This is a genomic window from Mesorhizobium sp. LNHC229A00 (assembly GCF_000502415.1).
Taxonomy (GTDB): domain Bacteria; phylum Pseudomonadota; class Alphaproteobacteria; order Rhizobiales; family Rhizobiaceae; genus Mesorhizobium.
In genome coordinates, this window is record NZ_AYWQ01000010.1 from 1 (window position 1) to 111,346 (window position 111,346).

General features: G+C 63.1%; 109 protein-coding genes, 2 tRNA genes and 9 pseudogenes (1 of these 120 cut by a window edge). 66 read left to right on the forward strand and 54 right to left on the reverse strand.

The genetic code is table 11. The annotated features are described in order from the left end of the window. From X742_RS0137420 to X742_RS149900, 4 genes are all read left to right on the forward strand, one after another. Positions 1-359 (forward strand): LysM peptidoglycan-binding domain-containing protein (locus tag X742_RS0137420; RefSeq protein ID WP_031248125.1); only part of this gene is annotated, 359 nt, incomplete at its 5' end. 79 nt (positions 360-438) lie between these two features. Continuing rightward, positions 439-786 carry a metalloregulator ArsR/SmtB family transcription factor gene (locus X742_RS149910; RefSeq protein WP_023773364.1) on the forward strand — a complete coding sequence of 116 codons (348 nt, stop codon included), beginning with the start codon at positions 439-441 and terminating at the stop codon, positions 784-786. A 24-nt stretch (positions 787-810) separates the two neighbouring features. Next, a complete protein-coding gene (locus X742_RS149905; protein WP_023773365.1) occupies positions 811-2,694 on the forward strand; it encodes an ABC transporter ATP-binding protein/permease in 1,884 nt (627 codons plus the stop codon). A gap of 94 nt (positions 2,695-2,788) precedes the next feature. Next, positions 2,789-3,136 carry a hypothetical protein gene (locus tag X742_RS149900; RefSeq protein ID WP_023782871.1) on the forward strand — a complete coding sequence of 116 codons (348 nt, stop codon included), beginning with the start codon at positions 2,789-2,791 and terminating at the stop codon, positions 3,134-3,136. Here X742_RS149900 and X742_RS149895 read toward each other — a convergent pair. After that, entirely contained in the window at positions 3,060-4,004 is a 945-nt protein-coding gene (locus tag X742_RS149895; RefSeq protein WP_023773367.1) for an SMP-30/gluconolactonase/LRE family protein, read from the reverse strand. The two genes, X742_RS149900 and X742_RS149895, sit on opposite strands and share 77 nt — an antisense overlap. 404 nt (positions 4,005-4,408) lie before the next feature. On the opposite strand from X742_RS149895, the gene X742_RS149890 reads away from it, so the two are divergent. Further along, the gene (locus X742_RS149890) at positions 4,409-5,107 is read left to right on the forward strand and encodes a phosphatidylserine decarboxylase (RefSeq protein ID WP_015318533.1); all 699 of its coding nucleotides are present in this window, start codon (positions 4,409-4,411) and stop codon (positions 5,105-5,107) included. A gap of 74 nt (positions 5,108-5,181) precedes the next feature. Continuing rightward, positions 5,182-5,928: a CDP-diacylglycerol--serine O-phosphatidyltransferase gene (gene pssA, locus X742_RS149885; protein ID WP_245273911.1), complete on the forward strand. Its 747-nt coding sequence runs from the start codon at positions 5,182-5,184 to the stop codon at positions 5,926-5,928. A gap of 27 nt (positions 5,929-5,955) precedes the next feature. Here the strand turns inward: pssA and X742_RS149880 are convergent, their stop codons facing one another. Continuing rightward, positions 5,956-8,178, reverse strand: coding sequence for an AMP-binding protein (locus tag X742_RS149880; protein ID WP_023773369.1), 2,223 nt, complete (start codon positions 8,176-8,178; stop codon positions 5,956-5,958). A gap of 102 nt (positions 8,179-8,280) precedes the next feature. After that, a complete protein-coding gene (locus tag X742_RS149875; protein ID WP_023773370.1) occupies positions 8,281-8,688 on the reverse strand; it encodes a 4-oxalocrotonate tautomerase family protein in 408 nt (135 codons plus the stop codon). A gap of 112 nt (positions 8,689-8,800) precedes the next feature. Here X742_RS149875 and X742_RS149870 point away from each other — a divergent pair, with 112 nt between their 5' ends. Further along, entirely contained in the window at positions 8,801-9,664 is an 864-nt protein-coding gene (locus X742_RS149870; protein WP_023773371.1) for a LysR substrate-binding domain-containing protein, read from the forward strand. 213 nt (positions 9,665-9,877) lie between these two features. Here the strand turns inward: X742_RS149870 and X742_RS149865 are convergent, their stop codons facing one another. Beyond that, positions 9,878-10,783 carry a DMT family transporter gene (locus X742_RS149865; protein WP_023773372.1) on the reverse strand — a complete coding sequence of 302 codons (906 nt, stop codon included), beginning with the start codon at positions 10,781-10,783 and terminating at the stop codon, positions 9,878-9,880. 60 nt (positions 10,784-10,843) lie between these two features. Further along, positions 10,844-11,731 carry a DMT family transporter gene (locus X742_RS149860; RefSeq protein WP_023773373.1) on the reverse strand — a complete coding sequence of 296 codons (888 nt, stop codon included), beginning with the start codon at positions 11,729-11,731 and terminating at the stop codon, positions 10,844-10,846. Between the two features lie 335 nt (positions 11,732-12,066). Between X742_RS149860 and X742_RS149855 the strand changes: the two genes are divergently transcribed. The 3 genes from X742_RS149855 (at position 12,067) to X742_RS149845 (ending at position 14,385) form a co-directional block, all read left to right on the forward strand. Further along, positions 12,067-12,648: a VOC family protein gene (locus X742_RS149855; protein WP_023773374.1), complete on the forward strand. Its 582-nt coding sequence runs from the start codon at positions 12,067-12,069 to the stop codon at positions 12,646-12,648. A 26-nt stretch (positions 12,649-12,674) separates the two neighbouring features. Further along, positions 12,675-13,511, forward strand: coding sequence for a glutathione S-transferase family protein (locus X742_RS149850; RefSeq protein WP_023773375.1), 837 nt, complete (start codon positions 12,675-12,677; stop codon positions 13,509-13,511). Between the two features lie 166 nt (positions 13,512-13,677). Further along, positions 13,678-14,385 (forward strand): LuxR C-terminal-related transcriptional regulator, encoded by a 708-nt coding sequence (locus X742_RS149845; RefSeq protein ID WP_023773376.1) that lies wholly within the window; start codon positions 13,678-13,680, stop codon positions 14,383-14,385. A 13-nt stretch (positions 14,386-14,398) separates the two neighbouring features. Here X742_RS149845 and X742_RS149840 read toward each other — a convergent pair whose 3' ends face one another. From X742_RS149840 to X742_RS149830, 3 genes are all read right to left on the reverse strand, one after another. After that, positions 14,399-15,502 carry a polyamine ABC transporter substrate-binding protein gene (locus tag X742_RS149840; RefSeq protein WP_023773377.1) on the reverse strand — a complete coding sequence of 368 codons (1,104 nt, stop codon included), beginning with the start codon at positions 15,500-15,502 and terminating at the stop codon, positions 14,399-14,401. A 69-nt stretch (positions 15,503-15,571) separates the two neighbouring features. Further along, the gene (gene aguA, locus X742_RS149835) at positions 15,572-16,678 is read right to left on the reverse strand and encodes an agmatine deiminase (RefSeq protein WP_023773378.1); all 1,107 of its coding nucleotides are present in this window, start codon (positions 16,676-16,678) and stop codon (positions 15,572-15,574) included. A 156-nt stretch (positions 16,679-16,834) separates the two neighbouring features. After that, positions 16,835-18,352, reverse strand: a complete 1,518-nt coding sequence (locus X742_RS149830) for an alpha/beta hydrolase (RefSeq protein WP_023773379.1) — start codon at positions 18,350-18,352, stop codon at positions 16,835-16,837. 193 nt (positions 18,353-18,545) lie between these two features. On the opposite strand from X742_RS149830, the gene X742_RS149825 reads away from it, so the two are divergent. After that, a complete protein-coding gene (locus X742_RS149825; protein WP_023773380.1) occupies positions 18,546-19,049 on the forward strand; it encodes an OsmC family protein in 504 nt (167 codons plus the stop codon). Between the two features lie 51 nt (positions 19,050-19,100). Here the strand turns inward: X742_RS149825 and X742_RS149820 are convergent, their stop codons facing one another. From X742_RS149820 to rpsF, 13 genes are all read right to left on the reverse strand, one after another. Then, positions 19,101-19,319: a hypothetical protein gene (locus X742_RS149820; RefSeq protein WP_015318519.1), complete on the reverse strand. Its 219-nt coding sequence runs from the start codon at positions 19,317-19,319 to the stop codon at positions 19,101-19,103. Positions 19,320-19,490: 171 nt separating this feature from the next. After that, complete coding sequence (locus X742_RS149815) at positions 19,491-20,132, reverse strand: hypothetical protein (RefSeq protein WP_023773381.1); 642 nt, start codon at positions 20,130-20,132, stop codon at positions 19,491-19,493. A gap of 77 nt (positions 20,133-20,209) precedes the next feature. Further along, on the reverse strand, positions 20,210-20,950 hold the full coding sequence (locus tag X742_RS149810) for an SDR family NAD(P)-dependent oxidoreductase (RefSeq protein ID WP_023773382.1): 741 nt from the start codon (positions 20,948-20,950) through the stop codon (positions 20,210-20,212). A 48-nt stretch (positions 20,951-20,998) separates the two neighbouring features. After that, on the reverse strand, positions 20,999-22,468 hold the full coding sequence (gene purF, locus X742_RS149805) for an amidophosphoribosyltransferase (protein WP_023773383.1): 1,470 nt from the start codon (positions 22,466-22,468) through the stop codon (positions 20,999-21,001). 104 nt (positions 22,469-22,572) lie between these two features. Further along, positions 22,573-23,232 (reverse strand): CvpA family protein, encoded by a 660-nt coding sequence (locus tag X742_RS149800; RefSeq protein WP_023773384.1) that lies wholly within the window; start codon positions 23,230-23,232, stop codon positions 22,573-22,575. Between the two features lie 47 nt (positions 23,233-23,279). Next, positions 23,280-24,683 carry a DNA repair protein RadA gene (gene radA / locus X742_RS149795; RefSeq protein WP_023773385.1) on the reverse strand — a complete coding sequence of 468 codons (1,404 nt, stop codon included), beginning with the start codon at positions 24,681-24,683 and terminating at the stop codon, positions 23,280-23,282. Between the two features lie 136 nt (positions 24,684-24,819). Next, entirely contained in the window at positions 24,820-26,310 is a 1,491-nt protein-coding gene (locus tag X742_RS149790) for a replicative DNA helicase (RefSeq protein WP_023773386.1), read from the reverse strand. Positions 26,311-26,555: 245 nt separating this feature from the next. Then, entirely contained in the window at positions 26,556-27,521 is a 966-nt protein-coding gene (locus X742_RS149785) for a small ribosomal subunit Rsm22 family protein (RefSeq protein WP_023773387.1), read from the reverse strand. Between the two features lie 2 nt (positions 27,522-27,523). Continuing rightward, entirely contained in the window at positions 27,524-27,847 is a 324-nt protein-coding gene (locus tag X742_RS149780; RefSeq protein ID WP_023773388.1) for a YnfA family protein, read from the reverse strand. A gap of 89 nt (positions 27,848-27,936) precedes the next feature. Beyond that, positions 27,937-29,229 (reverse strand): cyclopropane-fatty-acyl-phospholipid synthase family protein, encoded by a 1,293-nt coding sequence (locus X742_RS149775; RefSeq protein WP_023773389.1) that lies wholly within the window; start codon positions 29,227-29,229, stop codon positions 27,937-27,939. A 177-nt stretch (positions 29,230-29,406) separates the two neighbouring features. Next, on the reverse strand, positions 29,407-29,991 hold the full coding sequence (gene rplI, locus X742_RS149770) for a 50S ribosomal protein L9 (protein ID WP_023773390.1): 585 nt from the start codon (positions 29,989-29,991) through the stop codon (positions 29,407-29,409). 213 nt (positions 29,992-30,204) lie between these two features. Beyond that, the gene (rpsR, locus tag X742_RS149765; protein ID WP_006203718.1) at positions 30,205-30,453 is read right to left on the reverse strand and encodes a 30S ribosomal protein S18; all 249 of its coding nucleotides are present in this window, start codon (positions 30,451-30,453) and stop codon (positions 30,205-30,207) included. Continuing rightward, positions 30,453-30,941 (reverse strand): 30S ribosomal protein S6, encoded by a 489-nt coding sequence (gene rpsF / locus X742_RS149760; RefSeq protein ID WP_015318508.1) that lies wholly within the window; start codon positions 30,939-30,941, stop codon positions 30,453-30,455. Before rpsF ends, rpsR begins: the two co-directional genes overlap by 1 nt. Positions 30,942-31,400: 459 nt before the next feature. Here rpsF and X742_RS149755 point away from each other — a divergent pair, with 459 nt between their 5' ends. Further along, positions 31,401-33,047, forward strand: a complete 1,647-nt coding sequence (locus X742_RS149755; RefSeq protein WP_023773391.1) for a pilus assembly protein — start codon at positions 31,401-31,403, stop codon at positions 33,045-33,047. 52 nt (positions 33,048-33,099) lie between these two features. Here the strand turns inward: X742_RS149755 and X742_RS149750 are convergent, their stop codons facing one another. Continuing rightward, positions 33,100-35,061 carry an LTA synthase family protein gene (locus X742_RS149750; protein ID WP_023773392.1) on the reverse strand — a complete coding sequence of 654 codons (1,962 nt, stop codon included), beginning with the start codon at positions 35,059-35,061 and terminating at the stop codon, positions 33,100-33,102. 243 nt (positions 35,062-35,304) lie between these two features. On the opposite strand from X742_RS149750, the gene fabD reads away from it, so the two are divergent. The 8 genes and pseudogenes from fabD to gmk all read left to right on the forward strand — a co-directional run bounded on the left by fabD (position 35,305) and on the right by gmk (position 41,791). Then, positions 35,305-36,255, forward strand: coding sequence for an ACP S-malonyltransferase (gene fabD, locus X742_RS149745; protein ID WP_023773393.1), 951 nt, complete (start codon positions 35,305-35,307; stop codon positions 36,253-36,255). A gap of 37 nt (positions 36,256-36,292) precedes the next feature. Continuing rightward, positions 36,293-36,400, forward strand: a pseudogene (locus X742_RS1000000175835) (type II toxin-antitoxin system RelE/ParE family toxin); the annotation flags it as partial. Between the two features lie 31 nt (positions 36,401-36,431). Next, positions 36,432-37,169, forward strand: coding sequence for a 3-oxoacyl-[acyl-carrier-protein] reductase (fabG, locus tag X742_RS149740; protein WP_023773395.1), 738 nt, complete (start codon positions 36,432-36,434; stop codon positions 37,167-37,169). Between the two features lie 211 nt (positions 37,170-37,380). Then, positions 37,381-37,617, forward strand: a complete 237-nt coding sequence (locus X742_RS149735; RefSeq protein ID WP_006203723.1) for an acyl carrier protein — start codon at positions 37,381-37,383, stop codon at positions 37,615-37,617. Between the two features lie 34 nt (positions 37,618-37,651). Further along, on the forward strand, positions 37,652-38,914 hold the full coding sequence (fabF, locus tag X742_RS149730) for a beta-ketoacyl-ACP synthase II (protein ID WP_023773396.1): 1,263 nt from the start codon (positions 37,652-37,654) through the stop codon (positions 38,912-38,914). A 4-nt stretch (positions 38,915-38,918) separates the two neighbouring features. Continuing rightward, positions 38,919-40,067, forward strand: a pseudogene (mltG, locus tag X742_RS149725) (endolytic transglycosylase MltG); the annotation flags it as partial. 155 nt (positions 40,068-40,222) lie between these two features. Then, positions 40,223-41,113 (forward strand): YicC/YloC family endoribonuclease, encoded by an 891-nt coding sequence (locus tag X742_RS149720; RefSeq protein WP_023773398.1) that lies wholly within the window; start codon positions 40,223-40,225, stop codon positions 41,111-41,113. 21 nt (positions 41,114-41,134) lie between these two features. Further along, positions 41,135-41,791, forward strand: coding sequence for a guanylate kinase (gene gmk, locus X742_RS149715; protein ID WP_023773399.1), 657 nt, complete (start codon positions 41,135-41,137; stop codon positions 41,789-41,791). 51 nt (positions 41,792-41,842) lie between these two features. On the opposite strand, the gene rsmA is transcribed toward gmk, so the two are convergent. The 6 genes and pseudogenes from rsmA to lptF form a co-directional block, all read right to left on the reverse strand. After that, the gene (rsmA, locus tag X742_RS149710) at positions 41,843-42,679 is read right to left on the reverse strand and encodes a 16S rRNA (adenine(1518)-N(6)/adenine(1519)-N(6))-dimethyltransferase RsmA (protein WP_023773400.1); all 837 of its coding nucleotides are present in this window, start codon (positions 42,677-42,679) and stop codon (positions 41,843-41,845) included. Continuing rightward, a pseudogene (locus X742_RS01000000170315) lies at positions 42,679-43,598 on the reverse strand (4-hydroxythreonine-4-phosphate dehydrogenase PdxA). Before X742_RS01000000170315 ends, rsmA begins: the two are co-directional and overlap by 1 nt. A gap of 13 nt (positions 43,599-43,611) precedes the next feature. Next, complete coding sequence (locus X742_RS149705) at positions 43,612-44,544, reverse strand: peptidylprolyl isomerase (protein ID WP_023773401.1); 933 nt, start codon at positions 44,542-44,544, stop codon at positions 43,612-43,614. A gap of 88 nt (positions 44,545-44,632) precedes the next feature. Next, positions 44,633-47,077: an LPS-assembly protein LptD gene (locus X742_RS149700; RefSeq protein ID WP_023773402.1), complete on the reverse strand. Its 2,445-nt coding sequence runs from the start codon at positions 47,075-47,077 to the stop codon at positions 44,633-44,635. Next, positions 47,077-48,162 carry an LPS export ABC transporter permease LptG gene (lptG, locus tag X742_RS149695; protein WP_023773403.1) on the reverse strand — a complete coding sequence of 362 codons (1,086 nt, stop codon included), beginning with the start codon at positions 48,160-48,162 and terminating at the stop codon, positions 47,077-47,079. Before lptG ends, X742_RS149700 begins: the two co-directional genes overlap by 1 nt. Then, positions 48,159-49,361, reverse strand: coding sequence for an LPS export ABC transporter permease LptF (gene lptF, locus X742_RS149690; RefSeq protein WP_023773404.1), 1,203 nt, complete (start codon positions 49,359-49,361; stop codon positions 48,159-48,161). Before lptF ends, lptG begins: the two co-directional genes overlap by 4 nt. Before the next feature lie 363 nt (positions 49,362-49,724). Here lptF and X742_RS149685 point away from each other — a divergent pair, with 363 nt between their 5' ends. Beyond that, positions 49,725-51,284 (forward strand): leucyl aminopeptidase, encoded by a 1,560-nt coding sequence (locus X742_RS149685; protein WP_023773405.1) that lies wholly within the window; start codon positions 49,725-49,727, stop codon positions 51,282-51,284. A gap of 9 nt (positions 51,285-51,293) precedes the next feature. Then, positions 51,294-51,743: a DNA polymerase III subunit chi gene (locus X742_RS149680; RefSeq protein WP_023773406.1), complete on the forward strand. Its 450-nt coding sequence runs from the start codon at positions 51,294-51,296 to the stop codon at positions 51,741-51,743. 228 nt (positions 51,744-51,971) lie between these two features. On the opposite strand, the pseudogene X742_RS1000000176745 reads toward X742_RS149680, so the two are convergent. The 4 genes and pseudogenes from X742_RS1000000176745 to X742_RS0137430 all read right to left on the reverse strand — a co-directional run. Beyond that, a pseudogene (locus X742_RS1000000176745) lies at positions 51,972-52,343 on the reverse strand (hypothetical protein); the annotation flags it as partial. 15 nt (positions 52,344-52,358) lie between these two features. After that, positions 52,359-53,360 (reverse strand): glycosyltransferase family 2 protein, encoded by a 1,002-nt coding sequence (locus tag X742_RS149670; protein ID WP_198019222.1) that lies wholly within the window; start codon positions 53,358-53,360, stop codon positions 52,359-52,361. A 44-nt stretch (positions 53,361-53,404) separates the two neighbouring features. Next, a complete protein-coding gene (locus X742_RS149665; protein WP_245275579.1) occupies positions 53,405-54,322 on the reverse strand; it encodes a lysylphosphatidylglycerol synthase domain-containing protein in 918 nt (305 codons plus the stop codon). Positions 54,323-54,683: 361 nt separating this feature from the next. Continuing rightward, on the reverse strand, positions 54,684-55,007 hold the full coding sequence (locus X742_RS0137430; RefSeq protein WP_245275574.1) for a carboxymuconolactone decarboxylase family protein: 324 nt from the start codon (positions 55,005-55,007) through the stop codon (positions 54,684-54,686). A 233-nt stretch (positions 55,008-55,240) separates the two neighbouring features. Here X742_RS0137430 and X742_RS149660 point away from each other — a divergent pair, with 233 nt between their 5' ends. The 5 genes and pseudogenes from X742_RS149660 to X742_RS149635 all read left to right on the forward strand — a co-directional run. Then, positions 55,241-55,918 (forward strand): TetR/AcrR family transcriptional regulator C-terminal domain-containing protein, encoded by a 678-nt coding sequence (locus X742_RS149660; RefSeq protein WP_023773410.1) that lies wholly within the window; start codon positions 55,241-55,243, stop codon positions 55,916-55,918. A 19-nt stretch (positions 55,919-55,937) separates the two neighbouring features. Beyond that, positions 55,938-56,549, forward strand: a complete 612-nt coding sequence (locus tag X742_RS149655) for a hypothetical protein (RefSeq protein WP_023773411.1) — start codon at positions 55,938-55,940, stop codon at positions 56,547-56,549. Next, positions 56,546-57,412, forward strand: a complete 867-nt coding sequence (locus X742_RS149650) for a 23S rRNA (adenine(2030)-N(6))-methyltransferase RlmJ (RefSeq protein WP_023773412.1) — start codon at positions 56,546-56,548, stop codon at positions 57,410-57,412. The genes X742_RS149655 and X742_RS149650 overlap by 4 nt, the downstream gene beginning before the upstream one ends. A gap of 185 nt (positions 57,413-57,597) precedes the next feature. After that, positions 57,598-58,050 carry a hypothetical protein gene (locus tag X742_RS149645; protein ID WP_023773413.1) on the forward strand — a complete coding sequence of 151 codons (453 nt, stop codon included), beginning with the start codon at positions 57,598-57,600 and terminating at the stop codon, positions 58,048-58,050. A 148-nt stretch (positions 58,051-58,198) separates the two neighbouring features. After that, positions 58,199-58,443, forward strand: a pseudogene (locus X742_RS149635) (EamA family transporter); the annotation flags it as partial. A gap of 51 nt (positions 58,444-58,494) precedes the next feature. Here X742_RS149635 and X742_RS149630 read toward each other — a convergent pair. Then, positions 58,495-58,806: a transcriptional regulator gene (locus tag X742_RS149630; RefSeq protein WP_023773416.1), complete on the reverse strand. Its 312-nt coding sequence runs from the start codon at positions 58,804-58,806 to the stop codon at positions 58,495-58,497. Positions 58,807-59,349: 543 nt separating this feature from the next. On the opposite strand from X742_RS149630, the gene X742_RS1000000172670 reads away from it, so the two are divergent. Both X742_RS1000000172670 and X742_RS149620 read left to right on the forward strand, forming a co-directional pair. Beyond that, positions 59,350-59,820: a hypothetical protein gene (locus X742_RS1000000172670; protein ID WP_032924885.1), complete on the forward strand. Its 471-nt coding sequence runs from the start codon at positions 59,350-59,352 to the stop codon at positions 59,818-59,820. A gap of 426 nt (positions 59,821-60,246) precedes the next feature. Further along, on the forward strand, positions 60,247-60,843 hold the full coding sequence (locus X742_RS149620; protein ID WP_023773419.1) for a glutathione S-transferase family protein: 597 nt from the start codon (positions 60,247-60,249) through the stop codon (positions 60,841-60,843). Between the two features lie 60 nt (positions 60,844-60,903). Here the strand turns inward: X742_RS149620 and X742_RS149615 are convergent, their stop codons facing one another. Next, positions 60,904-61,560 (reverse strand): outer membrane protein, encoded by a 657-nt coding sequence (locus X742_RS149615; protein WP_023773420.1) that lies wholly within the window; start codon positions 61,558-61,560, stop codon positions 60,904-60,906. Between the two features lie 411 nt (positions 61,561-61,971). Here X742_RS149615 and X742_RS149610 point away from each other — a divergent pair, with 411 nt between their 5' ends. From X742_RS149610 to X742_RS149590, 5 genes are all read left to right on the forward strand, one after another. Continuing rightward, positions 61,972-62,736, forward strand: a complete 765-nt coding sequence (locus X742_RS149610) for an SDR family oxidoreductase (RefSeq protein ID WP_023773421.1) — start codon at positions 61,972-61,974, stop codon at positions 62,734-62,736. After that, the gene (gene uvrC, locus X742_RS149605) at positions 62,733-64,817 is read left to right on the forward strand and encodes an excinuclease ABC subunit UvrC (protein ID WP_023773422.1); all 2,085 of its coding nucleotides are present in this window, start codon (positions 62,733-62,735) and stop codon (positions 64,815-64,817) included. Before X742_RS149610 ends, uvrC begins: the two co-directional genes overlap by 4 nt. A gap of 98 nt (positions 64,818-64,915) precedes the next feature. Continuing rightward, positions 64,916-65,512 carry a CDP-diacylglycerol--glycerol-3-phosphate 3-phosphatidyltransferase gene (pgsA, locus tag X742_RS149600; RefSeq protein WP_023773423.1) on the forward strand — a complete coding sequence of 199 codons (597 nt, stop codon included), beginning with the start codon at positions 64,916-64,918 and terminating at the stop codon, positions 65,510-65,512. 1 nt (position 65,513) lies between these two features. Continuing rightward, positions 65,514-65,771, forward strand: a complete 258-nt coding sequence (gene moaD, locus X742_RS149595; protein WP_023773424.1) for a molybdopterin converting factor subunit 1 — start codon at positions 65,514-65,516, stop codon at positions 65,769-65,771. A 5-nt stretch (positions 65,772-65,776) separates the two neighbouring features. Next, positions 65,777-66,259: a molybdenum cofactor biosynthesis protein MoaE gene (locus tag X742_RS149590; RefSeq protein ID WP_023773425.1), complete on the forward strand. Its 483-nt coding sequence runs from the start codon at positions 65,777-65,779 to the stop codon at positions 66,257-66,259. 364 nt (positions 66,260-66,623) lie between these two features. Here X742_RS149590 and ndk read toward each other — a convergent pair whose 3' ends face one another. Next, positions 66,624-67,046, reverse strand: a complete 423-nt coding sequence (gene ndk, locus X742_RS149585; protein ID WP_023773427.1) for a nucleoside-diphosphate kinase — start codon at positions 67,044-67,046, stop codon at positions 66,624-66,626. Positions 67,047-67,341: 295 nt separating this feature from the next. Between ndk and X742_RS149580 the strand changes: the two genes are divergently transcribed. Beyond that, entirely contained in the window at positions 67,342-67,602 is a 261-nt protein-coding gene (locus X742_RS149580) for a DUF2934 domain-containing protein (RefSeq protein WP_023773428.1), read from the forward strand. 90 nt (positions 67,603-67,692) lie between these two features. On the opposite strand, the gene X742_RS149575 is transcribed toward X742_RS149580, so the two are convergent. Further along, the gene (locus X742_RS149575; protein WP_023773429.1) at positions 67,693-68,385 is read right to left on the reverse strand and encodes a glutathione S-transferase family protein; all 693 of its coding nucleotides are present in this window, start codon (positions 68,383-68,385) and stop codon (positions 67,693-67,695) included. 65 nt (positions 68,386-68,450) lie between these two features. Between X742_RS149575 and X742_RS149570 the strand changes: the two genes are divergently transcribed. Further along, positions 68,451-68,963 (forward strand): DinB family protein, encoded by a 513-nt coding sequence (locus X742_RS149570; RefSeq protein ID WP_023773430.1) that lies wholly within the window; start codon positions 68,451-68,453, stop codon positions 68,961-68,963. A gap of 62 nt (positions 68,964-69,025) precedes the next feature. Here X742_RS149570 and X742_RS149565 read toward each other — a convergent pair whose 3' ends face one another. Then, positions 69,026-69,985, reverse strand: a complete 960-nt coding sequence (locus X742_RS149565; RefSeq protein WP_023773431.1) for a LysR substrate-binding domain-containing protein — start codon at positions 69,983-69,985, stop codon at positions 69,026-69,028. Positions 69,986-70,095: 110 nt separating this feature from the next. On the opposite strand from X742_RS149565, the gene X742_RS1000000174845 reads away from it, so the two are divergent. The 8 genes and pseudogenes from X742_RS1000000174845 to X742_RS149535 all read left to right on the forward strand — a co-directional run bounded on the left by X742_RS1000000174845 (position 70,096) and on the right by X742_RS149535 (position 78,174). Continuing rightward, positions 70,096-70,929, forward strand: coding sequence for a hypothetical protein (locus tag X742_RS1000000174845; RefSeq protein ID WP_023773432.1), 834 nt, complete (start codon positions 70,096-70,098; stop codon positions 70,927-70,929). 45 nt (positions 70,930-70,974) lie between these two features. Further along, a complete protein-coding gene (locus X742_RS149555) occupies positions 70,975-71,901 on the forward strand; it encodes a DMT family transporter (protein ID WP_023773433.1) in 927 nt (308 codons plus the stop codon). Next, positions 71,894-72,097, forward strand: a complete 204-nt coding sequence (locus tag X742_RS149550) for a hypothetical protein (RefSeq protein ID WP_023773434.1) — start codon at positions 71,894-71,896, stop codon at positions 72,095-72,097. Before X742_RS149555 ends, X742_RS149550 begins: the two co-directional genes overlap by 8 nt. 160 nt (positions 72,098-72,257) lie before the next feature. Continuing rightward, positions 72,258-72,710: a MucR family transcriptional regulator gene (locus tag X742_RS149545; RefSeq protein ID WP_023773435.1), complete on the forward strand. Its 453-nt coding sequence runs from the start codon at positions 72,258-72,260 to the stop codon at positions 72,708-72,710. Between the two features lie 135 nt (positions 72,711-72,845). After that, complete coding sequence (locus X742_RS149540) at positions 72,846-74,723, forward strand: ABC-F family ATP-binding cassette domain-containing protein (protein WP_023773436.1); 1,878 nt, start codon at positions 72,846-72,848, stop codon at positions 74,721-74,723. Positions 74,724-74,933: 210 nt separating this feature from the next. Beyond that, positions 74,934-75,515 (forward strand): annotated as a pseudogene (locus X742_RS1000000172685) (molybdopterin-dependent oxidoreductase); the annotation flags it as partial. A gap of 23 nt (positions 75,516-75,538) precedes the next feature. Continuing rightward, positions 75,539-77,305, forward strand: coding sequence for a molybdopterin-dependent oxidoreductase (locus X742_RS0137440; protein WP_245275575.1), 1,767 nt, complete (start codon positions 75,539-75,541; stop codon positions 77,303-77,305). A gap of 59 nt (positions 77,306-77,364) precedes the next feature. Further along, positions 77,365-78,174: an agmatinase family protein gene (locus X742_RS149535; protein ID WP_031248133.1), complete on the forward strand. Its 810-nt coding sequence runs from the start codon at positions 77,365-77,367 to the stop codon at positions 78,172-78,174. A 15-nt stretch (positions 78,175-78,189) separates the two neighbouring features. Here X742_RS149535 and X742_RS0137445 read toward each other — a convergent pair whose 3' ends face one another. The 3 genes and pseudogenes from X742_RS0137445 to X742_RS149530 all read right to left on the reverse strand — a co-directional run bounded on the left by X742_RS0137445 (position 78,190) and on the right by X742_RS149530 (position 80,012). After that, positions 78,190-79,254, reverse strand: a complete 1,065-nt coding sequence (locus X742_RS0137445) for an NAD(P)/FAD-dependent oxidoreductase (protein ID WP_348524180.1) — start codon at positions 79,252-79,254, stop codon at positions 78,190-78,192. Further along, positions 79,154-79,471 (reverse strand): annotated as a pseudogene (locus X742_RS1000000172690) (FAD-dependent oxidoreductase); the annotation flags it as partial. The gene X742_RS0137445 and the pseudogene X742_RS1000000172690, both read right to left, overlap by 101 nt. Positions 79,472-79,532: 61 nt before the next feature. Beyond that, a complete protein-coding gene (locus tag X742_RS149530; RefSeq protein ID WP_023773438.1) occupies positions 79,533-80,012 on the reverse strand; it encodes an Lrp/AsnC family transcriptional regulator in 480 nt (159 codons plus the stop codon). 104 nt (positions 80,013-80,116) lie between these two features. Between X742_RS149530 and X742_RS149525 the strand changes: the two genes are divergently transcribed. Genes X742_RS149525 through X742_RS149515 form a run of 3 tightly spaced genes read left to right on the forward strand, consistent with a single transcriptional unit; the run spans position 80,117 to position 83,758 of the window. After that, positions 80,117-81,325, forward strand: a complete 1,209-nt coding sequence (locus X742_RS149525) for a diaminopropionate ammonia-lyase (RefSeq protein ID WP_023773439.1) — start codon at positions 80,117-80,119, stop codon at positions 81,323-81,325. Positions 81,326-81,357: 32 nt separating this feature from the next. Continuing rightward, positions 81,358-82,605, forward strand: coding sequence for a Zn-dependent hydrolase (locus X742_RS149520; RefSeq protein WP_023773440.1), 1,248 nt, complete (start codon positions 81,358-81,360; stop codon positions 82,603-82,605). After that, complete coding sequence (locus X742_RS149515; RefSeq protein ID WP_031248137.1) at positions 82,598-83,758, forward strand: M20 aminoacylase family protein; 1,161 nt, start codon at positions 82,598-82,600, stop codon at positions 83,756-83,758. Before X742_RS149520 ends, X742_RS149515 begins: the two co-directional genes overlap by 8 nt. Before the next feature lie 494 nt (positions 83,759-84,252). On the opposite strand, the gene X742_RS1000000174850 is transcribed toward X742_RS149515, so the two are convergent. After that, positions 84,253-84,393, reverse strand: a complete 141-nt coding sequence (locus tag X742_RS1000000174850; protein ID WP_023773442.1) for a hypothetical protein — start codon at positions 84,391-84,393, stop codon at positions 84,253-84,255. Between the two features lie 109 nt (positions 84,394-84,502). Here X742_RS1000000174850 and X742_RS1000000174855 point away from each other — a divergent pair, with 109 nt between their 5' ends. From X742_RS1000000174855 to X742_RS149490, 6 genes are all read left to right on the forward strand, one after another. Next, complete coding sequence (locus tag X742_RS1000000174855; RefSeq protein ID WP_023773443.1) at positions 84,503-84,676, forward strand: hypothetical protein; 174 nt, start codon at positions 84,503-84,505, stop codon at positions 84,674-84,676. A 68-nt stretch (positions 84,677-84,744) separates the two neighbouring features. Further along, entirely contained in the window at positions 84,745-86,838 is a 2,094-nt protein-coding gene (locus X742_RS149510; protein WP_023773444.1) for an ATP-dependent helicase, read from the forward strand. Positions 86,839-86,847: 9 nt separating this feature from the next. Beyond that, positions 86,848-87,630 (forward strand): 4-hydroxy-tetrahydrodipicolinate reductase, encoded by a 783-nt coding sequence (gene dapB / locus X742_RS149505; RefSeq protein WP_023773445.1) that lies wholly within the window; start codon positions 86,848-86,850, stop codon positions 87,628-87,630. 156 nt (positions 87,631-87,786) lie between these two features. After that, positions 87,787-88,803 carry an ABC transporter substrate-binding protein gene (locus tag X742_RS149500; RefSeq protein WP_023773446.1) on the forward strand — a complete coding sequence of 339 codons (1,017 nt, stop codon included), beginning with the start codon at positions 87,787-87,789 and terminating at the stop codon, positions 88,801-88,803. Between the two features lie 107 nt (positions 88,804-88,910). Then, positions 88,911-89,720: an ABC transporter ATP-binding protein gene (locus tag X742_RS149495; RefSeq protein ID WP_023773447.1), complete on the forward strand. Its 810-nt coding sequence runs from the start codon at positions 88,911-88,913 to the stop codon at positions 89,718-89,720. A gap of 11 nt (positions 89,721-89,731) precedes the next feature. Beyond that, a complete protein-coding gene (locus X742_RS149490) occupies positions 89,732-90,610 on the forward strand; it encodes an ABC transporter permease (protein ID WP_023773448.1) in 879 nt (292 codons plus the stop codon). 19 nt (positions 90,611-90,629) lie between these two features. Here X742_RS149490 and X742_RS149485 read toward each other — a convergent pair whose 3' ends face one another. The 5 genes from X742_RS149485 to purM form a co-directional block, all read right to left on the reverse strand. Continuing rightward, positions 90,630-91,988, reverse strand: coding sequence for a sensor histidine kinase (locus tag X742_RS149485; RefSeq protein WP_023773449.1), 1,359 nt, complete (start codon positions 91,986-91,988; stop codon positions 90,630-90,632). Beyond that, positions 91,985-92,662: a response regulator gene (locus X742_RS149480; RefSeq protein WP_023773450.1), complete on the reverse strand. Its 678-nt coding sequence runs from the start codon at positions 92,660-92,662 to the stop codon at positions 91,985-91,987. Before X742_RS149480 ends, X742_RS149485 begins: the two co-directional genes overlap by 4 nt. Positions 92,663-92,960: 298 nt before the next feature. Next, a complete protein-coding gene (locus X742_RS149475; protein WP_023773451.1) occupies positions 92,961-93,470 on the reverse strand; it encodes a histidine phosphatase family protein in 510 nt (169 codons plus the stop codon). 15 nt (positions 93,471-93,485) lie between these two features. After that, positions 93,486-94,199, reverse strand: coding sequence for a phosphoribosylglycinamide formyltransferase (purN, locus tag X742_RS149470; protein ID WP_023773452.1), 714 nt, complete (start codon positions 94,197-94,199; stop codon positions 93,486-93,488). After that, a complete protein-coding gene (gene purM, locus X742_RS149465) occupies positions 94,196-95,275 on the reverse strand; it encodes a phosphoribosylformylglycinamidine cyclo-ligase (RefSeq protein WP_023773453.1) in 1,080 nt (359 codons plus the stop codon). The genes purN and purM overlap by 4 nt, the downstream gene beginning before the upstream one ends. A gap of 209 nt (positions 95,276-95,484) precedes the next feature. Here purM and X742_RS149460 point away from each other — a divergent pair, with 209 nt between their 5' ends. The 4 genes and pseudogenes from X742_RS149460 to X742_RS1000000174095 all read left to right on the forward strand — a co-directional run. Beyond that, positions 95,485-96,039 (forward strand): CDP-alcohol phosphatidyltransferase family protein, encoded by a 555-nt coding sequence (locus tag X742_RS149460; protein WP_023773454.1) that lies wholly within the window; start codon positions 95,485-95,487, stop codon positions 96,037-96,039. Positions 96,040-96,118: 79 nt separating this feature from the next. Then, positions 96,119-97,294, forward strand: a complete 1,176-nt coding sequence (locus tag X742_RS149455; protein ID WP_023773455.1) for an AI-2E family transporter — start codon at positions 96,119-96,121, stop codon at positions 97,292-97,294. Between the two features lies 1 nt (position 97,295). Further along, on the forward strand, positions 97,296-98,000 hold the full coding sequence (hdaA, locus tag X742_RS149450; RefSeq protein WP_023773456.1) for a DnaA regulatory inactivator HdaA: 705 nt from the start codon (positions 97,296-97,298) through the stop codon (positions 97,998-98,000). Between the two features lie 326 nt (positions 98,001-98,326). Next, positions 98,327-98,392: pseudogene (locus X742_RS1000000174095) on the forward strand (type II toxin-antitoxin system prevent-host-death family antitoxin); the annotation flags it as partial. A gap of 72 nt (positions 98,393-98,464) precedes the next feature. Here the strand turns inward: X742_RS1000000174095 and X742_RS149445 are convergent. Then, positions 98,465-98,800, reverse strand: a complete 336-nt coding sequence (locus X742_RS149445; RefSeq protein WP_051407658.1) for a hypothetical protein — start codon at positions 98,798-98,800, stop codon at positions 98,465-98,467. Positions 98,801-98,868: 68 nt separating this feature from the next. Next, a tRNA-Pro gene (locus X742_RS149440) sits at positions 98,869-98,945 on the reverse strand. A gap of 124 nt (positions 98,946-99,069) precedes the next feature. Here X742_RS149440 and X742_RS149435 point away from each other — a divergent pair. From X742_RS149435 to X742_RS01000000170325, 6 genes and pseudogenes are all read left to right on the forward strand, one after another. Beyond that, entirely contained in the window at positions 99,070-99,375 is a 306-nt protein-coding gene (locus tag X742_RS149435; protein ID WP_015318428.1) for an ETC complex I subunit, read from the forward strand. Positions 99,376-99,418: 43 nt separating this feature from the next. Beyond that, positions 99,419-99,495, forward strand: a tRNA-Arg gene (locus X742_RS149430). 252 nt (positions 99,496-99,747) lie between these two features. After that, on the forward strand, positions 99,748-99,969 hold the full coding sequence (locus tag X742_RS149425; RefSeq protein ID WP_023773459.1) for a hypothetical protein: 222 nt from the start codon (positions 99,748-99,750) through the stop codon (positions 99,967-99,969). 200 nt (positions 99,970-100,169) lie between these two features. Continuing rightward, entirely contained in the window at positions 100,170-100,958 is a 789-nt protein-coding gene (locus X742_RS149420) for a GGDEF domain-containing protein (RefSeq protein WP_023773460.1), read from the forward strand. Between the two features lie 171 nt (positions 100,959-101,129). Next, on the forward strand, positions 101,130-102,128 hold the full coding sequence (locus tag X742_RS149415) for a glycosyltransferase family 4 protein (RefSeq protein ID WP_245275576.1): 999 nt from the start codon (positions 101,130-101,132) through the stop codon (positions 102,126-102,128). A 153-nt stretch (positions 102,129-102,281) separates the two neighbouring features. Beyond that, positions 102,282-103,510, forward strand: a pseudogene (locus X742_RS01000000170325) (anion transporter). A gap of 2 nt (positions 103,511-103,512) precedes the next feature. On the opposite strand, the gene X742_RS149410 reads toward X742_RS01000000170325, so the two are convergent. Next, complete coding sequence (locus X742_RS149410) at positions 103,513-104,100, reverse strand: TetR/AcrR family transcriptional regulator (RefSeq protein WP_023773462.1); 588 nt, start codon at positions 104,098-104,100, stop codon at positions 103,513-103,515. A gap of 234 nt (positions 104,101-104,334) precedes the next feature. On the opposite strand from X742_RS149410, the gene X742_RS149405 reads away from it, so the two are divergent. After that, the gene (locus tag X742_RS149405; RefSeq protein WP_023773463.1) at positions 104,335-105,231 is read left to right on the forward strand and encodes a crotonase/enoyl-CoA hydratase family protein; all 897 of its coding nucleotides are present in this window, start codon (positions 104,335-104,337) and stop codon (positions 105,229-105,231) included. Between the two features lie 89 nt (positions 105,232-105,320). Here X742_RS149405 and X742_RS149400 read toward each other — a convergent pair whose 3' ends face one another. The 5 genes from X742_RS149400 to X742_RS149380 all read right to left on the reverse strand — a co-directional run bounded on the left by X742_RS149400 (position 105,321) and on the right by X742_RS149380 (position 109,516). Further along, entirely contained in the window at positions 105,321-105,641 is a 321-nt protein-coding gene (locus X742_RS149400) for a cupredoxin family copper-binding protein (protein WP_023773464.1), read from the reverse strand. Continuing rightward, positions 105,638-106,162 carry a DUF4142 domain-containing protein gene (locus tag X742_RS149395; protein ID WP_023773465.1) on the reverse strand — a complete coding sequence of 175 codons (525 nt, stop codon included), beginning with the start codon at positions 106,160-106,162 and terminating at the stop codon, positions 105,638-105,640. The genes X742_RS149400 and X742_RS149395 overlap by 4 nt, the downstream gene beginning before the upstream one ends. A 106-nt stretch (positions 106,163-106,268) precedes the next feature. Continuing rightward, positions 106,269-106,955 (reverse strand): RNA polymerase sigma factor, encoded by a 687-nt coding sequence (locus X742_RS149390; RefSeq protein ID WP_031248142.1) that lies wholly within the window; start codon positions 106,953-106,955, stop codon positions 106,269-106,271. Between the two features lie 89 nt (positions 106,956-107,044). Continuing rightward, a complete protein-coding gene (locus X742_RS149385) occupies positions 107,045-108,124 on the reverse strand; it encodes an HPP family protein (protein WP_023773467.1) in 1,080 nt (359 codons plus the stop codon). A gap of 204 nt (positions 108,125-108,328) precedes the next feature. Continuing rightward, entirely contained in the window at positions 108,329-109,516 is a 1,188-nt protein-coding gene (locus X742_RS149380; RefSeq protein ID WP_023773468.1) for a cystathionine beta-lyase, read from the reverse strand. A 343-nt stretch (positions 109,517-109,859) separates the two neighbouring features. On the opposite strand from X742_RS149380, the gene X742_RS149375 reads away from it, so the two are divergent. Both X742_RS149375 and X742_RS149370 read left to right on the forward strand, forming a co-directional pair. After that, positions 109,860-110,495, forward strand: a complete 636-nt coding sequence (locus X742_RS149375) for a DUF1326 domain-containing protein (protein ID WP_023773469.1) — start codon at positions 109,860-109,862, stop codon at positions 110,493-110,495. 9 nt (positions 110,496-110,504) lie between these two features. After that, positions 110,505-111,346 carry the 5' portion of a DUF2182 domain-containing protein gene (locus X742_RS149370; protein ID WP_023773470.1) on the forward strand. Its footprint extends 34 nt past the window's final position, so 842 of the gene's 876 nt are visible here — the first part of the coding sequence; its start codon is at positions 110,505-110,507; its stop codon lies off the right edge, out of view.

The following is a 111,346-nucleotide window of genomic DNA, read 5'->3' on the forward strand; positions in this document are numbered from 1 at the left end:
CTGCTCCGGGCGAGACCGCGCCGGCTCCCGCCGCGCCAGCCACCGAGGCCCCGGCTAAGGTCGCGGCAGCCACGCCGCCGAGCGACGTGCCCGAAATCGTGTCGCCCAAGCTCGAACATGCCGACAGCGCGGTCATCATTCGGCGCAACGATACACTGTGGCGGATCTCGCGGCGCGTCTATGGTCACGGCATGCGCTACTCCACAATATACCTCGCCAACCAGGACCAGATCAGGAATCCGAACCGCATCTGGCCGGGGCAGGTGTTCAAGGTTCCGGAAAAGTCGAAGGAAGGCGAAGCCGCCGACCTCAAGGCCATGGGCGAGCAGGCGACGACCGCGCCGATGAAGACGGAATAGGGATAGACCGGCAATTCCGGCAATCTACCCATCGGCCTAGCTTGCCCTGTCATCGTTCATCGTCTATCGCCGATGAACGATGACAGAATGCGTTCCCTTACCAGACCATGCCGCCTCGGCACTGCCTGGCTGCATGCCGGACAGCCGCGCTGTCGCGGCGCGGTTCGCAGCACTTTCGCATCCGGCGCGGATCGAGATACTGAGACATCTGTCGGCCAGCAATTCCTGCTGCTGCCGTGAGGTCGTCGACCGTTTCGCTCTGGCCCAGTCGACGATCTCCCAGCATCTGAAAATACTGGTCGAGGCGGGCCTTGTCCGGTTCGAGCCCGACCGTCAGCGATCGCGCTATGCGGTCGATCGCGCGGCACTGGCCGACGTGTCGGCATCGCTGGCCGCGCTCATCAATTCCTGCTGCTCCGGCCGCTGACCCTCTCACCTAAAGGCAAGAAAAGTGGCCGAAAAAACCGTCTCCGCCGACACATCCACACTCACGACACTGCGCAATCTCTGGCCCTATATGTGGCCGGCCGACCGCGCCGATCTCAGGGCACGGGTGACGTGGGCGACGCTGCTGCTGGTCGTCGCCAAGGTGACGCTGGTCGCCGGTCCCTATTTCTTCAAATGGGCGACCGATGCGCTGGCGGGCGGCTTCAAAACGCCACCGCCGCTGCCATCGTTCATGCTTGCCCCGGTGATGCTGGTCATTGCCTATAATGTGCTGAGGCTCGTCCAGCTCGGCTTCAACCAGCTCCGCGATGCGCTGTTTGCCCGGGTCGGCCAGCATGCGGTTCGCCAGCTTGCCTTCCGCACCTTCGTGCACATGCATCAGCTGTCGCTACGCTTCCACCTGGAGCGCCGCACCGGCGGCCTGTCGCGCATCATCGAGCGCGGCACCAAGGGCATCGAGACGATCGTCCGCTTCATCATGCTCAACACCGCGCCGACGATCCTCGAATTCGGGCTGACCGCCGGCATATTCGGCTTCACCTATGGCTGGAAATATGTGGCCGTGGTGGCGGTCACCGTCTGCCTCTACGTCTGGTTCACGGTAAAGGCCAGCGATTGGCGCATCTCGATCCGCCGCGACATGAACGACAGCGACACCGACGCCAATACCAAGGCGATCGACTCGCTGCTCAACTTCGAAACGGTCAAGTATTTCACCAATGAGCGCATGGAGGCCGAGCGCTTCGACCGTTCGATGGCGCGTTACGAGGTCGCCGCAACCAAAACCTGGACCTCGCTCGGCTGGCTGAACTTCGGCCAGGGCTTCATCTTCGGCGTCGGCACGGTCGTCGTCATGTGCATGTCGGCGCTGGAGGTGCAGGCCGGCACCCAGAGCGTCGGCGATTTCGTTTTCATCAATGCCATGCTGGTACAGCTTTCCGTGCCGCTCAATTTCATCGGCTTTATCTATCGCGAAATCCGCCAGGGCCTCACCGACATCGAGCACATGTTCGACCTCCTCGACGTGCCGCAGGAGATCGTCGACAAGCCCAACGCCAAGCCGCTGGCCGTCAGCGCCGGCAAGGTCGAGTTCCGCGACGTCCACTTTTCCTATGATCCGAACCGCAAGATCCTGAAGGGCGTCTCCTTCGAGGTGCCGGCCGGCAAGACCGTTGCCATTGTCGGGCCGTCGGGTGCGGGCAAGTCGACCATCTCGCGGTTGCTGTTCCGCTTCTACGACGTGCAGGGTGGCCAGGTTCTGATCGACGGCCAGGACGTGAGGGACGTGACGCAGGACAGCCTGCGCGCGGTGCTCGGCATGGTGCCGCAGGACACGGTGCTGTTCAACGACACCATCGCCTACAACATCCGCTACGGCCGTGTCGGCGCGGGCGAGGACGAGGTGCGCAAGGCCGCCGAACTCGCCCAGATCGGGCCGTTTATCGAGAAGCTGCCCGACGGCTACAAGTCGATGGTCGGCGAGCGCGGGCTGAAACTTTCCGGCGGCGAGAAGCAGCGCGTGGCGATCGCCCGCACCATCCTGAAGGCACCGCCGATCCTGATGCTCGACGAAGCGACTTCCGCACTGGACAGTCATACAGAGCAGGAGATCCAGGCCGCGCTCGACCTCGTCAGCAAGGGCCGCACCACCATCGTCATCGCTCACCGCCTGTCGACGGTGATTGCCGCCGACGAAATCATCGTGCTGAAGGACGGTCAGATAGCCGAGCGCGGCACCCATGTCGACCTGATGCGAAAGCACGGCCTCTATGCCTCGATGTGGGACCGCCAGCGCGAGGCGACCGAAGCCGAGGAGCGGCTGCGCATTGCCCGCGAAAGTGACGAACTGGGTGTCGTCGTGCGCCGGCGCACATCGGAGATGTCGTAGCTCAAAAAACCTCTTGACCTCAACTTGGGTTGAGATTGTAGACCGTCGCCCGAGAGCCGCAAAACAGCATCGTCGAGGACGGAATCAAATGGATATGAGCACTACGAATCAGGATGTTAGCGGCGGCAGCGTGTTCAGGGTCGACAAGTTCGTGGTGCCTGCCAATGCCCGCGACGAGATCCTCGCAAAGGTGAAGATGACGCATGAGTTGCTGCGTCTGCAGCAAGGCTTCGTCCAGGACTTTCTGCTCGAGCAATTCTCAGGACCGGGCGAGTTCAACCTCGTCACGATCGTCGAATGGGAAAGCCAGGCTGCCGTCGACAATGTGGTGCCGATCGTCAGGGCGGCGCACGAGCGCATGGCCTTCAACCCGCAGGAGACGATCGCCCGGCTCGGAGTGCGAGCTGATATCGCCAATTATCAGCGCGTGGCCGGACTCTAGCCAGGCCAGGCCAGCCCACGCCCGGCGCCGGCGCTTCGATGCCGAGCACCTGGCCGGTGCGGGCGTCGCTTGTCATATGCTCGAAGCCGCGCCACTCGGCGGCGGTGATGAACAGCGTTTTCCTGTTCGCACCGCCCAGCATGCAGGCAAAGCAGCCGCGATCGGCGGTGACGGTCTGCAAGACGTCACCGCCTTCGCGCACCCGCACGCAGTGCTTGTTGGGAACATCGGCATACCAGACCGCCCCGTCGGCATCGAGGCAGATGCCGTCGGGATATCCGTCGAGCTCGGCCCAAATGCGTCTGTTGGACAAGGAACCGTCGGCGGCAATGTCAAACGCGGTCAGCCGGCTGGCATGGGATTCGGCAATGATCAGCGTCTCGTTGTCCGGTGTCAACGCCATGCCGTTGGCGAAGGCGATAGTGTCCGCCACTTGCCTGATCGCGCCATCCGGTGTGACCAGCACGATGGTGCCGGGACCGAAATGCTGGCCGGCCGCCGGCGCCGGCCCGCCGCCATTGACGTAGATGTTGCCGCGCCCATCGACGACGATCTCGTTCCATGGGCTTTTCGACAAGCCACCCAGATCGGCGTGGGTGACCAGCGAGCCATCGGCATCCTGCCGCAAGAGCAAGCCCTCGCGGCCTGAGACAACCAGCAGACGACCATCCGGCAGCCAGTCGATGGAGTAGGGCAGGACAGCCGAAACCGTGAGCATGACCTCGCTGCCCCCGTGCGCATTGACGGCAATAATCTCGCCGGTTCCCCAATTGCAGACCCACAGGCGCCCGTCATGCCAGCGCGGCGATTCGCCGAAGGCGAGGCCTTCCGTGACGATATGCGGTTTGTTGGCGGATGGTGTTCGCATGATCAGGAGCCTCCGTTGCGCGCGTCATCGGCCCTTGGCGATGAGGCGCTTCTCCCCAAGGACGGGCGAGATGAAAGTCTCCCGACAGCGGGCCGGTGTATTTTCGTGCGGGAAGAGCGCTCCATCGGCTCACGTTGACGCCGAAGGTGCCGGTCTGCGCGAGGGCGGCGTCGGCGCAGATAGGTTTCTCGGCCTTTCTGGCGGCCCGGCGCAGTCAAAGGACAGCTTCGGCAGCTATGGCACAGGCATGCAATTCGGTCTCGACTTCACGAACACCGAGCATCCGGCCATCCCCGGTCATAGGCGATCCGTGCCTGTTCATCCGCGCCGGCGATTGTCGCGTTGCGGGCAGGGGGTGTTTCGGCTATTGAGGCCGGACCTGAAACAGGGACCGCCCCCAGCCCATGAGCCTTGTCGACACGGTCAAGAACGCGTTCGTACCGATCCATCGCGAAGGCTACCCCTTCATCGCGGCGTTTGGCGCGGCGACGCTTTTCCTCGGCTATTTCTCCTCGATCCTGTTCTGGATCGGCCTGATCCTGACCGCCTGGTGCGTTTATTTCTTCCGTGACCCCGAGCGCGTCACGCCTGTTGACGACCGCCTGGTGGTAAGCCCCGCCGATGGCATCGTCTCGGCGGTGGGACCTGCCGTGCCACCGCGCGAGCTTGGCCTCGGCAATGTCGAGATGACCCGCATCTCCGTGTTCATGAACGTCTTTTCCTGCCACGTGAACCGCTCTCCGGTGCGCGGCCGCATCGCCAGGATCGAACATCGGCCGGGAAAATTTCTCAATGCAGAACTGGACAAGGCGAGCACGGAAAACGAGCGCAACGGCCTTGTCATAGAGAGCCCCAACGGCACGGTGGCCGCAGTCCAGATCGCCGGCCTGGTGGCGCGCCGCATTGTCTGCTGGACCGAGGCCGGCGCTTCGATCGGCACCGGCGAGCGTTTCGGCCTGATCCGTTTCGGCTCGCGCGTCGACGTGTTCCTGCCCTTGACAGCCACGCCGCGCGTTGCCGTTGGCCAGACGGCGGTCGGCGGCGAAACCGTGCTCGCCGAATTCGGCGGTGTCGCCGGCACGCCCCTCGTGCGGATTTCCTGACGGTGGGCACGCAGTATAAAAAATTCGAGGCCCATGCCAGCGGCGGTCCGCGTATCCGCGAGATACCGATGCGCATGGTGCTGCCCAACCTGGTCACCGTGCTTGCCATCTGCGCCGGCCTGTCCGGCATCCGCTTCGCCTTCGAAAACCGTTTTGAGACCGCGGTGGTGATGGTGCTGCTCGCCGCCTTCCTCGACGGAATAGACGGGCGCCTTGCGCGCATGCTGAAGGCGACGTCCAAATTCGGCGCGCAGATGGATTCGCTGGCCGACATCGTCAATTTCGGCGTCGCGCCGGCATTGGTGCTCTATGCCTTCCTGCTCGATAGAGCCGGCTCGCCGGGCTGGATCGCGGCGCTTCTGTTCGCCATCGCTTGCGGGCTCAGGCTTGCCCGCTTCAACGTGCTCGACGACGAGAAGGCCGAACGTCCCATATGGCAGAGTGAATATTTCGTCGGTGTGCCGGCGCCTGCAGGCGCCGTGCTGGTCATGCTGCCGCTTTATCTCTATTTCCTGCGGCTTGGGCTGGAGCCTAGCCGTCCGGCCGCCTTCGTCGCAACCGGCTTCACCATCCTGGTGGCCTTCCTGCTGGTAAGCCGCTTGCCGGTCTATTCAGGCAAGAGCGTCAAGATTCCCGGGGACAGGGTGCTGCCGATCATCCTCGCCGTCGTCCTCTACATTCTCTTGCTGATGACCTATCCCTGGTACACGCTGACGGCATCGGTCGCGGGCTACCTGGTCTTTCTCCCATTCAGCGTGCGCGCCTACTCCAAGCGTGCCAAGCTGGAAGGCGAGAAGGTGCCGCCTTCGGACATAGGTTAGAAAGTCGGCCGAAGTCCCTGATCCGACTTAGGCAGCCACGCCAAGCCCAAGCCGGTCGATCGCCAGCTTGCGCGTCGAGACATAGTCGGTCTTGCCGGAGCCGAGTACCGGGATCTCCTCGACCTTGACGATGTCGTTGGGCACCATCAGTTCGGCCGCGCCAGCCTTTTTGCCGAACTGTCGCAACTCCTCGGCACTGGCATCGTCGGCGGTGGTGACCAGCACGATGCGCTCGCCCCGCCTCTTGTCCGGCACCGCCACCGCCGCATGGCGTTCTTCCGGCCAAAGCGACTGCACCAGCATCTCGACCGCGCCCAGCGACACCATCTCGCCAGCGATCTTGGCGAAGCGCTTGGCGCGACCGCGAATGCTGATGAAGCCTTCGCGGTCGACGGCGACGATATCGCCGGTGTCGTGCCAGCCGGTCAGCGGCTGTAGCTCGCCGGGGCGGTCCGCGGTCATGTAGCCCATCATCATGTTAGGCCCGTCGAGCCACAACTGGCCGGCATCGTTGATCCCTTCGACCGGCTCCAGTTTCATGCGAATGGCCGGCAGAAGCCGGCCGACCGTGCCGTCGCGGCCGTGGATCGCGGTGTTGACGGCAACCACGGGCGCCGCCTCGGTCAGTCCGAAGCCCTCGATGATCTCGGCCTGGAAGCGTTCGCGATAGACGCGGCGAGTATCCGGCTTCACCGCCTCGGCGCCGGCGACGACGAAGCGCAGACTGGAGAAATCCCCGTCCTTGGCGGTGCGCGCATAGTTGGCGAGGAACGTGTCGGTGCCGAACATGATGGTCGGTTTCACCTTGCGCGCGATCTCGGGGATGAGCTTGTAGTGGAGAGGCGAGGGATAGAGGAACAGCTTTACCCCGGTGACAAGCGGCAGGATGGTGCCGCCTGTCAGGCCGAACGAATGGAACACCGGCAGCACGTTGAGCAGGATGTCCGCCGGCGAAATGGTGATCCGCGCCTCGGCCTGCATGGCATTGGCGAGGAGGTTCTTTTGAGACAGAACAACGGCCTTCGGCGTACCTTCGGAGCCGGAGGTGAACAGGATCACGCCGGGCTTGGCCGCGTCCTGCCGCTGCAGCGCCAGGCGCCACAGCAAGGCGGCTGCAAGCTTGTCCAGCGTGGTGACGCTTTCGCGTACATCTTCCAGCCACAGCAGCCTGGCGCCGCCCTTTTCGACCGCGGCGACGATATCGGCGAGATCGGCCTTCTCGACGAAGGCACGTGAAGAGACAACGGTGCGGATGACAGCGGTGCGGACAGCCGCGGTGACGCTTGCCGGCCCGGCCGTGTAGTTGATCATCGCCGCCACACGGCCCGCCGAGAGCAGGCCGACGAGCGACAGCACGACGCCGTTGGCGTTGGGCAGCATCACCCCCACAGCTTCGCCCGGCGCCGTCACCGCCTCGAAGCGCCTGCCCAGCACCCGCGCGCCGATGAACATCTTGCGGTAGCTCAGCGCCCCGGAAATGACGTCCTCGATGATCGGACGCGAAGCGCCGACTCTGGTTGCGGCGTCGCGCATGGCCAGGAACAGGCCGCGGTCGAGGTCGGTGCCAAAAAGCCGGGCCTCCGCGACGCGGTCGAACAGCGCATTGGTGTTGGAAGCCTGGTCCGGATTGCGCGCCACCAGTTCGGCGATCGTCATCGGCTCCAGGACACTGACCGACAGCCGTGGAAACCAGTGACGCGGTGCCTTGTCCGCCGGCGTCAGCGACACCGGCAGGTTGCGGGCGCCGGCGACGAAGATCGGCACGATGCGGGCGTCGGCCTGCATGGCGATGCGGGTGACCGCGCGAAACAGCCGAAACGTCTTGACGTCGGGCTCGACCGCGTCCGGCAGATAAACGGCCAGCCGGCCCTTGCCCTTCAGCACGCGCACCAGTCGGCGGCTGACGAAGACATGTTCGGCGTTGAAGGCAATGGTGCGGCCGAGTTCGCGCCAGGGTTCGAGCCAAGGCGAACGGGCCGAGACCCCGTCGAGTATATGCAGCGTGTCGTCGGGCAGCAGCGACAGCATCATCGCCGGCTCGAAGCGCGACTGGTGCGAGATGACATAGATGACCGGCACCTGCGCCTTGCGAGCGATCTTGATGCGATTGTCGCTGGTCCGGTAGGCGAGCTTGAACGGTGCGTAGAGCAGCGCCTGGGTGAAGCGCAGGCCCAGGCGGAATTTTTCTATCACGCCGATCAGCAACCAGGCCACAACCAGACCCGCAAGCAGCGCCAGTGTCAGGATCATGCCGCGTCTCTCCCAACGATTTTGTCATTGCGGCTCTTGTGCGACCGCTTCGGGGCAGAGCCTAGCGGAAGTCGAGGCAAGGTCAATGCGGAAGGGGCGCCCTTACGCCGCGTTCAGCCGCCCGCTGATGAAACGGAACTCCTGCGTCTTGCCGCCGTAGCCATAGGCCGCTGCCGGAACCTCATGCACGAAAGCATAGCTCTCCTGGTGCACGCCGCCTAGCAGGCGGCCAAAGGCGTCGAAGATCGCCTTGAGATAGGCCTCCAGTTCGAGCTTTGTGTTGGTGCCGTCGACCACCTTGATGTCGAGCCAGAACGTGTTGGTGCCGTGCTCGGCGAGCGACTTGCCGCCGGCGAACCAGTGCTGCGGATCGAGATAGGACACCGCAACGGCTGTGATCGTGGGATCCTTGCGCAACTGCGTGGCGGTGATCTCGGTTATTTCCCTAGCGATGCTGGCTGACAAGGTGGCGTCGGGCTTGCCGGTCACCCTGACATTGATGATTGGCATTTTTCTTCTCCTTGGTTTGTAGCGGCGTGGTCGCCGTTGAAAAGACCATGCCACCATCTGTTGATCAAAAAAACTGAATTGTTTTCAACTGATAATTCGATAAAGTCGAATTATGGAAACGCTCGATCCCGACCTGCTTAGAACCTTCCTTGCTTTCGTCGACAGCGGTTCGCTGGCGGAGGCGGCGGCCAATGTCGGCCGCTCACCCTCGGCGGTGACGGCCCAGATGCAGCGCTTGGAAGAGGTGGTCGGTGAGCCACTTCTGGCGCCGCGGGGCAGGGGGCGCGGCCTGACGCCGGCGGGCGAGGATCTTGTCGGGCACGCCAGGCGTATTCTTGCCGTGCATCGCGAGGCTTGGCTGGCGCTGAAGGGAGCACGGGCTGCCGGGCGCGTCGCCATCGGCACGACACAGGATTTCGCCGATAGCGGCCTGCCGGACCTGCTGCGTGCCTTCGCCTCCAGCCATCCCCGCGTCAGGATCGAACTGCGTGTCGGCCGCTCCGCCGAACTGGCGCAGGCGTTACAAGCTGGCAGCCTCGATCTGGCGATCGTCATGCGCCAGGCTGCCGTGCCGGACGAGGTCGGCGTGTTGCGCGAGCCGATGATATGGCTGTGTTCCAACAAGGGACTGGCATCGCGGCAGGAAGAAGTGCCGCTGGCGCTACTCGACCCCTATTGCGGGTTTCGCGAGGCGGCGCTCGCCGCGCTCGACGCCGCCGGCCGCCCCTATCGCATCGCTGCCGGCAGCGCCAGCCTGGCCGGGCTGCGCACCGCGGTAAATGCCGGTGTTGCGCTGACCTTGCGAACCCCGCGCTTTGCCCATTCCGGCATCGTCGAAGCGCCCCGCGAACTTGGCTTGCCGCCGGCTCCGACGGCTGAGTTCGCGATCCGGCTGCGCGCCGGTGCCGATGCGTCCGCGGGCGATCTGGCGACATTGCTCGGCGGAAGCCTCGCTTTGTCCGGACCGCTTGGTTAATTGACGAGGCGTGAAGCTCCGCCGCCGGTCTAGGGCATGGAAACCGACTTGCGGTCGGCCGGTCTATGCGAACAAAAAGCCGTTGCAAAGAAAAAGCCGACCTTGCGGTCGGCTTGGAGTAGGACGGGCCGAGGGGTTTGGGGGACTTGGGGGGTGGCCCGTCGCATCAACAATGTCTGAGCAGGGTGATGGTTCCGTGACTTGGAAAATTTTTTACGAAATATTTGAAGACGCTTGCCGGGAGCGTGCCTTCAGCCAGTCGCGGCCGGCATGGGCAAAGACGGCGCCGAGCACGATGGCACCGCCGACCATGCTGGCCATAGGCGGGATTTCGGCCAGGAACAGAAATGCAAACAGGATCGCGAACGGCACTTCCGCCGAACCGAGCAGGCCGGATTCAGGCGCCGGGATCAGCCGCGAGCCTTCCGTCCACAGGATGGAAGCCAGCGCGAAGGACGCGCCGAAGGTGGCAAGCAGGATAGCGTCCCTTGATGAGACCGCCAGGGGATCGGTGACGAACCATCCGAGTATAAACAGCAGGAACGCCGAAACCGCGCCGGCCCACACCACGGGCGTGTCACGGAATGCGCGAACCATGATCATGTACAGCGCGCTGCCGGCCGTCATCAGCAGCGCCAGCCCGTCGCCGAACAAATTGCCGGTGGCAAAACCCGACCACACCATGATGGCGACCCCGCACAGCGACACCGCCGCCGCCACCATCGTCTGCAGCCGGAACGGCTCGCGCACAAGAATCCAGGCCAGTACGGCGGCAATGAAGGGCGACGTCGCGTAGATGACCGCGACATTGGCGACAAAAGTGAACTTGAAAGCGGAAATGAAGGCGATGCTGGCCAGTGCGCCTTCGACGGCCAGCAGCCAGCCGCGCCAGCCAAGCCGCAGCGGTTCACGGTTGCCGGCACGGCGGCGGCGCAACAATACGTAGAGGCTGATCAGGATCGCGCCGACAAAGCCACGCCAGCAGGTGATCGTCAGCGGATCGGCATGGATCGACTTGGTCAGCACGCCGGTCAGCCCGAATACAGCCGCCGAGGATGAGACCAGCAGGATACCCAGCGTGCGTTCGGTGGTTTCCGCGGTGGCCGTGATCTCAGTCATGTTGGCAGCCTACCTTGCCTCGTCCTGACATCGTGGTGTCGTGAGTAATGGCCATCCACGTCAAAGCCGCTTGCGGAAATGTTCACCGCCGACGATCAGCAGGCCAGCCGCGACAATAAGCGCGGCACCCAGAAAGACCTCGCGGCGCGGCACGTCGCCCCAGATCGCGAAGCCGAGCGCGAACGCCCACAATAGTGAGGTGTATTCGAGTGGCGCCAGGATCGATGCCGGCGTGCGCTTCATGCCCTCGAAGAGAAGGTATTGCGCGAGGCCGCCGAGCGCGCCGACGCTGGCAAGAAGCAGCAATTGTGCCGGGTCCGGCGTATGCCACCACAACAGCGCCGGCACCGCCGAAAAAACCAGGAAATAGAAATTGTTGAGGAGGAGCTGGATCGTCGAGCGCTCGGCAAGCGCCGTCTTGCGCAGAAGCACGATGGCGATGCCCCACAGGAAAGCCGCCGTCAGTACCAGCAACACGGGCGCGGACAGGCCAAGATGGGCGGGATCGCAGGCGACAAAGACGCCGGCAAAGCCGACCAGAACGGCCAGCCAGCGCAGAAGGGGCACCTTTTCGCCGAGCAGGACCACCGATAGCACAGTGACGATGATCGGAGCCGCGTAATAGACGGTGGTCAGTTCGGCGAGTTGCAGGCTGCGGGCGGCATTGTAGTAACAGAGCCAAGCGGCGAGCGTGAAGGCGCTGCGCACCAGCATCGGCCGCACGATCGGCGAACGCACCGTGTCGGCGAACAGCGGCCGCCCGCCGATCACCGCGCAGGCGCCAAGAATGGTGATGCTGCGGAAGAACATGATCTGCCAGACGGTCATGCTGGTGACCAGCAGTTTGATCGAGGCGTCCTGTGTCGAAAACAGCAAATAGGCGGCGCCCGTCAGCAGGATTCCGGCGAAGACCCTTTCGCGTGTATCGAGAATGGCGATATCGGCCATAGGCGTGCGCCTGCTTGAGTGAAGGCGGCCCCAGCCCCTGTCGGCTCCGCACCTGCCAGCTATACGGGCGAAATCCCGCACGGCGCTGCTCCAGCACCGCGCTTGCTTTTGGGGCAGGCGGCAGTGGCGCGAAATGCAGCTTGTCCCGGATGCGGCTTCTGGCGCGGCACGGCCGATTGGTTTAGCATCATCTCATAAAGCCGGAGACGAAGGCAGGCGCGCAGAACGCCGGGGGACGGACAGCGAATTGGCGCTCAGCTCATGCCAGATGTAGCATGTACAGGCTTGGCTTGACGGCCGCCTCTGCCAGAGCGGATATTGCGGGGAGAAGGCTGATGCAGAAACTGCAGTCGCAAGGCGTCCATCACATCACGCTGGTGGGTGCCGGTCGCCAGACCTCGATCGATTTCTGGGAAGGTGTGCTGGGCATGCCTTTCATCTTCGAGCAGCCCAATCTCGACAAGCCGAGCGAAAGCCATCTTTATTTCGATCCGGGCGACGGCCGGCTGATCACCATCTTCACCGACGAGACCCGCACGGCCGTGCAGCGCCGAACCCCGACCGACCCGGGCTGCGTGCATCACATCGCCTTTGCGGTGTCCCGCGTCACTTTCCTGCAGGCTGTCGCCCGGCTCGACGAGCGCGCCATCAAGCACAGTGGCGTCAAGGATCGCGGCTTCATGGATTCAATCTATTTCGAGGATCCGCTCGGCCTTCTGATCGAGCTTGCCTCTTATCGTTTCGAGCCGCCTGCAGGGTTCACCCATGCCGATGTTCTGATGGAGGCGCATAAGCTTCGCGTCACGCGTGGCGACTACAACATCGCCGAGGTGCACCTGGCTGATGCGATCCAGGCGCTGGTGGAACGCGCGCGCGCGACATTGTCGGCGGACCGGGCGCCCAAAAATCCATACTGAAGGCTGAACAGGCAAGGGAGGAACACGTGGCAAAAGCAGTGACGAAGAGCGCAGGGAAACCGGCCGCCAAACCAGCGGCAAAAGCGACCGCAAAACCGGCGACCAAGATGGCGTCAAAGCCAGCCGCCGGCAAGACCGCGGCCAAGGCCAAGGCGAAACCGGCAAGGAAATCGGCGCTGACCATCAGCATGCTGAAGCCGAGCGTCAACAACATGACCGTTCGCGTCTTTGCCCGCGCCGCCGGACTCGACCATGCGGAGACCGATGCGTGGGGGCACACGCGCTCGCCCGAATACATGGCGCGCAATCCGGCCCACCTGACGCCGATGATCGAGGACAAGGGCCTGCCGCGCGGCGTGCTGTGGGAGAGCTGCGCCATCATGCAATATCTATCCAACAAGCATGGGCTGGAGAAATTCTACCCCAAGGCGCCAGCCAAGCGGGCGATGATAGACAGCGCCATGTTCTATCTGATCGGCACGCTCTATCCCTATGTCGCGCGCGCCACCTATCCCGCGCTCGGCTTCCCGCAATATGCCGGCGAAGTCGGTCATAGCGACGCCCACCCCGACAGGAAATCGGAAGCGCAGAAGGCCGCGGTCGCCGCCATTGCCGAACCGCTCGAGGTCTTCCACTCCTTCTTCCGCGACGGCAAGCCGTTCATCGGCGGCAAGAACCCGTCGATCGCCGACATCCGTCTTGCGGCGACGCTCGAATTCCTCGCTGTCATCGACTACGCCCTGCCCAAATGGGCGAAGGAATACGTGGCGGCGATGGAGAAGAAGCTCGGCAAGGCCTATGCTGGTCCGGCCGGCGACGTGCGCGGCTACATCGCCCATGTGAGATCGCAGGCTAAGGCGTGAGTTCAACCAGTCGATGGGGCGATGAGCTGCGGAAGCGGCCGCGGGACTGATCTCACCGGCGACGTCGCGGTTCCCCGCCAGCTTGAAGTTGGCGGGGCTTGCGTTAGTCTGGACGCGGATGCAGTCGAATTTTTCTCTCGACCGGCTTGAACGCTGGAGTGGTGGCGTGGCCGCCGCGGCCCTGGCGGCAACGCCCGAAGACTTGTCGGCCCGCTTCAGCGCGGCGGCAAGGGTGCTGCTTGGCTCGGATCGTGTCTATGTTGGCTTCTATCGTCGCGACATAACATCCCTGACCATCGACGATGCCGGACCCGATCGCTGGAACCGCGACTATGATGCGCGCGTCTATCGCCAGGATCCGTTCTTTCAGAGGTTCGCCAGCACCAGACGGGATTTCCTGCTGCCGTTGTCGGCTCTCAGCCAAGGCGATTTCGAGCGCACGCCGTATTATCGCGAATTCTACGGGCCCTCCGGCAGCTTCGATGAAATAACCGGTGTGTTCAACCTCGACGGACTGACCGCCGGCTATGTGACCTTTTTGCGCCGCGATGGCGCGCCGCGTTTTGGCGAGCATGATCTGGCTGTGGCCGGCGCTGCTTGCAGCGCGACAAAGCTCATTCTGCAAAGGCTGCTTCATTTGTGCCGTCTTCGGGACAAGGCTTCCGCAATCGAAGCCGCAGGGTCGCAACTCAGCGCCCGGGAAAGGCAGATCGCGCGGCTCCTGATCGAGGGTGGCAGCGCCAAGACGATTTCGCGAAACCTGTCGATTTCACCCGGCACCGTGCGCAACCACATCAAGCAGGTCTACCGCAAGCTCGGTGTGCACTCCCAAGTCGAGTTGCTGGCCGCCGGCTGGAAGGCCTCGCCCAACTGACGGTTCGCCAGCCTCACTGTCCCGTCACGACGCGTGTCCACATACGGTTTTGCAGTCGCAGCAGCTTTGCGTCGTTGTTCTCGACCACGAACAGCTTGGCCTTTACATCATCGGACGGGAAAACGCCGGGATCCTTTGCGACGGCCTGATCCATCAGCGGCAGGGATTCCGGGATGGCATTGGCATAGGAAACATAACTGGAATTGGCCGCTGCGATATCGGGCCGCAAGTTGAAATCGATCCAGGCCTGGGCATTCTCCGGATGCGGCGCATCCTTCGGCACGGCCATCGTATCGAAGTTTATCAGCGTGCCTTCCCTTGGAATGGAATATGCAATCTCCAGCTTCTTCGCGGATTCCGCCGCACGGGTCTTGGCCTGCAATATGTCGCCCGACCAGCCCAGCACGACACAGATGTCGCCATTCGCCAGGTCGTTGATGTATTTCGACGAGTGGAAGTAACGGATATAGGGCCGCACGTTGCCCATCAGCTCTTCGACCTTGGCGAGGTCGTCCGGACTGGTCGACCTGGGATCGATGTGGAGATAGTTCATAGCCATAGGAATGATCTCCGCCGGAGCATCGATCATGGCGACGCCGCAATCGGAGAATTTCTTGACGACGTCGACGTCGAAGACCATGGCGAAGGATCCTGTCGGCGCATCCGGCATCCGTTGTTTGACGGCAGCGACATTGTAGCCGATCCCATCTGTGACGGCCATGTAAGGCACGGCGTACAGGTTCTGCGGATCCGCGCCCGCGATCAGCGACAAGGCTTGCGGATCGATTTTCGAGTGGTTTGAAAGCTTCGATCTGTCGAGCCGCAGGAAAGCGCCTGCCTTCACCTGGTTCTTCAGGAACGGAAAGGCCGAGGGATAGACCACATCATATCCCGAGCCGCCGGTGAGCAGTTTCGTCTCAAGGACCTCGTTGCCGTCATAGACATCGTAGCGAACCTTGATACCTGTCTCCTTCTCGAATTTCTCAGCCGTGTCCGGCGCGATGTAGTCGGACCAGTTGTAGACGTTGACCACCTTCTCATCGTCCGCCCGGGCGACGCCGAAGCCGATAACGCAGGCAAGCGCGGCGGTCACGATTGGGAAGAGCAGAGCGCGCATGGGTATCTCCTTTTGCCGGGCGGGCCAATGCGGCGCACCGTTCTGATTTCGCTTCGGCACCCTTGCCGCTCAACGCCGTTGCGGCGCATAAACGGGTAAGGTGATACAGGCGACATTGCCGCCTCCGAGCAGAATTTCGCGGGAGTTCTCGATGCCGACGATCTTGTGGTCGGGAAACAGCGTGGCGAGCTGTTGCTTTGCCTTCCGGTCGAGATCGCAGCCGAATTCTGGCACGACCACGACGCTGTTGCCCGGATAATAGTTGATGTAACTCGCCGCGATCCGGTTGCCGGTCGGCCGCGCCCAGGTCGAATCGACCCGGTCCACGCTCTCGCTTTCTTCCATCGTCATCTCGATCGGCAGGGGATGGTGCAGCCGATGAACCTCCAGGCGACTGCCACGCGCGTCACGGGTCGAACGCAGCACCTCTTCGGCTTCGCGTACTATCTCATATTGCGGATCATCCCGCTCGTCGGTCCAGCTCAGCGCCACAACGCCCGGACGAACGAAGCAGCAGAGGTCGTCGACATGGCCATCCGTCTCGTCGAAAGCAAAACCGCGCGGCAGCCAGATGATTTTGTCGACGCCGAGATACTCGCCCAGCTGTTCTTCCACCTTCGCCTTTCCGAGATGGCCATTACGATTGCGATTGAGCAGGCACTGCTCGGTCGTGATGAGCGTACCTTGGCCATCGCATTGCAGTCCGCCGCCTTCGGCGATCAGCGGTGCGCGATAACGGTCCATCCTCTCGATATCGAGGATCTTTCGCGCCACGAGGTCGTCGAGATCCCAAGGCGAGTAGAGGCCGCCGTCGAAACCGCCATAGGCGTTGAAGATCCAATCGACGCCGCGCACTTCGCCTCGATCACTGACGACGAAATTAGGGCCACTGTCGCGCAGCCAGGAATCATTGGTGGACATTTCCACCACGCGCACCTGGCTGGGCAACCGCGCTCTTGCGTTCTGCCACTGGCGGCTGGACGCCACCACCGTCACCGGCTCGCTTTGCGCGATCGCCGCTGCGACATTGGCGAACAGCTTCTGCGCGGGCTTGGCGCCCAGCCGCCAGGTGTCCGGTCGTTCAGGCCAGATCAGCCAACAGGCCGATTTGGGCTCGAATTCGCCAGGCGCGCGAAACCCATCCTGCCTCGGTGTGGTCGAGAGCGTATGTGACATTGTGGACCGCCGGAAATGGAATGACGAAGCCTTGCCCGATCAGACGGTTTTGGGGCCTTGTCCGTCAATGTCCCATTTGGGACAGCTTGATCACCGCGCCCGCCACCGGGCCTGCATCGGAGCCTTGGTTGCCCGGGGGACTCGATGTCCTGTCGTTTACTGGGTTGCCTGGTAAAGCTCCGAAGCGGCCTGCTTCAGCGCGCGCCGTCCGTCGGGTTCGAGATACATCATGTGCCCACCTTCAACGACGTCGAGGCGGATCGGCCTGGCGCCGGCGAGCGACGGGATCTGGCTGACCAGATAACGCGATGCCAGATAGGGAGTAACGAGATCGGTGTAGCCGTTGACGATGACGACGCCCAGCGCGGGATTCAAGGACCGCGCCCGTTGCAGATCATCCATCACGCCGGCATAGCCCTGGCGCGAGGCGCTCGTCCCATAGTCCCAGTTGTGGCTGATGTCGCCGTTCAGCAAGCGGTAGCTGACATCGGTGCGAAAGTTCAGCTCGTCGCGCGCGTAAGCGACAAAGGCCGAGGTCAGCGCCGGCACACTACGGTCCAGCACCGGATCGGGGCCAGCGATACGGGCGCTCTGGGGAGCGATGTCCGCCGTCGCGATCATGCCGTCATAAGGGCTGAGCACCTTGCCCGTGGCACGGCCAAACTCCCGTGCGAAGAGCGAGGTCGGAACGCGGGCGAAGTTGCGGTGAACGAGGTCGAGAGGCAGGCCGGTGATCTCGGCCACGCGATCGCCCGCCAGCCGTCCGCCTTGCTCCAGCCCACTGGTGAGCGCACTGAGGTACTCGCCAAGTGCATAATGCTCGACCTCGGCGAGCTTTTTCCGCAATGTGTCGCCGTTGACGCCTTCACTGCGCAGGCGAACCGCGGCGAGGGAGGGTAGTTCGAGAGCCCAATGCAGCGGCTCGAATTCGTCGGGCTGCACCAGGGTGAATTCCAGCGCTGGCGAGATCAGCACGATGCCGCTCGGGCTGATGCCGATGTCTTCCTGCAGTGTCCTGGCAAGCAGTGCCGCCCGGAATCCGCCATAGCTCTCACCGGCGAGGAACAGCGGAGATCCCATGCGGCCGTTTTGGGCGAGATAGAGTCTGATGAAGGCGCCGATCGAACTGGCGTCCTGGCTGACGCCCCAGAAGTCGTGCGTATCCTGGCCGGGCGCCTCGCGGCTGTAGCCGGTTCCCACCGGGTCGACGAAGACGAGGTCGGTCATGTCGAGCCAACTGTCGGGATTGTCGATGAGTTTTTGCGGCGCGGGGAGGAATTCCCCGCCGGCTCCGGTCGCCACGATGCGCGGTCCGAGCGCGCCGAGATGCAGATAGGCTGAAGCGGCGCCCGGGCCGCCGTTGAACACGAAGGTGATTGGCCGCGGTGCTTCCGTCGCCACGCTCTCCCGTGGCTTCAGCGTATAGGCAACATAGAAGATCTCCGCCGTGACCTCGCCCTTCCCGGAGAGCAGCGGAAGCGTGCCGGCCTTTGCTTGATACTGCAGGCTGCGTCCGCCAATCGTGATCGAATGGTCGGTGATCTCAGGTGACGGCAGCAGTGAAAGCACGCCGCCCGCGGGTGCCGGCCGCTCCGTCGTTTCGGCCAGGAGAGGCTGCGCGAAGCCGGCAAGCATGAAGAGGACAAGGGAGACGAGTTTCAGCTTGGAACGCATGAGACCTCCGCGGAAAGGACTCCCGCATAGCTATGGCCGAGGCGAATGAAGTCAAAGGGAACAGACGGTGACGCGCCCAGTGCTGTTCCGCCGAAACCATTTCCTGACAGCCGGGGTCGTCATGTTCGGATTGCCTCACACGTCTCGCAGGACCATGCTATCACAGCAGAAAGCCGTTCTCGGAGGAACGAAAATGGACGCAACCGAGCTCAAGGCCATGCAGGCGCCGCTGAAGCAGGCCTACCGCGGCGACGCCACGCAAGCACTGATCACGCTAAGGGCAAAGGGCTCGATCGACGAACAGTCGGTGGCCTGCAAGGTGGAGACGGGCAGGGCGTTGGCAATCGCCGGCCTTCATCCGGCAACAGGCGGCTCGGGGCTCGAACTGTGCTCCGGTGACATGCTGCTCGAGGCGCTGGTGGCGTGCGCCGGGGTGACGCTGAAGGCAGTGGCGACGGCGCTCGAATTCAAGCTCGGCGCCGCTACCGTTGAAGCCGAAGGCGACCTTGATTTTCGCGGCACTCTTGGCGTCGCCAAGGATGCGCCGGTTGGCTTTCGCGCCATTCGGCTCAATTTCAATCTCGACACGGCGGAGCCACGGGAGCGCATCGATTCGCTGCTGAAGCTGACCGAGCGCTATTGCGTGGTGTTCCAGACCATCAACCAGAAGCCGGAACTGACGGTGAGCGCGCGGTGATGAATCACAAGGCCCGCGGCAGCGGTCGCGGGCCTTGTGAATACCTGATGCTTACTGAGCTGCCGGCTCTTCGGCGTCGCCTTCGTCGGTGAAGGGCGAGGCGCTCGGCACGCACTGCACGGACCAGCCGGCGGGTGTCGGCTGCTTCTGATACTCGGTGATGGCGGCGGTGCACTGTTCGCGCTTGTCGAAGGTGCTGGGCAGCACGACCATGCCGCCCTGCGGGCCGGCGATTACCAGATACCAGACCAATGCTGCGGTCGTAGCCATGGAGTTTTCCTTGTTCTGCCCAGCTCGGGCTCTCGTTGCAGGAGTCGTTCGATCCTAACAACTCCTCGGAAATGACGAAAGCATGACCGCCCAGCGGCCTTCTCGCCTCAGATCACAGCCGCGTGATGATGCGTCGGGTTTTCTAGCCGGCGTGTTGCCCTCCACTATGGTTCAGTTGGTCGCAAAACAATAGAACAGGCCGTCGCCGCCTGTGCCTTTCAGCGCCTCCTGGCTGCAGCCGCCACGCGAGGCATGCGAGGAATTCCACGACTTCGCCGCCGCCGAATCGTCGAGACCGGTGCGGTCGTGATGGCCCATCATCGCCGCCCCTTCGGAGCCGCTCATCGTCCAGTCGCCGCAGGTCTGGTCGGCGATCCTGGTGCCGTCGGGCTTGGAGCCGGTCAGCATGTCGTGCCGGTTGGGCGTATCGCCGCGGCCGTTGACCGTTTCACCCTTCTCGTTCAGCGCGGTCTGCTTGGTGATGCCGTTGGCGTCGCCGTGCAGCGAGGCGATATCATCGGCGATCTTGGTGCCCTTGGCGTTGAACCAGGGACCCTTGCCGATGCGATCGCGCGCATCCTCCGCGCTGGTCGAGAGATAGGCGTGCCATGTCTTGCCGGTGACGCCGGCGGCTTCCGCCAGCGACGCGCAATAGGCATCCGCGCCCTTCAGCCCGCCGAGATCGGCCCCCTTGCCGGAGCCGACGCTGGTGACGAAGAAACTCATCTTGGCATCTTGGGAAACGGCCACACCGACCGTAGCTCCAAGAGCGGTGGTAAGGGCGGTGGCGGCAACGATGGCGAGTCTTGGCATGTCGGTCCTCCGGTTTCGAATGTCCTACGTCGGAAGAACGTAGCCGAAGGCTGTTTTAATCCGTTTCGAACCGGCTTTTATTCCGGTTGCCGGTAGGCGACGAAGCGGTTGTGCTTGGCCTGGAAGATCAGCCCGGTCTCTTTGAGGTCCGGGCTGGCCAGCGGCACGATGCGTTTGGCGATCTCGGAGGGGTGCGGCAATGTCTCGGGATCCTCACCGGGCACGGCTTGCGCGCGCATCGCGGTGCGGGTGGCGCCGGGATCGGCTGCATTGACGCGCAGCGGCAGGCTTTGCGTCTCATGCGCCCAGGAGCGCATCATGGTCTCCACCGCCGCCTTCGATGCCGCGTAAGGCGCCCAGAAGGCGCGCGCCGAATGCGCCACGTTGGACGACAGGATAATCACCCGGCCGGCATCCGAAAGCCGCAGCAGCGGGTCGACCGAACGGATCAGCCGCCAGGTCGAGGTGACGTTGATGGTCATCACCTTTTCGAAGGTCTTGGCCTCGACATGGCCGATCGGCGAGATGACGCCAAGCACGCCGGCATTGGCGACGAGGATGTCGAGCTTGCCCCAGCGCTCGTGGATGGCGCCGCCCAGCCGGTCGATGCCGGCCATGTCGGCGAGATCAAGCGGCACCAATGTCGCCTGGCCGCCGGCCGCCTTGATCTGGTCGTCGAGTTCTTCCAGCCCGCCGACGGTGCGGGCAACCGCGATGACATGCGCGCCGGCGGCAGCCAATTCCCTGGCGATGAAATAGCCAATGCCGCGCGAGGCGCCGGTGACGACCGCAACGCGGCCGGTAAGGTCGAGGGTCATGCGATGGCTTCCGGAACTCTGGCTAAGGCTGATGACAATCCGGCAATTCTACGCCCCGCTTGTCGCCAGCAGCGACAGCGTGCGCACATTGTCGTGGCCTTCGAAGTCGAGCAGGCGGGTCGGATACTGGCCGGTGAAGCACGCGTCGCAGAACTGCGGCTGCTCATCGTCGCGGCTCGCCTCGCCGACGGCGCGGTAGAGCCCGTTGATCGACAGGAAACCGAGCGAATCGACCCGAATGAACTCGGCCATCTCTTCCACCGACATGCGCGAAGCCAGCAGCTTCGACTTCTCCGGCGTGTCGACGCCATAGAAGCATGATGCGCTGGTCGGCGGCGAGGCGATGCGCATGTGCACTTCCTTGGCGCCGGCGTCCCGCACCATCTGCACGATCTTCTGGCTGGTGGTGCCGCGCACGATGCTGTCGTCGACCAGCACCACGCGCTTGCCCTCGATCATGCGGCGATTGGCGTTGTGCTTGAGCTTGACGCCCATATGGCGGATCGAATCGCCGGGCTGGATGAAGGTGCGGCCGACATAGTGGTTGCGGATGATGCCGAGTTCGAAGGGAATGCCCGCCGCCTGGCTGAATCCGATTGCCGCCGGCGTGCCCGAGTCCGGCACCGGTACGACGATATCGGCGTCGACCGGATTTTCCTGCGCCAGTTCCGCGCCGATGCGCTTGCGCACCTCATAGACATTGCGGCCCTCGACCGAGGAGTCGGGTCGGGCGAAATAGACATATTCGAAGATGCAGAAGCGAGTCTTCTGCGGTTCGAACGGGAACAGGCTCTCAATGCCCTTGGAGGTGACGACGACCATCTCGCCGGGCTTCAGGTCGCGCACGAAACGCGCGCCGATGATGTCGAGCGCACAGGTCTCGGAGGCCAGGATCCAGGCGCCGTCGAGATCGCCCAGCACCAGCGGGCGGATGCCGAGCGGATCGCGGCAGCCGATCATCTTCTTGGCCGTCATCGCCACCAGCGAGAAGGCGCCCTCGACCTGGCGCACCGCGTCGATGAAGCGCGAGTTGAGGTCGCGCTCCTTGCTGGTCGCGACCAGATGCAAAAGCGTCTCGGTGTCGGAGGTGGAGGAGAAGATCGCGCCTTGTTTCTGCAGCGCGCGCTGTACCGTCATGGCGTTGGTGAGGTTGCCGTTATGGGCGACGGCAAAGCCGCCATCGGCCAATTCGGCGAAGAAGGGTTGGATGTTGCGCATGCCGGCGCCGCCGGTGGTCGCGTAGCGCGTATGGCCGATGGCGCGGTTGCCTTGCAGGCTGTCGATGACGCGCTGCTTGGTGAAGGTGTCGCCGATCAGGCCGACATGGCGTTCGACATGGAATTGGGTGCCGTCATAGGAGACGATGCCGGCCGCTTCCTGACCTCGATGCTGCAGCGCATGCAGGCCGAGTGTGACGATGGCCGCCGCGTCCTGCCGGCCAAAGATGCCGAACACGCCGCACTCGTCATGGAAATGATCGTCAGCCTCGGCGGAAAGCACGTCGTCTGCGTCTGCCATCTTAAGCTCCGCTAAAATCGCCATATAAGGCGGTCGCGCGTCGAAAGCAACGCACTGCATGCGATCGTTCACATGGATCGATCGTCAGACGCCGCGTTCGGACCTCAGTTGGCGGGCGCTGGCGCCGGCTTGGCGGTGTTGTCGGCAGGACCGGCGTCGTTGTCATCGGGCGCTGGCGCATTGGCGTCGTCGCCGCCGGCTGGTGCATCCGCCGCCGGTGCGTCGGGCGCGACGGGCGTCTCGACGGCCGGCTGATTCGGATTGAGCTTCTTGAGGATGGCGTTTTCCGGGTCCTCTGGCAGCAGGCTCTCGAGCTTGGCGCCGATCTGTTCCAGCAGCGGCCGCGACTTGGCTTCCGTGACCCAGGCCGGGGCCTTGGCGCCGGCCAGCCAGTTGAAGAACAGCAACGCCACCGCGACGACCAGGACGCCGCGCGCGGCGCCGTAGAGGAAGCCGAGCGTGCGGTCGAGGGCGCCGATGCGCGAATCGATGATCCAGTCGGCAAGCTTCATGGTGATGACCGAAACCACGATCAGCGCGATGATGAAGACCACGCCTGCGGCCGCCGCCATGGCGATCTTCTCATTGTCGACATAGGGCTTCAGGTAGGGCAGGACCGGTTTGTAGAAGAAGAAGGCCGCCGCCGCCGCCGCCGCCCAGGAGACGACCGAAAGCACCTCGCGCGAAAAGCCGCGAACCATGGCGAGCATCGCCGAGACCAGGGTGAAGCCGACGAGAATTCCGTCAAGCAGCGTAATCGGCATGTCTTTGGCCCCACTCCGATCTCTTGTTCACGACTCGACGAGCCGCGTCATTCTTCATCGTCGGCACGGCCCCGCCGTGAGCCGGCTATGCGCGCCACGAGGTCGGCAAGCTCGGTCGGTTGGAAAGCGCCGGCCCCGATCCCCCCAGCAAGTTCCTCGCTGCCCAAGGGCAGAACCGCGCTACCAAAACCCAGCTTTTCGGCTTCCTTGAGACGCTGCTGCGCATGCGCCACCGGCCTCACCGCGCCCGAAAGGCTGATTTCGCCGAAATAGACGCAATCGGCGGGGAGGGCAAGACCAGTGAGCGAGGAAACCAGTGCGGCTGCGACCGCGAGATCGGCTGCCGGCTCGCTGATGCGGTAGCCGCCGGCGACGTTGAGGTAGACGTCATGCTGCCCGAAACGGACACCGCAATGCGCTTCCAGCACTGCCAGGATCATCGACAGCCGCGCGCCGTCCCAGCCGACCACCGCCCGGCGCGGGGTGCCAAGCGAGGAGGCCGCGACCAGTGCCTGGATTTCGACCAGAACCGGCCTGGTGCCTTCCATGCCGGCGAAAACCGCTGCTCCCGGCGATTTCGCGTGCCGTTCGCCAAGGAAAAGCTCGGATGGATTGGAGACCTCGCGCAGACCTTTGTCCGACATTTCGAAGACCCCGATCTCGTCGGTCGGTCCGAAGCGGTTCTTCACCGTGCGCAGGATGCGGAAGTGGTGGCCGCCTTCGCCCTCGAAATAGAGCACGCCGTCAACCATGTGCTCGACCACGCGCGGACCCGCGATCTGGCCTTCCTTGGTGACATGGCCGACCAGCACGATGGCGGCACCCGTGGATTTCGCGTAGCGGATCATCGCCTGGGCGGCGGCGCGCACCTGTGTGACGGTGCCTGGCGCCGAATCGGCCAAGTCGGTCCACAGCGTCTGGATCGAATCGAGGATGACCAGATCGGGCCGCTTGCCGTCGGCGATCGTGGCAAGGATATCCTCGACATTGGTCTCGGCCGCGAGTTCAACCGGGGCCGAGGCGACGCCGAGCCTCTGCGCACGCAGCCTGATCTGGGCAACTGCCTCTTCGCCCGAGACATAGACGATGCGATGGCCCTTGGAGGCAAGGGCGGCCGCGGCCTGGGTGAGCAGCGTCGATTTGCCGATACCGGGATCGCCGCCGACCAGAAGTGCCGAGCCCCGAACGAAACCGCCACCAGTGGCGCGGTCGAGTTCACCGATGCCTGAGATGATACGCGGCGCGTCCTCGATATCGCCCGAAAGCGTTGTCAGCACCACCGCGCGGCCCTTGCGGGCATTGCGCGTGTTGGCAGGGCCCGAGCCGATGCCGCCAGATGTGCCTTCCTCGACCAGCGTGTTCCACTCGCCGCAGGCATCGCATTTGCCGGCCCAGCGCTGATGCACCGAACCGCAATTCTGGCAGATGAACTGGACGCGGGATTTGACCACGCTTTACCTTCCCGCCCGCCGGCGGGCGCCGCGCGCGACAGCCAATCTCCCCCCATGTAGAGGAGATGTCCGGCAGGACAGAGGGCGGCGCAGAGCGTCGAGACCCGTTGCTATCGGCGAGGTCGCTGGCAAGAGGCTACTCAAACCTTTCCGCGATATGGTGCTCTTCCGCGAGATCGGAGAAGCGGGTGAATTCGCCGTGGAAGGCGAGCGTGACAGAGCCAGTCGGCCCATGGCGCTGCTTGGCCACGATCACCTCGGCCTTGCCGCGCATCTCGTTCATGTCGTTTTCCCACTTGACGTATTCCTCGGTGCCGAGCTTCGGCTCGCGGTTCTTGAGGTAATATTCCTCGCGATAGACGAACATGACGACGTCGGCGTCCTGCTCGATCGAACCGGATTCGCGCAGGTCGGAGAGCTGCGGGCGCTTGTCGTCGCGGCTTTCGACCTGACGCGAGAGCTGCGACAGCGCGATGATCGGCACGGCCAGCTCCTTGGCCAGAGCCTTCAGGCCCGTGGTGATCTCGGTGATTTCCTGCACGCGGTTCTGCGAAGACTTGGCGGATGAACCCTGCATCAGCTGAATATAGTCGATGACGATCAGGTCTAGGCCGCGCTGGCGCTTCAGACGACGCGCACGGGCAGACAACTGGGCAATGGAAATACCGCCGGTCTGGTCGATGAACAGCGGGATCTTCTGCATGGTCTGAGAACAGGCGACCAGCTTTTCGAAGTCCATTTCGCTGATTTCGCCGCGGCGGATCTTGGAGGACGAGATTTCCGTCTGTTCGGAAATGATGCGGGTTGCGAGCTGTTCGGACGACATTTCGAGCGAGAAAAAACCGACCACGCCGCCATTGGCCGCCTTGAATGAGCCATCGGCCTGCTGCGCCGGCTCATACATCTCGGCGATGTTGAAGGCGATGTTGGTGGCGAGTGATGTCTTGCCCATGCCTGGACGGCCGGCGATGATGATCAGATCGGACGACTGCAGGCCGCCCATGCGGCGGTCGAGATCGCGCATGCCGGTGGCGAGGCCCGATAGACCGCCGTCACGCATATAGGCGGCGTTGGCCATGTCGACCGCGGTCTTGACCGCGTCGGTGAAGCTCTCGAAGCCGCCGTCATAGCGCCCGGTCTCGGCCAGCTCGAACAGGCGGCGCTCCGCGTCCTCGATCTGTTCGGAAGGCGACATGTCGACAGGGGCGTCATAAGCGATGTTGACCATGTCCTCGCCGACGGTGATCAGCGCCCGGCGCGTCGCCAGATCATAAATGGCGCGGCCGTAGTCGGTGGCGTTGACGACGGTGACGGCTTCCACCGCCAGCCGCACCACATACTGCGCTACCGTCATGTCGCCGACCTTTTCGTCGGCGGGCAGGAAGGTCTTGAGCGTGATCGGCGTCGCCGCCTTGCCCATCCGGATCAGCTCGGCCGCGACATCGTAGATCTTGCGGTGCAGGGGTTCGTAGAAATGGCCGGACTTCAGGAAGTCGGACACCCGGTAGAAGGCGTCGTTGTTGACGAGTATAGCGCCAAGCAGCGCCTGCTCGGCCTCGATGTTGTTGGGCGATTCGCGATAGAGCGGTTGCTCCGCCACGCTGAATTTTCGTGCTGCCTCTGCCATGATGTCCCCGATTTCAATCCCCGTCTGTCGATATCAGAACTGGACAAGTCAGTGCTGACTTATCTGCAACAGCCCGTGAAGAAGCGGCTTTGGTACGCGCGATTCACAGCCAAAATTTTTCGGTGGAAAGAATCGCAATTGACTCGAATCGAGAGTTGCGAACTTAGCATTTTTCGCAGGAGAACAAAACAGGAAAGTGAGCGCTGCTGACACCGCATTGCAAGGCTGTCGCGTCTCTTTCATCCTCATGCCATTGAATCGCCCCAATCCGCCCGCCGCGCCACCTTGAACGCGTCACCGTCGCGCTTGGTGAAGAGCCTTTCGCTGGCGCTGCCGTTTGCCTCGCAAAGCTTGAGCACGACCTTGCCGGAACCGGATTTCGGCGGCGCGACGACCCGCGCGGCGCGGAAGGCAGCCGGCTGGCGCGAAGCGGCGACATAGATGAATTTCTCATCTTCCCACGGTACTTCCGCCTCTTTGGCCAGGCGGTGCAGGCGCGAGCGGGCGACGCGGCGGGAAAAGTGGCACCAGTCCGGCGGTTTGAGCGGGCAGGGCGCCTCGTGCGGACAGGGCGCCAGCACATGCGCGCCGGCCGCGATCAATTGTGCGCGTACAGCTAGAATGCGCAGCCAGCCCGCCGGCGTGCCCGGCTCGACAATCAACAGCGTGTCCCTGGTGAGTTGCCATAGCCGGTCGACCAGTTTGGGCAGGGACGCCGGCGCGATCTCGTCCAGCACATAGGCGCATGTGACGAGGTCGGCGGACTGGAGGTCGGCAATGTCCGTCGTGACATCGCCGGCCCGCCAGACGGTCCGCGCCGTGATCGCATCGGCGGCAAGCGTCTCACCGACCTTGCGTACCGCGGCACTCGCCTCAAGCAGCGTGGCCAGTTCCAGTTCAGGCCAGAGATCACTGGTGGCCCAAAGCACGGTGCCGGGGCCGGCGCCGACGTCGAGCAAGGTCGCGGGTGCGAAATCCGGCCGGGCTTCGGCGAGCGCATCGAGGCTGGCGCGGACCGCGGCGTAGGTCGCCGGCATCCGCGTCGCCAGATAGGCCTTGACCGCCATGTCCTGCGCCATATGCAGCCGACCGTCGCGCAATTCGGCGCGGTAGCGGTCGGACAGGGTTTTCGCCGCCTGTTTCAGGTCCGGCAGCGGCACCTTTTCCAAAAGGCGATCGACAGCCTGCCGAAGAGCGGCCGGCAGCTCCACGGCTATGCCCCTCTCGGTGCAAGCAGGATGATCGAGGCGCCAGCCATGCAGAGCGCCGCGCCGGCAAGGTCCCAGCGATCTGGCCGCACGCCCTCGGCCAGCCACAACCAGGCGAGCGAGGCAGCGATGTAGATACCGCCATACGCGGCATAGGCGCGGCCGGCCGCATTGGTGCCGACCAACGCCACAAGCCAGGCGAACACAATCAGAGAGGCAAAGCCAGGCAGCAGCCAGAGCGGCGACTTCTCCAGCCGCCACCACGCCCACACCGAAAAGCAGCCGGCGATCTCGGCAAGCGCCGCGGCTGTGTAGAGGAGATAGGTCATGAAAAGGGCCTCGCGACGATCACGAGGCCCTTTTCGGGGCAGGAGCCTGCAATGGCAAGCGCCAATAATGCGTCCCGTCAGCGCTGTCCCTATTCCGCCACCTTGCGTCGGCGGGCGGGCTTGGCGGACTTCTCGACAGGAGCCGCCTCGCGGCGGCCCATGTCACGCAACTCCAGCGCCTTCTCGCATTTGCCCATATAGTCGCGCGTCATCGGCAGCGTGTCGTTCTTCTTGGTGATCTGGAACTGGAAAATCACCAAGTCCTGCCAACGGAAGGCAGCTTCCGAGGCGGCCAGATAGAACTCCCACATGCGGCAGAAACGTTCGTCATAGATCGCCTTTGCCTTGTCCCGGTTGGCGGCGAAGCGCTGGCCCCAATGCTTCAGCGTGTCGGCATAATGAAGCCGCAGGATCTCGACGTCGGTGACCACGAGGCCGGACTTTTCGATCGCCGGCAGCACCTCGGACATTGCCGGGATGTAACCGCCCGGGAAAATATACTTGCGGATGAAGGCGCTGGTCGCCCAAGGCACGCCGGAGCGGCCGATCGTGTGCAAAAGCATGACGCCATCAGGCTTCAGCAATGTTGCCGCCTTGTCGAAGAAGGTGCGGTAATGGTTGACCCCGACATGCTCGAACATGCCGACCGAGACAATGCGGTCGAAGCGTTCGTTGAGCTCGCGATAGTCCTTCAATTCGAAATGGACGTGGTTTTCCAGCGCTTGCGCATGGGCCCGGTCGGTGGCGACGCCATGCTGTTCCGTCGACAGCGTCACGCCCTGCACGTCGACATCGAAGGCCTTGGCCAGATAGAGGCCGAGCCCGCCCCAGCCAGAGCCGATGTCGAGCACCGTCTGGCCGGCCTTCAGCCTGAGCTTGGCGGCGATATGACGTTTCTTTGCGGCCTGCGCCTCGTCGAGCGTCATGTCCGGCTGCTCGAAATAGGCACAGGAATACTGCATGTCCTCATCGAGGAAGAGCCGGTAAAGCTCGCCCGACAGATCGTAGTGGCGTTGCACGTTGCGGCGCGAGCGCGCGGCGGTGTTGATCTGCTGTAGGCGGCGGAAGGCGTGGCGAAGGCCCTCAATGGCTTTCGACCATGTCGCGTCGATGCCGCCGCTGCCCATGTTCTGGAAGGCAATGCGCATCAGTCCGAGCACGCCGCCTTCCAGAATGTCCAGCTCGCCGTCCATGTAGGATTCAGGCACCGCCAGCATCGGATCGAAGGTGATGGCGCGCTCGGCATGGCGGGTCTTGATGTGCATGTGCACCAGCTCGCCGCTGCCGTCGCCGAAGATGAATGTCGTGCCTTTCGGCCCGGTTACCTTGAGACTGCCCGTGCGCACAAGGCGGTCGAGAACGCGCTTCAACAGAATATTCATGGTCCGGTGTCCCCTCACGGTCAGACAGGCTGTCCTACTCTGCATCAATATATAGGGTTTCGAAAAGTTCCTTTTGGCACAAAAATGCCCGGGCGAGAGGCCCGGGCATTGGTCCAGAAATGACTGGAAATCGACAGCATGATCGGAGCGCCGGTCCGGCGCTCGGAGCGCATGTGATCAGGCGTTTTCTTCGCCGCCTTCGAACTCGGCATTCGGATCGAAGAAGTTTTCCGGCCGCGCATTGTCGTTGATGTCGTCGCCATAAATGGCTTCGGCGGTGGTCAGCGTCTCGCCCTTGGACTGGCGCTCGGCTTCGTCAGCCGTGCGGGCGATGTTGAGGGTGATGGTGACTTCGACTTCCGGATGCAGCGCGATCGCCACATTGGTGACACCGATGGTCTTGATTGGCTGGTTGAGCTGGATCTGGTTGCGGTTGACCGTGAAGCCTTCCGCGATCAGCAGGTCGGCGATGTCGCGCGTCGACACCGAACCGTAGAGCTGACCGGTTTCACCAGCCGAGCGAACGGCGATGAAGCTCTTGCCGTCGAGCTTTTCGGCAACCTCTGCGGCTTCCGACTTGCGCTCGAGGTTGCGGGCTTCGAGCTGGGCGCGCTGGCCTTCGAACTTCTTTTTGTTGGCTTCGTTGGCGCGCAACGCCTTGCCCTGCGGCAGCAGGAAGTTGCGGGCAAAACCGTCCTTGACCTTGACGGTATCGCCCATCTGGCCGAGGCGGGAGACGCGTTCGAGAAGGATGACGTCCATGATTATGTTCCTTTTGGTTGGGCGTCCGCCCACAAGGCCGACGCCGAATTCTCTGGAACAGGTCAGGAAGCAAAAGGGCGTTGCCGCCGGTGTCGCTGTCCTGCCTGTCGCGGCAGTTAGAGGTATTGACCTCAACTCGGGATTTGACGCTAACCGGTCATGCCCGTCATGGCCGGTGACAGGAACGGGCGGCGAACCGCCCGTTCGGAAGACTTAGCGAACCACGTAGGGCAGCAGGCCGAGGAAACGGGCGCGCTTGATCGCCTTGGCGAGCTCGCGCTGCTTCTTCTGGCTGACGGCGGTGATGCGCGACGGCACGATCTTGCCGCGCTCGGAAATGTAGCGCTGCAAAAGACGCACGTCCTTGTAGTCGATCTTCGGGGCGTTGGCGCCGGAGAACGGGCAGGTCTTGCGGCGGCGATGGAAAGGGCGCCGGGTCGGGATCTGGTTGATGTCGACCATTATTCTGCACCCCCTTCAAAACCTTCGCGCGGACGGCGCGGACCACGGTCGCCGCCTTCGCGATCGCCGAACGAACGCGGGCCACGATCGCCGCGGTCGCCGAAGCTGCGGGCCGGCCGATCGCCACGGTCGCGATCGCCGAAGCCACCGCGCTCGGAGCGCTCTTCGCGCTTCTGCATCATGGCCGAAGGGCCTTCCTCATGCGCCTCGACCTTGATGGTCAGGAAACGCAGCACGTCCTCGGACAGACCCATCTGGCGCTCCATCTCGTTGAGCGCTGCCGGCGGGCAGGTGAGGTCCATCAGCGTGTAGTATGCCTTCCGGTTCTTGTTGACCCGGTAGGTGAGGGACTTCAGTCCCCAGTTCTCGACCCGGCCGACGGACCCGCCATTCGCTGAGATGACACCCTTGTACTGTTCGACAAGCGCATCGACCTGCTGCTGCGAGAGGTCCTGCCGGGCAAGAAACACATGTTCGTAAAGAGCCATTATGGTTCAGTGCCTTTCTTCGTTTCTCTCCCGGTTCCCGGCGGCAAAAGCCTCTGCAACTTCTCTGACCCGCATGTGCCTCAAAGGCGCGGGGAAGAAAGGAGCATGACGAGACGGTCGAGAGCGGAGACACGGGAGGCGGAAGCGCTTCTGGCTTCACACGAAGGTTTTCAAAAAACCTCCGGCCCTCCGTTCAGCCCCCAGCTGGGACCGGCAGATTGGCGGCGTCTATAAACCAATCCGCTGATAAAGCAAGGCCAAGCGCCATTCCCTGATGTCGCAGGCCGCAAGGACGAGGTGGCAGCGCCGGCAAGGCCTGGCGATTTCCCGGCAACCGGCCCTTAACCACAATGTCAGGTTGTGCAGGGTTGAGCCACGCCGTCAACGGTCGATTCATCATGCAAGGCGCAAAAGCCCGATAACCGCGCATATCGAGCGGCAAGCATTTGCGGGGTAAGGATGCTTCTCAACAGATTCTGGCGCTCGAAGAGCGGCAATTTCGCGCTTCTGATGGGATTGGGGCTGCCGGCCATTCTGTCGGCCGTGGCCTTCGCGACCGACGTCTCGACCATGATGCGGGCAAAGAGCAACCTGCAGAATGCACTCGATGCGGCAAATCTTGCCTCTTCCCATCTTGGCGATCTGGACATTACCCGCACCGATGCTTTCGACCGCTATTTCCAGGCCAACATCGCCGGGCATGGCGAACTCGTCAACGCCAAGGCGACCCTGGCCGTCGACCGGGGCGTCAATTTCATCAAGACCAAGGCGGTGGCCTCGGCCGACGTCGGCTTGAATTTCGCTTTCCTGTTTGGTCAGAGCAAGCACATCGTGGTCGATGCCTCGGCGGTCGAATCGAACAATCAGCTCGAAGTCGTGCTGGTGCTGGACAATACCGGTTCTATGGCAGGCGTCCGCATTGCCGCGCTGAGAACAGCGACGAAATCGTTGCTGGACACGCTTGAAGCGACAAAGTCGCCGACGCGCGAGGTCCGCGCCTCGCTGGTTCCTTTCGTCACGGCCGTCAACGTCAATGGCGACGAATTCGATCCGTCATGGGTCGACATGGACGGTAAATCCTCAACCAATGGCGTCAATTTCCCAGTCGTAGATGGCAAGCGGCCCAATCATATGGCGCTGTTCAAGCAGCTCAAGGAGAATGGATGGACCGAGCCCGGATGGAACGGCACAGGATGGAAGGGCTGCGTCGAGGCGCGACCGGGCGCTTACAATATTTCGGACACCCCACCCGATCCGGCCAAACCCGACTCTCTGTTCGTTCCGTATTTTGCACCGGACGACCCGGAAGATGCCCAGATGCCGTCAGCGTCCTATGGCAATTCGGCTAAATATTACAATAACTCCTATCTGGACGACGTCAGCGACAAGGCCAAGCTCGCCAAGCAGAAAGGCAACCTCCTGCGTATCGATTTCAGTGATCTTCTTGGCGATGTGTTGGCGCCTGGAAATTCCGCCAAGGAAAAGATCGCCAAATATGTCGCGCCCGCCAGGGAACTCATCACCGAGACCGGCTCCGCCATCACCGTAGGCCCGAACCGTGCGTGTCCGACACCGGTGGTTCCCCTGACCGGCGATTTCGACAAACTGCGCAAGGCAGCCAGTCAGATGACTGAGTGGAACGGCTCGGGGACCAATGTTTCCGAAGGCCTGTCATGGGGCATGCGCGTGCTCTCGCCTGGCGCGCCGTACACCGACGGCGCGCCATGGAAAACACCAGGCGTTAGCAAGATCGTGCTGCTGCTCACCGACGGCGAGAATGTCGTTTATGGCGCCAGCGAACAGCCAACCAAATCCGACTACACATCTTATGGCTATCTCGCGGGTGGCCGTTTCGGATCGGACAACCAGACGGCAGCGGCGCGCAACGTCGACGGGTGGACCAAGAGCGTCTGCACTCAATTGAAGGATGAGGGCGTGCAAATCTACACCATGGTGCTACAATCCGACACCGCCGCCAACCGCACCCTTTACAGCGCCTGCGCCTCGACCCCCAGCGACTATTATGCCGTCAACGATCCGGCCAAGCTGCCGAACGTGTTTCTGCAGATCGCCAACAAATTTTCGAAGCTGCAACTGACGAACTGAGTTGGCTGATCCGAAGGCGGGCGGCAGGGAAATCAATTGCCCGCCGATCGGTTCAACTCGTATGGGCGACGACCTTGTCGACCGTTTCGGGGAAGAAGTCGGGCGCGGCATCGCGCTTGCCGAACATCATGTCATACTGGATCAGCTGGAAATCGCGGATCGCCGGGTCGATCTCCTTCTGACGCGACCAGTCGGGCGTGGCCGCGCCGGCCGGGGTGAGCAGCAGGTTGCGGTCGACAACGCGATAGCGCTCCCGCATCTCGCCCAGGAAGCCGGTGTAGTAAGGATGGGTGATGCCGGCGGCGGTGAGGATATGATAGGGCAGGAACGCGGGGCTGACCGTGCCCAGGTTCTCGACCGGGCCCGAGCGGTTCGACCAGATGATCAGCGGTGTCGCGTGATGTTCGAGGGCGGCTTCCGGCGTCGGTTCCTTGCGCGGTGCGACGTTGTCCTTCAGGAAGCCGGTCTCGACATAGACCGGTCCGAGCGGCGGCAGGTGGTCACCGAAAAACGCGACAATCGTCGGCCGCTCGCGCGTCTTGGCCCATTCGATCAGCCGTTCAAGGCCGCGGTCCGCGTCGGCTGAACCTTCGGCGTAAGAGAGCAGCGAGTCGCGCGCCCACTGGCTGATCGGCGCTTGCACCGAATGGGTCGGGTTCGAATAACGGTTCGGTTCATAGGGGCCGTGGTTCTGCAGGCTAACGGCGAAGAAGAACACCGGGTCCTCGCTGGCGTCCGCTTCGCGTATGATCTCGTCGGTCATCGCCGCGTCGGATGCCAGCGGTCCGCGCTTTTCCATGGGCGGCAGCGTCTCTTCCGATTTGAAGTCGTTGAAACCGAAATCGGCATAGACCGCCCCGCGGTTCCAGAACCAGTTCGTGCCTGGATGGATGGCGCGCGCCCTATAGCCTTCGCTCTTCAAGAAGGTCGCCATCGACGGCGTCGGGGTGCGGACATATTGCTGGTAGGGGATGCTGCCGGCCGGCAGGAAAGCATTGGAAAAGCCGGTCAGCGCTTCGAATTCGATGTTGGCGGTCATGCCGCCGAATTCGGGCGAGAACATCGAGCCCGAGCGGAGCGCCCGCACATTGGGCATCGGATCGGGGTTAATGGTGACTCCGGGCAGCTTGGTTGGATCCCAGAAGGATTCGCTCATGACGATGATGATGTCCGGCTTCTGGGCCGGCACCGAGGCGGTCACCTCGGGCCGCTCGATCGCCGCGATCGCCTTGTCGGAATAGCCCGGCGGTGCCGAGACATGCGCCATCGGCACGTTGAGCGCGAAGGCGAGCGCGAAGCCGTTGGAGGCGTAGTTTTCCTTCTGGTCCCACATGATCGGGATGATCTGCAGCCGGTCCCTGGTCCACGAGAAGGTGGCGTAATCCATGATCGAGACGAAGAAGGCGAGCAGCGGCACCGCCAACGTCAGCCGGGCAAGGCGGCCCTTGCGGCTGAGGGCCGGAATCTTGCGGCGCCATAGCCGCCAGCCATAGACGAGCAGGGACAGGCCGGCGACGATGCCCGCGACCATGGCCAGCGCCGTCATTGGCCGCTCACGCACCAAGAGCGGCAACAGGGCGAAGATCTGGCGGGCGTAGAGGAAGTCCGTCGGGTAGAGGGGATCGCCGAGATAATGCGACTTCTGGTGGCCGACAAAGGCCAGCGACAGGGTCAGCGGCGCAACGATCATCAGGCTCTGATGACTGCGGCCGAGCACCGCGTCGAGACCGATCAGGACCAGCGCGAAGACGACGATGGTTGTCCAGCCCGGCTTGAACGGCTGCAGGAAGAAGGAAACGGTGCCGGCGATATCACCGCGCACGATCAATTCGATGGCGAACACTAGGACGGCCGAGATCGCTAGGCTGATCAGCCAGTAGCGGACAACAGGCCATCTACGACCCGGCAGATAGCCGGTGGACGGATCGTCTTCCAGGAACTGCGGCGCCGCGTTGCCGGCACGTTTGAAACTCTTTGCCACTTTAACTTCCCGCCCGAAGACAACCCACGTCATTCGATTGTCATATAATTGTCACGCAAAGCTAGCGCCTGTGGCGGAAATAAGAAGAGCCAGCGAACGATTCGTGAGCGGTTTTCATCAGGTGTGATCGCCAAAAAGCCTTTCGGAACAGGCACTCACACAGGGATGGGCCCATTGCCATGGGCTGAAGTGGCTTGACTTGGCGGCCTGCCTTGCGTCACAGGCAGGAAAAATTCGTAGTATCAGGCAAGCAAAACCAGTCAGGGGAGCCCTCGCATGGCCGTTGCATTCACCTTTCCGGGACAGGGTAGCCAGGCTGTCGGCATGGGCAAGGATCTTGCCGATGCCTTTCCCGAGGCACGCAGGATTTTCCAGGAAGTCGATGACGCGCTCGGTGAAAACCTGTCGAAGCTGATCTGGGAAGGTCCCGAAGAGACGTTGACGCTGACGGCCAATGCGCAGCCGGCGCTGATGGCGGTGTCGCTGGCGGCGATCAGGGCGCTGGAAACGCGCGGTTTCTCGCTGAAGGACAAGATCGCTTATGTCGCCGGCCATTCGCTGGGCGAATATTCGGCACTCGCCGCCGCCGGCTTCGTTTCCGTTGCCGATGCCGCCCGTCTGCTGCGCATCCGCGGCAACGCCATGCAGGCAGCGGTGCCGGCCGGCGAGGGCGCCATGGCGGCGATCATCGGGTTGGAGCAGGCCGATGTCGAAGCCGCCTGCGTTGAGGCCGCCCTGGGGGCTGGCAAGGGGGCCGTCTGCCAGGTGGCGAACGACAATGGCGGCGGCCAACTGGTCATATCGGGGGCGAAGGCGGCGGTTGAACTGGCAGCGAAACTGTGCACCGCAAAAGGCGCCAAACGGGCGCTGATGCTGCAGGTTTCGGCGCCCTTCCATTCCGCGCTGATGACGCCGGCGGCCAATGTCATGCGTGAGGCACTTGCCGGCGTGACAACGACCGCGCCCATCGTTCCCGTGGTGTCCAACGTATCGGTGCAGCCGTCCACCGATCCTGACGGGATCGCCGGGCGCCTGGTCGAGCAGGTGACCGGTCGCGTCCGCTGGCGCGAAACGGTGGAATGGTTCGGCGCCAACGGCGTCACCACGCTTTACGAGATCGGTGCCGGCAAGGTGCTTTCAGGATTGGCTCGTCGCATCAACCGCGACATCGCCACCGCCTCCGTGGGTTCCGCAGCCGAGGTGGAGGCGGCTGTGGCTGCGCTGTGACTTGAATTCTTCGCCGCCGACATCTTCTTTGACGACTTTTTGGAGATATCGGATTGGGGATTACCGCGTAATCTGCGATGTACAGGACAGGCGGCTGGTCATTCTGGTGGTAACGATTGGCCATCGGGGTGATGTTTATCGATAACCGTCCGTACGATTTGAGAAGAGGACAAGAGATGTTCGAACTGACCGGCCGCAAGGCGCTTGTCACCGGCGCATCGGGGGGCATCGGCGAGGCGATCGCCAGGGTGTTGCATGCGCAAGGCGCGACCGTCGGCCTGCACGGCACGCGCGTCGAGAAACTGGAGACGCTGGCCTCCGAACTGGGCGACCGGGTCAAGCTGTTCCCGGCCAACCTGTCGAACCGTGACGAGGTCAAGGCACTCGGCCACAAGGCGGAGGCCGATCTGGAGGGCGTCGACATCCTGGTTAACAATGCCGGCATCACCAAGGACGGCCTGTTCGTGCGCATGTCGGACACCGACTGGGATACGGTGCTGGAGGTCAATCTCACCGCCGTTTTCCGGCTGACCCGTGAACTCACTCACCCGATGATGCGCCGCCGCCATGGCCGCATCATCAACATCACTTCGGTGGTCGGGGTGACCGGCAATCCCGGCCAGGCGAATTACTGCGCCTCCAAGGCCGGCATGATCGGCTTGTCCAAATCGCTGGCGCAGGAGATCGCCACCCGCAACATCACCGTCAACTGCGTCGCGCCGGGCTTCATCGAATCGGCAATGACCGACAAGCTCAATGACAAGCAGAAAGAGGCGATCATGGCGGCCATCCCCACCAGGCGCATGGGCACCAGTGCCGAAGTGGCATCCGCCGTTGCCTATCTGGCTTCGAATGAGGCAGCCTACGTAACCGGGCAGACCATTCATGTGAATGGCGGTATGGCGATGATCTGAGCGAGGTCCGAGAGCAACACCGACGGGCTGTGAAAACCCACCATTTCGGCTTGGACCTCGGCTATTTTTCGTGTAATGCGGCCCGCAACCCGGCGGTTCGGGCAAAACCGGTCCGTGGCCGTTGCGTTTCCGGCAGGACCATCTTTCAGCTTGATTAGCGGCATTCCGCCCGCTAACGAAGACAGACAAACAAAAGACGAGGATGCCCCAAATGAGTGACACCGCAGAGCGCGTCAAGAAGATCGTCATCGAGCACCTTGGCGTCGATGCCGACAAAGTGACGGAGCAGGCGAGCTTCATCGATGATCTGGGCGCTGACAGCCTCGACACAGTTGAACTCGTCATGGCGTTCGAAGAAGAATTCGGCGTCGAGATCCCCGATGACGCGGCCGAGACCATCCTGACGGTCGGCGATGCGGTGAAGTACATCGACAAGGCTTCGGCCTGACGCTTTTCGCAGTCGTCACCGGGGAGGACCTGCGATGAGGCGTGTCGTCGTCACGGGCCTTGGCCTGGTTTCGCCGTTCGGTATGGGCTTCGAGCACGGCTGGAAGGAACTGCTGACCGGCCGCAGCGCTGCCAAGCGCGTCACCGAGTTCGAGGTGGACGATCTTGCCTGCAAGATCGCCCACGTCATTCCGCGCGGCGACGGCTCCAACGGCACGCTCAATCCCGAAGCCATTCTTGAGCCGAAGGAACTTCGCAAGATCGGCGACTTCATCCTGTACGGGATCGCGGCCGCCGATGAAGCGCTGAAGGATTCGGGCTGGCAGCCTTCAACCGAGGAGGAGCGTTGCGCCACCGGTGTGCTGATCGGCTCCGGTATCGGCGGTCTTGAGGGCATCGCCGAGAATGCGATCATCCTCAAGGAACGCGGCCCGCGCCGCATCAGCCCGTTCTTCATTCCCGGAAACATCATCAATCTCGTTTCGGGCCAGGTTTCGATCCGGCACGGGTTGAAAGGCCCCAACCACGCTGTCGTCACCGCTTGCTCGACCGGTGCGCACGCCATTGGAGACGCCGCCCGGCTGATCATCTTCGGCGATGCCGACATCATGCTGGCTGGCGGCGCCGAATCGCCGGTGACCCGGCTGTCGCTCGCCGGCTTCGCCGCGTGCCGGGCGCTGTCGACCGAGCGCAACGATACCCCGCAAACGGCCTCGCGGCCCTATGACCGCGACCGTGACGGCTTCGTCATGGGCGAGGGCGCCGGCGTCCTCGTGCTGGAGGAGCTCGAGCATGCCAAGGCGCGCGGCGCCAAGATCTATGCCGAGGTGACCGGCTACGGCCTGACCGGCGACGCCTATCACATCACCGCACCGGCTGAAGATGGCGACGGCGCTTTCCGTTGCATGACGGCGGCATTGAACCGGGCAAAGCTTACGCCGGCCGATGTCGACTACATCAATGCGCACGGCACCTCGACCATGGCCGATACGATCGAACTCGGCGCTGTCGAGCGGCTGGTCGGCGATGCGGCGTCGAAGATCTCGATGTCGTCGACCAAATCGTCGATCGGCCATTTGCTGGGAGCGGCAGGCGCGGCCGAGGCGATCTTTTCGATCCTCGCCATCCGCGACAATATCGCACCGGCGACCATCAACCTCGACAATCCAGAACGCGAAACCGCGATCGACCTGGTGCCGAACAAGCCACGCGCCCGCCAGATCGACGTGGCACTGTCCAATTCCTTCGGCTTCGGCGGCACCAACGCCTCGCTCGTCTTCCAGCGGTATAATGGCTGANGCTTCGCGCAGCCAGGTCGTCGTGTTCATGAACTTCGTCCTCTCCGCGGTGATGCTGATGGTTCTGGCGGCGGGCGTGGCCCTCTATTTCGGCAAGCAGGAATTTACCGAACCCGGCCCATCCGCTAATGGCGACACTTTCCTTGTCAAGCCCAGCACCGGGGTCCAGGACATTGCCGACCAACTCGAGCGCCGCGGACTGATCAGCGACGCCCGCGTGTTCCGCCTCGGCGTGCGTGCCTTCGGCAACGATTCCGCGCTCAAGGCCGGTGAGTACGAGATCAAGCCCAGGGCATCCATGCGCGACATCATGGAACTGCTGAAGAGCGGCAAGTCGGTGATGTATTCGCTGACTATTCCCGAGGGGCTGACGGTCGAGCAGGCCTTGCAGCGCATCGCCGACGAACCCGCTTTGAGCGGCGATATGCCGGCGAAGACGCCCCCCGAGGGCAGCCTTGCCACCGACACGCTACGCTTCACGCGTGGCGCAACGCGTCAGCAGATGGTCGACAAGCTGCTCGCCGATCAGAAGAAACTGGTCGATGAGGTGTGGCAGCGGCGCGCGCCGGATCTGCCCCTGGCCAGTGTCGAGGACTTTGTCACCCTGGCCTCGATCGTCGAGAAGGAAACCGGCAAGGGCGATGAACGCTCACGCGTGGCCGCCGTCTTCCTGAACCGGTTGGCCAAGGGCATGCGTCTACAGTCCGATCCGACCATCATCTACGGTCTGTTTGGCGGCAAGGGCAAGCCGGCGGATCGCCCGATCTATCAGTCCGACATCCAGAAGCAGACGCCTTACAACACCTATGTGATCAGCGGCTTGCCGCCGACACCGATCGCCAATCCGGGCCGCGCGGCCCTTGAGGCCGTGGCCAATCCGTCGAAGACCGAAGATCTCTATTTTGTCGCCGACGGCACGGGCGGTCATGTCTTTGCCTCGACACTGAACGAGCATAATGAAAACGTCGCCCGCTATCGCGCGCTGCAGAAGAAGCAGGCCGATGAGGCAGCCAAGGCTGCTGCTGCCGCCGGTACCGGCGGCAGTGCCGACAAGCCTGCTGACGACAAGCCTGCTGACGACAGGCCTGCCATTGACAGCGGCACCGATGGCGACAATGGCGATGCGGGCGGTGATGCGGGCGCGGCCCAGTAAGGCGAAGAAAAGCGTTGCCTGGAAGGCGGCGGCCTGACATTTGAAGGAACGCCAGGCGTCCGATTTCGACGTATTCGCGGAGTGATCATTTTAAGCCGCACTTGTCCCTCCGGAAAACCGGTTTCGGGGTGAGGCGCCAGGGATGTGCAGGCGACATGAATTTGCAGAGCATGACCGGTTTTGCGCGCGCCGTCGCCGAGCATGACGGCACCTCCATTGCCTGGGAAGTCAAATCCGTCAACGGCAAGAGCGTTGAGGTGCGGTTGCGGCTGCCTCAGGGGTTCGAGCGGTTGGAGCCTGTGCTTCGGCAAACGCTGCAGAAGCGTTTCGCGCGCGGCAACTTCCAGGCGACGCTGACCATCGGCCGTGCCGCCGGCGCCCAGGCGCAACCAGTGGTCAACGAGGTGTTTCTGAAAGATCTCGCCGGCCTGGCCAAGCGATTGCAGGAACAGTTCGGCGTTGCGCCCGCGACGGCTGACGGATTGCTGTCGCTGCGTGGTGTGCTCGACGTTCCCGAAACCATCGAAACCGACGAGGCGCGGGCCGCGCTCGACACCGCCATCATGGCCGCGCTCGACGTGGCGCTGAACGGCCTGGAACAGGCCCGGCAGGGCGAAGGTGCCGCACTGGCCCTGCTGTTGTCAGGTCATATCGACACCATCGAGACACTGACGCTGCGCGCGGAAGCGGACCCGTCGCGCGAGACGGTGGCGATCCGCGAACGCATCGCCGAGCAGGTCAGGCTGTTGATGGACGCATCCGCCAATCTGGATGCAAGCCGATTGCACATGGAGGCGGCGTTTCTTGCCACCAAGGCCGATATTCGCGAAGAAATCGACCGGCTGAAAACGCACGTCGCGTCTGGCCGGGCCCTGCTCGAGGGCGGCGGCGCCGTTGGCCGCAAGCTCGATTTTCTGGCACAAGAATTTAACCGTGAATCGAATACGCTGTGTTCGAAGTCGAATGCCGCCGCCGTCACCGCGATCGGGCTGGAACTGAAGGCGGTCGTCGACCAGTTTCGTGAACAGGTCCAGAATCTGGAGTAGCCGATGGTTGCCAAGGAACCGATGGTTGCCAGGGATTTGGGATCCCGCATCCGCCGCCGGGGCTTGATGCTCGTCCTGTCGTCACCATCGGGTGCCGGCAAGTCGACGATCGCGCGCAACCTTCTGGAGAGCGATTCCAGCCTCGAACTGTCGGTCTCGGTCACCACAAGGCCTCGCCGCGGCTCGGAAATCGAGGGCGTTCACTACCATTTCCGCACGATGCGCGAATTCGAGCGGCTGCGTGATTCCGACGCGCTGCTCGAGTGGGCCGAAGTGCATGGGAATTGCTATGCGACGCCGCGCGAGCCTGCCGAACTGGCGCTGGCGCAGGGACGCGACATGCTGTTCGACATCGACTGGCAGGGCGCCCAGCAGCTCAAGGAGAAGATGCGCGCCGACATCGTCTCGATCTTCATCCTGCCTCCGTCGATGAAGGAATTGAAGGCTCGGCTGAAGCGCCGCGCCGAGGATCAGGAAGCAGTGATCGAGACGCGGCTCAAGAACGCCCGCAACGAGATCGAGCACTGGAAGGAATATGACTTCGTCATCGTCAACGACGATCTAGACCGTGCTTTCGCTGAAGTGCGCGGCATCGTCGTGGCCGAGCGGCTGCGCCGCGACCGCCGGCCGGGTCTTTTCGATTTCGTATCGGGCTTGCTGGACGAGAAGACGGATTGACCGCTTTTTTCCTTCTCTCCAGACAGCCCTGCGTGAGCGGGGAGGAGAGAGCTAAACCGCATTGGTCAACCGCACGAACTCCTCGACGCTAAGCGTTTCGGCGCGTCGTGTCGGGTCGATCCCCACTCGTTCGAGCAAGGCCTCGCCGCCAAGGCTTTTCACGCTTTGCCGCAACATCTTTCGGCGTTGGCCGAAGGCGGCTTCCGTGACCCGACCGAGTTTCTTCACATCGGCGGGCAGGGGTGTCGCGCGGGGTTCGAGATGCACCACCGAAGAGGTGACCTTGGGCGGTGGCGTGAAGGCCTGAGGCGGCACGTCGAAGGCGATCCTGGCCTGCGTGCGCCAGCCGGCGAGCACACTCAGCCTGCCATAGGCGTCGCTGTCGGGCGCTGCGACGATGCGCTGGGCGACCTCGCGCTGGAACATCAAAGTCATCGAGGCATAGAACGGCGGCCAGTCCGTGACCGTCAGCCATCGGACCAGCAGTTCCGTGCCAATGTTGTAGGGCAGATTGGCCACGATCCGCACTTGCCCATTGTCTCCAGCCGCCGCGGCGAGGGCGGCGAAGTCGGTCTTCAGCGCGTCGCCCGAAATCACCTCCAGCCGGCCGGGGTAATGAGCCGAGATTTCGGCAAGCGCTGCCAGGCAGCGTTCGTCGCGTTCTATGGCGACGACCCGGCGGGCGCCGTTGGAAAGCAGCGCCCTCGTCAGCCCTCCGGGCCCAGGCCCGACCTCGATCACCGTGGCATTTGTCAGGTCGCCGGCGCTGCGCGCGATCTTGCCTGTCAAATTCAGGTCGAGCAGGAAGTTCTGCCCAAGCGCCTTTTTCGCCTGCAGTCCATGACGCTCGATGACGTCGCGCAGCGGCGGCAGCCCATCGATGCTCATCAGGCCCCGGCCTTCGCGTCGGTGTCGGCGAGTTTTCTGGCGAGCTTCAGCGCCGCGATCAGGCTGTCGGGCCGCGCAATGCCCTTGCCGGCGATTTCGAAGGCGGTGCCGTGGTCGGGCGAGGTGCGGATGAAGGGCAGCCCCAGCGTGACGTTGACCGCGTCGTCGAAGGCCAGCGCCTTGGCCGGGATCAAGGCCTGATCGTGATACATGCAAAGTGCCGCGTCGTAGCCTGCTCGCGCCCGGGCATGGAACAGCGTGTCGGCGGGCAGGGGGCCGAAAGCATCGATGCCTTCGGCGCGCAGGATGTCGACCGCCGGGCGCACGACATGCTCGTCTTCCGTGCCCATGGAGCCGCCTTCGCCGGCATGCGGATTGAGGCCGGCAATGGCGAGCCNGCCAGGGCGATGTGGATGGTGACGGGAACCGTGCGCAGGTCCGGGCCTGCCAGCATCATCACCGGCATCGCCTCGACGCCGCTGTGCCGAGCCGCGAGATGCGCCAGATATTCGGTGTGGCCGGGAAAAAGGAAGCCCGCATCGTAGAGCGGCTTCTTGGCAATCGGGCAGGTCACGACGGCGGCGGCCTCACCGGCAAGGCAGGCGGCGACCGCTCGGTCGATCGCTTCGACGATGCCGGCCGCATTGGCCGGGTCCGGCCGGCCGGGGCTGTCGATGAAGCGGGCCGTCAGCGGAACGACCGGCAAGGCGTGGCCAAAGACCTCGGTCGCCTGCACCGGCGTCACCTCCTCGACGGGCAGCAAAACGCCGAGGTGGCGCGCGCGTGTGGCGACCGCAGCCGGGTCGGCCAGCAGATAGAAGGGGGGCAAGCCGACATCGTCACGCGCAAGGAAGGCGGCGATGGCTATTTCAGGGCCGATACCGGATGGGTCGCCGACACTCAACGCCAGCGCGGTCATCGCGCTACCCACGTCAGCGCTTGACGATGCGGGCTTTGGCCTTCAGCTCGTCGACATATTTCTTGCTGAGATCGTCTGCGGCCTTGTCGTTGGAACCTTCGCTCTGGAACACCATCTGGGCGGTCTTGTCGTCGGACACTTCGCGCGAAGAGCAAATGCCGATGAATTCGACGCCGCGTTCGGTCTCGCGCGTAACGGTGGCGCCGCCGACCTTGGTCGCTTTGATCTGCTCGGCCCAGTCTGGCGGCAGTTGCGGTGCCAGAATCCGGCCGAGATCACGAACCGTGACGTCGATCAGGCCCTTGGCGAACTCGCGCGTCGTGTTGCAGCCGTTGAAGCGAGCGCGCATGGCGTCGGCCTCGCGCTTGCGCTTGGCCAGCGTCGCGCTGCGTTCGGCCGCGGGCACGACGAAGATGACCTGCTGCAGCATGTATTCCATGGCGCTCGGCTTGGCGCCGCCCTTGTCGAGCATGCGTCGCACCGCGTCCTGTTCGGTCACGCTGCCGCCTTCGCCGGAACGGTAGCGCGCGCTCAGGGCCTGATTCCAGGCCATCTGGGCGCGGATGAACTCCTTGAAATGATCCTTGCCGACACCGGATTTTTCCATGACGCCGTCGAGTTGGCCGAGCTGCATTTTGTTGTTGGTGGCAAAGCGCTGATAAGCGGCCTCGACCTGGGCATCGTTGATGCGGATGCCAAGCCGCCTGGCCTCGGCGAGGCGCAGCGTTTGGTCGATCATTTCCTGGCCAGCATCACCCTTTTTGCGCTGCAGCTTCAGGAAGGCGGCACGATGGGCGATATCACCGGTGGTGATCGGTATGTCGTTGACGACGTATTTGATCTCGCTGGCGAAAGCCGGCGGCGTCATGACGGTCATCGACACGGATGTCGCCGCCACAAGCAACGCGAACCCTGCTGAAAAGAGGTATTTCCTCATCCTTGGCATCCCAATTCTATTCCCGGCTCCGCCCGTTCCGTCCCCTTCCGGATGCGCGAATCCGTGCCAGCCCTATGCGGCGAAACGATGTCGCCGCCTATTGGATGGTGTCGACTCCGTTGCTCGACGAGCCGAAGTCGCCGAGGGTACGGAACGAGAGGTTGAATCCGATGCTCTGCGTCACTTCCCTGGTGTTCAGGTCACGCGACTGCGCGTACGTCATCAGATAGGTGAAGCAGGAATCGTTGTAGGCGAAGCCCACCCCGTCCTTGACCAGCAGGCCCTCCTGCAAATCGTAGGTTCCTGTCCCGAACACGCGCCAGTTCTCGGCAAGATGCGTGGATGCGCCGAGCGTGACCTCGTGACGGTCGCTGGTGAAACCGTAGAGCGGCTGGGCCTGGATGAAGGCATACTTGGCGCTCAACGACACCGGCAGGCCGGAATAGGCCGCTTTCAGCTCGGCGCGGCGGATCTCGAAGCTCTGTTCGTCGAACCGGCCGCTCACCGATGCCGCGAATCCATTGGGGCTGGTTATGCCAAACAGGCCGACATAGTCGGACTTGGTGGTCTCAAGGCCTGAATTCGCGCCGACATTGACGAGGTCGGGTGCGGCGAAGGAGTTCTCGCCGCCAATCTGATAGGATTGGCCGAAGATGGCATTGGTGCCCCAGCCATTGATGTAGGAGCCGGAATAGCGCAGCCCGACATTGGCACGCGAGCCACCCTCGATACGGTCATAACCGGAGAACTTGTCGCGCTCGAACAGCGTGGTCGCATCGAAAACCATGCTCTGCGCGTCTTCGTTCGGAACGGAGAGGCCGCCGACATACTGTTCGTTCGGACGCAGGAACACCTGCGCCATCGGCTCGACAACGTGGCTCGACCCGCTGGCCAGCGAGAACAACAGGGGCCAGCTCATCTCGAGCCCGGCAGTCGCCATGTAGCGGGCAAAGGACGAGCGCATGTCTTCGCTGGTATTTATCACAGGGTTGGCGGCCATCTCCTGAATGGCCGCGAGCGAAGCTGATGAAGCTCGGACGTAGTCAACGTCGCCCTGGAATGCCAGCAGCGGTGTCAACACCAGCCCGTCATCGGTGACGAAGCTCCGTTTCCACTCCGCCTCAGCGGTGAGGCGGCCGGACTCGCCTTCGATACCGCGCACGCGCTGCGCAAACGTAGAAGAGTCGTATGGCGTGTTGAAAGCCTCGTCGAGATCTTCGCGGCGGATGACGCGCGTATTGACGTTGAGCGACAACTGGCCGCCGGCGACCGATGTGTCGGGGATATAGGCATAGTCGAGCGAGGGCAGCACCCAGGGCTGCTGACCGCTTCGCGCGGCGGGATTGTCGTTGGGCGTATCTTCCTGGACCTCGAAATGCATGGCGCGCACGTCGAAATAATTTCGGTCATTGAGGCCCGTGAGGTAGACCGAGGACTGATGGACGTACGAATTGTACTTGGCGATGTTGTAGGTATTCGAGAAGTTCTTGTCGGTCTGCAGCAACACGTCCCAGCCGAAATTCCAGCGTTCGTTGATGGCGAACTGCCCTTGCGTGCCCATCATGCCGCGGAACTTGTTCGGATCGCCCACCGCACCGGAATCGATATTGTGGCCAGCGGTCGAGGGGAACGCGGCGCCGTCGAGGAAGTCGTCCGGATTCTGCTGCTGGATCCCGGCGACCTTAAATGTGTATTCGCCGTTGTTGAAGCGCTGGCGCCATTCGGCTTCGCCAAGGAAGCCCTGCTTGGTGTAACCGCTTCCGGTCACAGTCAGATCATATGTCGGCGAAAGGGCGAAATAATAGGGAACCTTGACGCTGTACCCCAGATGGCTGTTGTAGCCGATGCTGGGGATCAGGAAGCCGCTCTTGCGCTTCACTGTGGGATCGGCGATCTCGAACGCCGGCAGGTAGGCCAGCGGAAAGCCGAAGAACTCGAAATTCGCGTTCTCGAAGCGAACCGTCTTCTTCTCACCGTTCCAGATGATCTTCCTGGCTTTGACGCGCCATGTCGGCGCCTTGTCGGGCTTGTCCTCGCAAGGTTCGCAGGCGGTGTAGACGCCATTGTGGAAGGTGGTCAGCACACCGCCCATGCGTTCGGCGCTTTCGGCGGCGAAATAGGCCTTGTCGACCGTTTCAACGCGCAGCGCGTTGACGAAACCGTCGGCGAAATCGTCGGTGATGTCGATGTGCTGCGAATTGATCTTGGTGCCGTCGCTGTTGACGATCTCGACATTGCCGCTGGCAACCATCCGCTTGGTGTTGCGGTTGTAGACGACCTTCTGGGCGACGAGACGGTTGCCGCCATAGTCGATCTGCACGCCGCCGACGGCGGTCACGGTCTGGTTGTCGTTGTTGTATTCCAGCGTGTCAGCGGCCAGCAGCATCTGCGAACCGGATGGAACGGTGGTCGCCAAGTTGCCGACCTCCTGCGCGAAGGCCGGCAGCGGGACGCCGCAGGCAAGCAGGCACGCCAAGGCGCTCGCCGCATAAAGGCGCGCCAAATGGGCCTGCCTGTCGCTGGGCAAAAACGCCTCCCTCACTAGCCGTCTTCCTTGTATAGCAGGAAAGTCACCCCGAAGAACATAGCTACCACGACCGGCACCCAGGCGGCTATGGCTGTCGGCACGAACCCCGCCACGCCGAACGCCTTCACCAGCACCGAAACGACATAAAGCAGAAACCCGGCAACGACGCCACCCAGAATCATCGTTGCCGATTGTCCCATCCTCGCAAACCGCATTGAAACTGTTGCAGCAATCAGCGTCATGGCGACGAGCAGGAACGGCAACGCCACCAGCGAATCAAACTGCATGGCAAAGGCATTTGCCTTGAGGCCGAAGGAACGGGCAACCTCGATTTTTCCGGGCAGGTCATAGAAGGGAATTGTCTCCGGGCGCGCCAGCCGCTCCTGCACGAATTCCGGCTTCAGATTGGTCGGCACACGATCGCTCGCGACGGGCTGGATGGTGCCGTTCCTGAAGGTCTTTACATCCTGCAATTCCCAATAGCCGTCGCGCAGGTAGGCCCGTGCGGCGTCCTTGCGCTCGACGATGTTGCCTTGCTGGTCGAGGATGAAAAACACGGCATCGGCCATCTCCAGGCCCTGGTCGAGGATGGCCCGCGCGCCGATGATCGTGTCGCCGGAACTGGTTTTCTGGCGAATCCAGGGCGCGGCATCTGCTGAAATGGTATTGGATTTGCCGGAGCGCAGCTCGGTCTCGATCTGTTCGGACAAGGAGAAAGCGTGGGCGGCAAGCGGGTTGATGATCCCGACCGACACGACGCCGAACAGCAATGCGCCGATACAGCACGGCAAAAGGAACTGCCAGGCGGAAACGCCCGCGGACCGCGCGATGACGAGTTCGTAACGTCGGTTGAGCGAAACCAGCGTCGCCATCGCCGAGAACAGGCCAACAAACGGCACCGTCTGCAGCATGATCATGGGCATTCGAAGGCCTGAAATGGCCATCGCCGTCCCATAGGTGAAGCCCGGCAGGCCGGTGGTGCGGCCCGACAATTCCGTGAAATCGATCAGGAATACCAGCGCGAGAAGGCCGATGAAGAACCAGATCGTGATCGCCACGTAACGGAAGAAGAAGTAACGGCCCAGCGTCCAGCCCATCAGCCGACTCCCTGGCCCGAGGTGTCGCGCCTGGACAAACGCGCCTTGAGGGCATTCCACCCTTCACCGATGCGGCCGGCCAGGTTTGTCATCCAGTCCGCCCAGGCAACCGGCAGTTCCATGGTCCTGTTCGACACGATGAACCAGATCGCCACCGCGGAAGCCGCGATCGGTATGCCATAGACCACATAGGAATATTGCGGCACCTCGTCGGCCTTGCTCGCGGCGAAGAATCCCAGCCAGCGTACGAACAGCGATATCGCGATGGCGGTGATCAGCGGATTGACGCGCGCCTCGCGATGCGAACGCGCGTCTCCCGCGACCGCGAGCGCGATCAGTGCGAAAACCATGGAGTATGTCCATTCCGAAAACCGCTGGTCGACCTCCGCCCGGTACTCCTGCGGACTTTGCTGGTAGTTCTTGTCGTTGGGGCTTGGATTGAGCAGGTACTGGGTGGTCTGGTCCTTTGGCAGGAGCGTTACCTGGTTGGCCGCCGACATAAAGGCCGACATGTCGAAGGCATAGGACGTGAACCGGATGACACTGAGGTCGCCTGTCAGCGTCTTGCGATGGATGACGCCGTCATTCATCATCAACACCTTTTCGCCGCCCCGCTCGATGATGCTGCCGGTCTTGGCATAATAGACGAGATTGACGCCTTCCTCACGGGAATCGGCGACGAAGATGCCACCCAGCCGGTTGTCGGGAAGCCGCTCGCCAATCTGCAGGAACAGTCCTTCCTCGATCTTGCGGAAGGTGCCTTCCTGAATGATCAGCGACAAAAGGTCGGCGCGCGACTCCGCCACCAGGGCGCGGTTCTTTTGTCGTGCATAGGGGTCGATGCCGTTGTCCACGGCGAACGAAAAGACGCTGGCGGCCAGCGCCAGCAGCATGATCGGCCGCACGATGAGCCAGCGCGAGGCACCCGATGCATTGACCACCGCGAGTTCCGAATCCGAATTCATCACGCTGAGTGTCTGCGCGACCGCCACCACGAGCGCGAAAGGTACGACGATCGGAACGATGGACGGGAGAATGAGAGACGCGACCTCGAAGAAAGTCAAAGCCGACTGGCCGCTGTCGGTGACCAGATTGATCTTGGCCAGCACCTGCGTCGTCCACACGATGGCCAGCGTCCAGACCAGCGCTGCGATGAAGACAACGAAAGTGCGGCGCATGATGTAGCGTTCAATGACCTTCATGAAGGCTTTACTCGATTTTCTCGAACGGCATCATGCCACCACGCTAAGGGTAGCTGTCCGGCCACGCCCGCACAACTGGCTCCGTTGGGCTGCATCAGGCAGGCGATCCGGTTCCCGTCCCACGTCGCGTGCCGCAGCGGGTCGGAGTGTCGGCGGCAATGGATAAGAAAGGACGAACATCGATGGTTAACAACAGGTTGCGGCATGAAGCGGGGCCGTGCCGCGACGAATCGCCTTCGATTCCACGTCACATATGGGTAGCCATTTTGGCAACGTCTTGCCAAATGCAGGAAAACGACCAAATGTCGCGGATCGCTTCAAACCGCTTCGCGCAAAGTCGCCCAATCCCGAAAGCAGGACATGATGAACCCGAGACCGTCGATCGCCTTTGCGAAATTCGCCGCGCCCCAGGCGGCGGCGAGCAGGAAGGGCACGGTCTTCGTGCTGTCGGCGGATAATGGCGGCCTGAGCGATGCGGCCAGGGCTTACGATCCGGGCAAGACGCTGGATCGGGCTTTCCCGATCGCCGAGTTTACCGGCAAGCTCGCCGGCATCGTCGAAATCCTGGCGCCGCAAACAACGTCGCTCGACAGGTTGGTCGCGATCGGCGCCGGCGAGGTCGCTGGGCTCGACGAATATGCCTGGCTGAAGCTCGGCGGCACCGTTGCGGCATCGCTGCGCAAGGCAACCGACGTGGCCGTGGTGCTCGACCTTGCCGGCGCCTCGCCCGATGGCAAGGACGCCGCGAACCTCGCGGCGGGCATTCTTTTGCGCAGCTATTCCTTCGACAAGTACAAGACCAGGAAGGATAAGGACGACGGACAGGGGGGCGGTCAAGGGAGCGGCCAAGGGAGCGGCCAAGGGAGCGGTAAGGCCGACCCGAAAAGGCCCGTCAAGGTGACCATTCATACCGCCGATCCTGCAGGCGCCAAGAAAGCTTTCGCCGATGCCGAGGCGGTGATCGACGGTGTGCTTCTGGCGCGCGATCTCGTCAACGAACCGGCAAACGTGCTGGGACCTGTCGAGTTCGCCGCCCGCGCCAAGGAACTCGAGGCGCTCGGCGTCAAGGTCGAGATCCTGACCGAGAAGGAGATGAAGAAGCTTGGCATGGGCTCGCTGCTGGGCGTCGCGCAAGGCTCGCCCCGAGGCGCCCGCATGGCTGTCATGCAGTGGAACGGTGGCAAGCCCAAGGACAGGCCTGTCGCCTTCGTCGGCAAGGGTGTCACATTCGACACCGGAGGCAATTCGATCAAGCCGGCCTCGGGCATGGAGGATATGAAGGGCGACATGGGCGGGGCTGCCGCCGTGACCGGGTTGATGCATGCGCTCGCCGCGCGCAAGGCCAAGGCCAATGTCGTCGGCATCATCGGTCTTGTCGAAAACGCCGTCGACGGTCATGCCCAGCGCCCCGGCGATATCGTCACCTCCATGTCGGGACAGACCATCGAGGTGCTCAACACCGACGCCGAGGGGCGCCTCGTTCTGGCCGACGCGCTGTGGTACTGCAACGACCGCTTCCAGCCAAAATTCATGGTCAACCTGGCAACGCTGACCGGCGCCATCATGGTTGCGCTCGGCCTGCATTATGCCGGCCTGTTCTCCAATGACGACGAACTGGCGCAAAGGCTGACCGCGGCCGGACACTCAACGCAGGAACGGCTGTGGCGCATGCCGCTCGGCGCCGAATACGACAAGCTGATCGATTCCAAGAACGCCGACATGAAGAACATCGGCGGCCGCTACGGCGGCGCGATCATTGCCGCGCAGTTCCTGCAGCGCTTTGTCAAGGACACGCCCTGGGCGCATCTCGATATTGCCGGGACCGCGATGGGCTCGCCGTTGAACGAGATCAACCAGTCCTGGGGTTCGGGTTTCGGTGTTCGGCTGCTGGACCGGCTGGTGCGTGATCACTACGAGAGCTGACGTTCATCCATGGCCGATGTGCTGTTCTACCATCTGACCGAATCGACGTTGGAGGATGCGCTGCCGGGCCTGCTCGAGCGCAGTGTCGATCGCGGCTGGCGCGCCGTGGTGCAGACCGGCACCGAGGAGCGGCGCGACGCGCTTGACCAGCATCTGTGGACTTTCCGCGACGATTCCTTCCTGGCGCACGCGACCGATCGCGAAGCTTACCCCGGTGAACAGCCAATCCTGTTGACCACCGGCGACGGCAATCCCAACCAAGCCAAGATCAGGTTCCTCATAGACGGCGCGGCGCCGCCCGACCTCGGCGGCTATGAGCGTGCGGTGTTCCTGTTCGACGGCCATGACGCGGCCCAGGTCGAGATGGCCCGGGCGCATTGGAAGACGATGAAGGACGCGGGCCACGCCGTGACCTACTGGCAGCAAACCGCGGACCGCCGCTGGGAGCGCAAGGCGTAGGGCAACCCACGGAAAGTGTGGACCTATCCCGGGAAAAGCGCGCAGCGCTTCGCGTGGCGAATTGCACAAGAACGAAGCGAGAAACGAACAACAGCTCCAGCCCGGCGGCTTTCGCATGACAGTTCTAAAGCCTTGCCCTGATCCGGTTCTGTTTCCGGGTGACGTAGTCGCCGTATTCAACTTCATGGACTCGTCCGACCGGTTCCGATGCGAGCTCCTGAAAACGTGCCACTCGCCATCAGGCGACTTGCGCTTGTGGATCGCCTTGCCGGTCTGGCGATGCAAAAACAAGAACGGAGCAGGCGAAGGGGCAACCAGCCTTGCGGCAGACATCGACTTCGCGCTTGTAAGCGAAATCCAGTCCTTGGGTGCCCTGTTGGCCCAGGTGAATCCACCGTTCTTGTCTACCATTTCCTGCACCCAACTCGGGGCGGGGTGATGCGGCCAGTCCTTCGACCAGGTCCACGGCTCGATCGTGATTAACAGCGAGCGCCCGCGCTGCTGGGCATAGGCCAGAGGCAGCGTCGATAGGTGGGCGCAGAGTTGCGCCCTATCTCTTGCCCTTCGATCGCCATGGGCTCGGGGCCATGGAATATCCATGGCGTTCCGATCTCCTCATGAAGGTCGGCTCGGGCGGAGCCAGCCGTCATCGTCGCCGGGCGTCGGCCGTGGACGCGCGACATAGGCCGATGATCCGTTGGCCTCGTGATAGACGCGGGCCAGCATTTCCGCCAGCACGCCCGACGTCACCATCTGCACTCCAGCTATCAGCAGAAAGAAGCCAGTGAACAGCATCGGCCGTGTTCCGATGTCTTGCGCGAAAAACAGCTTCAGGCAAAGCAGATAGGCAAGTATGAGCGAACCCAGCGCGCCGAGCGCGATGCCGATGCCGCCGAAGAAATGTCCGGGCCTTGTGCGATAGCGCATGAAGAAATACATGAACACCAGATCGAGCACGACCCTGAAGGTGCGCGAAATGCCGTATTTGGACTGGCCGTGGATGCGGGCATGATGCGTCACAACCTCCTGCGCGATGCGTCTGGGGGTGGTCACGGTAGCCAGCCATGCCGGGATGAAGCGGTGCATCTCGCCATAGAGCTTGACGCTGCGGATGACGCTGCCGCGATAGACCTTGAGGCTGCAGCCATAGTCCTTGAGGCGCACGCCGGTGACGCGCGCAATCAGCGCATTGGCGATACGTGAAGGGAGTCTGCGCATCAAAAGCCCCTCCTGGCGGTCCTTGCGCCAGCCGACCACCAAATCGAGATCCTCGCTCAGCAGGCGGTAGACCATGCGCGGGATGTCGAAGGGATCATTTTGCAGGTCGCCGTCGATGGTGGCGATGACATCGCCGCGCGCCGCGTCGATGCCGGCCTGCATCGCGGCGGTCTGCCTGTAATTGCGCACGAGTTCGACCGCATGCACATGCGGGCCGTAGTGCGCAGCCAGGCGCCTGATCTCGCTCACCGTCGCGTCTGTGCTGCCGTCATCGACCAGCACGACCTCCCACGGCTGCTCGTAGCGTTCCATCGCTTGGTGTATCCGTGTCAGCAGCGGCTCGACGTTTTCGGCCTCGTTGTACATGGGCACGACGATGGACAGCGTATGGTCCGGCATCACCGCGCCGTCAGGCAGCCCCGAAGCAGGGATAGGCAATATGTTCATTGGGATGGCTTCCTTGCAGGTCCGACGGCCGGAGTCCCTGGCAGCGTCGATTTCGAGGGAAACAGCCAGGCTATAGCGCCGGTAGCGATAGCCGAGCAGAAGATGAACAGGTGCAGCGCCAGTGCCGCCTGCAGACCACTCTTCATCGCGATTCCGGACGTGAGCAGCGCTGCCGCCGCTCCCGCTTCATAAGTGCCGAAGCCGGCGACGCCTTGCACCGGCAATATCGCGGCGCCTTCGGCCCCGACGACGCCAGGAAAGGCCGTCGTGAAGGATGTTCCCAGTATCAGGGCCAGCAGCCATCCCTGCACGGCGAGCTTTAGCGACCAGTTGGCGATCGTCCACCACCAGCCGTAACGCGAGCGCCCGGTCGCCTCGGTGAAGGTGTCGCGAAGCAGGCCTAGCTTCGACACGATCCTGCCGCGCCCGGCCCAGTCGTGCGGCGCGCGCGCCCAGCGCGGCAGGTACCAAGCGGCAGCGATCAAGGCGGCGATCCCAGCGATCCTTATCGCCGCATGCAGGCCCGGCCACACCGCCAGGGCCAGCACGCCGACGACGAAAGCGTCCTGCAGCCTGAACCACAGCAGCGAGGCGCTGGCGCGCATGATCGGCACGCCGAAGACCTGGCGCAGGAGCAAGGGAAAGGCCGTCTCGCCGCCCCGGAAGGGTACGACGTTGATCATCGCATTGTGGATCAGAATGACGCGCAGGCAGGCTCCGAAACGGCCATTCACCTCGTCGCGGAATTCATCGCAGACGCGCAGCGCCCGCAAGACATAGGTAACGAACAGAGCGAGCGTGACAGTCACGAACGAACCAGGCGTGATGCTGCTGAAGGCATCGCCGACCATCTTCCAGCGGGAGTCGCTGACGAGCCAGGCCAGCAGCGCCAGTGTCACGACTATCGAGATCACTCTTTTCAACCAATTCTCCGTTGGCTTTCACCGCCGCGTTCCGCGGCAGCGTCCGCGTGGTGCGCGAGTATTCACGGCGTCATGCGGCCCGCTGCCTTGCCGTCGGGCGAATGCGGCCGTCGACCGTTGGCGCCACCTGTCCAGGACCCGCCGGCCTGAGACGGTCGCGGATCTCTCGGTGGGTGATCCTATAGATCAGCAAATCATCCGAATCCACAAGCTTGACCCCATCATGGTGCTCGACGAGCAGCCGCCAGAGTGGCCGGGGTAAAATGGCTGGTGCCAGGGGACGGCTCGCGGCTGCCGGCGGTCCCTGGCAGGACAATGACAAAACGGTCGCTCGTTCGGGACCGTAAGCGGCTTACTGCCCGCCCATTTCCTTCTTGAATGTGTCGAAATCGACCTGCATGCCGTTGAAGATAGTGCTCCAGTGGCGAGTCAGCGCCGCCATCGCCACGGCTTCCTGGATCTCCTCGTTGGTAGCGCCGGCGCGCTTGGCGTCCTGTGTGTCCGACCAGATGCAGTAGGTGCAAGGAATCTGCGCCGCCACGGCCAAGGAGATCAACGATTTGACCTTGGGCGGCAGCGCCGTCTTGTCGCTGAGCTCGATGGCCTTGACCTCGGCCCAGGCACCGGGCAGACCGGTTTTGGGAAACTGTTTTACAAAGCTTGGTACGCCGCCCATGGTCGACTGTATGTCCTTGAGGGTTGCATCATAGTCGTCGGCATGGGCAGGCGCGGAGCCAAGCGACAGGACACAGGCCGCGGGCGGCGGACAGGAACACATGCTGGGACGAAGACTGCACGGATTTGACGATGCGATGGTACGACATGGTTTTCTCCTCTGGTCTTTGTTAGCCTTACGATGTAAGGTGACGGCGAAAATGAACCTTACACTGTAAGTTGTCAAGCGGCGCTATGGATCAATCAATCACGAAACAGAGAGCGCGCGGGCGTCTGTCGCGCGAAATGATCGAGGACGCGGCCTTCGAGGTGATCGAGAGGGAGGGCCTTTCCGGCTTTTCGATGCGCAAGCTCGCCGCCGCGCTCGGCTGCGAGGCCATGAGCATCTACCATCACTTCCCCTCGGTGGCGCATCTGCACGAGGCGCTGATCGACCGGCTGATCGGCGCCCTTGAAGTGCCCGACGCCAGCCTTCCTTGGCGGCAAAGAATGCGTGTTGCCGCCGACGATTTCCGCCGCATCGGCCGCGAGCATCCCGCCTATTCCACTTTCATTGTTACCTACCGGATGAATTCCCCGACTTGCCTTGCCTGGTTGAACGGCATTATCGGCGTGTTCAAGGATGGCGGCTTCGATGCGGAACGCGGTGCGCGGCTCTTCCGCGCCGTGGGTTATTATCTGATTGGCGCGGTGCTGGACGAGAACGCGGGCTATTCCAGAGGCCCGTCCGCGGTGAACACGGTCAGCGACGATCAACTTGCCAGGGACTATCCAAACGTCGTGGAGGCCGGGCGTTTTTTTGGCGCCGCCGAATTCGACAAGACCTTCGAACTCGGCCTCGACATGCTGCTGGACGAAATGGAACGCCTGCGCGACGGTGCCGATATAAGCCGACCGTCCGGCAAGGTTTGATTGCAAGGTGACCGCCTGAATGCGCTTTCTCTTCGTCCTGATCCTGTTGGCCGGCACCGGCATCGGTCTCATGTATCCCTGGGCAATGGCAAATTTTTCCGGCCGGGAAATCGGCACCTGGCGGGTCTACGAGCAGGGCCGATTCAAGCCGCTGACCGTATCGCTTAGGGGTCGCGATGCGCCGGTGCGGGTGCTGGTGGACCTGACCGCGAGGGCCGAACGCATCGTTTCGCAGCAGCGCACGGTGTTGACGCTGACCGCGGCCACCAATGGCCACACGGTGCTTGCGTCGACGCTGCAGTTCAACCACGTGGACAATCCGCGTCAGGCCAGCCCGCAACTGCCCGACAAGATCTTCCGCGACGAGGCTGGCCTGATCGCCACCGTCAGCCCTGGCGCTTACGTCTTCACGGTCGGCCCAGGCGATGCGGAGGACATACCGATGCGAGCGGTCGACCTTGTCTTGCGCTCCGGTGCCGGGGAAATCGACGGCCGCGCGCGGCCGATAGGCTTCTCGCTGATGGCGGTCGGCCTGATCGGTTTCTTGCTGTCCTTGCGTTCTGCTGGCGGGCGACCGGAAAATCCGAATTCGCAGCCGCCGCCGCCACGTTGGGGCAGGGGGCCCACGTGAACTACCGCCACGCCTACCACGCCGGCAATTTTGCCGATGTCGTCAAGCATGTCGTGCTGACGCGCCTGCTCGACTACCTGAAGCAGAAGGACAAGGCGTTTCGCGTCATCGACACGCATGCCGGAATTGGCCGCTACGATCTGTCGTCACTCGAAGCGCACAAGACCGGCGAGTGGCAGGGTGGCATAGGCAGGCTGGTCGATGCCTCTTTCGACGCGAAGGCGGCGGCGTTGCTGGCGCCTTATCTGGCGGCGGTGCGCTCGCTCAATCCCGAGGGCGGCGTGAGGAAATATCCGGGCTCGCCGCTGCTCGCGCGCAATCTCCTGCGCAAGCAGGACCGGTTGTCGGCGATCGAACTGCACCCGAAAGACGCCGCCAGGCTGAAGACGGAGTTCGCCGGCGATTTCCAGACAAAGGTGATGGAGCTGGACGGCTGGCTTGCGCTCGGAGCGCACCTGCCGCCGAAAGAAAAGCGCGGTCTGGTGCTCATCGATCCGCCCTTCGAGGAAGAGGGTGAGTTCGGCCGCATCGTCGACGGGCTGGTGAAGGCGCACAGGCGCTGGCCCAGCGGCATCTACGCGCTGTGGTATCCAATCAAGGACCGCAAGGCGGTGATCGCCTTCAGGAAAGCGCTGAAGCAATCCGGCATCTCGAAAATCCTCGACATAGAATTCGAGATCAGGCCGGCTTCTTCCGATCCCAGCCTCGATGGAACCGGCATGGTGGTGGTCAATCCGCCCTTCACGCTGGAAGGCGAACTGCAAACCATACTGCCGGCACTGCACAAATTGCTCGCCGTGGGCAAGCCGGCCCATTGGTCGCTGGAATGGTTGGCCGGCGAGCAGGTCCCGCCGCCGGGATAGTCAGTTTCCATCGCCGCGTTCCATCCGACCGCACGATCAGTCCGCGGGGAACTTAGCAGTTACCTGCGGGTTGCTGCTTACAGCAACTGCCCGGCGCCGGTTTCTGGAAACCATTGTTTCGGCAACCGCTTGACCGCCGCCGAGCGAATCCGCACAGTGCACGCAATCGACATCGAGAGGCTGCCATGACTCGCTTCGCCAAATCCGCACTTGCTGCCCTGATTTCGCTCTGCACGCCCCTTGCCGCGCCTCTCGGTATCACCCGGGTGGTCCAGGCGGCCGACCTCGGCGTCTATACTGAGGACGATGGCAGCGTCTGTGGCGAGACTTGGGTGCTGAGCAAGATCACGCATCGGTTCTCCTACCAGGTGCATCACGTGCCTCATCTGCCTGACGTCGCCATCACCGATTTTCGCGACATTCGCCAGCACCGCTATCAGCAGGCGAGCGAGGAATGGCCGATCGGCCGTCACTATTGCCGGGCAACCGTCAGCCTGTCGGATGGCCGGGACCGGTCGATCTTCTATCTGATCGAGGAAGGCCAGGGCTTTGCCTCGATCGGCGACAATGTCGAGTTCTGCGTCTCTGGCTTCGATCGCTGGATGGTCTATAACGGCCTTTGCCGCGTCCTGCGCTGAGGGTTCTCTCAACCTGATCCAGCTAAACCGGAATGGACATCCGTCCCAGTTTCGTGATGGTGCGTTCGATCCAGTCGATCACCGTCGCGTTGCGTGCGAGGTGGCGAAGGTCGGGATGTATCGTCAACCAGATTTCACGTTCGGGCAATCGACCGCCGTCGCGATCGGCGTTCGTGCGGCGGGCAATGTCGGCGCCTATACCGCCTGGGTCCTGCTGGCTATGGCGCATTGCTGCCGGCGATCTTCATCGCCTTTCGCTGCAACCTTGTTGTCGATGCTCGGGCACCGGAAACCTGGAAGGCGCTGGGCGGCGGCCTGTTTGCGCTTCTGGCGTATGGCGTCGTGGTGGCCGCCTTCGCGCTCGGGCCTGCCGGTCCGATCGCCGCGATCCGCGCACGGGCGGCTCACCGTATCGTGAGGCGGTGAGCCAAGGCTCGTCGCTCGTTATTTTCTACGACGCGTTGCCTCTGCCTGATCGATGATCTTGCGAAGGTAGGCAATGTGACCGCGAAAGGCCCGCCGCCCGGCCGTCGTGGCCTTGATCCGTGTCTGCGGTCGACGTCCGACGAAAAGCTTTTCAATGTCGACATAGCCAGCCCTGGCCAGCGTATCGAGATGTGCTCCGAGATTGCCGTCGGTGACTTCGATCATGGCTTTCAACTGGATGAACTCCAGGGCCTCGCGCCTTTCCAGCGTGTTCAGGACGGCCATGATCCTGAGCCGTGTACTCTGGTGGATAATGTCGTCGGCGCTCATCAATAGGCTCCAATGCGGCAAAGCCTTCGGTTGTGGCAATATGGCTTGGCGACTTTGCGGTGTCACTTGCTTCTGTATGGCCGAAACCGAAGGCGATCATATCTCGTTGACAGAATATTCTGTACCACAGAGTATTCTGTCAGTCGGAAAGCCGATCCTCGGAACATGCTTGACAAGGTGATCTTCAGGTCGAGCGTCGCATCGCGCTCGTGATCCGCGCGAACCGCGCACCTGCAAAAGATGATCACCTCGATGACGCGGCGGGTCATGATGTTCACCCCCAAAGATCATGCGTGAAGCGGCTCGCTAATCTTCGGATCTTGATGGCGAGATCGCATCGGGAACGCCGGCATCGATTTGCTGGCGACGTCGGAAGATCAGCAGCGGATTTTGCGATGATGAGTGTGATTGTGTATGGATCGCAACCAAAATTTAAGTTGAGAAAATCATACCATTGCTTCGCTGGCTAGCGAGACGCGAGTCAGATATGCATTGCGCGCCGGGGTCATTCACGGCCATCGGCATAACGTGAAGGGGCATGACATGGCTAAGCAGTCATCTAAAGCGCCGGCATCCAAGGCACCGGCAAAGAAAGCACCCGCAAAAGCGGTCGCGGCGAAGGCCGCGGCTGCAGTGAAGAAAGCAGCGCCTGCCAAGGCGGCGGCAAAGCCGGCAGCGAAGGCAGCACCGGCTAAGAAGCCGGCGGCAGCCAAGGCTGTCGCGAAGCCGGCAGTGAAGAAGGCAGCGCCAGCGAAAGCCGCGGCGAAGCCGGCGCCGGCCAAGAAGCCTGCAGCCAAGGCGGCGGCCAAACCCGCAGCCAAACCCGCTGCTAAGAAGGCGGCTCCCGCGAAAACTTCGGCGAGGCCGGCAGCAAAAGCGGCACCGGCCAAGAAGCCGGCGGCCAAGCCAGCTGCGAAAGCAGCCGCCGCCGCGACCAAGCCGGCGGTGAAGAAAGCCGCGGCGCCGAAGGCAAAGGCAGCGCCTGCGAAGGCGAAGGCTCCGACCAAGAAGTAGACGGATCGTTGGGGCGTCGCGTGTCCTTCGGGATCCGGCAAGGACGCTCTGACGCTCAGTATGTTCGGCAACGGGTTCAGCCCTCTGGGCTGAGCGTCGGGAAGGGGCCGAGGGGCAAGCAAAGCGAGGCGCCGGTTGGCTGCCTCGCTCGCCCAACTCTTTCGCTCCTCGCGGCGGTTGGCGAAGGTATCGGCGTGACGCTTAGCGCCTGCGAAGCATGGGTGCCAGGGAAGTGTGGGCGCACGTTCGAATCGGCGGCTTGTTGTCGTGGCCTGCTGATACTTTCCACAGTACCGGTATCAAGCTTGTCGTGATGCCACGGCGGAAACCGCAGCCGGTTTCTGGCCGCTGTTTTTTTTGCAGTCTGGCAATTGATCGCGACAGTCCTGCGGTCAACACTGTATGCTTGCAAACAGGAAACGGATCATGCCGAAGCTGCTCTACGCGTCCAGCTCTCCCTACAGCTCCAAGGTAAGGATGGCCGCGGCCTATGCCGGGATCACCCTCGATGAGGTGCCGGTCAAGACCGAGGACAGGCCGGCCGAACTGATCGGCGCCAATCCGCTCGGCAAGATCCCGGTGCTGGTGCTCGACGATGGCCGTTCGGTTCACGACAGCCGCGCCATCACCCAGCACCTCAACCGGCTTTCAAAGAACGCGTTGTTTCCGCGCAATCCCGACAAGCGTCTGGAAGCGGAAGTGCTGGAGGCGCTGGCCGACGGTATCTGCGATTGCGCGCTGTCGATGGTCTACGAACGCCGCACCCGGCCTGAAGAGATGGTCTATCAGCCCTGGCTCGATCGCCAGTGGGCGAAGATCACGGCAGCACTCGATCTGCTCAATGCCAATCCGCCAAAGCTGCCGAAGAAGATCACGGCCGGTCAGTTGGCATTGCGTGCCTGCCTTGGCTATCTCTCGCTGCGCTTTGGCGGTCGGTGGGAGAAGGGGCGCGGCCGGTTAACCCGCTGGGCGGCGCGTTTCGACGAAAAATTCCCGGAGCTGAAGTCCGCGGTTCCGGCCTGAGCGACCGGCATAAAAAAGCCGGGCGCGAGGCCCGGCTTTTCGTGTCGTGGCTTGAACGACTTAGAACTTCATACCGAGGCCGAAGGTGACGCGGTTGTCCGTCGCCTTGACCTTGCCGATACCGTCGAAGCTCTTCGAGCCGAAGTCGGTGTAGCGATACTCGACGCGGCCGAAGACATTGTCGGTCAGCTTGATGTCGGTGCCGACGCCAGCGGTCCAGCCGAGCATGGTGGCGGTGTCGCTGGCAGGAATGACCGAGTCTTCCACCTTCAGGCTTCTGCCGGCGAGACCGCCGGTGCCGTAGAGCAGGATTTCCGGGGTCACGGCGTAGCCGAGACGGGCACGCAGCGAGCCTTCGATGCCGCCCTTGGAGTGGATGCCGTTATCGTCACCCTTGACGCCGTTGTAGCCGAGTTCGGCTTCACCGCCGTACACGAAGTTCTCCTGCTGCCACTGATAGCCGCCGAAGACACTGCCGACAAAACCCTTGGTATCGGTCGAAACGCCGAAATCCTTTTCCTTGGTCTTGCCGCCGAAGCCGTAGCCAAGGTTGATACCGGCATAGGGACCGGCCCACGAGGCGACCGGAAGTTCGACAACCGGAGCGGGTGCCGGCGGCTCTTCCGAAACGACGTCCGCGGCATAAGCGGTACCGCCGAGGGCGAAGAGCCCGAGCGCAACAGCCAGCGGCCGTGCGAATTTGAGATTGGCTTGCATTGTTCTTTACTCCTTAAGCCACAGGACACAGGCTTGTTTCTCACGATCGCCATCGACCCGTCCGGGGGGTGAAACGGATCTGGCGTTCGTCGGTTCCAAATGTCGTGTCAAAATGCGGCTGAACCGAACCTGAACTTGGGTCATTCCCCGGCGCGAATGAGGCAGAACCTTGACGTTGCATCTTCGCAACAGCGAAATGTCAGCAGCAAGTTCGTGCTGCGCTGCACGCGGCTTGGTGCAAGGACTCCAGCGACCTATATTGCGGTCCTGCGGTTCCGAGTCCAAGACGACCCGGCACCTCGAACTGGGCACTTCGCCACAATGTTGCCCCAGGTGCGAACGCCGTTTAACGCATGGCGGGCCATATTTCGTCGGCGTCGCGTTTTCGGCCGAAATTGAGGATTGACACATATGAGCAAAGCCACTGCCGTAGCGCTGGTGACCGGTGGGGCGAAACGGATCGGCAAGGCGATTGTCGAGGACCTCGCCAGCCATGGCTTTGCGGTCGCCGTCCATTCCAATCGCTCGCACGATGCGGCGGATGCGCTGGCGGCGGGGATCAACCGGTCGGGCGGCCGCGCCGCCGTGGTTGCGGCCGACCTGACCGACATGGATGCCGTCGGCGACCTCGTCGGACAGGCGGAGGCCGCTCTGGGCCCAATCTCGCTGTTGGTCAACAATGCTTCGCTCTTCGTCGATGATTCCGTCGAGGATTTCGACTGGCGCGCCTGGGACCGCCATTTTGCCATTCACCTGAAAAGCCCGGCGCTGTTGGCCCAGAACTTCGCCCGCTCCTTGCCGGAAGGGCAGGAGGGGCTGATCGTCAACATCATCGACCAGCGCGTCTGGCGGCCGACGCCGCGCTATTTCTCCTATGCGCTATCGAAATCGGCATTGTGGACGCAGACGCAGATGTTGGCCCAGGCGCTCGGGCCGCGCATCCGCGTCAATGCGATTGGGCCAGGCCCGACGTTGAAGAACGTGCGCCAGGACGATTCGGATTTTGACGCGCAGGTCGCTGGCCTCATTCTGAGGCGCGGCCCGGAATTGCCGGAATTCGGCGCCACCATCCGCTATCTCTGGCAGGCGCGCTCGGTCACCGGTCAGATGATCGCGCTCGACGGCGGCCAGCATCTTGCATGGCAGACGCCCGATGTGACAGGCATGGCGGAATGAGTCCTTTGGATCACAAGAACAAGGCGCGCGGCGGCGCCGATGATCTTCCACCCGAAATCGACCTTGAGGACGAGGCGCTGGAGGAGATCGTCGAACCGGTTGGCCCGGATGTCGCCTTCACGGTCATCGACTGGACGCCGCATGCAGGCGACGCCGAAGGCATGGTCGGCGCCGAGGTGATCCAGACGCTGGTCAAGCGGCTGCCCAATGCGCCCGGCGTCTACCGGATGATGAACGCCGCCGGCGACGTGCTCTACGTCGGCAAGGCGCGCAGCCTGAAGAAGCGTGTCACCAACTACGCACAAGGCAGATTCCACACCAGCCGCATCGGCCGCATGGTGCGCGAGACGTCGACGATGGAGTTCGTCGTCACCCGCACCGAGATCGAGGCGCTGCTGCTCGAAGCCAATCTCATCAAGCGTTTGCGGCCGCGATTCAATGTGCTGATGCGGGACGACAAGTCGTTCCCGTATATCCTTTTGACCGGCGACCATGTCTCGCCCGGCATTTACAAGCATCGCGGCGCGCGGTCGCGCAAGGGCGACTATTTCGGCCCCTTTGCCTCGGCCGGTGCCGTCGGCCGCACCATCAATTCCCTGCAGCGCGCCTTCCTGCTCAGAAGCTGCACCAATTCTTTCTACGAGAACCGCACGCGGCCATGCTTGCTCTACCAGATCAAGCGCTGCGCGGGTCCGTGCACCGGCGAAATTTCGCATGAGGGTTATGCCGAGTTGGTCGCCGAAGCGAAGGACTTTTTGTCCGGCCGCAGCCAGAAGGTGAAGACCGAGATTTCGGCTGCCATGCAGCAGGCTTCGCAAGACCTCGATTTCGAGCGCGCCGCCATCTATCGCGACCGTCTGGCGGCCCTGTCGCACGTCCAGAGCCATCAGGGCATCAACCCGGCGACCGTCGACGAGGCCGATGTGTTCGCCATCCACCAGGAAGGCGGCCAGGTCTGCATCCAGGTGTTTTTCTTCCGCACTGGCCAGAACTGGGGCAACCGCGCCTATTTCCCGAAGGCCGATCCGGCGCTGGAGGGATCGGAAGTGCTGGGCTCGTTCCTGGCGCAGTTCTATGACGACAAGCCGACACCACGTGCCATTCTCTTGTCGCGGCCCGTCGATGACCAGGACCTGCTGGCCGAGGCGCTCTCGACCCGCGCCGGCCGCAAGGTGGGGATTTCCGTACCACAGCGCGGCGAGAAGAAGGACCTGACCGACAACGCCCTGCAGAATGCGCGTGAGGCCCTCGGCCGTCGGCTGGCCGAAACCTCGACGCAAGCGCGGTTGCTTGCCGGTTTCGCCGAGACCTTCGGCCTCGCCAAGCCGCCGGTGCGCATCGAGGTTTACGACAATTCGCACATCATGGGCACCAACGCCGTCGGCGCCATGGTCGTCGCCGGGCCGGAAGGCTTTGTGAAAAACCAGTACAGAAAATTCAACATCCGCTCGACCGAGATCACGCCGGGCGACGATTTCGGCATGATGCGCGAAGTGATGGAGCGGCGTTTTTCGCGGCTGCTCAAGGAGCATGGCGATGTCGCCATGGCTGAGGATGCGGCAGCGGGCGAGCCGAGGGCGGCCGAGGCGGGCGATGATATCGAGGACGACATTTCCGGCAGCTTCCCGGCATGGCCGGACGTCATCCTGATCGATGGCGGTCAGGGCCAGATGACGGCGGTGCGCAAGATCCTGTCGGATCTCGGCATCGAGGACCGGGTCGTCGCCATCGGCATCGCCAAGGGCCAGGACCGCGACGCCGGCCGCGAGCGTTTCTTCGTCAGGGGCAGGGACTCGTTTTCATTGCCGGTGCGCGACCCCGTGCTCTATTTCGTCCAGCGGTTGCGCGACGAAGTCCACCGCTTCGCCATCGGCTCGCACCGGGCCCGCCGCAAGAAGGAGATGGTCAAGAGCCCGCTCGATGAAATCGCCGGCATCGGTCCCGGCCGCAAGCGCGCCCTGCTGCTGGCCTTCGGAACCGCCAAGGCGGTCAGCCGCGCCGCCATCGAGGATCTGAGGAAAGTCGACGGCATTTCCGAGCAGGTTGCCAAATTGGTCTACAATCATTTCCACGATAGTTGAAAAAATTCGTCACTTTCAGCTGGCCAGTCGAATCTGGCCTGTTGACCCCCTACAACAGCTTCTGATTTGAGTACGCAGGCAGAAAGAGTCCACCAGACATGGCCCAGCGCGCGTTCAACCTGCCTAATATACTGACCTACGCCCGTATCGTCGCGGTGCCGCTGGTCGTGTTGTGCTTTTTTCTCGAAGGCCATCTGAAATCGAGCGACTTCGCTCGCTGGTCGGCGCTGGTCATTTTCCTGCTGGCGTCCGTTACCGATTATTTCGACGGCTATTTTGCGCGTGCCTGGCAGCAGACCTCCAACATCGGCAAGATGCTCGACCCGATCGCCGACAAGCTGCTGGTCGCCACGTGCCTCTTGCTGCTTGCGGCCGACACCGACCGCCATGCCGGCATCGCCGGCTGGTCGTTGTGGGCGGCCATCATCATCCTGTGCCGCGAAATCCTGGTTTCTGGCCTGCGCGAATATCTGGCGGCACTCAAGGTCTCGGTGCCGGTGACGCAGCTCGCCAAGTGGAAGACCACCATTCAGATGGTCGCAATCGCTTTCCTGCTGGCAGGGCCGGCGGGCGACAAGGTCTTCCCGCTGACAACGCAGACCGGTCTCGTGCTGCTGTGGATCGCGGCCCTCGTGACGCTCTACACCGGCTACGACTATTTCCGCGCCGGCCTCAAGCACATCATGGACGAGTGAGATGACGACCCGTCTCATCTACTTTGCCTGGGTTCGCGAACGGATCGGCATGCCGGAAGAAGATGTTGAACTGCCGGCCGGCATAGAGACGGTCGCCGACCTCTTGCGCTGGCTGCGGTCGCGCGGCGAAGGCTACGAACACGCACTGCAATATCCCGACGTGATCCGCGTTGCCATCAACCAGGAACATGTCGACCACCGCGAGAAGATATCGGGCGCGCGCGAAATCGCGCTGTTCCCGCCGATGACCGGGGGCTGACACTCATGTCGGCCGTCCTGGTAGCGACCGTGCGCATTCAGCGCCCGGATTTCGACGTCGCCGACGAGATCGCCGCACTGACCCAAGGGCGCGTCGACATTGGCGCGGTGGTCACCTTCTCAGGCCTGTGCCGCGACGAGCAGGGCGCGCTCTCGGCACTTGAACTTGAGCACTATCCGGGCATGGCTGAAGCCGAGATCGGCCGCATCGCGACCGAAGCTGGCGAACGCTGGCCGCTGCAAGGCCTCACCGTCATCCATCGCCATGGCAAGATCGCGCCGGGGGAGAACATCGTGCTGGTGGTGGCCGCTTCGGCGCACCGCCAGGCGGCGTTCGAGGCGGCGGACTTCCTTATGGACTACCTCAAGTCGCGTGCACCCTTCTGGAAGAAGGAACATCGCACCGACGGCTCCGAAGGCGGCTGGGTCGAGGCCAAGGAAACCGATACGCAGGCAGCCCGGCGCTGGAAGCGGCCGCCATCCGAATAATACCGTGCTGGCGTCACGGAAAGACAGCAATTCTTCCCCCAACTGGCCACGTGACTGATCTGGGCAAGGGAAACGGTCATGCTGGACAGGATCGCCGAGTTCTTCGTCTTCGGCTTGGTGCCCGACCTTGTTCGTCCATGGCAACCGCGACCGCTCGGCGCCCATCGAATTGACGGGCATTCCGTCGGCCCGGCTCATTCCGGACTGCCGTTCCTCGTTTATGAGGGCGCCGCATGGCCTCATGTCCACGCATATGGATCGGCTGCATGCCGATATGCTGCGATTCGTGCGCGAGAATTGACCGCCAGCAAAGAAAAAGGCCAGCGAAACACCGGCCTTCTCGCATGCAACGTGCAGTGTCGGCTCAGCCGACGATCTCGGTATCGGAGAACCAGTACTTGATCTCCTGCGCGGCCGTTTCCGGCGCATCCGAGCCGTGCACCGAGTTCTCACCGATCGAGAGTGCATGCACCTTGCGGATGGTGTCTTCGGCGGCACTGGCCGGATTGGTGGCGCCCATCACTTCGCGGTTCCTGGCGATGGCGTTCTCACCTTCCAGCACCTGCACGATGGTCGGGCCCGAGGACATGGAGTCCACCAGCTCGCCGAAGAACGGGCGCTCCTTGTGGACGGCGTAGAAGCCCTCCGCCTCTCGGCGGCTCATCCACACCCGGCGCGAGGCGATAACGCGCAGGCCGGCCTCTTCCAGCATCCTGGTGATGGCGCCGGTGAGATTGCGCCGCGTTGCATCCGGCTTGATCATGGAAAAAGTGCGTTCGAGCGCCATGGGTCGTCCTTGTCTGAATTCGAATTGAGAGTGGCGGGCTCTATACAAGCCGCCCGGCTGATTGCCAAGAGGGGTGAGGAGCGGGGGGTGAGGAGTGGTCCGGCAGGCATCCGGAAAGCCAATTGCTTGGCTTACCGGACGACAAACGCCCGGAGCGACAGCGCAGGGCCGGAATGGTCGGTGCTTCCGTGGCTGATCCCGTCGGCCGGTGGGATCAGACGGCTGCACAGCAACGGTTTGCTTGCTATAGTCGCCAGGTCGGCGCCGCGCTGAAGTCGGCCCGAATGGAGACAACATGACCATGACAGACGATCGTCAGGAGCGCATTCGCAACCGTGCACATCAGATCTGGCAGGAAGAAGGGCACCCGCCCGGTCAGCACGAACGCCATTGGCACCAGGCGGCAGCCGACGTCGACCGGGAGGACGCGGGGAAGCCGACGGTGGGCAATAAGCCGGCCAAGAAGGCATCTGGCGCCGGCAAGGCAAAAGCCCCGCCCAAGCAAGAAAAGCTCATCGCCAAAGCCAGCAAGCCGAAAGCCAGCAAACCAAAGTAGGCTGCGAAGTAAGGTCAGCTGTTCGGCCCCTGATTTCGCAACAGGTTGACGGTGCTCGAGCTGCCCTGCGGATAGAAGGCCGTTGCGGCGTCACGCCGCCGCCGAAACCTTTCGTCCAACCCCGCCATGCAGGTCGAGGCAGCGGGTGAACCACTGCGCCACCACGTCGCTGTCTTCGAGCAACTTGTAAGGCGATGCGATGCGCGCCCATTGCAGTGCGCCGAAGACGATATAGTCGGCGAACAGCGGCGAGGCGCCGCCGATGAACGGCTGGTAGCTCAACATGGAGCGCAGCGGCTCCAGCGCCGCCCGGAAGATTGCCAGGCCGGCGTCGCGTGCGGCGACGACGTCCTCCAGCCGTTTGCCGAAGCGCTGCTCCCGGCTCTTGCGGAAATACGAGCCATTCTGTTCGTCTTGCATGGCATGAAGGTCGACGAGCGCCGCTGTGGTGACGTAAGGGTGGATGTTCGATTGCGACCAGCGCTCGATGAAGCGCGCCATCGCCTTGCCGCCTTCGCCGCCAAACAGGCTAGGCCGATCGGGATAGGCCTCTTCGAGATAGAGCGCGATGGCAAAGGAATCGGTGACGACCTTGTCGCCGTCGCGGATCACCGGAACGGTTTTCGAAACGCCGCCCTCGACGGCGGGCACTTCGAGAAAACGCGTCGGCGCGGTCGAGATATCGAGCCCCTTGTGGGCCAGCGCCATTGTTGCCTTCCAGCAGTGCGGACTGAACGGACGGCCCTCGTCACGCCCGACGAGATCATAAAGCAGAATGGTCATTGGCGCGGGTTCCTTTGCAGTCTAGGTATCGCTCCCGACACCCGAAACAGGCCCGGCGGGAAAAAATGAAACAGCACTTCACGATGTTTGCGGCATACAATCAATGGGCCAACGGCCGCATCTACGATGCCGCCGACGATCTCAACGACGAGGAGTTCAATCGCGACGTCGGCGCCTTCTTCGGCTCGCTGATGGGCACGCTCAACCACCTGCTCGCCGCCGATCGCATCTGGATGAAGCGCTTCACCGGCGAAGGCGCCGCGCCGACGACATTGGACGCTGTATTGTTCCGGGCCTTGCCTGTCCTGAGGACAGCGCGCGAGGCCGAGGACCGGCGGATTATCGACTGGCTCGGCGGGTTGGGCGACAAGGCGCTGTCGGGTCGTTTCACCTATATGACCGTATCGGACATGCGCACCGTCTCGCAACGCCTGGCGCCCGCGCTGGCTCATGTCTTCAATCACCAGACCCATCACCGCGGCCAGGCGCATATGATCCTGACGGTCCTGGGCCGCCCGTCAGTGCCGCTCGATCTGGCGCATTTCCAGCGCACCGAAGAGGGCAGGGCTTTCGCCTGATCCAGATGGTTTCGTTCTAAATTCGACAGCGAACGGTTGGAGCGGACTATCGCAGCATTTTTTTAGACAGCCGCCGAAGCCAGGCCGGTGACTTCGCCATCCAATTGGCTCTGTGTCTGAGCCGCTTCCGCCATCACCCATTGCTTGAACCGCAGCACCTTGCGCGTGGCAAGGCTCTTGTGGGGCGAGACGAAATACCAGCCGGCCGTGTTCGGATGATGGACCGCAAAGGGCGCGACCAGCCTCTCGGCGCGGATGTCGCTGGCCATATAGGCACGGTTGGCGACGGCAAAACCCATTCCGGCATTGGCCGCCTCGTAGGACATCATGCACGAGTCGAAATAGATGCTTTTGGTCTCGCTGAGCACAAAACTGGCCCCGGCGAAACCAAGCCAGGATTGCCAGTTCTGGGTGCAGGTGTCGGAATGCAGCAGCGTGAAGTGCTTGAGGTCGTCCGGCGTCACCTTCGACACCGGCTTGTCGCCGAGAACCTCATGGAACAATTTGCGGCTGCACACCGGGGTCAGGTCTTCCCGAAACAGCAGGTCGGACGGCAGTCCGTTGAAATGGCCGTCGCCATAGCGGATTTCCAGATCGAATTCGGAAGTCGTGAACTCATGCGTCGCGTACGAGGTCGAAACCCGCATCACGATATCGGGATGTTGCTGCTGGAACAGCGGCAGGCGCGGAAACAGCCAGCGCGCGGCAAATGTCGGCAGCACGGATATTTTCAGCACATGTTCCTGTGATTGCCCGGTCGCTTCCATGCTGGCGGCGACGATACGCTCCAGCGCCTCGCGAACGCGCGAGACATAGGTCTCGCCCTCCGGCGTCAGCGACACCGCATTGCCGCCTCGCTGGAAAATCTTGAAACGCAGCTGGTCCTCCAGGCTCTTGACGCGCTGGCTGACCGCCGAAGCGGTGATGAACTGTTCTTCTCCGGCACGCGTGAAATTGCCGTGCCTCGCAGCACTCTCCACGATTTTCAACGAATTGAGGTTGACCTGACTGAGCAGACGCACGGTTTCGACCTTAAGCTTGGCTTACGGTAGCACTAGCATTCCTAATTTTACAGGGGGTGCTAATTTAATTGACTGTTAACCAAGTGTTTGCCCCCACTTGGAGAAGTACAATGAACGCCCATACGATACCCGAATTGCGCTATGCGATGAGCCGCGAGGCCATTATCGGCCACGAAACCGCCTGGAAGGTGTCGAGCTTCGGCGTTGCGCAGTATCTGCACGGCTATGATCCGGCACTGCTTGCCGCGATCGAGGAGGCCGCCCTGAAGCTCAAGGCCAGCCATGCCGTGCACAAGCACCTCGATCTGACCTTCATCACCGGCGCCGACCGTTTCATACCTGAAATCAAGGAGTTGCTGAACGACAAGTTGCGCTTGGAGAGCCTGTCCGACATGATGGGCACGAAGCTGGAACCCTATCCGCTGTCGATCGTGGGTTCGACCGTCACCTTCATGAATCCCAGGGATGGCGCCGTCGAATGGCATTGCGACGGCGTTCCGGTCACCGAACTCATTCCGCTGTCGATCAGCGATCCGCTGGTCGGCGGCCATCTCGAAATCTACTGCGACGATTCCGAGACCGGCCGCGCCATTCTCGAATCCGGCCGCGAGATTCCGCGCAACCGCATCATGCGCATCGATCACAAGATGAGATATGCGACGCTCGGGCAGTTCCTCGGCGTCCTGCACCGCACGGCGCCGATCCAGTTCGGCGAACGCGTCACCCTGGTGCTCAACCAGCGCTCCGTGGCCAAGCCCTATGTCGACGACAACAGGATGTTTTACCTTGCCGCCGACAACGATCACGACCGCGAATGGGTCAATGAGCTGGCCGAGGACGTGTGGACCAATCAGCTGCCGGCCTATCGCCGGTTCGAGGCGGAACATCCGACGCCGGTCCCAGCCGAAGGACCAGTTCCGGGTGGGGCTAGGGAATCATGGTGACAGTCCATGATCCGGAAAAAAGGGAGCCGGTTTTCGGAAAGGATCATGGCCGAGCGCAGAGATAGAGCCCCATGGCGCTTTTTTCGGCATGGATCAGGCTCGGTGTCCGCGCTGGTCTTCGCCACCGGCGCGGTAGCGTTGTGGTCGACAAATGCGCTGGTCGGCAAATCCCTGCTGGCCAGTCACCCGGTGTCGCAGGTGCAGTTCCTGCAATTTGTTGGGGCCGCACTGGTCTTCGCGGCCATCCGGTTGATGAGCCGGGAGAAAGCCACGGCAATCACGGCGAGCACCGCGCTGGTGCCGCTCGCGGTCGGCTTCATCGGTCTGGTCGGCACCATGGTGCTGCAATATATCGCCTTCGCCTCGATGCCGGTGATCGAAGCCAATCTCGTGGCCTACACCTGGCCCTTGATGGTTGCCGCGGCAGTGATCGCCTTCGAAAATCCCCGGCGTCCGGCTTTGCTGGGCCTTGCAGCGGCCCTTGGGTTCGTTGGCGTCGCACTGGTGATTTCGGGAGGCCGCGACCGCACCTGGTTTCAGGGTGATCTCGCCGGCTATTTATGCGCATTCGGGTCCGCGCTGTGCATGGCCTTCTATTCGGTGATGGTGGGACGGCTCGCCACTTCGCCGGACCGCCTGTTGCTGCCATCGTCGCTGGTTGGCGTCGCGTTGACGCTTATATGGTCCGCTCGCGAAGGCATCGCCTGGCCCACCGGAGTGGATCTGGCCCTCGGGCTCTATCTCGGTGCCGGCCCTATGGGGCTTGGTTATTACTTCTGGTCGCGGGCCCTGAAACTTGGAGGCAGCGCGAAGGTGGCTGTCATCGCCTATCTCACGCCGATCGCTTCGACACTGCTGCTGACCTTGTCCGGCGAACGGCTGACGACGACAGCCATTGCCGGAGCCGTCCTTGTCGTCGGCAGTTGCATCGCTGTTGGACTGGAGCGTTCGGAGGCGGAAAATTATGTTTGACGACAATGAACGTCTCGCCAGGCAGGAAGCGCATTGGCTCATCGAGGAATTTGGCGCCGAGGCACCACTTTACGCCGCGATGAGGGCCGAAAAGGCGATCGAGCAGAAGGATTTCGGGCGTTGTGCCCGCTGGAAGCGTATTCTTGAGATATTGGCTGACAGCCGTTCAACCAAGTCTGCCGTATACAAGTATTAGATTTTCTAATTTGCACGACGTCGATTTCGCATAAAAGTAGTTGACGCCAAGTCTTGATTCGTTTTGGGAATTGGCGGGCCCGTTGGGGGCGCGGTTAAAGAGATACATCGACAGAAGTCTTCACTGGGTAGACGACTTTGTCGCAAATAGGGTGAAAGAATTGTCAAATATCGAGGATAAGATCGTTATCGAGCTAACCGCCGATATTGTCTCGGCTTATGTAGGCAACAATCCGCTACCGGCTTCGGGCCTGCCTGACTTGATTGCCAGCGTCAGCGCCTCGGTCCGAAAGCTGGCTGGTGCGGCTGTCGTGGAAAGCCCGAGCCTTGTTCCGGCCGTAAATCCGAAAAGGTCGGTGTTTCCCGACTACATCATCTGCCTGGAGGACGGGAAGAAGTTCAAGTCGCTCAAGCGACACCTCAGGACGGACTACGGTTTGAGCCCTGACGACTATCGCGCCAAATGGGGCTTGCCGCCGGACTACCCGATGGTCGCGCCGAATTACTCCGCGACCCGGTCGGCCTTGGCGAAGTCGACGGGACTTGGCCGCAAGCCGGCCGCTGCGCCGGCAGTCGTGGCCAAGGCGACAAAGCGCGGCAAGGCTGCTGCCTGAAGCCTTGTCGGCTGGCACGGCAGGCCGCTGTCGCGGCTCTGACGGCGCGGTTGTGGGCGCCGTTTCCAGGCCTTGTGCGGCCAACTGGCCCGCAAGGTCTTGCGAAGCGTTGATGTCCAGTGCAAAAGCGCGGCCATGCTTATCATCAACGACCTCTCGCTCCGCATGGCGGGGCGCCTGCTACTCGACCACGCCTCGCTCACCCTGCCGGCCGGCACCAAGGCCGGTCTTGTCGGCCGCAACGGGACCGGCAAGACGACGCTGTTCAGGGCCATAACAGGCGATTTCCCCTCCGAGACGGGTTCGATCAGCCTGCCGAAGAATACGCGGATCGGTCAGGTGGCGCAGGAAGCGCCCGGCACCGAGGACCCGCTGATCGAGATCGTGCTCAAGGCCGACCTCGAACGTTCCGCGCTCCTCGACGAGGAAAAGACCGCCACCGATCCGCACCGCATCGCCGACATCCACATGCGGCTGGCCGATATCGACGCCCATTCAGCCGAGTCTCGCGCGGCCACCATCCTGGCCGGCCTAGGCTTCGACGACGCCGCGCAGCGCCGTCCGGCCTCCTCCTTCTCAGGCGGCTGGCGCATGCGCGTTGCACTGGCCGCCGTGCTGTTTTCAGAGCCCGACCTTCTGCTGCTCGACGAACCGACCAACTATCTCGACCTTGAAGGGACGTTGTGGCTTGAGAACTATGTTTCAAAGTATCCGCACACGGTGCTTCTGATTTCGCACGACCGAGATTTGCTCAACCGTGCCGTCAATTCGATCGTTCATCTCGACCAGAAGAAGCTAACGTTCTGGCGCGGCGGCTACGACCAGTTCGAACGCCAGTATACCGAGCAGAAGGAATTGCAGGAAAAGGGCCGGGTCAAGCAGGAAGCCGCCCGCAAGCACATGGAATCCTTCGTCGAGCGTTTTCGCGCAAAGGCATCCAAGGCAAGGCAGGCACAGTCGCGCATCAAGGCGCTGGAAAAGATGAAGCCGATCTCGGCCATCGTCAACGACACGGTACGGCCATTCTCTTTCCCCGAGCCTGTGAAGACCGTGGCCTCGCCGATCGTGGCGCTGAACAACGTCAATGTCGGCTATACCGAGGGTCAGCCTATCCTGAAGAAGATGACGTTGCGTATCGATGCCGACGACCGCATCGCGCTGCTCGGCGCCAATGGCAACGGCAAGTCGACCTTCGCCAAACTTCTGTCGGGTCGTCTGAAGCAGGAGACCGGCACCATGACGGTGGCGCCGGGTTTGAAGGTGGCGATCTTCGCCCAGCACCAGCTCGACGATCTGCGTCCTGAGGAAAATGCCTATGAGCACGTCCGCCGGCTGATGCCGGAGGCGCCCGAATCGAAAGTGCGCGGCCGCGTCGCCCAGTTCGGCCTCACGACCGAGAAAATGAATACGCCCGCCAAGGATCTGTCCGGTGGCGAGAAGGCGCGCCTTCTGATGGGCCTGTCTGCCTTCGAGGGGCCGAACCTGTTCATCCTCGACGAGCCGACCAACCATCTCGACATCGATAGCCGCGAATCGCTGATCCATGCGCTGAACGAATTCCCCGGCGCCGTTATCCTGATCTCGCACGACCGCCATCTGCTGGAAGCGACCGCCGACAGGCTGTGGCTGGTCAAGGACGGTGCGGTCAATCCCTATGACGGCGACCTGGAGGACTACAAGACGCTGGTCACCGGCGTCTCCGGCGACCGCCGTGGCAAGCGCGAAGCGGACAAGGCTTCAAAAGCCGACCGACGCCGCGACGCGGCCGCACGCCGCGCCGCCTTTGAGCCGCTGGCCAAGGAAATCCGCGCCACCGAAGCGCTGATGGATCGCATCCGCAAACGCATCGATGGCATCGAGGACGAGCTGTCCAATCCGGCGGTCTACGAAAAGGATCCCTCGACCGCGACGCGGCTCGCCAAGGAGCGCTCGCAGCTTGCGCAGACGCTGGCAGGCCACGAGGAAAAATGGCTGACCATGTCGGCCGAATATGAGCAAGGCACGGCGGAGTAGGATGAGCGCTTCTCCTTCTCCCGTTGGGGGAGAAGGTGGCCTCGCGAAGCGAGGTCGGATGAAGGGTATGCCAGGGAACGCCAGCGTCTCATCCGCTAAGACGCCCTCAACATCTCGGCGCTATCACGCCGATCCACCTTCTCCGCAAGGGAGGAGGGAAGGCGCTATCTGGCCCTACACCTGACCGTCGTAAACGGGTAGTTTGCTCCCATGAACCAGCACGCCAACCTCCGCATCGGCCATTCGGCCTGTCCGCATGATTGCCCGTCGACCTGTGCTCTCGAGGTCGAACTGCTCGACGGCAACCGCATCGGCCGGGTCCATGGCGCGAAGGCCAACAGCTACACGTCGGGCGTCGTCTGCGCCAAGGTCGCCCGCTATGCCGACCGCGTCCATCATCCCGATCGGCTGCTGAAGCCGCTGGTGCGCAAGGGCGCCAAGGGCGAGGGCGTCTGGCAGGAAGCGAGCTGGGAGGCCGCACTCGACCTCATCGCCGAGAAATTCGACGCGGCCGAAGCGAAGTACGGCTCGGAGACGGTCTGGCCCTATTACTATGCCGGCACGATGGGGCTGGTGCAGCGCGACGGCATCGAGAGGTTGCGCCACGCGAAAAAGTACTCGGGCTTCTTCGGCTCGATCTGCACCAATCTCGCCTGGACCGGCTGGATGATGGGGGCAGGCGCGCTGCGAGGACCGGACCCGCGCGAGATGGCGAAATCTGACTGCGTGGTGATCTGGGGCACCAACGCCGTGGTCACGCAGGTCAATGTGATGACCCACGCCATCAAGGCGNGCCCTATTACTATGCCGGCACGATGGGGCTGGTGCAGCGCGACGGCATCGAGAGGTTGCGCCACGCAAAAAAATACTCGGGCTTCTTCGGCTCGATCTGCACCAATCTCGCCTGGACCGGCTGGATGATGGGGGCAGGCGCGCTGCGAGGACCGGACCCGCGCGAGATGGCGAAATCCGACTGCGTGGTGATCTGGGGCACCAACGCCGTGGTCACGCAGGTCAATGTGATGACCCACGCCATCAAGGCGCGCAAGGAACGCGGCGCGAAGATCGTGGTCATCGACGTTTATGAGAATGCGACGATGAAGCAGGCCGACATCGGTCTGGTCCTGAAGCCCGGCACCGACGGCGCGCTCGCTTGTGCCGTCATGCATGTCCTGTTTCGCGAAGGCCTGGCCGACCGCGCCTATCTGCAGAAATACACGGACGATCCTAAGGGCCTGGAGGCGCATCTCGTTACCCGCACGCCGGAATGGGCGGCTGATATCACTGGTTTGACGGTCGCCGAGATCGAGACCTTCGCGCGCCTCGTCGGCACGACGAAAAAGACCTATTTTCGCCTCGGCTACGGCTTTGCCCGCCAGCGCAACGGCGCCGTCAACATGCATGCCGCGTCCTGCATCGCCGCCGTCACCGGCGCCTGGCGGTATGAGGGCGGCGGTGCCTTCCATTCCAATTCCGGCATCTTCAAGCTCAACCAGGAGGTGCTGGAGGGCACGCGCATGCGCGATCCCTCGATCCGCTATCTCGACCATTCCCGCATCGGCCCGGTGCTGACCGGCGCCAGTGACGCGCTCTATGGCGGACCGCCGGTGACGGCGATGCTGATCCAGAACACCAATCCGGTGAATGTCGCGCCCGAGCAGCGGCTGGTGAAGCAGGGCTTCCTGCGAGACGATTTGTTCACCTGCGTGCACGAGCAGTTCATGACGGACACGGCCAAGCTGGCCGACGTCTTGCTGCCGGCGACTATGTTTGTCGAGCATGACGATATCTACAAGGGTGGCGGCAACCAGCACATCACCTGCGGCCCCAAGCTGATCGAACCGCCGGAAGGGCCGCGCACCAACCATTTCGTCATCGAGCAACTGGCCGGGCGCCTTGGTGTCGCCGACAGGCCGGGCTTCGGGCTGACCGAGCAGCAGCATATCGACATCATCCTCGGCAAGCGCGGCTTGGGCAGCTTCGCCAGCTTGGAAGAGCAGAAGTGGATTGATCTGCAGCCGGATTTCGACACGGCGCATTTCATCCGGGGCTTTGGCCATGCGGATGGCAAATTCCGTTTTCGCGCCGACTGGACCGGCCAGGCGGCTCCCAACCGGCCGCCGAAGAGCATGGGCCTGTTCGGCCCGGTGGTGCGATTGCCCGAATTTCCCGATCATGTCGACCTGATCGAGGTGGCTGACGAAGCCCATCCGTTCCGGCTGACGACCTCGCCGGCGCGCAACTTCCTCAACTCGACCTTTTCCGAAACACCGGTGTCGAAGGCCAAGGAGGGCCGCCCGGAACTCCTGCTGCATCCCGATGACGCGGCGGCTCTAGGGCTGGCCGAGGGCGACCGTGTCGAAATCGGCAACACGCGCGGCGAGGTGGTGCTGCACGCCAGATTGTTCGGCGGCGTCAAGCGCGGTGTCGTGATCGCCGAAGGTATCTGGCCGAACAGCGCGCATGAGCGCGGCGAGGGCATCAATGTGCTGACCGGCGCCGACGCCCCGGCACCCTACGGCGGCGCTGCCTTTCACGACAACAAGGTCTGGCTGCGCCGGGCGCAAGAGCTGAGTGCATAGCGGCCGCGAGTATCGATTGCGCCTGATGTCAATTTGTCCGTCGGAATGGGAGAGTGTCGATGGCAGGCGCGATTTCGCTTCTGGGAATACCGCATGACGAGAATTCGTCCTACCTCCAGGGTGCGGCCAAGGCGGCGCCGCTCATCAGGCGCGAACTCACCAGCGATGCTTACTCCTCATGGAGCGAGACCGGCTTCGACCTGACCGGCCGCTTCGTTGATCATGGCGACATCGACTTCGACAAACCTGGCGATCCCTGGCAGCGCATCGAAAGCGAAGTCGGTCGCGCCCTGGACGCTGGCCACCCGCTGATCAGCCTTGGCGGCGACCATGCGATCTCCTGGCCGGTGCTGCGCGCGGTGCGCCGTCGCCACCCGAGCCTGACGATCGTGCATATCGATGCTCACCCCGACATTTATCATACCTACGGTGACAATCCGCGTTCGCACACCTCGCCATTCGCGCGCATCATGGAGGAACGGCTAGCCGACCGACTGATCCAGATCGGCCTGCGCACCGTGAACGACCATCACCGTGATCAGTTCAAGCGCTTCGGCGTCGAGGCCGTGGAGGCCGCTCATTTCGGCGAAAGCCTGTCGCTTGATCTCAAGACGCCGGTCTATATCTCGATGGATCTCGACGGGCTCGATCCAGCCTTTGCGCCCGGCGTCTCCCACCGCGAGCCCGGCGGCCTGTCGACGCGGCAGGTCATCAACCTGATTCAAGGCATCAACCAGCCGATCGTTGCCGCTGATATCGTTGAATACAATCCGAGCCAAGACCTCTCCAACATGACGGCGCTTGTCGCCGCCAAACTGACGAAGGAGATCGCCGGCATGATGCTCAGGACATCGCCCGCGGTGGATTGAGGGCGCGGTCTGGGATCACACCGGCAGGGTTTCGGCCACCTTTTTCCTGTTTTGCCGCTGGCGGATGTCGTCGGCGACCGCCTGGGCTTCGATGCCGATTTCGCGCAACAGCCCGGTGACCGCATTGTGAAAGCCGACCAGATAGAGGCCGAGATCCGAAGCTCGGGCATTGACGCCGCTGGGGCCGGGCTCCGCGCCGGGTTCGAGGAACCTGGCATAGCCTGGCCGGTAGCCGGTGGCGAAGAGGATGGCGTCGAATTCGCCGTGCTTGCCGTCCGCAAAACGCGCACCGCTTTCCGAGATTTCGGCGATGTCGGGCGCCACCTTGATCGCACCTTCCCGGATCTTGCCGATGGTGCCGACATCGATCACCGGAATGCGCGACGCAAGGGCGATCTGCTGCAGCAATCCCTGCTTCGGCCGTCTGAGCCCAAACTTCTCCAGCCTTCCCAGCACCAGATCGAGGATGACGGGGAACAGCGCGTCGTTGATGCGCCGCGGCCCGAGCCGCGTCGCCATACCGACCATCTGGATCGGCACGCCAAAAAGTTCGCGCGGCACGATGTGAACGCCGCCGCGCACCGAGATCGTCGGTCGGGCGCCGCCTTCCACCAGATCGAGCGCAATCTCCGCGCCGGTATTGCCCATGCCGACCACCAGCACCTGCTGGCCGGCAAAAGGCGCGGCGTTGCGATAGTCGGCGCTGTGCAGCGTCTTGCCCTTGAAGGCGTTGAGGCCGGCAAATCTGGGCAGCAAGGGTTCGGCATTGTAGCCGGACGCGATCACCACATGCGAAGCGCGTAAGGCGCCGGAGGTCGATTCCACCCGCCAACCGCGGCCCTCCCGGGCGACCGCCCGCACCGTTTCGCCGAAACGGGGCTCCAGGTCGAAGCGTTTTGCATAGGCGGCGAGATATTCGACCACGAGGTGGCGCGGCACATAGCGCGGATAATCCCTTGGGAAGGGAACGAAGGGCANCCTCCCGGGCGACCGCCCGCACCGTTTCGCCGAAACGGGGCTCCAGGTCGAAGCGTTTTGCATAGGCGTCGAGATATTCGACCACGAGGTGGCGCGGCACATAGCGCGGATAATCCCTTGGGAAGGGAACGAAGGGCAGCGATGAGTAACGCTTGGTCGTATGCAGATGCACGCGGTCATAGTGACGCCGCCAGGCTGTCGCGGCCTGCTGCTCCTTTTCGAGCATGACGAAATCCTGCCCGGCCTGGCGAAGACACGCGGCAACCGCCAGGCCCGCCGGCCCGGCACCGATGATCGCGACTTTCGTGGTTTCGTCCATGCGCGCCTCCCCTCCAATTGGCGATCCAGAATGTCAGAAACGTGGCAAGGGTGCCACCGGCTCATCCAGGCAGGGGCACCGTCAACCCGACCTTGGCGCGGTCCATGGCGACGAAGGTGCGGAACTTCCGCACATTGTCGCTGCCGAAGAACAGTTTTCGCGTCAGCGCCTCGTAGGCACCCATGTCGGCCACGGTGATGACGAGGATGAAGTCGGCCTCGCCGGTGACATAATAGCATTGCTGAACTTGCGGCTCCGCCGAGAATTGCCGCTTGGCCTCGTCGATCAGTTCGGTGCGTTCGCTCTCGAGCTCCACCTCGACGAAGATAGTGATTGGCTGGCCGACGGCCGCCGGCTCGACAATGGCGACATTGCCGGCGATGACGCCGGTCTGCTCCATGCGGTTGATGCGGCGCTGCACCGCCGGCGCCGACAGGTTCACCGCCTCGCCGATCAGCCGTTGCGGCGTCGTGTTGTCCCGCTGCAGGATGGCAAGGATGGCCAGATCGAAGCTGTCGAGTGAGGCTGGCCACCGAGACATTGTTATCCTGACGAAACAAACTTGCATTTCGAGAGCCAAAATACGGCGCTTTTTGCGCAGGGTTTGCAATATCTTCTCTTGGACGACGCCAAGGAGAGCCGCCAATGTTCCTGCCCAATCGCCATGCCTTGCATCGCCAGCCGCTGGACGAGGCCGATGCCGAAACCGTCGGCATCGCCGGGGCGGATACTGTCGAGCGTTTCCTTGCCTGCCGTGACAATCACCTGACGACGCCGCTGCACGCCCTGCCGGCATTGGCTGGCGAACTCGGTCTCGGCACCTTGCATGTCAAGGATGAGGGCTTTCGCCTCGGCCTAGGCAGCTTCAAGGCGCTGGGCGGCGCCTATGCGGTCTTCCGTCTGGTCCTGGAGGAGGCAAGCAAGCGGCTCGGCCGCTCCGTCGATGTCGGCGATCTCGATCGGCCCGAGGTCCGGTCGGTCGCGGCGACCATGACGGTTGCTTGCGCTACCGACGGCAATCATGGCCGCTCCGTCGCGCAAGGCGCCGAGCTTGTCGGCGCAAAGGCAGCGATCTTTGTCCATGCCGGTGTCAGCGACGGGCGCGTCGCGGCCATCGCCTGCTATGGGGCGGAGATGATCCGCGTCGACGGCAATTACGACGATTCGGTCAGGCAGGCGGCGCGCGTTGCCGCGGAGAAAGGCTGGACGGTGGTTTCCGACACGTCATGGCCGGGCTACGAACGCATTCCGGGCCTCGTCATGCAGGGCTACACGGCGATCGTGCGCGAGGCGCTGGGCCAGATCTCCGAACCGCCGACCCATGTCTTCGTGCAGGCCGGCGTCGGCGGCATCGCGGCGGCGGTCGCCGGCCATCTCGCCATAGTGCTTGGCGAAGCCAGGCCGGTTTTCACGGTGGTGGAACCCGCCCGTGCCGCCTGTGTTTTCGGCGCCGCCAAGGCCGGGCATCCGATCAAGATCACGCATGGCGAGGCGACAGTCATGGCGATGCTCGAATGCTACGAGGCCTCGCCGGTCGCCTGGCGCGTGCTGGCACGCGTCGCCGATGCCTTCATGACCGTCGACGAGGACGAAGCCATCGCCGTGATGCGGCGGCTGGCACGCCCGGCCGGCAACGATCCGGCCATCGTCGCCGGTGAAAGCGGCGGCGTCGGCCTTGCCGGGCTGATCCGGGCGATGGCCGATCATAAGGCCGAGCTTGGCCTCGACGCCACTTCGCGCGTGCTGGTCGTCAACACCGAAGGCGCGACAGATCCCCACCGCTATGCCGAACTCGTCGGCATGAGTCCGGCGGATGTGCTTGCCGGTAATGTGCTTTCTGGAGCGACGCCATGACCTTGATCGATCCAATGACCTTGATCGATGCAATGACCTCGATCGACGCACAAAGGCTGCTTGGCCGCATCCTCGAGCTCGGCGGCATCGGTCGTGATGGCGAGGGCCGATTGGTGCGGCTGGCCGCCTCCGACGCCGACAGGCTGGGTCGCGACCGCTTCGTCGGCTGGCTGCGCGAGGCCGGTCTCGAAATCGCCATCGATCGCATGGGAAATATCTTCGGCGTCTGGCAGGTGTCGGAGAATGCCGGCCATGCGCCGATCCTCATCGGCTCGCATATCGATACCGTCATCGATGCCGGCATCTATGACGGCTCCTACGGCGTGCTCGCCGGGCTGGAGGTGATCGAGACTCTGAAGGCGTCGGCTCTTGTCCCGTCGCGCCCGCTCGCGGTCGCCGCCTTCACCAACGAGGAAGGGGTTCGCTTTTCCCCCGACATGATGGGTTCACTGGTCCATGCCGGCGGCGTCGGTATCGACGAGGCGCTGGCGGCCGTCGGCACCGACGGCAGCGTGCTGGGAGAGGAACTGGCCCGCATCGGCTATGCCGGCGACGAGGAGCCGGGCTTCCTCAAGCCGCATGTCTATCTCGAATTGCATATCGAGCAGGGCCCGGTTCTGGAACGCGAAGGCGTGCCGATCGGTGCTGTGGAAAACCTGCAAGGCATCTCCTGGCAGCGCATCACCATAGACGGCGTCGCCAACCACGCCGGCACCACGCCGATGTCGATGCGCAATGACGCCGGGCATGCGGCTGCGCGTGTCGTCACGTTCCTGCACGACCGCGCCAAGGCCTCGAACACACCGACCGTTGCAACGGTCGGCACGATGCGTTTCGAGCCAAACGCCATCAATGTCATTCCCTCCCGCGCCGTCTTCACCGTCGACCTGCGCGACCCTTTCGAGCATCGCCTGCAAGCCGAGGAAGCCGCACTCGCCGCGTTTCTTGAGGACCTCGCGGCCGACGATGGCGTCACTATCTCGATCGAGCGGCTGGCCCGCTTCGAGCCGGTGATCTTCGATGTCAGCATTGTCGAATTGATCGAGACTGCCGCGAAAAAGCGCGGGTACGCATCGAAGCGCATGACCTCAGGCGCCGGCCACGATGCGCAGATGATGGCGCGGCTCGCGCCCGCGGCGATGATTTTCGTGCCGAGCGCCGGCGGCATCAGCCACAATCCGCGCGAACATACCGCCGATGCCGAGCTTGTCGCCGGCGCCAACATCCTGCTTGATATCGTCGCCCACCTTGCGGATCCGGAGGTATCAGGCAATGGCTGAAATCGATCGTGATGTGCTGAAGCTGGAGATGACAGGGTGGCGGCATGATCTGCACGCGCACCCTGAATTCGGCTTCGAGGAGGAGCGCACCGCGGCCTTCGTTGCCGCCAAGCTGCGCGAATTCGGCCTGGACGATGTCGCCGAGGGTGTCGGCGGCACCGGCGTCGTCGGGACTTTGAAGCGCGGCAGCGGCAACCGCGCGATCGCGTTGCGGGCCGACATGGATGCTCTGCGCATATCAGAGCAATCGGCCGCGCCATACCGCTCCGGCAATCCCGGAATCATGCATGCCTGCGGCCATGACGGCCACACGGCGATGCTGCTCGGTGCGGCCAAGCTCCTAGCCGAGGAGGGCGGGTTCGACGGCATCGTGCGCTTCATCTTCCAGCCGGCGGAGGAATGGGGAAAGGGCGCGTTGGCGATGCTCGACGACGGCCTGATACAGCGCTTTCCCTTCGACGAGATCTTTGGCCTGCACAACATGCCGGGCTTGCCGATCGGACATTTCGAGACCCGCGTCGGCCCGGTCATGTCGGCCGAAGACATCTTCGAGATCGTGCTCAGGGGATTGGGCGGCCACGCTGCGCGGCCGCATTCGGGTCAGGAAACGCTGGTCGCCGCCTGTGCGCTGGTTACCAACCTGCAGACCATCGTCTCGCGCCGGCTGAGTCCGGCCGACATTTCAGTGGTTTCGGTGACCGAACTGATCACCGACGGCACCCGCAACGCACTGCCGAGCCTTGCCCGCATCCTTGGCGACGCGCGCAGCTTCCGCTCCGAGGTCAGCGCCGAGATCGAATGCCAGATGCGCATCATCGCCGAAGGCATCGCTACCGCCTACAATGTTGCCGCCGAGGTCAACTACACCAGGGAATTCGTGCCTTTGCGCAACGATGCCGAGCTGGTCGACGCGGCCTTTGCCGCCGCCGGGACTGTTTTCGAACGCGGCAATATCGCGGTCGCCCGCGAGCCGATGACGGCGTCGGAGGATTTCGCCCGCTTCCTCGACCACGTGCCGGGCTGCTTCGTCTTCCTCGGCAACGGCGAGGCCTCGGCACCGCTTCACAATTCCAGCTACGACTTCAACGATGACGGGCTGTTGTTCGGCGCCAATTTCCATGTCGCCATCGCCAGGCAGCGGCTTGCGACTTGAAATCCACGGGCGCTTTTCGCGGCATTTACCGGGGGAAAAACGCCCGGGAAGGCCGAAATACTTGATCTCGCATGACGCTGCGGCAAGACTCAGCTAGCCTCGCTCACGCGGCGGACCTGATATCCGCCTGGCCGGCGCTATCAGATTACCTCCCAAGCGGCGCCGGCCTTCTTCCCTCTGCGCTAAATTAGATTTTAAAGTTAGAGCGCTCGCGCTTGGCGGAAGTTAGGGTTTTGCTGTCATGGCTGTGGCACGTTTTTGGGTGCTACGGGTTCAGGATGCGCGGGCGGAGCTGGATAAAGGCGGTGCGTGAGGATGAAGCACGGCGGGTGCGCGCCCGCATCGCTCAACTCGAACAAGATTTGACCGCCGCCTCGGCGCGGACACGACAGCTGCGCTAGGACGCAGGCCCCGAGTTGCGCAATGCCAAGTTCCGCCTCGAGCGTATCGATGAATACATCGCGGCAATGCGTTGAAGATCCCGCCATCGTTTTTCACTGGCTGGCAATGGCATTGTTCACGGCAGGAATGGCGAGATCTTGATCGGCCCCAGTTGCCTTTGTCGGCGGCAATTTGTTGTCGCAGGCCGAGAGACCCAAAGTCACCAGCGCGAGGATCAGTCCCAGCTTTTTCATGGCTCCTTCCTCCACCCGCGGAACGAGGTGGTGTCGGTTTGGTTGCACGATTGCTCCGAGGGAACAAAATCCCCCGCCTCAGGTTGACCCAGCGAAGGAGGACCGCCGCATGATCCGTTTGCTTCTGGTTGGCACGCTGGCCTTTGTCACTTACCGTCTCGCCCGCAAGATGATCGACGAGGTTCCCGACAGTGTCGATCCGCTCTTGCTGCCGGCGCCCGCAAACGACCGCCAGGCGCTGCGCCGGCAGTCGGCGTCGATGGGCGTTGACCCGAAGCGCTGATTGCTCCCGCTATATCGGCGGAGTTGCTTCTCTGTTGCGAACAAAGCGGAAACGATGCTTGATGGGCGATGAACCTCGCCGCCCATGATTCGACGTTTTTGGAACAGACCGTCCAGCCGGCTTATCTTGCCCGGCTGAACGACGCCCAACGCCAGGCGGTCGAACATGGCGACGGCAAGATTGCAGGCCCGCTGCTGGTTATCGCCGGCGCCGGCTCTGGCAAGACCAACACGCTGGCGCACCGCGTCGCCCACCTGATCGTCAAGGGAGCCGACCCGCGCCGCATCCTGCTGATGACGTTTTCGCGGCGCGCCGCTTCCGAAATGGCGCGACGTGTCGAGCGCATCGCCGGCGAAGTGCTCGGCCGCGACGCCGCGGTGATCACGGACGCGCTGACCTGGGCCGGCACTTTTCATGGCATCGGCGCCCGGCTGCTGCGGGATTATGCGCTGGAGATCGGCCTCGATCCGGCCTTCACCATCCATGATCGCGAGGATTCCGCCGACCTGATGAATCTCGTGCGCCACGAACTCGGTTTCTCCAGGACGGAGGCGCGCTTTCCGACCAAAGGCACCTGCCTTGCCATCTATTCGCGCGCCGTCAACGCGCAGGCGCCGCTGGGTGAGGTACTAGGGTCTGCCTTCCCCTGGTGCGCCGGCTGGGCCGAGCAGCTCAAGCAATTGTTTGCCGGTTACGTCGACGCCAAGCAGGCGCAGAATGTGCTCGATTACGACGATTTGCTGCTCTACTGGGCGCAGATGACGGCCGAGCCTGAAATCGCCACGCATCTGGGCGGACGGTTCGACCATGTGCTGGTCGACGAGTATCAGGACACCAACCGGCTGCAGGCCTCGATCCTGATGGCGCTGAAACCCGACGGTGCCGGGCTGACGGTCGTCGGTGACGACGCGCAGTCGATCTATTCGTTCCGGGCCGCCGAAGTGCGCAACATTCTCGACTTCCCCAGACAGTTCGCGCAGACAGCCGATGTGGTGATGCTGGAGCGCAACTATCGCTCGACCGAGACCATTCTGGCGGCTGCCAATGCGGTCATCGGCGAAGCCTCGGAGCGCTTCACCAAGAACCTGTGGTCGGAACGCAAATCCGCCGATAAGCCAAGACTAGTGACCGTGCGCGACGAGGTCGAGCAAGCGAACTTCGTCTGCGACACCATCCTCGCCGAGCGCGAGGTCGGTACCGCGCTGAAGTCACAGGCGGTGCTGTTTCGCGCCTCGCACCACAGCGGGCCGCTGGAGATCGAGCTGACGCGGCGCAACATTCCCTTCGTCAAGTTCGGCGGCCTGAAATTCCTCGATGCCGCGCATGTCAAGGACGTGCTGGCGGTGCTGCGTTTTGCCGAAAATCCGCGCGATCGTGTCGCCGGCTTTCGCGTGCTGCAGCTTCTTCCCGGCATCGGCCCTTCCGCCGCCGCGCAGATCGTCGAGGCCATGACGTCGGCGCTGGACGAGGCGATGGGCCTGGCCGGCTGGCGTCCGCCGCAGCGTGCCGCGGACGACTGGCCCGGCTTCGTCTCGCTCTATTCCGGCTTGCGCGCCGGCGCCAAATGGCCGGCCGATCTCGAACAGATCAGGCTGTGGTACGAACCGCATCTGGAGCGCATCCACGAGGACGCGATCACGCGCCGCGCCGACCTGCTGCAACTCGAGCAAATCGGCTCGGGCTATGCTTCGCGCGAACGCTTCCTGACCGAGCTGACGCTCGATCCGCCGGATGCAACCAGCGACCAGGCCGGCCCTCCGCACCGCGACGAGGACTATTTGATCCTGTCGACCATCCACTCGGCCAAGGGCCAGGAGTGGAAGAACGTGTTCGTGCTGAACACGGTCGACGGCTGCATTCCGGCCGATCTCGGTGTCGGCACCAAGGAAGATATCGAGGAGGAGCGACGGCTGCTCTACGTGGCGATGACACGGGCCAAGGACAGTCTCAACCTCGTCATGCCACAGCGCTTCTTTCCGCATGGCCAGGCGGCACGCGGCGACCGCCATGTCTACGCCTCGCGCACCCGTTTCATTCCGGCCTCCATCCTCGCCGCGTTCCAGCAGCTTTCGTGGCCGGCCGCGCAAGCGGCGCAGGGCAGGGCGCCTCGGCCGGAGGTGCGCGTCGACATCGGCGCGCGCATGCGCGGCATGTGGAAATAGCAGGAGCCGATGCCGCAGCCGCCGACCAGGATCGCCATTTCTGGCGCTCTCGGCCGCATGGGTCGCCAGATGGCGGATGCGGTGCGGGCCGATGCGCGTCTGGCGCTCGCCGGCTGCTTTCACCGTCCGGGCAGTGTCGGCGATGGGCTGGTGAGCCGCGACGAGGCAATTGCCATGGCCGACGTGGTCGTCGACTTCACCACGCCGGCCGCCTCCGCGGAACTGGCCAGATTGTGTGCCGAAAGGGGCGGGCCAGCCTTGGTGATTGGCTCGACGGGTTTCGAGACCGCCGAGATAGCCACCATCGCCGATGCCGCGAAAGCCATTGCCATCGTGCGCTCCGGCAGCTTCTCGCTCGGGCTCAACATGCTGGTCGGATTGGTCGAACAGGCGGCGCGGGCGCTCGACCCCGACGACTGGGATGCGGAGATTTTCGAGGCGCATCATCGCCACAAGATCGACGCGCCTTCGGGCACGGCGCTGATGCTGGGGCAGGCGGTTGCCGGCGGACGCGACGTCCGGCTGGACACGGTTGCGAGGCGCGTCCGCGATGGTGTCACCGGCGCGCGGCCGGCGGGCGAGATAGGCTTCGCGGTGGCGCGCGGCGGCAGCATCGTCGGTGAGCACAGCGTCAGCTTCCGCGCCGAGGGCGAGACCGTCACCGTGTCGCATTCGGCTGGCGACCGCATCATGTTTGCACGCGGCGCCATCGCCGCGGCACTCTGGGTGGCGGGCCGCGCTCCCGGCGAATACGACATGCGCGACGTGCTGGGGCAGAGCGCTCGGGCGTGACGCTGCGAACGTTTTTGCCTTGCGGCTGAAAGCCAGCTGAAAGCTTGGGCATGTCATGACGGTTTTGCGGTGTCACCGCATGTCCGACCCGCGACGGTCGGCGAGGGAGGAATGCGGCGCGGCTTCACAGCCCGCCGCCCAAATGGAGGAAGTTTTGTGACCGGTTTCATCTCGAAGCGTGCCTTGCGCACCGCTGCCTTGACGCTTGCCATCACCGCCACCGGCGCCGCAGTGGCATCGGCGGCCGACGAAAAGATTTCCATCATGGTGGGTGGCTACGAAAAGCAGATCTATCTGCCCGCCAAGCTCACCGAGGCCCTGGGCTATTTCAAGGACGAGGGTCTCGACGTCGAGTTGCTGAACGAACCGGCCGGCGTCGATGCCGAAAACGAGATGCTGGCCGGCGCCGTGCAAGGCGTTGTCGGTTTCTACGACCATTGCATCGACCTCCAGGCCAAGGGCAAATTCGTCGAGTCCATTGTCCAGTTCAGCCAGGCGCCTGGCGAGGTCGAACTGGTTTCGACGAAGCATCCTGAAATCAAGTCACCGGCCGATTTCAAGGGCATGAGCCTTGGTGTCACCGGCCTCGGCTCCTCGACGAACTTCCTCACTGAATACCTCGCCGTGAAGAACGGCTTGAAGCTAGGTGAATTCACCTCAATCCCCGTCGGCGCCGGCGATACGTTCATCGCCGCGATGCAACAGGACAAGATCCAGGCAGGTATGACGACTGAACCGACCATCACCCGGCTCCTCAAGACGGGTGAAGCGAAAGTCCTTGTCGACATGCGTACGATAGAAGGCACCAAAGCCGCGCTCGGCGGCACATACCCGGCCGCCTCTCTTTACATGCAGACGGACTGGGTCGAGGCCCACAAGGATGTGGTGCAGAAGCTGACCAATGCTTTCGTCAAGACGCAGAAATTCATCAATACCCATAGCGGCGCTGAAATCGCCGACAAAATGCCGAAGGACTACTATGTCGGTGACAAGGCAGGCTATGTGAAGGCTCTTGATGACGGCAAGGCGATGTTCACCGCCGACGGTATAATGCCCGAGGGCGGCCCCGAGACGGTGCTGACTGTGCTGTCCGCCTTCAAGAAGGAACTGCAAGGCAAGCAGATCGACCTGTCGAAGACCTACACGACGGAATTCGTCAAAAACGCGAAGTGACCCGTCTGCCGGCGCGATGCACCGCCTCGCGCCGGCATCGTCTGGTTTTCACGCCCGGAGGCCTTGGCCGACGGCGGTCCTTCGTTCGAACCGGGAGTTAGCCCAGCATGACACAAGAAAACAGCGCACCGGCAATTGAGCTGATCAATGTCAGCCGCCGCTTCCTGTCCCCCACCGGCAAGTCGCTGACCGCGATCCGTGATTTCACCATGACCGTCGAGCGCGGCGAATTCGTCGCCGTCGTCGGCCCGACCGGCTGCGGAAAGTCCACCACCCTCAACCTCGTCACCGGATTGGCGAGCCCAAGCGCGGGCGAGGTCCGGGTCATGGGTGCACCCGTCAAGGGCATCGATCCCCGCATCGGTTTCGTCTTTCAAAGTGATGCGCTGTTTCCATGGCGCACGGTGATCGAGAACGTCATGGCCGGGCCGCTCTTCCGTGGCAGGGCCAAGTCGGAAGCGACCGCCGCGGCGCGCGACTGGCTGGCGCGCGTCGGCTTGGCGCGCTTCGAGCATCACTATCCGCACCAACTCTCCGGCGGCATGCGCAAGCGAGTCGCCTTGGCGCAGACCTTTATCAACGGGCCCGAGATTCTGCTGATGGACGAGCCGTTTTCCGCCCTCGACGTGCAGACACGTGTTCTCATGCACGAGGAACTGCTCCGTCTGTGGTCCGAAGCCAGGGCCTCGGTCGTCTTCGTCACACATGATCTGGAGGAAGCAATAGCGCTGGCCGACAAAGTCTACGTGCTGACCGCCGGGCCGGCGACGGTGAAATCGGTCTACACCATCGACCTGCCGCGCCCGCGCGTCGTCGCCGACATCCGTTACGAGCAAAGCTTCATCGACTATTCGCGCACCATCTGGGCCGATCTCAAGGAAGAGGTCGAGACCAGCTACGCCCGCGCTGCCGCGTGAGGGAGGACACAATGACCGATGCCGCCATCGACATCAGGGCAGGAAGTTTCAGGCCGGGAACCTCGGACGCCGAAATAGAAGCCGCCGCCGCCAAGGCCGCGCAGCATCGCCGCCGCACGGTGATCTTCTGGCGGTATGCCATCCTCATCGTCTTCCTCGCCGCCTGGGAAATCGCCGGGCGCAAGGCCTGGATCGATCCGTTCTTCTACGCCACGCCAAGTGCGATCGCGCAGAGGCTCTATGAGTGGATGACGGAAGGTACGTCCGAAGGGCCGCTCTGGTACCATCTGTATGTGACGATGGAGGAGTCCGTCCTCGGCTTCGTCACGGGCTCGGTTGCCGGCATCATCATCGGCGTCGCGCTTGGCCGCAACCGCATGGCCGCCGACATTTTTTCCATCTACATCAAGGTTATCAACTCCATCCCTCGCGTGGTGCTGGCGCCGATCTTCATCATGATCCTCGGCCTTGGCCTTGCTTCGAAAGTGGCGCTGGCCTTCATCATGGTGTTCTTCGTCGTCTTCCACAACGCCTTCCAGGGCGTGCGCGAGGCCGACCGGGCGATGATCGCCAATGCCCGCATCCTCGGCGCCTCCGACTGGCAGCTGACCCGCTCGGTGATCGTGCCGTCGGCGATGAGCTGGATCTTCGCCAGCCTGCATGTCAGCTTCGGCTTCGCCATCATCGGCGCCATCGTCGGCGAGTTCGTCGGCTCACGCTACGGTATTGGGCTCTTGATCAACATCGCCAAGGGTTCCTTCGACGCCGCGGGCATGTACGCCGCGATCGTCATCATCATGGTAGTAGCGCTGGGCGCGGAATATCTGATGACGATGGTCGAGAACCGGCTGGCGAAATGGCGTCCGCAGCCGCTGCACGAGACGCAGTAAGCAGATCCGAGCGGGTAGCCTAGCCGCTGGCCAACGGGAGGCGCACCTCGACCACCAGGCCGCCGGTCGCGCCATCCGCGAGGGTGATGCGACCGCTCGCATTTTCGACCACCTCGCGCACGATGGCGAGCCCGAGGCCGCTGCCTTCGTCGGTCTCGCCGGTCAGCCGATAGAAGCGCTCGAAGACATGGTCGCGCTCGTCGGCAGGTATGCCGGGCCCGTCGTCGGTAACGGTCAGCACGGCCTCGCCGCCGGCGGCGGCGAGCTTGACGGTGACGGTGCCGCCTGCCGGTGTGTAGCGCAGGGCGTTGTCGACGAGATTGACGATCATCTCCCGCAGCATAGTGCCGTCCCCGATGACCGGTACGGCGCCAGTCTCATCGAGACCTAGATCGACGTTGCGATCAATGGCCCTCGGCGCATGCGTTTCCAGCACTTGGCGCGCGGCTTGCGTCAGGTCGATGCGATCGGCGCGCGGTCGCCGGCTGCCCGGTTCGGCGCGCGACAAGGTCAAGAGCTGTTCGGCCAGCCTCGCCAACCGGGCGGAGCTTGCCTGCAGGGCGATGAGCGCTTCCCGGCGCGCATCGACAGCGTTTTCGCGCAGCGCGTAGCTCGCTTGCGTCGACAACAGCGCCAGCGGCGTGCGCAATTGATGCGCGGCATTGGCGATGAAACGGCGCTGCGCCGCCATCTGCGCCCGCACCCGTTCCATATAGGCGTTGAGCGCATCGACCAGCGGCCGGATTTCGCTCTGCGCACCGGCGACTTCGATGGGGTCGAGTTCGCTGCGTTTCGGTGAGCGCACCGCATCGCGCAGCCGGATGAGCGGCGTCAACCCTCGCCGCAGGCCGAGCAGCACGAAGACGCCGGCTATCGCCACCAGCGCCAGTTGCTGGGTGAAGGCGCTGAACCAGAGATGCCGCACCATCGCGTCGTGCCCGAAAAGCGTGACCCCGACGGTGACGGATATCGGCGAGTCTTCGCCGGCGCCGACCACCGCATGCGTAATTGTCAGCAGCCGCAGCGTCTGGTCGCGATAGGTCGCTTCCATGCTGGGGCGTCCGGGTGTCCTGGGCAGCCCGGGATAGCCTGTCAACAGCCGCCCTCCAGCTGCCTCGACACCGTAGTAGACCCTGTCGCGGTCGCCCGTGTCGAACATCTCGAGCGCTGCCGGCGGCACTGTGGCGTTGATCACCCCGTCGGTCATTGCGACCTGCTCGGCAATCATTCGTGCCGATCCGACCAACATGCGATCGGTGATCAGATCGGCGGTCGCCAATGCGTTGCGCTGGCTGGTCCACAGATTGATGGCCGCAAGCCCGGCGAGAGGGAGCACGACCCAGGCCAGCAATTGCAGGCGCAGGCTGCGCGTTCTCATGGCACGCGGTCGTCATGGCGCAAGAGATAGCCGAGGCCGCGTAACGTGGTGATCTGGACCCGCGACCCTTCAAGCTTCTTGCGCACACGATGCACATAGATCTCGATGGCGCTTGGATCGGCGTCGGTCTCGAAATCGTAGATCGCCGCCGACAGTGCTGCTTTGCTCACCGTGCGTCCCGCCTTGATCATCAATTGTTCAAGCACGGCATGTTCGCGCGGTGTCAGGGCCAGTGTTTCGCCGCCGAGCGAGAACAGCCTGGTGTTGGTGTCGAAGACGAGGTCTCCGCAGGCAACGACCGGTGCCGTCCGGTCATTGGCGCGGCGCAGTTGCACGCGGATGCGCGCTTCGAGCTCCTCTACCTGGAAGGGCTTCGGCAGATAGTCGTCGGCGCCTTCGTTGAGGCCTTTGACCCGGCCATCGAGACTGGCATTGGCGGTCAGTATGATCACCGGCACCCGGTTGCCGCGGGCTCGCAGCATGCGCAGCACTTCCAGTCCGCCCATGCGGGGCAACGCAAGGTCGAGAATGACAAGCGCGTGGTCGCCGGCGGCAAGCGCGTGCTCGACATCCTCGCCGTCATGGACGACGTCGACGACATAGTTCGCCTGGCGCAAGGTCTTGCCCAGCCAGTCCGCCAGTTCGCGATTGTCCTCCACAAGCAGCAATCGCATGTCTATTGCCGTTCCAGCATCGCCCACTTTCGGTCTCAACGGCCACCAAGGCTCGATCGACGATCCCATTCGGCAATCGGACCCGGATGATCGATAGTATCGATCGCAACGCAAGGCAAATGCGGCTTGGCTGCGGCCGGCGATGTTTTTCGCGGGCTAGATGCCCCTGTTTTGAAAGTTAAACACGAGACCGCCGACAAGCCCGCCACCGACTGGCCTGAGCCTGGCCAGGGCATCTGGGGTAACTGATGTCGCGGGTGCGGCGGGTCTGATCTTCCGCACCCGCGACATCAGACTTCTAGCTCAGGTCCTTCGGCCGCAGGCTATGTGTCAGCCTGGCGGCCGACAGACCGGACCAATCGTCTTCAAGGACGAAGCGCGCGAGGGCTGCTGTCGGAAACTTGTTCTCGAGCCTCTTGCGCGCCTTCGCCTCCGATCCCGATCCGGCAAGCCGTTTTGCCAGCTCCTCAAGGCCTGGATTGTGGCCGAGAACCAGCAGGCAGCCGCTCGACGGGTCCGCTTTGCGTAGCTGACTCAGAATATCCGCCGCTGCAGCATCGTAGAGCGCCTCGGCAAACGCGACCCGGGGATGCACTGGCAGTTCCGCCGCCACCAGCCGCCAGGTATCGCGGGTGCGCAGCGCCGGCGAGACCAGCACCTGATCCGGCAGCCAGTCGCGCGCGGCAAGCTCGCGGCCGATCAGCCGGGCCGCCTTCAACCCGCGTTCCGCCAGCGGTCGGTCGAAATCGTCGAGGTCAGGGTCGTCCCAACTCGATTTGGCGTGACGCAGCAGGAGCAGCTGTTTCATCGCTGCGCTCTTCGCTCAGGGCGTGATCCGCGCCAGATGCTCGAGGTCGGCTTCCTCGCGCAGCGGATCGGGCGCCATCACCACCGAGGTGCCGTTGTCGGCATCGTCGGCGAAGTGGGCAAGAACCGTATGCCCGGCCTCCATGCGTGCCTTGCCATCGGCGACCAGGCCAAGCGCCAGAGGGTAGAGCCGGTGCTCAGCCTTGAGCACGCGGGCGGCCAGCGTATCGGCATTGTCTCCGACCATCACCGGCACGGCCGCTTGCGCGATGATCGGGCCATCATCCATCTCGGATGTGACGAAATGCACCGTGCAGCCATGGATGCGGATGCCGGCGGCCAATGCGCGCGCATGGGTGTCGAGCCCCTTGAAGGCCGGCAGCAGGGCAGGGTGGATGTTGATCATGCGGCCCTGCCATTTCTGGACAAAGCCGGGAGTCAGGATGCGCATATAGCCGGCCAGCGCCACGATGTCGGCGTTGAAGGCCGCAAGTGCCGCGTCGATCGCCGCGTCATGCGCCTGCTTGCTGCCATGGTCGGCGCGGGAAATGACCTGGGTGGCGATGCCGCGTGCCTTGGCGATGCCGAGGCCGGCGGCGTCCGCCTTGTCGGAAATGACGCCGGCAATCTCGGCCGGGAAGGCCGGATCGTTGGCTGCCGCGATCAGCGCGGTCATGTTGGAGCCGCGCCCCGAAATCAGGACAACAGTGCGTTTTCTCTGCGTGCTCATAGGCCGATCGAACCCCGATAGATGACGCCGGCGTCGCGCCGCGGCACGATGCGGCCGATCGGCGTCACCGTCTCGCCGGCTTCCTGCAACACGGCCGCGACCTGCGCCGCCTGACCGGAAGCGACAGCCAAAATCATGCCGATGCCGCAATTGAAGGTGCGCATCATCTCCTCCGGCGCCACGCCGCCTGTCTTGGCCAGCCAGGAAAACACCGGCGGCACGTCGATGGCTTCGAGATCGAGCTCGGCCGAGAAATCCTTGGGCAGCACGCGCGGAATGTTTTCCGGAAAGCCGCCGCCGGTGATGTGCGCCAGCGCCTTGATGCCATGCGTGTTGCGGATCGCCTTGAGGATCGACTTGACGTAGATGCGGGTGGGTTCGAGCAGTGCCTCGGCAAGCGTCGCCTCGTCGTTGAACGGTGCCGGATCGTTCCACGCCAGACCGCTGGCGGCGACGATGCGGCGCACCAGCGAGAAACCATTCGAATGCAAGCCGGAAGAGGCCAGCCCGAGCAGCACGTCGCCCTCGACGATGTCGTCGGTGGGCAGGAGTTGGCCACGTTCGGCCGCGCCCACGGCAAAGCCAGCAAGGTCATAATCCTTGCCGTGATACATGCCCGGCATTTCCGCCGTCTCGCCGCCGATCAGCGCGCAGCCGGCCTGGCGGCAGCCTTGCGCGATGCCGCCGACGATCGCGGCACCCTGATCGGGATCGAGTTTGCCGGTGGCGAAATAGTCGAGGAAGAACAGCGGTTCGGCGCCCTGCACGACGATGTCGTTGACGCACATGGCGACAAGGTCGATGCCGATCGTGTCGTGTTTCCCCGACTCGATGGCAATCTTGAGCTTGGTGCCGACGCCGTCATTGGCTGCTACCAGCACCGGATCGGTGAAACCGGCCGCCTTCAGGTCGAACAGGCCGCCGAAGCCGCCGATCTCGCCATCCGCACCCGGCCGGCGCGTGGCGCGCACCAGCGGCTTGATCTTCTCCACCATGAGATTGCCGGCATCGATGTCGACACCGGCCTGCGCATAGGTGAGCCCGTTTCCGCGCTTTGATGCGTCGCGCTTGCTCATCGCATTTTCCCTGCTCGTTTGCGGGCTCTTCGCATGAATGGTTTCGGGGGGCAAGGATAACGGCCGAACCGGGTTCCGTTTGGCTCGACAAAAGCGTGGATAGCCGGGGCATCGCACTCAGTGCTTGCGGCTGGCCCAGCCGGCTCTCCCTTGCCTCGGCCCTCCATCGCCCTCATCTATCTCAACGCATAATACGGCGGGACAATGCGTTGACCATCCCCAACCTGATCACCATGCTGCGCGTTGTCCTGGTGCCTGCCGTGGTGTTGGCCATGCTGCAGGCTCGTTGGGACTGGGCCTTTGCCGGCTTCGTCGTTGCCGGCATTTCCGACGGCGTCGACGGCTTCATAGCCCGCCGGTTCAACCAGCAGTCCAGGTTCGGCGCCTATCTCGATCCGATCGCGGACAAGCTGCTGCTGGTTTCGGTGTTCGTCGTCATGGGCATCATCGGGCAGTTGCCGCTCTGGCTGGTCGTCACCATGGTGTCGCGCGACGCGTTGATCGTCTGCGCGGTCCTGTTGTCCACGGCGATGGCCCATCCGGTCGAGATGAAACCGCTTTTGGTGTCGAAGGCGAATACCGCCGTCCAGATCGTGCTGGCGGCGGTTGTGCTGGGCGAACTCGCCTTTGCCGTGCACCTCGACCCTCTGCGGCCAGGCCTCATATTGCTGTCCGGGGTCTTGACCGTGGCTTCGGCCGCGGCCTATCTCGTGGCTTGGCTGAGGCATATGAGCGGCTATGGCGAAGGCGGTAAATCAGGCTGACAAGCCCATCGACGGCAAGCCTGCCCGCAAGCCGGCCGCCCGCAAGGCGGCGGCGCTGGGCAAGGCCGACGACGGCCAGATGGTTGTGGTCGTGCCGGAAGGCGAGACGGCGGCAGAGGCAGAGGCGTCTTCCACGTTCCGCCGCCAGATATTCTTCTGGCTGGCGGGGGCCGCGATCCTGGCGCTCTTCCTTTATGTCTTCAGCGACATCCTGCTGCCCTTCGTCGCCGGCATGGTGCTTGCCTATTTCCTCGATCCGGTCGCCGACCGTCTGCAGCGGCTCGGCCTCAGCCGCTTCATGGCGACCGTGGTCATCCTCATCACCTTCCTGATCGTGCTGGTGCTGGCCTTCGTCATCCTCATCCCGGTGCTGGCGACGCAGATGGCCGATTTCGCCAGCAAGCTGCCGGAATACCTGACCCGGCTGCAGAGCCTGATCACCTCCTTTGATCCGAAGTGGCTTGAACAGAAATTCGGCGTCAACGCCAACGGCTTGCGCGATGGGTTGAACTCGCTGCTGACCTCCGGTTTCGGCCTGCTCACCACGGTTTTCACTTCGATCTGGAGTTCGGGCGTGGCCCTGGTCTCGGTGGTCAGCCTGTTCGTGGTGACGCCGGTCGTGGCCTTCTACATGCTGCTCGACTGGGACCGCATGGTGGCGGTCATCGACAGCTGGGTGCCGCGCGACAACGTCGCCACGGTCCGCGCCATCGCGCGCGACGTCAACACCGCCACAGCCGGCTTCGTGCGCGGGCAGGGCACGCTCTGCCTGGTGCTGGGCGCCATGTACGCCACCGGCCTGACGCTGACCGGGCTGAACTTCGCCATCCTCATCGGCCTGTTCGCCGGGCTGATCTCCTTCATTCCCTATGTCGGCTCATTGACCGGGCTGGTGCTGGCCGTCGGCGTCGCCTTCGTCCAGTTCTGGCCGGACTGGACGATGATCGTCGCGGTTGCGGTGGTCTTCTTCATCGGCCAGTTCATCGAAGGCAACATCCTGCAGCCAAGGCTGGTCGGCAAAAGCGTCGGCCTGCATCCTGTATGGCTGATGTTCGCGCTGTTCGCCTTCGGCGCGCTGTTCGGCTTCGTCGGCCTTTTGATTGCCGTGCCGGCTTCAGCGGCGGTTGCGGTGCTGGTGCGATTTGCCATCGCCCGTTATCTTGAGTCGCCGCTCTACAAAGGCCATGCCACAGAACCCGCGCCGCCACTGCCAGCCGATCGCGGCGGCGGCCACCGCTCGCAACCGCGTCGCTGAAGTGACCGCGCAGCGAACCGACCCGCCACGCCAGTTGCCGCTCGATCTCGGCCATGGCACCGGTTACTCGCGTGATGAGCTGGTCATCTCCGGCACCAACAACCAGGCGGCCGCACTGGTCGACCGCTGGCCGGATTGGCCAGCACCGGTGGTGGTGCTGGCAGGCCCAGCTGGCTCCGGCAAGACGCATCTGGCCTCGATCTGGGGTGCGCGCGCCAAGGCGGTGACTGTCGACGCCAGGCGCATTGGCGACAGCATCGCAAATCTCGGTGCCCGCCCGGCCCTGATCGATGACGCCGACGCACGCGCGGTCGACGAACTGGGCCTGTTCCATCTCATCAATGCGGTGCGTGGCGCCGGCTCGACGCTGCTTTTGACCGCACGCCGCTTTCCCTCGGCCTGGGGTGTATCGCTGCCCGATCTTGCATCGCGGCTCAAGGCGGCGGCGACAGTCGAGATCCATGAGCCCGATGATCTCCTGCTCGCCGGTGTCATCACCAAGCTGTTCGCCGACCGCCAGGTCGAGGTCGAGCCGCATGTCGTGCAGTATTTGGTGCGGCGCATCGAGCGTTCTCTGGCAACCGCGATGCGTGTGGTGGAGCGCCTGGATCGTACCGCGCTGGAGCGCAAGATGCCGATCACCAGGGCATTGGCCGCCGAAACCGTCAATGCCATGGACGAGGGGCAGGGCGAGTTCGCGATTTGATGACTTCAGGTTTCCAGAGGTCTCCGTCTCGACCAGAGTCCCATTTTGGGAAACAAAACTGGCACTCATCTTGCTGCGTGAGCTTGCCGGCTGACCCCGGTCCTGATTGCGTTCCAAATCAGGTTGTAGGCTCGCCGGGAATGAGGCGGTTGGGGTTCTCGCCCGGCGAGCTTGCGTTCAAAATGCGTCGAGCGGTTGCGCCGCAGCGGACATTCACCCCGACGACAGTGACCGCCCAGCATCGTCGAAACTCTTCAAGCGGACCACTCGACGGTCTATTTCTCAATTGAAACTTGGACCAGAGACTGGTCCATGCGCAGTAATCGATGCAGGTATCCGTTACCGATGCCAAGGGACAACTGACCGAACTGGTGCGCCGCGCGGAGGGCGGAGCCGATTTTTCGAAAACCGATATCGAGGGTGTGCTCTCAACGTAGCACTGTTGGCGGTGAGCTTGCGGCCAATCACAGCCACATTCTGACGAAATACCGGACCAACAGATAGACGGCTGAGTGCACGGCGATATAGCAGGCGGCGACCAGCACAAAAATTCCGATGCTGGCTGCCCACGAACGGGAGGCGACGACGCCAGGTGCGAGCCTGCCAAGCCTGCGGCTCTCGCGATTGTTCCACATCGCCAAGGCCGCACAGGCGATCGCCCATGCCACCATGAACGGAACCGTCACGCCCGCATAGGCAAAATAGGCCGGCCCGAACAGCGAGACCCAAGCATCGATCCCAAGCACCGCAAACCCCCGTTTGCCGCAGCTTAAGCCGGCAATGGCGATGGAAGCGAGCATGAAATAGCGACACGCGGATAGGGGCCAAAACCCCTTCGGTGCCATCGGTGTCGCATTTTAAAGAGAAATGGTCGGAGTGGAGAGATTCGAACTCCCGACCCTCTGGTCCCAAACCAGATGCGCTACCAGGCTGCGCTACACTCCGAACGGTCTGTTGCCTATTCATTTCGGTCGTACATGGCAAGTGCAAAAACCTTGCCGCCGCTGCCAATGCGCAGTAATGACGGCGAAGAGGGCGGCGATGCCGCCTTGCCAACAAAGAGGTGGCCATGTCCGCGCGCATTTTCAGTCCAGCCAAAACCGCGATGCAGTCCGGCAAGGCCAAGACCGGCCATTGGGTGCTGGAGTTCGACCCCGAGATGCGCAAGAAGATCGATCCCCTGATGGGCTACACCACGTCGGGTGACATGAGAAGCCAGATCCGGCTCACCTTCGACACGCGCGAAGAAGCGGTCGCCTACGCCGAAAAGGAAGGGCTTGCCTTCCGTGTCGAGGAACCGAAAGAGACCAAGCGCCGCCAGATTTCCTATGCGGAGAATTTCCGCTATGACCGCAGGACGCCCTGGACGCACTGAAGGGCGCAGGCGCCAAGCATCCAGCCGGCCGTGGCCGGCCGACGGTCCCGTAGCTCAGCTGGATAGAGCACCGGCCTTCTAAGCCGATGGTCACAGGTTCGAATCCTGTCGGGATCGCCATAATTTCAATGGCTTATATTGCATGACCTCACGCGGTCACTTGCCAGTGCTGCCACGCCGTCTACCGGAAGGCGAACAGAGGTCCGGTCCGCGCAGGGCTCTGGAATTATTTCGTGATCCGACCCTGTTGGAACCTTGGCCAAAACTACGCGTTCGGGGCCTTGTATTCGTGGAGCCTCATAAAAGGCAGCATGCGGGCAAGCGAACGGGTGGGGCAAAACAAGCGCGGGTTGGTGGAGGAGAAACAAGGCTATGTCGAAACGTGAAATTGGAACGTCCCCAGCCTTGGGGCGGCGTATCGCCGATCTCAGGGCCCGAATGCAAGACGCCGAAATATCCGGCCATGAAATGCAAACCTTTCACAAAGTCGCCGCCATCATGGGATCTGGCGACGGTTCCTTGCAACTGGATGCCGACGACCTGATCGCGGCATCCTTCGTCGCCGAGGCGGTCGGGCCGGCGCCTAGCCGCTGACTTCGGAATTTCCATGTCCGAAATCCGGTGAGCAAGTTGCGTCCAACCATCGGGGCACGGCCGCCTATTGGCGATCGTGCTCCATCTCCCGGCCCCCTGATCTCGTCTCGTCGCCACCTGAACTCGAATTGAAAGGAAAGTCTTATCATTTTGTTTGCGTTGGCACGTCATAGTAGGGACGGCTAACGGAGTAAAAAGGGATGAAGCTGGACCTGTCGCCCACCAGCTGGGGCAGGGTGATGGCCGTCACCGCCGCCGGCACGGCATTCTTCATTGCCGTGGCGTTTTTCGTCGATTCGTTCAATTTCCCCTATCTTTCGCCCGAGTCTGTCTGGCGCGCCAAGCTGACCGACCTCCTGCTGCCCTTGGTGCTCGGCGGCTCGTTTCTGTTTTTCCTGATGTGGAAGATCCGCCAACTGGCGATAGCCCAGCGCGACCTCAGCGTCATTGCCGCGACGGACAGCCTGACGGCGGTGCTGAACCGCGGCGCCTTCTCGATGCTGGTCGAGGCCTATCTCGAACAAACCCGCAAGCAGGAAGAGACCCGTACCGGCGCGCTGCTGATCATCGATGCCGACCACTTCAAGTCGATCAACGACCGCCTCGGCCATGATTGTGGCGACCAGGCGCTCAAACTGATCGCGCAGGCGATCAAGGGCCAACTGCGTGGCACCGATATCGTCGGCCGGATCGGCGGCGAGGAGTTCGGCGTGTTCCTTCCCGGCGTCGACCCCTCGCAATCCTGGCTGGTTGCCGAAGGCATCCGCCGACGGATACGCGAAATGGACTTTTCGCCCGATGGCCGGTCCTGTCCGCTTTCCGTCAGCATCGGCGGCACCAGCTTCAGCGGGCCGACGACCTACGAGGCAATATTCTCCGCCGCCGACAGACGGCTTTATGCCGCCAAGTCGAATGGACGCGATCAGGTCAGCTTCGATCCGGCGGAAGCCGCTCTAGCGTCTCCGCTCAGCGCCGCCACCGTTCATTGAAAGCAGCCTCGCAGCCGGGCTGGCACCGACCGCTTCCTTGACGCATACCTGTCTGTGTGCTTCCTCCGCGCAAGTGATGTATGGAGCATCGCCAGAAACAGTCCTGCTTTCTCGAGTCCCTCGATCGTGCGGTCCGCGGGCACGGCACGGCCCGCGGATGCAGGGAATTGAATGGCCAAACGCCCGGGCCCGATAAGCACCGCGATCATGATCCACTTATTCAACGGCTTTCAGAACCCGTTTGGCGGCAGTGAGCGCGAAACCCTGGAGTTGTATCGGCTGTTGAGCGCCGACTCGCAGGTGCGCCTCTGGGCAACCTCGTCGGGCGTATCCGAAGACCTGATGCAGGAATTTCCGATACGCCGCGTCTCGCCGGCAACACGCAATGTGCCGGCTGGCGGCACCTATGTCTTTCTCGGTGCGCACTGGCGCAACAAGACGTGGCCTTATCTGATCCCGCGACCGCGCCGGCTGATCTATGTCTTCAACACCTTTCATCCCAAGATCATCGCGCTGACGACACGCAGACCGCGCCTGCTGGGTTGGCCCGGTGCCGAACTGGTGCTGATCTCCGACTTTCAGAAGCGCATGCTGCGGGTTGAGGGCGTCGTGCATCCGTCACCCATCGATATCGAGCGCTTCTCGCCACGGCAGGCAAGGCCAAACGGTCCGTTCACGGTGGGGCGGCTGAGCCGCGATACGGCGGACAAGCATCATCCTGACGATGTGGCGCTCTATGAGGCATTGCTGGCCGACGGCGATGCGGTGCGGATTCAGGGCGGCATGCCGCTCAAGGACAGGCTCGCGCCGCATACGCAACTCGAGCTCCTGCCGCAGGGTGAATTTGCCGCCGAACAGTTTTTGCCGACGCTCGACGTCTTCTATTATCGCACCGGCTTGCATGTGGAGACGTTCGGCCGTGTGGTGTTCGAGGCGATGGCCTGCGGCCTGCCGGTCGTTTGCCATTCGCATGGTGGCTACGCCGATCATATCAGGCATGGCGAAAACGGTTTCCTGTTCGAAACGACGCAACAGGCAGCACGGATCCTGGCCGAGCTTAAAGCCGACCCGGCACTGCGGTCGGCCGTCGGTCAGAAGGCGCGGCAAACCGTCGAGCAGCTGTTTTCGCCACAGGCGGTGCAACGGCGGTCGGACTTCTATCGGCGTTAGCGGCGCCACGCCGTCCGGCTTTCCAAACACCCTCGGCCAGCAATCCACGTACCCCGTTTGGCATCGATGCCGACATCGCGCTAAAGCTGGCATCACGTGAATCGCGGGGCGGCCGGCATCGGCGCGCGGACAGATCGAGCAGGGCTTCTACCGATGACATTGACCGGCGCCGCGGCACTGCTGATCCTGATCTTGACTTATGCCGGCGTCGCAATCGGCCGCATACCTGGCTTGCGGCTCGACCGGGCAGGCATCGCGCTGCTTGGCGGCGCGGCGATGATCGCCATCGGCGCGCTCAGCATGGAGGATGCCTACCGGGCCATAAATTTCGACACCATCACGCTTCTGCTCGGCATGATGATCGTCGTGGCGCATCTGAAGGTGTCGGGTGCCTTTCGCGGTCTTGGCGCCATCGCCATCGAGCACGCACATGCACCGTTCATGCTGCTGGTGATGGTGACGCTCCTCACCGGCGTGCTGTCGGCCTTCCTGGTCAACGACGCCATCTGCCTGGTCATGGCGCCGATCGTCGTCCACGTTACCCGCGTTATCAACCGCAATCCGATCCCTTATCTGATCGCCACCGCCACCGCTTCGAACTGCGGCAGCGTCGCCACCATCACGGGCAATCCGCAGAACATGGTCATCGGCGCGCTGTCGGGCATTTCCTATCCCGCCTTTTCGGCGGCGCTCGCCCCGGTCGCCTTGTTCGGCCTTGTCGCGGTGATCGCCATCGTGCGCATCGTCTACCGCGCCGAATTCACCCTCAACGGCGAACTGACGCCACACATTTCGCGCGGCCGCATGCATCGCGGCCAGGTGCTGAAGGCGGTGGTAGTCTGCATCGGGCTGGCGATCGCCTTCTTCGCCGGTGTTCCCGTAGCCAAGGCGGCGCTCAGATCGGAAGAGCACACGTCTNGCTGACCCGCGCCATCAAGCCATCGCGCATCTACCGCGAGATCGACGGACCGCTGCTGTTCATGTTCGCGGGCCTGTTCGTGGTGGTTGCCGGCGCGGAAAAGACGCTGCTGACACCTGACATGATCGCCTCGGCCAAGAACATCGGGCTCGACGATGTCTGGCGGCTGTCGGGTTTCACCGCCGTGTTGTCCAACATCATGAGCAATGTTCCGGCCGTGCTGGCGCTCAGGCCTTTCATACCCGGCCTGGAAAACCCCGAGCGCGCCTGGCTGGTCGTGGCCATGAGCTCGACGCTCGCCGGTAATTTCACGCTGCTCGGCTCGGTCGCCAATCTGATCGTCGCCGAGCAGTCCAAGGCCGCAGGCACGCCGTTGTCTTTCGGCGCCTTCTTCAAGGTCGGCCTGCCGCTGACGTTGATCACGCTGTTGGCCGGTACGGGGTGGCTGGCGTTCGGCGGATAGCCCTAGGCCTGGCTGCCCGACATTCGCGCCCTGACCAGCGTGGCCGCGGCTCGTCCGGCTGCGTCGACGTAGTCGGGGTTGCGATGGATGAGCATGATCGAAAAGCAGCCATCCATCAGCAGCACGATCTCGCGCGCCAGCGCCTGCGGCCCCTCGATATGGTGGCCGGACAATTCTGCCGCCAGCCATGTCTCGAAATTGCTTTTGTGCCGCGCCCCGACCTTGACCGCCGGGTGCCCTGGCATCGAGGCAAGCTCCGCAGCGGTGCGCAGGAAGCCGCATCCCTTCCATTTCGGATGGCGCGTGGCGCGGGCCAGGTTGGCGAAGATGGCTTCGACCTTGCTGTCCACGCCACCTTGCTCAGCCTCGAACCAGCCGGCCATCCGTTTCAGATTGGGCTGATCGCGGCCGTCGAGATAGGCTGCGATGAGGTCGTCCTTGCTCTTGAAGTGGTAATAGAGCGTCCGCTTCGTAAGACCCGCTTCCTCGGCGACGGCATCGACGCTGACACGGCCGATCCCCTCCGCGTAAAACAATCTGGTTGCTGCGTCGACAATGCGCTTGCGGGTAGGACTTTGTGCTTCGGGCATGGGTCTAAGTATACCGACTAGTGAATATACACAAGCCGCGAATGGCGTAACCTCCCATCTCGTCACCATGCTGGAGGAAGCCATGACCNGTAAAACAATCTGGTTGCTGCGTCGACAATGCGCTTGCGGGTAGGACTTTGTGCTTCGGGCATGGGTCTAAGTATACCGCCTAGTGAATATACACAAGCCGCGAATGGCGTAACCTCCCATCTCGTCACCATGCTGGAGGAAGCCATGACCGATCTTGTCCTGAACGAAAACAGGGAAGGCATTGCCGTCCTTTCTCTCAACCGCCCGGAAAAGCTGAACGCGTTAAACTATGCGCTGATCGATCGCCTGCTCGCGACACTCGACGACATTGAAGTCGACGACCGCATCCGCGCGGTCATTCTGACCGGGGCCGGCGAGCGGGCCTTCTCGGCGGGCGCCGACATAGAGGAGTTCTCGGCCAGCGTGGCGCTGGGCGCCGAGATAGCGCTGCGAGACTTCGTCATGCGGGGACAGCGGCTGACGGCGAGGCTGGAAGCCTTTCGCAAGCCTGTCATCGCAGCCGTCAACGGCCTCGCCTTCGGCGGCGGCTGCGAAATCACGGAAGCCGTGCCGCTTGCAATTGCCAGCGACCGCGCGCTGTTCGCCAAGCCGGAGATCACTCTGGCAATGCCGCCGACTTTCGGCGGAACGCAGCGCCTGCCCAGGCTCGCAGGGCGCAAGCGCGCGCTCGAACTGCTTTTGACCGGCGACTGGTTCCCGTCACAGCGGGCTCTTGACCTTGGCCTCGTCAATCAGGTGGTGCCGCACGACGATCTGATGCCGGCTGCGTTCAATCTGGCCAGGCGTATCCTTCGGCACTCCGGACTGGCGGTCGCGGGCATCCTTACGGCGGTGACGAGCGGGCTCAATCTGAGCATCGCCGAAGGCTTGCTGGTCGAGGCCGAGCAGTTCGCCCGTATGGCCCCGACAGCCGATTTGCGCGAGGCGCTAGATGCCTGGATCAGCAGGCACAGGCCCGGACACGACGGATCGTGGACGCATGTCGCGAGACCCGATGAGGCAAGACGGGCCTCCTCGGCCTTGGATCACGGCGCCACCAGCAAGCGTCCCTTCATGTTGGGGTGGAAGCGGCAGAAATAGTCGACCGTTTGCGACGTCTTCAGCGTCATGCTTGCCGACTTCTTCGGCGGGATNCCCGATGAGGCAAGACGGGCCTCCTCGGCCTTGGATCACGGCGCCACCAGCAAGCGTCCCTTCATGTTGGGATGGAAGCGGCAGAAATAGTCGACCGTTTGCGACGTCTTCAGCGTCATGCTTGCCGACTTCTTCGGCGGGATTACCACCTCCCAGCCGCCCTTCACGGTGGCCGTGTGGGCGATCACGTCCTTGTTCACCCACTCGATCGTGTCGCCGACCTTGGCATCGACGCTGGCCGGCGAAAAGACGAGTTTGTCGACGGTGACCTGGATGGTTGCCGCCGCTGCCGGCGCTGTAGATACCAACGCCAGCACGACCAGCCGCGCCAGATGATCCAAGGCGCCCGCTTTCATTTCAGCATGCCGGCGAGGTGTTCGGCATGCTGCTCATGGCCTTGGAAGATCTTAAGACCGGTCTCGAGCAGGCTCTTCAGCTCGGCATTGCTGGCCGAGGGAATGAGCAGGGTTTCGAGCGCGCCATTCACCTGTTTGTGATAGGCGACCTCGTTTTCGATATAGGCCTTGTCGAAGGCCGCGCCTTTCAGCTTGGCGAGCTTGGCACGTTCCTCCTTCGCCGCCTTCGTCAGCGCCTGGCTGGTGGCGTTGTCCTCGGGCTTCACCTTGAGCTTCTTGACGAGATCGAGCGCCTGCTTGTTCACCGCTTCATGGTCGCGCTCCATGTCCTTGGCGAAATCGACGACCTCCTTGCTTTTTGACTTCTTGATCGCCTGCTTGGCCGCCTCGATGTCGAGGACGCCTGCCGTATAGGCGATATGGGCGATCTGCGGGTCGGTCGGCTTGTCGGCGGCTTTCGAGACCGGGGCAGCGCCGACGAGAAGCAGGGCTGCAAGGGCAACGGTATATCGGGTGAACATGGCATCCTCCTTGGCCCGGCCTCGCGGAGGCGCCGGGCTCGAATTTGCAGTTGACGCTCATTGGATGCGGGGCGGAGAGAAACGTTCCCGGAAAATCGGGACGGCATCATTCAAAACCCAGCCGTCCCATCACCGCCTGGGTCAGTCGATCACAGCGCCGACCCGCGAAGGGGAAGGCATCCAGCAGCACAGGGCCGATTTCATCGTCCAGCGCCTTGCGCAACAGGGCGCGCGCCCGATGCAGTCTCGTCTTGACGGTTTCTGGCCGCACGCCGAGCAAATCGGCGGTTTCCTCCATGCTCAGGCCCTCGATGACGCGGGCGACGAAGACCATGCGGTAGATGTCGGGCAGGCTGTCGGTCGCCCGTTCGACAAGTGCGAGAATCTGCCGCTGCGCCATCGTCCGCTCCGGATCGTCGTTGGATTTGAGGGGAAACCTGATTATCCGCGCTTCCGGATCGGCAGGCATCTCCACCGTGCGACGTCTCTTGCGCAGGCGGCCGAGCGCTTCGTTGATGACGATGCGCGACAGCCAGGTGGCGAGCGTGGATTGGCCGCGAAACGCCGCCAGGCTGGCGAAGGCGTTGACATAGGCCTCCTGGACGACGTCCTCGGCTTCGGCGTCGTTGCGCAGAATGCCGCGCGCGATGCGGTAGAGCCGCTGGTTGTGTACCTTCATGATGGCGCGAAAAGCATCCGGCTCGCGCGCCAGCGCGCGGTGGACAAGCAGCATGTCGCCGGAAGGGCTTTCGGCAATCGCCGGCACCGTGGCGGGCATTGGCTGCTTGCTCATCGCGACCGGATCTCCTCGTGCAAATGCTGCGCATTGGATGCGCCTGCCGGCAAAAGGTTCCCGGACCAGAGGGATCCGGGTTCGGTATTCTAGGCTGCCGCCAATCCCTTGTCTGCCCTCTGCACGCGTGCGGCCGCCGCCAAGAGGTCGGTCTGCGTGATCAGGCCGAGAATATGCCGCTCGCCGTCGACGATGACCACGGCATGGCTGCGCCCGTCGGTCAGCACCGGGAGCAAGCTCATCGCCGGTGTCTCGGGCCAGGCGGTGCCGGCTTTTGCCATGACGCTCTTCACTGTGTCGGTGGCTTTCGTCAGCTCGCGCAGGCCAACGGCGCCAACCAGCCGGGCATCCGCGTCGACCACGGGCAAGGTACGGATATTATGATCGAGCAGTTGCTGGCGCGCCTCGTCGGCGGTGGCTTGCTCAGACACCGAAACCACGTCGCGCGACATGATGTCCTCGCACAGCAGCGTGCGGTGTGAGCGCACCATGGCCTGCAGTTCGACTTGTCTCAGCAACCGTTCGAGGTCGTCGCGGTCGATGTCGAAGGTCTCGTCAAGTGTGGTCAGCGCCGCGTCGATATCCTCGGGCCGGAAGCCGACGCGCTGCTGAGCCGGCGCATCGGCGGTGCCGTGGCTGTTGGCGGCTGGTGTCGCGACATGCGGGTAATTGCGCCGCGCCAGCTTGTGGAAAAGGAAGCCCAGCGCCACCAGGATGGTCGAATTCAAGGCCACCGGCACGAACGGGAACAGGAAGCCCGCGCTGATGACGGCCGGGCCGCCGAGCACCGCCGTCAGCGCGGCGGCACCGCCTGGCGGATGCAGGCAGCGCGTGAACGACATCGCGGCGATGGCGAGCGCCACCGCGAGCCCCGAGGCCATCACCGGATCATGGATGAAATGTGCCACGGTCACCCCGACCAGCGCCGATATGGAATTGCCGCCGATGATGGACCAGGGTTGCGCCAACGGGCTGGCCGGTACGGCGAACAGAAGCACTGCGGATGCGCCCATCGGCGCCACCAGCAGGGCCACATGCGGGCCGCCGCCCATCGCCAGCCCGCTGATCGCGCCCGTCAGCGCGATGCCGATCGTAGCGCCGATACACGCCAGGATGCGTTCACGCAGCGTGGCGCCGGCGAGGATGGGGACAAAAAGACGAAAGGCCATTGGAGAACTTTGCGAGGACTGGATCTGTCGAGATGAGCGGCACGCATGCAGGCGAATTCGCCGATTTGAAAGTCAAACAAATCCGTAAAGTCACGATGTAAGAGAATAATATTGCGCACCGGCCTTCGCCGGAGTGCTGGCAGCGCCTCGCGTTTTGTCATCAGCGACAAGGGCTTGCGGCCCCTTTGCTGCCTTTGTTTGAGGTCAGCCTGCGCGCGCCGCTGCCGCAAGCCCGCTCCGAATGTCGGCTTTCAAGTCGTCGACATCCTCTAGGCCGATCTGCAGTCGTATCAGTGGACCTTCATAGGGGCCTTTCGCAACGACGCGGTCGCCAAGCCAGACCGGCACCGCGAGGCTCTCATAGCCTCCCCAGGAGTAGCCGAGACCGAAGATCCGCAGTGCGTCGAGGAAAGCGTGCTGCTCGTGCTGGCCCCCACCGGCCAGCACGATGGAAAAGATGCCGCTCGAACCGCGGAAGTCGCGCTTCCAAAGATCGTGGTCCGGATGGCTTGGAAGGGCAGGGTGGAGCACGCGCGCCACGCCTTCTTCGCCTTCGAGCCACGAGGCGATGGCTAGCGCGCTGCGCTGGTGACGGTCGAGCCGAACACCCATCGTGCGCAGGCCGCGCAGCACTTGGTAGACGTCGTCGGGTCCAGCACAGCAGCCAAGCGTGCAAAAGCTCTCGTAGAGCTGCCCCCAGCAGGCCTCATTGGCCGAGACCGTGCCGAGCAGCACGTCCGAATGGCCTGCAGGATATTTCGTCGCCGCATGGATCGAGATGTCGACGCCATGGTCTAGCGGCCGGAAATAGAGCGGCGTCGCCCATGTATTGTCCATCATCACGATGGCGCCGGCCGCATGCGCCGCCTTGGCGATCGCCGGGATGTCCTGCACCTCGAACGTGTTGGAGGCCGGCGATTCGGTGAACACCACTTTGGTGTTCGGCTTGATCAACGTCGCGATGCCGGCGCCGATATTGGGAGCATAATATTCGACCTCGACGCCGAGCCGCTTCAGCATCGTGTCGGCGAAGTTTCTCGTGGGATGATAGACGGAATCGACGATCAGCAGATGATCGCCCGCCGATACGAAGGCGAGCAGCGGCACGGTCACAGCCGCAAGGCCCGACGGCACCGCGATCGTGCCGGCCGAGCCTTCCAGCGCGTCAATGGCATGCGCAAGAGCGTCCGTCGTCGGTGTGCCACGCGTGCCGTAAGTGTACTTCTGGCTGCGTGCGGCCATCACGGAGGCATTTGGGAACAGCACGGTCGAGGCATGCACGACCGGCGGGTTGACGAAGCCGAAATAGTCATGCGGGTTGTTACCCGAATGGGCGAGCCGCGTGTTGATGCCCATCGTGCCGGAACCCTGCTCGCTGCCGTCTTTCGCCATTCTTGGTCGCCTTGTTAGACAAGGCACTAGCCATAATGCGGCGTCGTGGACCGTGCAACAGCCCACCGTTCGCCAGGAATGGACTTCGAATATGCCAATTCCTGGGCCCGAAGACAGCCCGCGATCTGATCCGGAATCGGACCAACCACGCGCGGCGGCGCCCTGTCGAAAGGTTGGTGGCCAGCTGGTGAACCTATTGTAGCCGGCTGTGAAAGGTATATGATAAATTTCTAATGGTAATCGCCGGATGCTTCGATCAGATGCTGCCGGATGGTTCTTGCCGGCTACCTCCTGGTCCCGATCCGGGCATCCCGCTCCAGCGAGCGGAAAGGGGAGGAATGTCATGCCTGACGTCAAATGGACGATGAAGGCGCGCGAATTCATCAACTGCAATTGTGCCTATGGCTGCCCATGCCAGTTCAATGCCATGCCGACATACGGATTCTGCCAAGCCGTCGCCGGCATGGAAATCGAGACCGGCCATCATGGCGACACCAAGCTCGACGGGCTGCGCTTCGTCGGCATCTTCAGCTGGCCCGGCGCGATACACCAGGGCAGGGGGGAGGCCGCGGTGGTCATCGACGAGAGGGCCAGCGAAGCCCAGCGTGAAGCCCTTCTCCGCATACTGGGCGGTCAGGACACCGAACCGGGCGCGACAATATTCCAGGTCTTTTCGACCACCTTGGAGAAGTTCCACGATCCGATCTTCGCCGCGATCGATTTCGAGGTCGACGTCGATGGCCGAACGGGCCGGCTGCACGTCAAGGGCGTAACCGACGGCCGTGGTGAGCCGATCAAGAACCCGGTCACCGGCGCCGAGCATCGGGCGCGCATCGACCTGCCGCACGGCTTCGAATACGCCATCGCCGAGGTCGGGCGCGGCTGGACCAAGACGACGAGCCCGATCAAATTCGAGGTGGCGGACACGCATAGCCATTTCGCCAACCTGCATCTCACGCAGAGCGGCATCGTGCATTGATCTGATCCGATGGGCGACACGGCTCTTGAGGCGGTGCTGCGGCGCGACCGCGCGGTCGTGACGGCCGCGCTCGCCGTAATTGCCGTGTTCGCCTGGGCCTATGTTCTTTGGCTCGCCGCCGACATGGGCATGCCTGGTAGCCCCATGTCGGGCGGCGAGGCAGGCGACATGGCCGGGATGGACATGGCCGGGATGGACATGGCCGGGATGGACATGGCGAGCATGGATATGGGCGCTGCCGTGGCGCCGGGTTTCCGGGCCTGGGCATCGGTCGATTTCGTCTTCACCTTCACGATGTGGGCCGTGATGATGGTCGGCATGATGACGCCGTCGGTCGCGCCGATGTTGCTGCTCTATGCCGGCGTCGCCCGCAAGGCGCTGGCGGACAGCCGGCCTATCGCTTCGACTGCATGGTTTTTTACCGGCTATCTCGTCGTCTGGGTCGTCTTCAGCATCGTGGCGACGGGTGCGCAATGGCTGCTCGTCCGTTTCGGGATGCTCGATCCCTTGATGGCGGCGCACAGCGCGGTCCTCGGCGGTATCATCCTGATCGCCGCCGGCCTCTACCAATGGACGCCGATCAAGGGCGTCTGCCTGCGCCAATGCCAGGCGCCGATCGCGTTCCTGGCGAGCCATGGCGGATTCCGCACCACCGCGCCCGGCGCACTTCGGCTTGGCATGGATCACGGCGCTTATTGTCTCGGCTGCTGCTGGGCGCTGATGACCCTGCTGTTCGTCGGCGGTGTCATGAACGTGCTGTGGATCGCCGGCATCGCCGTCCTTGTTCTTCTGGAGAAGGTGGTTCCGGCCGGGCAATTGATCCCGCGCATCTCCGGTGCATTGATGGTTGC

What these genes read in the sequence shown, in the direction of transcription:
- X742_RS149680 (WP_023773406.1), top strand. Translation starts at nt 51,294, where the DNA reads ATGGCCGATGTGCTGTTCTACCATCTGACCGAATCGACGTTGGAGGAT.
- X742_RS149720 (WP_023773398.1), top strand. Translation starts at nt 40,223, where the DNA reads ATGAATTTGCAGAGCATGACCGGTTTTGCGCGCGCCGTCGCCGAGCAT.
- X742_RS149775 (WP_023773389.1), bottom strand. Translation starts at nt 29,229, where the DNA reads ATGAATATTCTGTTGAAGCGCGTTCTCGACCGCCTTGTGCGCACGGGC.
- fabF (WP_023773396.1), top strand. Translation starts at nt 37,652, where the DNA reads ATGAGGCGTGTCGTCGTCACGGGCCTTGGCCTGGTTTCGCCGTTCGGT.
- X742_RS1000000174850 (WP_023773442.1), bottom strand. Translation starts at nt 84,393, where the DNA reads ATGAAAAAGCTGGGACTGATCCTCGCGCTGGTGACTTTGGGTCTCTCG.
- X742_RS149630 (WP_023773416.1), bottom strand. Translation starts at nt 58,806, where the DNA reads ATGAGCGCCGACGACATTATCCACCAGAGTACACGGCTCAGGATCATG.
- X742_RS149620 (WP_023773419.1), top strand. Translation starts at nt 60,247, where the DNA reads ATGCCGAAGCTGCTCTACGCGTCCAGCTCTCCCTACAGCTCCAAGGTA.
- X742_RS149455 (WP_023773455.1), top strand. Translation starts at nt 96,119, where the DNA reads ATGGTTGTGGTCGTGCCGGAAGGCGAGACGGCGGCAGAGGCAGAGGCG.
- X742_RS149395 (WP_023773465.1), bottom strand. Translation starts at nt 106,162, where the DNA reads ATGTTCACCCGATATACCGTTGCCCTTGCAGCCCTGCTTCTCGTCGGC.
- X742_RS149490 (WP_023773448.1), top strand. Translation starts at nt 89,732, where the DNA reads ATGACCGATGCCGCCATCGACATCAGGGCAGGAAGTTTCAGGCCGGGA.
- pssA (WP_245273911.1), top strand. Translation starts at nt 5,182, where the DNA reads ATGGTGCTGCCCAACCTGGTCACCGTGCTTGCCATCTGCGCCGGCCTG.
- X742_RS149615 (WP_023773420.1), bottom strand. Translation starts at nt 61,560, where the DNA reads ATGCAAGCCAATCTCAAATTCGCACGGCCGCTGGCTGTTGCGCTCGGG.
- X742_RS149830 (WP_023773379.1), bottom strand. Translation starts at nt 18,352, where the DNA reads ATGCGTTCCAAGCTGAAACTCGTCTCCCTTGTCCTCTTCATGCTTGCC.
- X742_RS149810 (WP_023773382.1), bottom strand. Translation starts at nt 20,950, where the DNA reads ATGACCCTCGACCTTACCGGCCGCGTTGCGGTCGTCACCGGCGCCTCG.
- X742_RS149895 (WP_023773367.1), bottom strand. Translation starts at nt 4,004, where the DNA reads ATGCGAACACCATCCGCCAACAAACCGCATATCGTCACGGAAGGCCTC.
- X742_RS149380 (WP_023773468.1), bottom strand. Translation starts at nt 109,516, where the DNA reads ATGGCGAAAGACGGCAGCGAGCAGGGTTCCGGCACGATGGGCATCAAC.
- X742_RS149900 (WP_023782871.1), top strand. Translation starts at nt 2,789, where the DNA reads ATGAGCACTACGAATCAGGATGTTAGCGGCGGCAGCGTGTTCAGGGTC.
- X742_RS149825 (WP_023773380.1), top strand. Translation starts at nt 18,546, where the DNA reads ATGGACGCAACCGAGCTCAAGGCCATGCAGGCGCCGCTGAAGCAGGCC.
- purN (WP_023773452.1), bottom strand. Translation starts at nt 94,199, where the DNA reads ATGAGCACGCAGAGAAAACGCACTGTTGTCCTGATTTCGGGGCGCGGC.
- X742_RS149415 (WP_245275576.1), top strand. Translation starts at nt 101,130, where the DNA reads ATGGCCAAACGCCCGGGCCCGATAAGCACCGCGATCATGATCCACTTA.
- X742_RS149535 (WP_031248133.1), top strand. Translation starts at nt 77,365, where the DNA reads ATGGCAGGCGCGATTTCGCTTCTGGGAATACCGCATGACGAGAATTCG.
- aguA (WP_023773378.1), bottom strand. Translation starts at nt 16,678, where the DNA reads ATGTCACATACGCTCTCGACCACACCGAGGCAGGATGGGTTTCGCGCG.
- X742_RS149870 (WP_023773371.1), top strand. Translation starts at nt 8,801, where the DNA reads ATGGAAACGCTCGATCCCGACCTGCTTAGAACCTTCCTTGCTTTCGTC.
- fabD (WP_023773393.1), top strand. Translation starts at nt 35,305, where the DNA reads ATGGCCGTTGCATTCACCTTTCCGGGACAGGGTAGCCAGGCTGTCGGC.
- X742_RS149550 (WP_023773434.1), top strand. Translation starts at nt 71,894, where the DNA reads ATGTTTGACGACAATGAACGTCTCGCCAGGCAGGAAGCGCATTGGCTC.
- moaD (WP_023773424.1), top strand. Translation starts at nt 65,514, where the DNA reads ATGACGACCCGTCTCATCTACTTTGCCTGGGTTCGCGAACGGATCGGC.
- dapB (WP_023773445.1), top strand. Translation starts at nt 86,848, where the DNA reads ATGCCGCAGCCGCCGACCAGGATCGCCATTTCTGGCGCTCTCGGCCGC.
- X742_RS149860 (WP_023773373.1), bottom strand. Translation starts at nt 11,731, where the DNA reads ATGGCCGATATCGCCATTCTCGATACACGCGAAAGGGTCTTCGCCGGA.
- X742_RS149580 (WP_023773428.1), top strand. Translation starts at nt 67,342, where the DNA reads ATGACCATGACAGACGATCGTCAGGAGCGCATTCGCAACCGTGCACAT.
- X742_RS149555 (WP_023773433.1), top strand. Translation starts at nt 70,975, where the DNA reads ATGGCCGAGCGCAGAGATAGAGCCCCATGGCGCTTTTTTCGGCATGGA.
- X742_RS149855 (WP_023773374.1), top strand. Translation starts at nt 12,067, where the DNA reads ATGCAGAAACTGCAGTCGCAAGGCGTCCATCACATCACGCTGGTGGGT.
- X742_RS149610 (WP_023773421.1), top strand. Translation starts at nt 61,972, where the DNA reads ATGAGCAAAGCCACTGCCGTAGCGCTGGTGACCGGTGGGGCGAAACGG.
- rpsR (WP_006203718.1), bottom strand. Translation starts at nt 30,453, where the DNA reads ATGGTCGACATCAACCAGATCCCGACCCGGCGCCCTTTCCATCGCCGC.
- rpsF (WP_015318508.1), bottom strand. Translation starts at nt 30,941, where the DNA reads ATGGCTCTTTACGAACATGTGTTTCTTGCCCGGCAGGACCTCTCGCAG.
- purF (WP_023773383.1), bottom strand. Translation starts at nt 22,468, where the DNA reads ATGGCAGACGCAGACGACGTGCTTTCCGCCGAGGCTGACGATCATTTC.
- X742_RS149405 (WP_023773463.1), top strand. Translation starts at nt 104,335, where the DNA reads ATGACCGATCTTGTCCTGAACGAAAACAGGGAAGGCATTGCCGTCCTT.
- purM (WP_023773453.1), bottom strand. Translation starts at nt 95,275, where the DNA reads ATGAGCAAGCGCGACGCATCAAAGCGCGGAAACGGGCTCACCTATGCG.
- rsmA (WP_023773400.1), bottom strand. Translation starts at nt 42,679, where the DNA reads ATGAGCATCGATGGGCTGCCGCCGCTGCGCGACGTCATCGAGCGTCAT.
- X742_RS149515 (WP_031248137.1), top strand. Translation starts at nt 82,598, where the DNA reads ATGGCTGAAATCGATCGTGATGTGCTGAAGCTGGAGATGACAGGGTGG.
- X742_RS149645 (WP_023773413.1), top strand. Translation starts at nt 57,598, where the DNA reads ATGACTCGCTTCGCCAAATCCGCACTTGCTGCCCTGATTTCGCTCTGC.
- ndk (WP_023773427.1), bottom strand. Translation starts at nt 67,046, where the DNA reads ATGGCGCTCGAACGCACTTTTTCCATGATCAAGCCGGATGCAACGCGG.
- X742_RS149750 (WP_023773392.1), bottom strand. Translation starts at nt 35,061, where the DNA reads ATGACGTGGGTTGTCTTCGGGCGGGAAGTTAAAGTGGCAAAGAGTTTC.
- X742_RS149390 (WP_031248142.1), bottom strand. Translation starts at nt 106,955, where the DNA reads ATGAGCAAGCAGCCAATGCCCGCCACGGTGCCGGCGATTGCCGAAAGC.
- lptF (WP_023773404.1), bottom strand. Translation starts at nt 49,361, where the DNA reads ATGAAGGTCATTGAACGCTACATCATGCGCCGCACTTTCGTTGTCTTC.
- X742_RS149410 (WP_023773462.1), bottom strand. Translation starts at nt 104,100, where the DNA reads ATGCCCGAAGCACAAAGTCCTACCCGCAAGCGCATTGTCGACGCAGCA.
- X742_RS149735 (WP_006203723.1), top strand. Translation starts at nt 37,381, where the DNA reads ATGAGTGACACCGCAGAGCGCGTCAAGAAGATCGTCATCGAGCACCTT.
- X742_RS149705 (WP_023773401.1), bottom strand. Translation starts at nt 44,544, where the DNA reads ATGCCAAGGATGAGGAAATACCTCTTTTCAGCAGGGTTCGCGTTGCTT.
- X742_RS149840 (WP_023773377.1), bottom strand. Translation starts at nt 15,502, where the DNA reads ATGCGCGCTCTGCTCTTCCCAATCGTGACCGCCGCGCTTGCCTGCGTT.
- X742_RS149475 (WP_023773451.1), bottom strand. Translation starts at nt 93,470, where the DNA reads ATGAAACAGCTGCTCCTGCTGCGTCACGCCAAATCGAGTTGGGACGAC.
- X742_RS149880 (WP_023773369.1), bottom strand. Translation starts at nt 8,178, where the DNA reads ATGATCCTGACACTGGCGCTGCTTGCGGGTCTGGTTGTGGCCTGGTTG.
- X742_RS149445 (WP_051407658.1), bottom strand. Translation starts at nt 98,800, where the DNA reads ATGCTCGCTTCCATCGCCATTGCCGGCTTAAGCTGCGGCAAACGGGGG.
- X742_RS149820 (WP_015318519.1), bottom strand. Translation starts at nt 19,319, where the DNA reads ATGGCTACGACCGCAGCATTGGTCTGGTATCTGGTAATCGCCGGCCCG.
- X742_RS149670 (WP_198019222.1), bottom strand. Translation starts at nt 53,360, where the DNA reads ATGCCGGACCATACGCTGTCCATCGTCGTGCCCATGTACAACGAGGCC.
- X742_RS149435 (WP_015318428.1), top strand. Translation starts at nt 99,070, where the DNA reads ATGTCCGCGCGCATTTTCAGTCCAGCCAAAACCGCGATGCAGTCCGGC.
- pgsA (WP_023773423.1), top strand. Translation starts at nt 64,916, where the DNA reads ATGGCCCAGCGCGCGTTCAACCTGCCTAATATACTGACCTACGCCCGT.
- X742_RS149495 (WP_023773447.1), top strand. Translation starts at nt 88,911, where the DNA reads ATGACACAAGAAAACAGCGCACCGGCAATTGAGCTGATCAATGTCAGC.
- X742_RS149485 (WP_023773449.1), bottom strand. Translation starts at nt 91,988, where the DNA reads ATGAGAACGCGCAGCCTGCGCCTGCAATTGCTGGCCTGGGTCGTGCTC.
- X742_RS149890 (WP_015318533.1), top strand. Translation starts at nt 4,409, where the DNA reads ATGAGCCTTGTCGACACGGTCAAGAACGCGTTCGTACCGATCCATCGC.
- X742_RS149570 (WP_023773430.1), top strand. Translation starts at nt 68,451, where the DNA reads ATGAAACAGCACTTCACGATGTTTGCGGCATACAATCAATGGGCCAAC.
- X742_RS149590 (WP_023773425.1), top strand. Translation starts at nt 65,777, where the DNA reads ATGTCGGCCGTCCTGGTAGCGACCGTGCGCATTCAGCGCCCGGATTTC.
- X742_RS149865 (WP_023773372.1), bottom strand. Translation starts at nt 10,783, where the DNA reads ATGACTGAGATCACGGCCACCGCGGAAACCACCGAACGCACGCTGGGT.
- X742_RS149540 (WP_023773436.1), top strand. Translation starts at nt 72,846, where the DNA reads ATGCTTATCATCAACGACCTCTCGCTCCGCATGGCGGGGCGCCTGCTA.
- X742_RS149420 (WP_023773460.1), top strand. Translation starts at nt 100,170, where the DNA reads ATGAAGCTGGACCTGTCGCCCACCAGCTGGGGCAGGGTGATGGCCGTC.
- X742_RS149480 (WP_023773450.1), bottom strand. Translation starts at nt 92,662, where the DNA reads ATGCGATTGCTGCTTGTGGAGGACAATCGCGAACTGGCGGACTGGCTG.
- X742_RS0137440 (WP_245275575.1), top strand. Translation starts at nt 75,539, where the DNA reads ATGGGGCTGGTGCAGCGCGACGGCATCGAGAGGTTGCGCCACGCAAAA.
- X742_RS149510 (WP_023773444.1), top strand. Translation starts at nt 84,745, where the DNA reads ATGAACCTCGCCGCCCATGATTCGACGTTTTTGGAACAGACCGTCCAG.
- X742_RS149655 (WP_023773411.1), top strand. Translation starts at nt 55,938, where the DNA reads ATGCGCTTTCTCTTCGTCCTGATCCTGTTGGCCGGCACCGGCATCGGT.
- X742_RS149800 (WP_023773384.1), bottom strand. Translation starts at nt 23,232, where the DNA reads ATGCCGATTACGCTGCTTGACGGAATTCTCGTCGGCTTCACCCTGGTC.
- X742_RS149520 (WP_023773440.1), top strand. Translation starts at nt 81,358, where the DNA reads ATGACCTCGATCGACGCACAAAGGCTGCTTGGCCGCATCCTCGAGCTC.
- rplI (WP_023773390.1), bottom strand. Translation starts at nt 29,991, where the DNA reads ATGGACGTCATCCTTCTCGAACGCGTCTCCCGCCTCGGCCAGATGGGC.
- X742_RS149790 (WP_023773386.1), bottom strand. Translation starts at nt 26,310, where the DNA reads ATGGCAGAGGCAGCACGAAAATTCAGCGTGGCGGAGCAACCGCTCTAT.
- uvrC (WP_023773422.1), top strand. Translation starts at nt 62,733, where the DNA reads ATGAGTCCTTTGGATCACAAGAACAAGGCGCGCGGCGGCGCCGATGAT.
- gmk (WP_023773399.1), top strand. Translation starts at nt 41,135, where the DNA reads ATGGTTGCCAGGGATTTGGGATCCCGCATCCGCCGCCGGGGCTTGATG.
- fabG (WP_023773395.1), top strand. Translation starts at nt 36,432, where the DNA reads ATGTTCGAACTGACCGGCCGCAAGGCGCTTGTCACCGGCGCATCGGGG.
- X742_RS149815 (WP_023773381.1), bottom strand. Translation starts at nt 20,132, where the DNA reads ATGCCAAGACTCGCCATCGTTGCCGCCACCGCCCTTACCACCGCTCTT.
- X742_RS149525 (WP_023773439.1), top strand. Translation starts at nt 80,117, where the DNA reads ATGTTCCTGCCCAATCGCCATGCCTTGCATCGCCAGCCGCTGGACGAG.
- X742_RS149575 (WP_023773429.1), bottom strand. Translation starts at nt 68,385, where the DNA reads ATGACCATTCTGCTTTATGATCTCGTCGGGCGTGACGAGGGCCGTCCG.
- X742_RS149875 (WP_023773370.1), bottom strand. Translation starts at nt 8,688, where the DNA reads ATGCCAATCATCAATGTCAGGGTGACCGGCAAGCCCGACGCCACCTTG.
- X742_RS149660 (WP_023773410.1), top strand. Translation starts at nt 55,241, where the DNA reads ATGGATCAATCAATCACGAAACAGAGAGCGCGCGGGCGTCTGTCGCGC.
- X742_RS149755 (WP_023773391.1), top strand. Translation starts at nt 31,401, where the DNA reads ATGCTTCTCAACAGATTCTGGCGCTCGAAGAGCGGCAATTTCGCGCTT.
- X742_RS1000000174845 (WP_023773432.1), top strand. Translation starts at nt 70,096, where the DNA reads ATGAACGCCCATACGATACCCGAATTGCGCTATGCGATGAGCCGCGAG.
- X742_RS1000000174855 (WP_023773443.1), top strand. Translation starts at nt 84,503, where the DNA reads ATGATCCGTTTGCTTCTGGTTGGCACGCTGGCCTTTGTCACTTACCGT.
- X742_RS149685 (WP_023773405.1), top strand. Translation starts at nt 49,725, where the DNA reads ATGAACCCGAGACCGTCGATCGCCTTTGCGAAATTCGCCGCGCCCCAG.
- X742_RS149375 (WP_023773469.1), top strand. Translation starts at nt 109,860, where the DNA reads ATGCCTGACGTCAAATGGACGATGAAGGCGCGCGAATTCATCAACTGC.
- X742_RS149910 (WP_023773364.1), top strand. Translation starts at nt 439, where the DNA reads ATGACAGAATGCGTTCCCTTACCAGACCATGCCGCCTCGGCACTGCCT.
- X742_RS1000000172670 (WP_032924885.1), top strand. Translation starts at nt 59,350, where the DNA reads ATGGCTAAGCAGTCATCTAAAGCGCCGGCATCCAAGGCACCGGCAAAG.
- X742_RS149530 (WP_023773438.1), bottom strand. Translation starts at nt 80,012, where the DNA reads ATGTCTCGGTGGCCAGCCTCACTCGACAGCTTCGATCTGGCCATCCTT.
- X742_RS149385 (WP_023773467.1), bottom strand. Translation starts at nt 108,124, where the DNA reads ATGGCCTTTCGTCTTTTTGTCCCCATCCTCGCCGGCGCCACGCTGCGT.
- X742_RS149425 (WP_023773459.1), top strand. Translation starts at nt 99,748, where the DNA reads ATGTCGAAACGTGAAATTGGAACGTCCCCAGCCTTGGGGCGGCGTATC.
- X742_RS149400 (WP_023773464.1), bottom strand. Translation starts at nt 105,641, where the DNA reads ATGAAAGCGGGCGCCTTGGATCATCTGGCGCGGCTGGTCGTGCTGGCG.
- X742_RS0137430 (WP_245275574.1), bottom strand. Translation starts at nt 55,007, where the DNA reads ATGGGCGGCGTACCAAGCTTTGTAAAACAGTTTCCCAAAACCGGTCTG.
- X742_RS149780 (WP_023773388.1), bottom strand. Translation starts at nt 27,847, where the DNA reads ATGACCTATCTCCTCTACACAGCCGCGGCGCTTGCCGAGATCGCCGGC.